This window comes from Alicyclobacillus hesperidum subsp. aegles, from assembly GCF_027923525.1.
GTDB lineage: Bacteria > Bacillota > Bacilli > Alicyclobacillales > Alicyclobacillaceae > Alicyclobacillus > Alicyclobacillus aegles.
This window is the reverse complement of record NZ_BSBJ01000007.1, coordinates 57,672-165,986: the sequence shown is the minus strand read 5'-3', so window position 1 is coordinate 165,986 and position 108,315 is coordinate 57,672. Positions and strand designations below refer to the sequence as shown.

Genomic DNA, 108,315 nt, shown 5'->3' with positions numbered 1-108,315 from the left:
CCAATCTGCCTATGGCGCACACCTATGTGTTTGACAATAACGGACAAGAGGATTTGGTGATTGTACCTCTCGGAGCACAGCTTACTGCTCAAAATTTGTGGGGTGTAAACGGTTTTCCAATGTCAGAGGCAGGGCTAGCCCTAGCTGAGCAAGCGATTCTTGATAATATTATTAAACAGTATATCCAACCCTTAGGTAAAGATGTTCGCCTCATCGACGATAACGACTCTTGGATTATCCAAAGAGCGCTTGACAGGTATAGGGCGATGCATAGTATCTAACCCCAAAAATCCTCGAACGTGGCCGCCGGATCGATCTCTCGAATCGCCGCCATCAGCTTCCGCGCAATCAGGCGCGCGGGTCGCTGTGGGCGGCCTGTGGCGAGGTTTAGTTATTATCGCTCGTCTTCCTCAGGCCATAATTCTTCTATAGATACTCCGAGCACTCGAGCAATCGCTCTAGCACTACGTAGCGTTGGATCGGACTTGCCGTTGACGATCGCGCTCATAGCTCCTAGAGATATCCCTGTCTGCTCTGCAACCCATCCTTGTTTCAATCCTCGCTCTTTCAGGAGCTTCTTTAATCTCGTCTCCAACTTCAGCGTCCTCCACAGTCTTTTTCAACGGACAAGATAAAATTAGACATCATGCTGCATAATCCTCTACCAATCACATCGAAATGAGGTGTTGAGCATGGTAAGAGGAGAAAAGCGCAAAACGGTTGTTTTCAACCTCGACAATGAACGCGAGGCAGCCCTCTATGAGTTTGTAAGTCGATCAAATTTTGGGCAACTCGTGAAGAGGCTGTTGGCACAGGAGTTTCAGCGCATCCAAGCCAATCGCAGTGCAGCGAAGTGATGGGAATAAAAAAACGCCCTCCGTGCAGGAGTGCGCAATCTCGCCTAATTGGCTGAGGCGATCTCAGCCTATGCCTATACCAATCCGATTTATGCCTGTCAGTGTGTGAGATCGAACAAAAATTTGTAACTGGCTAAGGCCGCGCCGCCCCAGAATAGTATTCTGCCGAGTATCACGAGTGGCATCACGTATCACCTCATTCACTAAGATGCGCGGAATCAGCCCGACTTAAACGGGAGGGATACCTGTGGCAAAGACAGTCGCGGTGGAGTGGGATGCGTTTTTTCAGGGGGAAATTCGCCCAAAAGATGTGGCCGCCGTCCGGGCGCTGCCTGCGATGGCGGCAGGGGCATTAGGTGTGGTGGCCGTAACGATGCCGACGGCGCAAGCGAGCGTCATCGCATCCGCTATGACCCACGCGTTCCAACCAGTGATCGCAGTCATTCAAGGGCTAGCGTACCCGATATCGTTTATCAGTATGGCGGGAGGGATGCTGCTCATCTCGGTCGGGCAACGTCATCGAGGTATCAGTATGATCAAGTGGGCAGCCATAGGATATCTGGGGATGCAACTGCTTCCTGGCATTATGGATTTGGTCGCACAGGTGGGCGACTCGATGCGACAACCATGATCGGGCTCAAAATAACACCTGATCGGCGTGTCAGCAACGATGGCGTAGAGACGTTTGCGGCGGCTCTCCATGATCTCAGCAAGACGGTTCTAGAACGCGTGCAACTCAGCGGCTGGCGTTTTAAGATGCAGCGGCAACGCTATGTGATATGGGAGTGGCACATCACAGCGGATGATGCGCAACTCATCGCATGGATGCCCAGCGATGTACAAAGCATCGTGGAGCAGCACATCCATGCCTCTTGGCCAAGGGCTACCGTGGAGACCGCGAAAGACGATCCGTTATCCGATTGGTCGGGTGAAGTGACTGGCGCGAACATCGTGCTCAAGGAGCACTACATGTACAGCCTCGGTGTGGATCACAGAGCGCTTGCACCTTTACCGTCCATCTTGGAGACGATGCGGATGCTCAGGGAGGGTGAGCGTGGAGTCATTCAGATCCACATGGTTCCGGCTCCAAAGGACTGGTATCTCGGTGCACAGACGGCGTACGAGCGCATGAAAGATGGGATTAAACCGCGTCGCAGGTCGTTCCGGGGGCGTGCGATTGCAGAAACCGCGGCCAAAGCGATGGCAGCCGTCGCTCTTCACACAACAGCATTTGTAGCGGAGGTGATTACCGGTGAGCAAACCGAACCAGAGCCAGTCGATCCACCCGGTCGACTAGTTGGCGAACGCGAAGTTAGCCGCCACACCATTCAGAAGGCGAAATACGTGGCATTTGATGTATCGATTCGGGTGGCCGCCACGTCTCCAGATTCAGGTAGGCAAGATGCTATTCTACGCGCGCTAGGTACTGCATTCCGAGATCTTGAAGGCGACAATACACTGGTCATGTCTCGTCCACGCAATCCAGTTAAATGGTGGGAGGAAGTTCGACATCGCAAGCAACCAACCATCAAATTGAACCCTGACTATCTATCCATTCCAGAAGTTGCACGCTTGCTGCAGTTGCCAAGTGGAGCTCTGCAAGAGGAGTATGGCTTGACCGCAGTTAAGCATCAGGAGTTTGACTTACCCGAGAACATATTACAAGGCGGTATCCGTTTCGGAATTCACACATGGCGTGGCAACGAGACACCTGTTTACATGCCGACTGAAAATTGGGACGATCTCTGCTTGCCGCGCGTGGTAATCGGGGGCATGGGAACAGGTAAAACGCGAGGTTTCGGAGGTAATTGGGGTGCGCAGGCGGTCGCACAAGGTTATAGCGTGATCAGCATTGACGTGGCTAAAGATGAACTGGGAGACGAGATTTGCGCAGGCGCAAGATATTTGGGCGTTAAGCCCGAAAAACTTATCCGGTTAGAGTTTGGCCAACGAGCGTATAGGCTGGATTGGGTGGAAGCCGAAGGAGCGCGCAACGCGGCGAACCGTCTGGCAGGGGAGGCGGTCAACTTCTTTCGCCTCCATGGCGCAGAGGCTGGCGTGGAAACTGGCCGGTATATACGACTGGCCGGCAAGACGGTCGGTGTTATTCGCGGCAGTCTTGTGGATATGGTGCATCTCTTTACGGACGCAGAGTACCGCATGACCGTGATAAAACGCCTACGCGCCACCCGTCCTGATCTGGCGCGCGAGTGGGACACGTATGATGCGCTGAGTCCAGGGATGAAGGGTAAAGTCACCGATCCAGTGCTCAATAGATTGGATCTTCTACTCGGCGATGACTATCTACGCGAGTGCCTAGAGGCGACCAACGGGATCGACTTCCGTCGTTGGATGACTGGAGGCTACCACGTTGCTATCCACGTGCCCAAAGCAGAGCTCGGGTCGGAGGCCACGGACATGCTCGTAGATATGCTGATGTCCAAGATAGAGCTTGCCATGCTGGCTCGACCCGAGAGTAAACAACGCCCCTGCTTCGTCATTTGCGACGAGCCGCACCAGTTTGCCAGCTGCGCGCCGCGATGGGAACGCATGGCAGTTGAAAGCCGAAAATGGAGAGTTGGACTCGTGTGGATGTTTCACAGTTTCGAGCAGATTCCGAGGTCTCTTGCTCATCGGATCAAGGACGCGGGTTGCCACTATCATTTGTACACCAGCAGCAAACGGACGTACATGGAGCTTGCAGAGGAGATCGCGCCATTCACGATCGAGGAGGCATTGAAAACACCGAAACATTGGTCGATTACATTGCTACGTGCAGGAACGGATCCGATCCGACCCTTTATGGTCAAGATGGATCCGCCACCGATGCGTCGGGAGGTGATGTCTCCCAATTTGTAGATCATTCTTTTAGGTAACAACCTGTCTACAAACGATCTACAAAACCTCTACAAAAACAGCATTTCAATGCGTTGTCTAGGATGCCTAAATGCGCGTCATATAGCCCCTTATTCTATATTTCTTAGAACTCCGGAGCCAGAGGTCGGGGGTTCGAATCCCTCCGGACGCGCCATACTTGATTCAGGGAAAACCTGACTGAGCAGAGGGCTTCTCGGTATTGTCCGAGAGGCTCTTTGTTTTATCATACTGTTCCAAACAGCACATGAGATTGGAACACATTTCACACATGTTGGTGCTCGGCTGCACGATTCTGTACAATTTGCTTGGGAGGTCGGGATGCATGAGTGTCAATATGGCTGGCTACATTGGGAAGGGTCTGTCGCCGCAAGATTTCATTACCGGCATGACCCGCAACCAGGATGCATTTACGAGTTGGTATAATCAGTTTACGTGGCCATCAGCGGAAAGTAGACAGTTTTTTGGCGGTTTGTCTGAGACAGCGACAGGTTTACATTGCATCATCATTGGCGCGGATTGGTGTGGTGATGTTGTGCGGAACGTGCCAGTGGTCCTTCGTCTTATGGAGGAAGCCGCCATTCCGGTTGAAATTCTTGTGTTAGAGGAACATTTTGAACTCGTTGACACTCATTTTTTGACGATGGGCGGGCGTTCGATCCCGATTGTGCTATTCGTGCGGGAAAACGGCGAGATCCTAGGAAAGTGGGGGCCACGACCCAGCTATATACAAGAAGTCATGGTGGATTTTAAAAACAAACATCCGGATCGATCGGCGCCAGATTATCAGGACAGCCTTACACGTGCAAGAAGCGAGATGATGCGACGCTATGGTGAGGGAACCGAGTATCAATCGCTGATTGTCTCCGAGTTGCAGGCATTACTCAACCGTATAAAGTAAAAAAGTCCGGCTTGTTATCCTGGTTGGCAACTATGATATACTTTCTTTCGATTGGCAACCTAAGGATGACACGGCATTTAGCTATCTATCATGGCTTGGTAAAGGGATCATAAAGCTTGGTAGACGTCGCGCTGGTTTATCCGTTCATGCGATTTTGTATTGCCTAAAAGCAGGTTATGCACGCGGAAACCTGGTTGCACTTTCTACCGGAGAGAATCTTTTGCTGACGCAACCGGAACATGATCTGTATGTTTTGCAGGGCATGATAAAGGGTGCGTCGTACAGGTGTGCCAACCCACAGTTTGGTCTCAATACTAAGGCGTGAAGGCAGAAATTCAGGTTTGAGCTAAAAAAGGAGTTTTGAGAATGGCGAAAACACCGATCACAGTCGCGTATGGAGATGGTATTGGTCCTGAGATCATGAGTGCGACGCTGCGCGTGTTGGAGGCAGCTGGTGCGGAATTGGATATAGAAACAGTCGAGATCGGAGAGAAAGTGTACAAGCGTGGCGTGGACACGGGGATGGATCCCGGTGCTTGGGATAGCCTTCGCCGCACGAGGGTATTTCTGAAGGCTCCCATCACGACACCACAAGGTGGCGGGTACAAAAGTCTGAACGTCACCATGCGAAAGGCTTTGAACTTGTACGCGAATGTCCGCCCGACCATTGCGTACAGTCCGTTTGTTGAAACCAAGCATCCAACGATGGATTTGGTGATCATTCGCGAAAACGAAGAAGACTTGTATGCGGGCATTGAGCACCGCCAAACGAACCAGGTTTATCAGTGCCTCAAGCTGATTACGCAACCCGGTTCGGAGCGCGTCATCCGCTATGCTTTTGATTACGCCCGCGCAAATGGCCGCAAAAAGGTCACGTGCTTCGTCAAGGATAACATCATGAAGCTGACAGACGGGCTGTTTCACAAGGTGTTTGACCAAATCGCGGCCGAATACCCGGACTTACAGCATGAAACGCTGATTGTCGACATTGGCGCAGCTCGCCTGGCCAACACTCCAGAGCGGTTTGATGTCGTCGTCATGCCCAACCTGTATGGCGATATTTTGTCTGATGTGACGGCTGAAATTTCAGGATCGGTTGGCTTGGCGCCGTCTGCAAACATCGGCGACGGTTTTGCCATGTTTGAAGCTATCCACGGCTCTGCGCCCGACATTGCTGGCCAGAACGTCGCGAACCCATCCGGGCTGTTACTGGCGTCCGTGATGATGTTGGTTCACATTGGCCAGGCTTCGGTGGCCGAGCGCGTACATCAGGCTTGGTTGCGAACGATAGAAGACGGCGTGCATACCCGTGATATTTTCCGCGAAGGCGTCAGCAACCAGCTGGTTGGCACAACGGAGTTTGCTGACGCTGTCATCGCGCGGCTTGGCCAACAGCCAAAGGTGTTAAAGCCAGTGTCTTACCGCGAAGATGCGGCCATTGCCCATCGCGCGTGGCATCCAGCGCCTAAGGCGAACAAGCAATTGGTTGGTGTCGATGTCTTTTTGGACTGGCAACCAGGCAGCCCGAACGATCTCGGCGAGCAATTAAGCACCGTCCGCGTGGGCGATCTCCGGCTTGAAGTGATGACCAACCGTGGTATCAAAGTGTGGCCAAATGGCCTTCCTGAGACATTTTGTACAGATCACTGGCGGTGTCGGTTCCGCAAGCCCGATGGAGCAAGCGTGGAACGGAGCGAAGTCGTCGAGTTGCAAAGGCGGATCGTCGAAGCGGGATTTGATGTGATTAAGACGGAGAATCTGTACACCTTTGATGGAGTACCCGGGTTTTCCGCTGTGCACGGTTAATACGGATCTGAGTGCGTCGAGTAAGCGTAGTGTAGGCATACAATGCAGATAGGTCAAAAAGGCTGTCCCCGAAGTTGCGCTTTGGGACAGCCTTTTTGCATGGTGATTATTCCTTGCTTAAACCGATGTAAGGTCGGATGACGATTCCGACAGCACTGCCGATGAGAGCCCCGAGGAACCACTCCCAGCCATGTAAGCTAAATGATGCGATACCAGAGAAAAAGGCACCGATGTTGCAGCCAAACGCGATGCGTGCACCATAGCCCATGCATACGCCGCCGATCAAAACGCCAATCGCCATCTTGAGTGGAATTGCATGAAAGTAGCGACGCGGAAACTTGCCAGCAAGGCCGGCTGCTAAGAGCGAGCCAATCACGATGCCAACGTCCATGACGGTCGTGACGTCGTGTGACAAAGGGGCGTTGAGCGCGGCTGCGTTCGCTGGGGTGGTCCAGTAGCCCCAGTGTGTGACTGGAATGCCAATTGGGCGTGCAAGTTTTGCACCCCATAGTGCAAAAGCAGAGGTGACACCCCACGGTTTTCCCGATAGTAACAAGATGGCGGCGTTGCCGAAGGCTAGTAATACGCTTCCGGCGATCCATGACCATGGGCCGCGCCATACTTTGGAGAAGGAAAAGCCACCAGCCACCTTCGTAAACGATTCAACCTGACCACGGCGTGCCTTTTCGACGAACCACGTAACCCCAAAGACAATCGCCATGAGAAGAAGGTTAAACGCAAATCCACCGACGATCCCAAACGTATGAAGGAAAGATACCGGTTGAAAGTGAGGCGTTGCCATCCACCACGTAAAATTGATGGTACCTAAAACAGATCCAATGACGAAACCTGCGATGGCCAAGATGCCGCGAAAATCACCACCACCGGTGTGATATAGGGAGCCGGATGCGCAGCCATCGCCCAGTTGCATGCCGATGCCAAAGAGAAAAGATCCGATTAGAACCGACAATCCAACAGGTGAAACGTAGCCTGTAATCGCGTGCCCCAGTGCATGACCTTGAATCAAAAGTGGCAGGAATAAAAGATTGGCGATAAGAAACATCACCATTTGCGCACGAAGACCGACGCCTCGACCATGCACGAGAAATCTTCGGAAAGAACTGGTGAACCCATAGTGGGCGTGATATAGACCGAGGCCGAGCACGCCGGAAATCAAATATATGAAAGCTTGTGAAACTGTAACAACTCGGCCGAGGTAAAGAGCTCCCGCAACAAGCAGCAGTAAACTCACAAGAACAACACTGGCCTGGATTCTTGGCGCGCCATTGATTTCTTTCTCTGCGGCGTAGCCAAAGGCGTCTAATTGAAGAATGTTTGACTCTGTTTTCGCCACATCCGTCAACCTCCTAACTAAAATAAATAACAACATGGTTATTATAGTGTTTTCCGATATGATTACAATGTGATTTTCGTCAAATCGCTCCCAACCTCTGACCTGTTGAAGCCCTTTGGGATTGTGTTTGGTTTAGGAACCAATCGCTTAGGGAGCAATAATGAAGTTGCTCGTCCAGGCTCGCCTCGAACACAAAATGGCCGCCGGACGATGGCGTATGCCATCGCAGGCGGCTGTCCGGAAACATTTTTATGGTTTTAACTATATATGTTCATAACAAGTCGGCATTACAAACTGCTACTCTCTACGTCACCATCATGCGGACTGCTGTAGCCGTCATACGTGCCATAGCCTTCATACATGTAGCCAGTCTGCGTGATGGTGTCGTACTCTGTGTAGGCAACCGTGCCTACCGGAGCCCCTACGGCATATCCGTATGCCGGGCACAACAGGAAAAAGAGTACAAAGATAATCAAAAACACGACTGCCCATCTCGTATATCCACCGAATACACCCATCAGAAATCCCTCCTCCGAAGTTAGTGCATGAAATGTTAGGACAAATGCCCGCCGATACGGGCATCCGCACAGATATTCTGATGGTGGGCGCCTATCCCGCCTGATTTCCAACTTCTCTTTCCATTCTCCCTAAGCTATAATGAATATAAATACAGAATGGAGGATGTTTATACATGGAGCAACAGCGCGTACGCGTCGGCATCGTCGGCCCGACAGGTTACGCGGGCATGGAACTCGTCCGGTTGCTCGCGCAACACCCCTACATGGACATCACCTATCTTGCGGGTTCCGGCGCCCACACAGGCCCCATCGGCGACGCCTTGCCACACTTGCGGCGGCTGTCCAAACTGCCGCCTGTTTCGGCATTCTCCGCTGACGCTTGCGCGGAGTCGTGCGATCTCGCTTTCGTCGCGCTACCTTCTGGTGAATCTGGCGCGATCGCCGTTGAACTGGCCCGCAGGGGCGCGCGGGTCATTGATCTGTCTGGCGATTTGCGCTTGCCAGGCGATGTGTATCGAACATGGTACCAACGTGAACCGGTGGCCGATGACGTGTTGGCACGCGCTGTCTATGGTTTACCGGAGTTGAATCGCGCGGACGTGAGCGCGGCCAGTTTGGTTGCTAACCCAGGGTGCTATGCGACGGCTGCCATATTGGCCCTGCGGCCACTTGTTGACTGGGTGAAGAGCAAACGCGTTGGCCCCGTTGCCATCGACGCCAAATCTGGTGCCACAGGCGCGGGGCGTGCGGCGAAGCAAAACCTGCAGTTAGGGGAATTGGCAAACGACTTTTACCCATACCGGGTTGGGGCGCATCAACACACACCCGAAATCGAGCAGGGGCTCGACGGTGTCTTTCGGATTCTTTTGACGACGCAGTTGCTACCGATACCACGTGGCATCTTTGTGTCGGCATATGTCGCGCTCGATCCCGATTTAGCGGCGGATATTCATGCACGGTATGCGTCATTTTACGAGTCGGCGCCTTTCGTCGACGTCCTTCCACCCGGTCATGTGCCGCACATCAAATCGGTCGCCGGCACGAACGATTGTCAAGTGTCTGTCGCGTGGAACGAACGTACCGGCATCTTGCAAGTCTTCTCGGCCATAGACAATCTAGGCAAGGGAGCGGCCGGCCAAGCTCTGCAAAATGCCAATCTGATGTGTGGCTTCGACGAGACCACGGGACTAACTGGGACCTCGTTGTGGACATGAGGTGATTGCATGAACGTCGTTGTGAAACTGGGCGGATCGCTCGATGGACAAGGAACAGAAGCTTTAGCCGCCGCGTTGCATGGGGCGTTGGTCCGGGGATGGAATCCCATTCTCGTTCATGGCGGAGGCCCTGCCATCACGCGGCGGCTCACGGCATACGGCATACAGTTACCTTTCATTCGCGGTCTTCGTGCGACTACGGTCGAAGCCATCGATCACGTCGTCGCCGCTTTACAGACTTGTAACAGCGAACTGGCAGATGCTCTTTCGGGTGCGGGCATACCCGTCTCGCCTTTGACCGACGGGTGGACTGTACAGGCCCGGGACATCGGTGCCGAACGCACCGGGGAAGTGTCGAGCATTGATTCGTCGCGTGTGAGAGAGGCTTGTCGGCACGGTTTTGTGCCGCTTTTAACGCCGTTCGGGCGAGATTCCGCGGGAGCGTTTTACAACCTGAACGCGGATGCTGTGGCTGCGCATGTCGCACAAACCATGAATGCCGCGCGGCTCGTCTTCCTTACCGATGTCGCCGGCGTATACCGCAACTACGAAACCGGCGATCTGCTGATGGAAACGACAGCGGCTGAGCTTGAGGATTTGTTGCTGGCGGGATCGTTTACGGCAGGCATGATTCCAAAAGTGAATGCCATGTTGTATGCCGCGCGGCAGGGCGTGGGCGAGGTTTGGGTCGTCGATGGACGCGACAAAGAGAGCGTCTCGGCAGCTGTGCTAGCCGACGCCGCAAATCGCCCGCGACGTAACGGTACGAGACTGCTGGCGACCGTTATCCAAAAGGAGTGACGATATGAAGCGGGAAGTGACGATGATGGAATTGGCAGACGACGTCCTTTTTCCGAACTATGGAAAGCGCGATCTTGCTTTTGTGCGAGGCGACGGCGCATTTTTATACGATCGCGATGGTCGGCGCTTTCTGGACTTCACAGCTGGCATTGCGGTCTGTAATCTCGGACACGCGCATCCAGGACTTGCGAGCGTGATTGCAGAACAGGCGAAGACGCTTCTGCATACCTCCAATTTGTTTCTGATTGAGGGGCAGGTTTCGCTTGCCGAGAAGTTGGCGCGGCTCGCTTCCACAAGGACGTCGTATCGAGCGATGTTTGTCAATAGCGGAACCGAAGCGAATGAGGGTGCGCTTAAGTTGGCGCGCAGATATCAGTTCGTCTCTGGACAACCGCAAAAAACGCGTGTCATCGGTCTGCCCAACGGTTTTCACGGTCGTACGATGGGTTCCCTGTCGGTCACGGCGAATGCGAAGTACCGCGAAGGTATGAGTCCTTTGGTGCCAGGATTTGAGACTGCGAATTCGTACGAAGGCGTGATCGAAAGCATTGATGAGACAGTGGCTGCGTGCATCGTCGAGGTTGTGCAGGGAGAGGCCGGAGTACAGCCGGTCGCTACGGACTTTCTGCAGCGCCTTGCCCTGCGCCTGCGGGAGGTTGGGGGGCTTCTTATTGTCGACGAAGTGCAAACGGGTGTAGGCCGAACGGGTACATTTTTTGGATACGAACAGTTCGGCATTGAACCGGATATCATCACCATGGCAAAAGGGCTTGGCAATGGCATTCCCACCGGAGCCATTCTCGCAAAGTCGGAGATCGCTTCCGCGTTCACGCCCGGTATGCATGGTTCGACATTCGGCGGCAACCCGTTTGCAATGGCCGTGGCGAATTACGTGGTTGACACGGTTTCCGATCCGGCGTTTTTAGCCCACGTTCGGCGCATGGGGGCAGGGATTCAACGCATTTTGCACAATTCTTATGACAATGTCACGGGGCTTGGCTTGATGTGGGGCTTCGACGTGCCTGATGCCCAAGCATGGCGGCAAGCAGCGATCGATAGCGGCTTGCTGGTGACGGTTTGCGGGCCGAAACGGATTCGGATTGTGCCACCGCTCGTGATAGATGATTCACACCTGACGTTGTTTGAAGATGCGATTTCCAGTATCGCGAAGGTGGTTTGACACGATACAATGAGGCATGGCCAGTTGGCCATGCCTGTATGCACTTTCGCGCTTTTCATGCATTTGTTATACTATCGCTAACTCTTTCCCTGTGTCGTCAGTTGTAGTTAAGCTTGGCAGACGCTGTCCGTCAGGCTTCCCGCGCCGGCCGCAGCACTTGATGGTGACTGGTATAGTAAACCATCGCCACTTCGTCGCAATGGTAGAATTTATTGCAGTAAATGCAGTCTTTCCACACTTTATGCGGCAAACTTTCTTTCCGCACGATATGGAAATCGAGCTTCTCGAAAAAGCCCGTTTGGTAAGTGAGCGACAGTACCTGTGCGATGCCCAAATGTTCCGCTTCCTGCAATAGTGCGGTAACCATCTGGCGTCCGACGCCGCGACCGTGCGCTTCCGGTGCGACGGCGAGCGAGCGGATTTCAGCGAGATCCGTCCACAGCACATGTAAGCCGGCAACACCGATAACTTTGCCGTCTTCGACGGCGACGGTGAAACACTGCAAATGTTCACACAGTGATTTTATCGTTCTTGGCAGCATAAGGCCGATATCTGCGAACTGCTGGATGAGTTGTTGCATCTCTTCTACATCCGTCGAGGTCGCTTTCCGGATCTCCATTTCCGGACCCTCCTCTCACATTGCATTTATTTTATAACACGGGATAGCATGATTATTCAAGAAACCGTATAATGTTTCACAGTAGTTTTTTAAAAATTCCACGACGGCGCATTGACGAACAGAAAGAGATAGTGTCAAAATATTATGCTAAAAGGAGTGGCGCAAGTGGATTTCGACAAATTGTCCATGGACATTCGACGCGAACATGATGCCTGTGGCATTTTCTCGCAGATTGAGAAATCGGGACAACCTTCATACGAAACGGTTCGCAATGGACTTGACGCCCTTCGCGCCATGCGTCACCGCGCAGGTTACGTACAGGGTGAGGGGGATGGCTGCGGTCTACTGCTCGACATTCCGCGGGCGCTGTGGGCTTCGCGGCTGGAAGGTGCAGGGCTGAACCCACGCCTCGCTTACGAGGATGATTTCTTTGTCGGTCACTTTATGGTTGACAAAGCAACCGGCTCTGTAGAGGCAGTATTGGCCGAATTGGCCGCTCAGAACCTCGAAGTGCTTGTGCAAATCGAAGACGGTACAGACGAGACCGCATTGGGACCTATGGCGAAGGCTGTATGTCCGCGGTTTGTGCAGATTGCTGGGCGTTCAGGTACGCCTGATGACGCCCGCTTGCACGATGCATTCGCGGTTATCGATGAGCTACCTGGCACACACGTCGCATCTTTGTCGCATTCGCAGGTTGTATACAAAGTTATCGGTAACGACGAAACGCTGTACAAATTCTATCAAGACTTGCAAAACCCGCTTTTCCGTTCGGTGTTTGTGCTTGCACACACGCGTTACTCGACAAATACGACGACGTCGTTCCCGCGTGTGCAGCCGTTCTCAAGCATTGGGCATAACGGTGAAATCAACACCATTTTGCGCTTTTACACGGAGTCGAAGATGATCAACGTTCCCTTGCGGCCGGAGTTCAGCGACTCGCAGATGGTGGACCGGACGCTGTTGTCGCTCGTCTCGACTCGCGATTGGTCGTTGTTTGAAGCGGCGGAGCTCATCTTTCCGCCAATTGTCAATGAAATCAAACATATGTCAGACGAATTGTCGGACTTGTATATGTATTTTCGGTCGCTTTGGGGGCCTTTTGCGCAAGGGCCTGCCGGCGTCATCATGCGGCACGGCAATGCGGCTGTCTATAGCGTAGACGCGTTGGGACTGCGTCCCATGTGGTTGATCGAGACGGAGCGTGCATACTTTTTCGCCTCGGAGCAAGGCATCGTCCCACAATCGACCTGGGTCGCTGAGCCCAAGCCGCTGGCACCAGGCGAGAAAGTGGGCGTCAAATGGACGGAAACCGGAGCAAAGCTGTATTCGTACGACGAGTTGCAACAGGAAGTGCTGGCGGCTGCCAAGCAGCGTTTTGACTTCCGCGGCGAGCACCGCAATCTTCATTTTGCGGTTCCCTACGGCGTGAAGTCAGATGTGGCGCATCCGAAGCGCGACGACCGCCCGCTCGACATTCGCATGTTAGCGTTTGGCTTCCGCGATGACGACATCAAACTCATTGAGCAAGAGCTGCAAACCGGGGCAGAACCCATTAAATCGCTCGGTTTTGACAGCCCACTGGCGGCGCTGTCGGAAGAGGCGACATTATTGTCCGACTTCTTACACGAAACGGTCGCGGTCGTCACCAACCCTGCTATCGATCGCGAGCGCGAAATTGAACACTTTAGCACGCGAGCCGTGCTTGGGCGACGTCCGTCGTTCGACGGCTTGTATCGCGAAGCGCCGCGAGTCGAGGTTCAGGCGCCCATTCTGCTTGAAGAGTTGCCGGAGGCTTATGGTGTCGAGTATCAGGAGATTCAAAACCTGGCACACCGGTTCGGGACGGTTTGCTACGAAGACGCTTTGGCCATGTTGCACACGAGTCCTAACGGCACAGTTGAAATTTTGATTCACCGCGAAGAAGGCGAGTCCGTCTCGGCTGCGCTGGCGCGTTTTGAACTGGAGGCGTTAGAGGCCGTTCAGGCAGGTGCCAATGCGATTGTGCTCGACGACCGCCTCCAGTTTAAGCGCGGACAACATATTGATCCTTTCCTCGTCACGGCAGCCGTCAATCGCGCGTTATTACGGCCGGCGGCGAAGGAAAAGGGCGAGCACTTGCGGCGGCGTTGCAGCTTAATCCTGCGCAGCGGCGGCCTGCGCAACTTACATGACATTATGGTTGCGCTTGGACTCGGTGCAGACGCGGTTGTGCCGTATCTCATGTGGGAACTGGCCGCGTCTAAGGGCGATTTGCAAGCTGTAGAAAATTTGTATAAGGCGTTGACCAAAGGTGTTGAGAAAGTTATCTCGACGCTTGGCATCCACGAAGTACGCGGCTATGAGCGGTTGTTTGGTGCCATTGGGCTGTCGGATCAAGTCAGCCAGTATCTTGCTATTCCGAATTTCTGTGGGTCAGACAACGCCGGCCTGACGTTCGCTCGCATGGAAGCCTTGTCGGAACTGCGTCAAACCTGGTATGCGGCGGCGGATCGCAAGAGCGTTCGTCCAAACAAGCTGTTCCAACTGTATCCGCGCATCTGGAAATCTGCCGGGTCGGTTGCCGATGGCACGGTCCCTTACGAAGACTTTGTGGCGAAATTGGCCCAGTTTGAAGGGGATAATCCGTTGTCGATCCGTCATCTGCTAGGTTTCCGCGAGGATTTGGCACAGGTGGAGGGCGAGATCGATACGACGGTCGATGGCCATGCGTATCCAATCGTCATCAGCTCGATGTCGTTTGGGTCGCAAAATGAAACGGCCTATCGAGCATACGCTGAAGCGGCCTACCGGATGAACATCGTCTGCCTGAACGGCGAGGGCGGTGAAATTAAAGACCTGCTTGACAAGTATCCGCGCAATCGCGGGCGTCAGATTGCGTCTGGGCGCTTTGGTGTCAATGCAGATCTCTGCAACGGTGCCTATGTGCTGGAGATCAAGATTGGTCAAGGAGCAAAGCCTGGAGAAGGCGGGCACTTGCCGGGATCCAAGGTCACGGTGCAGGTTGCGAATGCGCGCAATGCAACACCTGGCGTCGATCTCATCTCGCCGTCAAACAACCACGATATCTATTCGATTGAGGATTTGGCGCAGGTCATTTACGAATTGAAGGAAATCAACCCACATGCGAAAGTTTCGGTTAAGGTGCCGGTTGTTCCAAATATCGGTACCATCGCGGTGGGCATCGCGAAGGCGGGGGCGGATGTCATCACGCTCTCCGGTTTCGACGGTGGCACGGGTGCGGCGAGATCGCATGCGATTCGGCACGTCGGCTTACCGATGGAAATCGGCGTAAAGTTGGCGCATGAGGCTTTATGTGAAGCTGGATTGCGCGATGTCGTTGAAATTTGGGCAGACGGTGGCATCAAGTCAGGGCACGATGTGATGAAGGCCATTTTGCTCGGAGCCAATCGCGTCGGTTTTGGCACGATGGCCATGGTTGCCATTGGATGTACCGCTTGTCGCGCGTGCCACAAAGACACGTGCCACGTTGGCATTGCAACGCAGATGCACGATCTCGAAGAAGCGCATGCGAAAGGGCTGAAGGCTTTTGAGCCGCGCGACTTCGATTCGGCAGTTGCGCAGTTGGTCACGTTCTTTACGGCCGTCGGCCAACATGTTGGCGAATTGACCCGCAAGCTCGGCGCAAGTCGGACGCAGGATCTCGTTGGGCGCAGCGACTTGCTCGTCCAGCTTCATCGCGACGCTCGCCTTGATACTTCGTGGCTGTTGCGCGTAAGCGAGGAGCATCTCGGAAAGGGTTGTGTCGTCAAGGCACGTACCTTTGAAGAGGCGTATGGCGATGTGATACAGGATGTCGCGGCGATCGGGGCGGCGACTGGCACCGATGGTATTGTCGCGACGGTTGGCGCACAGGTAAAGGCGATTCGCGCGGTACCGCGCGCCTTGGGTACACGGGTGAGCGGAGAGAGCGTTCGGGCTGGCCAAGGCGGTGACGTCGGTCCGATTGTGCACGAAGGTGTCGCTGGTGCGGGATTTGCGGCCTACCATACGACCGGCATGACATCCGTCGCGCTCGGCGGCGCGCAGGACGGCGTGGCCAAAACAGCCTTCGGCGGCAAAGTCGTTGTCTTAAAAGGGCTGTGTGCCGATGGTGTTTGGCGCGGCGGTTCTGTCGGCAAAGGGTTGGCATACGGGGCTGCAAGCGGACTGTTTATCGTTCAGGGCAATGCAGATGCACGCGCGGGAATCCGTTTGTCTGGGGCCGACATTGTGATTGGTGGCGAGCTTACGGAACCGGTGCGGGACCATCACTCGCACATTGGCAACCGGGCGAACATCAAGGGTTTCGCCTTCGAATACATGACAGGCGGCCGTGCGGTGGTCCTCGGAGATCCAGGACCATGGATCTGTTCTGGCATGACGGGTGGACGCGTGTATCTCCGGCACGATCCGGCAATGGGACTGACCGAAACAGCTCTGCGCCGGCGGATTGCGAAGGGAGCCAAGGTTGCCTTGCGCGTGCTTGATGCCCAAGGCAGGAATGACATCGTTGAATTGCTTGGCGCCTATCAGTTGGAGTTGCGACGCTACGGACAGCAAGAAACGGCTCGCGGTTTACAGCGCTTCATTGATAATCCAGCGTTGCACTTCTTGATGATTGAACCTGCTCATGAAATTACAGATCAGGACATCGCGACGGAATAATTTGCGTTGGTCCCTGTCTATAAAGGCCACCCGGCTGGGTGGCCTTTTATGATGAACGAATTGTAAATCTAAGCGTACAAGCGATTGATATATATACATTCGTGTGTATAATAATACAGAGACGCAATTTCGCTAGAACATGAGAGAGATGCGACAACGATATGGAGTGGGAAGGAGTTTTCGGCTGTGGCAGTGTGGGATATGAACGGCGCTGTAGGGCGCGGATCGTCTGCAGTTGTGCCCTTGGGCTCTAATTATCTGTCGGTCCGGCTGCAAAACGCATTATGGGCGTCACACCGGGTGATGGCCGGCAGAGATTTGCTCCACTTCAGTGATATTGGCGGTGAAGATCTTCGCAACTTGGTTCACCTTGCCGGACTCCTTAAAGAAGCGCAGAAAACGCATTTTACGCACACCCTGCTAGCTGGGAAGACACTCGGTATGATTTTCGATAAATCCTCGACTCGTACGCGGGTCTCGTTTGAAGTAGGTATGCTGCAACTGGGCGGGCATGCGTTGTTTTTGCCGGGAAGCCAATTGCAAACTGGGCGCGGCGAGCCGATTTCGGACACGGCGCAGGTCATGTCGCGCTATGTTGACGGCGTCATGATTCGTACTTATCGGCAAGCCGATGTCGAGGAGTTTGCGGACTGTGCGACTGTGCCGGTCATCAATGGACTCACGGACGAATTTCATCCGTGTCAGTTGCTGGCGGATGCGCTCACGATTCTGGAACATAAGGGTCGCCTTGAGGGAGTCACGGTCGCCTATGTCGGCGATGGCAACAACTTGGCAAACTCTTGGTTGCAACTCGCTCCAAAGCTCGGCATGAATATTCGCGTAGCGACGCCAGCAGGGTACGGGCCGTTGCAGGCGGTTGTTGAAGAAGCCAAGTTCCACGCGGTGCAAAGCGGCACACAAGTATTGGTCACGACCGACCCAGAGCGGGCCGTTGCCGACGCAGATGTCATCTATACCGATACCTGGGTGTCGATGGGCGACGAGGCAGAAGCCGAAGAGCGTTTAGAGCGGTTTGCAGGTTATCAAGTCAATGCAGAATTGTGTGCATATGCCAAAGCGGATTATGTCTTTATGCACTGCTTACCAGCCCATCGCGGAGAAGAAGTAGCACCGGAGATTATTGACGGCTCGCACTCCATCATTTTTGACCAGGCTGAAAACAGATTACATGCGCAAAAAGCCGTGCTGGCCGCAACCATGGCAGATGCAGGCGCGTTCGGGGAGGACTTGTAATGGCTGAAACACTCGTACTTGCATATTCCGGAGGTCTCGATACATCCGTATCCATTCCATGGATTCGCGATCACTATGGCTATGATGTCATCGCCATGTGCGTCGATGTTGGCGAGGGCAAAGATTTAGACTTGACGCAGGCGAAAGCCATCCAAGTAGGAGCGGTGAAGTCGTATCGGATTGACGCCAAAGAGCGATTTGCGAAGGAATTCATCGCGCCGGCCTTAAAGGCGAATGCCCTTTACGAAGGCAAATATCCGCTTGCATCTGCGTTGTCACGCCCTCTCATCGCACAACTGCTGGTCGAGGTGGCGGTGCGCGAAGGAGCGGTCGCCGTCGCGCACGGTTGTACGGGAAAGGGCAACGACCAGGTTCGCTTTGAAGTATCCATCAACGCCCTCAACCCGCAATTAAAGGTCGTGGCGCCTGTGCGGGAATGGGGATTCACGCGGGACGACGAAATTCGTTACGCTGCACAACACAATGTGCCGATTCCCGTCAATCTCGACAATCCCTTTAGCATTGATGCCAATCTGTGGGGCCGCGCGATTGAGTGTGGTGTTCTCGAAGATCCATGGCAGGCTGCGCCAGAGGGGGCGTTTGAGTGGACAGTTGCACCCGAGCAAGCACCGAATGAACCCGAGGAAATCGTGATTTCGTTTGCCGAAGGCGTGCCAATCGCGCTTAACGGCCAGCAGCTACCGCTTGCCGAGCTCATCCAGCAACTCAATCAAATCTGTGGAAAGCACGGCGTTGGCCGGATCGATCACGTGGAAAATCGATTGGTTGGCATCAAATCGCGCGAGGTTTACGAGTCTCCTGCGGGACGGGTTCTCATCATGGCTCACCAAGAGCTGGAGCATTTAACACTCACACGTGAGGTATTGCAGTATAAGATGGGGCTGGAACTGGAGTACAGCAAGCTCATCTATAACGGCCTTTGGTTCTCGCCGCTCAAACAGGCTTTCGATGCCTTTATCGACGCGACGCAAAAGCATGTGACAGGGGACGTGCGCGTCAAATTGTACAAGGGTCAGGCTCAGGCGACGGGAAGACAGTCTCCATATTCACTCTATCGGCACGATCTCGCCACCTATGAAACTGGGGACAAATTTGACCACATGGCCGCCGTCGGTTTCATTTCGTTGTTCGGCCTACCGACATCGGTGTACGCAGCGTTGCATCAGGCGAATGGCCCGTCTGCCGAGCTTGTCGATAGCTCCGTTTCGGTCCTCAGTAAAGATGAGGTGGAGACGACGGCATGAAGTTGTGGGGCGGTCGCTTCAGCGAAGATACCAATCAACTGGTTCTGCAATATACATCGTCTATCGGGTTTGATGTCAGGCTATTGCCATACGACATCCGGGGATCGATCGCTCACGCTCGCATGCTGGCCACCTCCGGCATCATCACGCCGGAGGAGAGTCGGAGTATCATAGACGGTCTGGAAGGCATTTTGCGGGATTACGAGGCGGGACAGATCGAGTTCCGCCTCGACGATGAGGATGTGCATATGAACGTCGAGCGCATCCTCACTGAGCGCATCGGCCAGGTGGCAGGCAAGCTCCACACGGCGCGTAGCCGTAACGACCAGGTTGCGCTGGACATGCATTTGTGGGCCCGTGATGCGGTCAAGGCGCTGATTGACGGCGTGCGCAAGTTACAGCAGGCGCTTGTGGAGGCTGCGGAAGCGCATCTCGACGTCATCGTGCCAGGTTTCACGCATTTGCAACGTGCGCAACCCATCTTGTTGGCACATCATTTCCTGGCGTACGTATGGATGCTTCTACGCGACGAACGGCGATTGCGTGGGGTTCTCGACGAGATCGATCAAATGCCACTTGGAGCGGCTGCACTGGCCGGAACGACCTTTCCCATTTCGCGAGAGGCAGTCGCAGAGGAACTTGGCTTCTCCCGCCTTTATGAAAACTCTCTGGACGCCGTATCCGATCGCGATTATTTACTCGGGCTCCTGTTTGCCTGTGCGACCATGATGACGCATCTGTCTCGCTTGTGCGAAGAACTCGTATTGTGGTCAAGCGAAGAGTTTGGTTGGATTGAGTTATCCGACGCCTACGCGACCGGATCGAGCATTATGCCGCAAAAGAAAAACCCGGATGTTCCGGAGTTGGTGCGTGGTAAAACGGGGCGCGTGTACGGGCACCTGATCGCGCTGTTCACGGTTCTGAAAGGCTTGCCCCTGGCATATAATAAGGATTTGCAAGAGGACAAAGAGGGCGTCTTTGACGCGGTTGACACGGTGCTCCCCGCATTGGAGTTGTTAGCCGGCTCGATTCAGACGATGCGGATCAAGCGAGATCGACTCGCTCGCGCGTTTGCCTCTGATTTTTCCAACGCGACCGATCTCGCTGACTATTTAGTGCGTCTCGGTTTGCCGTTCCGCGAAGCGCATGCCGTGGTCGGGCAACTGGTGAGCGACGCCATTGGCAAGGGGACGAATTTGGCCGGGTTGGCACTTACGGACATGCAGGCGCGTTGTCCGCTGATCCGGGAAGATGTGTATGATGTGTTGCCAGAACGCGCCGTGATCGAGGCGAGAGCGTCGCGCGGCGGCACGGCTCCTTCAGCAGTACGACTACAGTTGGCACTGGTTAAAGAGCAGTGCGGCTTGTCTTGATGGGAGAATCGGCGGCGGATCGAAAGGTTCCATCTTTCGACACGTCCGCCGATCTTTCACGTATGCACAGTTGTACGGTATGATAGATAAAATAGTTGGGTAGCTTGAAACAGGGAGTGGAGAAACGTGCTGGTCGTACAGAAATATGGCGGCACATCGGTCGGATCCACGGAGAGGATTCGCGCCGTTGCGGATAGAATTGCGTCTACCGCGAGCGCGGGACATGCTGTGGTCGTCGTGGTGTCGGCGATGGGGCACAGCACCGATGCATTGGTCGACTTGGCGGCCGAGTTGGCCGACAGCCCAGATCTGCGCGAAATGGATCAATTGCTTGCAACAGGCGAGCAAGTGTCGGCAGCCTTGGTCGCCATGCGGTTGTTGACGATGGGCATACAGGCCAAGTCGCTCACAGGATGGCAAGCAGGGATTGCGACAGAACCGGTTCATGGCAACGCGCGTGTTTCGCAGATCGATACAAGGGTCTTGCAAAACTTGATTGCGAACGGAACTGTGCCTATTGTGACGGGATTTCAGGGAATCGCCGACGGTGAGGTGACGACGCTGGGCCGCGGTGGATCGGATACGTCGGCAGTGGCGTTAGCTGCGGCACTCGGTGCGGACGTTTGTGAAATTTATACGGATGTCGATGGCGTTTACACGACGGACCCGCGCGTCGTACCCAATGCAAAGAAGTTGGATGACATTTCATATGATGAAATGCTGGAGTTGGCCAACCTTGGTGCCCAGGTTTTGCATCCACGCGCGGTAGAAAACGCCAAACATTTTGCGGTGCAGTTGGTCGTGCGCTCTAGTTTCACGGAAGGGGACGGAACGAACGTCGTGGCAATGACAGAGAATCGGATGGAAGGCCGGCGCGTAGTGACCGGCATTGCGTTTGAACGGCATGTTGCAAGGTTGGCAGTTGTTGGGGTGCCACTTGAGGAGCACGCACTGGCGGCGATTTTCTCGTCTTTGGCGGAAAATGGCGTGAATGTCGACGTGATCGTCCAAAGCGTCGTCGACGAAGTCGCGGTTGATGTGTCTTTTACGGTGAATGAGTCCGATCTCGGTCGCGCCGTAGAAGTTGTTTCGGCATTGCAGCCAAGCTTGCGGTTTCGCAAAATTGAACGCGAGGCACCCCTTGCCAAAGTGTCCATCGTCGGTGCGGGCATGATTAGCAATCCGGGCGTGGCCGCGCAGATGTTTGTTGCGCTTCGCGACGCACAGGTGCCGATTCACATGGTGAGCACATCGGAGATCAAGGTTTCGTGTGTCATCCCTGCAGATTTGGTCGAAAAGGCAGTACAGGCGCTGCACAAGACCTTCATCGAAGCAGATATGGTGACGCCGTTGACCAACGTATAAGGCAAAACCAAAAGCGGTTTCGCGACCACATCAGCCATCTTTGGCACTTGCCGGGGATGGCTGATGTTCTTTTCATGAACGCCTATATTGACCCGACATCATCGGGGTGGGGAGGGTTATCGCTCGTGCTGTGGGGAGGTTAAATGAGCGAACAAACGGAGCCTGTTCGTTCAGTTCAATAAACAATTGATTAAGACTATTTTTTTACGATTGGTCATATAGAGTCGACGTGTTTGAATACTTATCATAGACATAACATAAGTTTGTTCGACGAACAAATACATGTGCATTTTGTTGGGGGGGTAAACGGTTACACGGTTGCCAATGGGAATGGAACGAAACCGCGTACCTGAAGCGGGAGCAGGGATTGGGGGACATGGTTCCATGAAGCAAGTGAATGATCGTCTTGCACATCGTATGGGAAAGCGTGTCATTCGACTCGTCGATGGATCTGGGGTTGCTATCGCGGATCAAGAGGTACGGGTTCGGCAGATCAACCACAGTTTTTTGTTTGGTGCCGGGATATTTGATGTTGTTCCTTTTGTCAATCAAAGCGTTCCGCAAGAGAAGCTTACGTTTTTGGAAGAGGAAATCAGTAGATTTTTAGAGGTATTCAATTTTGCCACGTTACCGTTTTATTGGGGGCGTTTTGAGCCTGAACAAGGTAAGCCGCAGACAGAGGCGTTAAAGCGGGCTGCCGAATGGCTACAGCAAAAGGGCGTGATTGTCAAAGGACATCCTCTTTGTTGGCATACGGTTACAGCACCATGGCTTTTGGACATGAGTAACGAGCAAATCTTGCGTGCCCAACTCTCCAGAATTGAGCGAGAGGTGTCGAATTTCCAAGGCGTCATCGACATGTGGGACGTGATCAATGAAGTTGTGATTATGCCGATCTTTGATAAGTATGACAATGGAATCACCCGGATTTGTAAGGAACTTGGGCGTATTGAACTGATTAAACAGGTCTTTGCAGCGGCCAAGGCGTCTAATCCCGGCGCGACATTACTATTAAATGATTTTAATACGACGACGAATTACGAGATTTTGATTGACGGGTGCCTCCATGCAGGGGTTCCGATTGACGCGATTGGAATCCAGTCACATCAACACCAAGGTTATTGGGGGCGAGAGAAGCTCGAAGAAGTTTTGGAGCGGTTTTCGCACTTTGGGGTTCCTATTCATTTCACAGAGAACACATTGACATCCGGCCATTTGATGCCGCCTGAAATTGAGGATCTGAATGATTATCAGATTGCGGAATGGCCGTCGACACCCGAGTACGAGGAACGTCAGGCGCGAGAAGTTGAAGAAATGTATACGATTTTATTTGAACATCCGCAGGTGCAAGCCATTACGTCTTGGTCGTTTAGTGACCACGGGGCTTGGCTAGGAGCGCCAGCAGGATTGATCCGAAAGGATAATAGTCCAAAACCGTCCTATGACGTGCTTAAGCGCTTGATTACAAAGGACTGGCACACAGAATGCGTGATAAAGACGGACGGAAATGGAGCGGCACTTGTCGAAGGGTTTCTCGGAGACTATGAACTCGTTTGTCAAGACAAGGTGTCGCGCTTCCGTTTGACAGGCAATGATGGCCATCTCGACTTGGTTATCTAAATAGCTGTTGTCTCCTGTTGCGTGAAACAGCATGGGGGATCTGCATGCGACTTGACTATCCACATTGTAGTTAAAGGAAAGCGTATACATGAGGTTTGGTTCATGAGATGCGCTCTTTGAGGAGGTGAGCCACCTTCAAGCTGTTGAACGGTCGCCTTCTGTACCGCTGAATGCTTCCTGTCATAAAGTTTCCGCTGAGTTCCCGCTTCTCGTTCATCGTTGGATAGCCGTGAGAGACGGACCGTTCTACTGGTTTCAATGATTTGGGAGGGATTGTGATGACGGTTACCTGGAAGAAAGGCGTTTCTGCAGTTCTTGCACTTGGGTGTATCAGCGCACTTGCTGGTTGTTCGTCACAACAGTCGGCAGCAGCTTCGGTGGCACCGGTGAAGGCTGCATCGACAGCCGTGAGCCAAGGGCAACCATTGACGATTGTACCAACTCCATCTGGAACGTTTGCGGACAATTTTAATCCGTTTGCGGTCACCAGTGACTACGGTACCTTTGGATTCATCTATGAAACGCTGTTCTACTATGATACGCAGACCGGGAAGATGTGGAGTGTTCTGGGGGATTCCTACAAATGGAGCAATGGCAATAAGACCCTAACCGTCTCGCTCAACCCGAAGGCGAAATGGACAGATGGACAGGCATTTACGTCACAGGATGTAGTTTTCACCTTTGACTTATTGAAGAAGTACTCTTCGGCAGACACCAACGGCGTGTGGACGCAGCTTGCAAGTGTTGCTGCGAAGGGTAGAGATACCGTGGTCTTCACATTTAAACACCCTAATATCCCGTTTGGTCTGGAGTATGTCTTAGGGACGTACATTGTGCCGGAACACATTTGGTCCAAGATCACCGATCCGACAAAAGTAACCGTCACGAAACCGATTGGCACGGGTCCCTATGTTCTCGACACATTCTCTCCACAAGATTACAAGCTGAAGGCGAACGCCAATTACTATCGAGGTAAACCACCTGTTCCAGAGCTCAATTTCCCGTCTTTCAACTCTAATGAAAGTGCGAACCTGGCTATGATTCAAGGCCAAATCGATTGGACCGCCGTGTTCATGCCCGGTATCCAGCAGGCCTACGCCGCAAAAAGTCCGAACAACCATTACTGGTTCCCGCTTGGCGTCACCCTCAATTTGTCCGTTGATTTGAAAAACCCTCTCTTAAGCCAGACCGTCGTTCGGCAAGCCATGAGTATGGCTATCAATCGTAATGTTCTTGCAACCAAAGGCGAATATGGCTATGACAAGCCGGCGGAACCTGATGCCGTTCCCTATAACATGAGCTCTTGGCAAGATCCAAACTTGCCGGCACAGGACAAATCGTTTACGTATAATCCCGCCGGAGCTGTCGCCTTGTTGAAGAAGGCTGGCTATAAGAAGAACGCTCAAGGTATTTTTGTCTCTCCGAGTGGGAAACCGCTCAGCTTTACCCTGATTGTTGTATCCGGGTGGTCGGACGAAGACACGGATGCTGCGCTCATCGCAAACCAGTTAAAGCAGGTCGGTATCCAGGTCAACGTCCACGAGGTCACGGACAGTGCTTACCAAACGCAACTCTCGTCCCATCAATTCCAATTGGCCATCAATGCAGCCTATGGTGGTCCAAATCCATACTATGTGTACCAGGAAAATTACGATCCGCATGGAGACGCCGATTGGATGCAGTTTAACAACCCGGGCGTAAATCAGGCTTTGGAAGATTTCGCTCAGACGACCAACGCGGCTCGTCAGAAACAGGACATCTATAAGGTGGAGCAAATCGTCGCCGAACAATTGCCGACCATTCCATTGATGTATGGCGCGACATGGTATGAATACAACACAAGCAAGTACACGAATTGGCCATCGGCCAGTAACGCGTATATCTCTCCATCAATCTGGAATTACGAGGGTGCCGCTATCACGGTCATGCACCTGCACCCAGTACACTGAGCCCTTTATGGCTATAAGCAGGCCCAAGACGCGGCCTACTTTTTCATGCACGTTGCCCATGTTGAATCCGAGTGGTCCACAGTAGTCTGTATTGTGCGAAAGTGAGCGCATGTGTTATTCTTGATTCATCGTTGCATTGAGAGTACAGATAGACACGGACGTCGCATGACTGGCGGATTGTGGGAATGACCACAGGGGAGTGCGATGTATACAGTTGCCGGCCGCCTGGGCACTTTGACGCGTTCTGCGTAAAAGTCTCAGCGGCCGTTGCTGTACATGCCGGAGTGGTAAGGAGAATTCGAATGACGACGAAAATTCTTGTAACGGATGACATTTCAAGCGCTGGTATTGATGTGTTGTCGACCTTGCCTGATGCCACTGTCGATGTCCAGACGGGACTTTCTCCATCTGAGTTGCTTGTTGCGATTGCAGACGCGGACGCACTCGTCGTCCGCTCGCAGACGACTGTCACAGAGCAGGTGATTGCTGCTGCGAAGCGGTTGAAGGTGATTGGCAGAGCTGGTGTCGGTGTCGACAATATCGATCTCGAGGCTGCCACGCGCCGTGGCATTCTCGTCATTAATGCGCCGGACGGCAACACAATTGCCGCCGCCGAACACACCTTCGCCATGATGATCAGCCTTGCACGCCACATTCCGGCGGCCAATCGGGACTTGCTCGCGGGCAACTGGAATCGAAAAAAGTGGGTGGGCGTCGAACTTCGCGGAAAGACCCTCGCCATTCTTGGAATGGGTCGCATTGGCACGGAAGTGGCAAAGCGTGCCAAGGTCTTTGGCATGACGGTGCTAGGGTACGATCCGTTTTTGACCGAAGATCGGGCACAGAGCCTCGGTGTACAAAAATCGGATCTCGATTCGGCCATTCGAGCAGCCGATTTTATCACAGTCCACACACCGCTAACAAAAGAGACGCACCACATGATCGACGCAGGGAAGATAGCGATGATGAAAGAAGGGGTGCGGATTATCAACTGTGCCCGGGGCGGCATCATCGATGAGCGTGCGTTAGCGGATGCTTTGCGGCTTGGCAAGGTAGCAGGTGCGGCCATTGACGTGTTCGAGAGTGAACCGCTCGCTTTAGATCATCCGTTGCGTCAATGTGAGAATGTAATCCTGACGCCACATCTTGGCGCCTCGACCGTTGAGGCACAGGAAAACGTAGCTATTCAAGTGGCGGAGGAAATTGTCCAGGTTCTTCGCGATGACACCTTCGAACATGCGGTCAATCTCCCGAGTCTAAGCCCGCGACAGAAAGAGCGCTTGGCGCCATATTTGGCTCTTGCGGAGCAACTCGGTTTGTTTGCCGCGCAACTCGCACAAGGAGCGCCGTCGCAGATGACAGTCACATACGCAGGCGATGCGGCTGATCCAGATGGCGGATATTTGACGCGCACGGTACTTAAGGGCTTTTTCGGCTTCCAATACAGCGGTGAAGTGAACTACGTCAACGCTTTGCGCTACGCGGAGGATGCTGGCTTGCGCGTGCAAGAGGTACGTGAGTCGCGCGGGCGCGTGTATACGAATGAGATTTCCATTTCATTTGCCACCGACGCGGGTAGCCACCGTGTCTCTGGCACCCTGTACAGCGAATCTGGGCCGCGCATTGTCGAACTTGACGGCTATCCCATCGACATGCCAATTGAGGGCATCTTGGTCTATACGCGGCATGAAGATAAGCCTGGTATGATCGGGCGCATTGGGACGTTGCTCGGCGATGCACAAATCAATATTGCCGGTATGCAGGTGGGACGTCGCGAAACGGGCGGCGAGGCGGTTATGCTGCTCACTGTGGACAAGAGCGTGCCAAACAACGTGATCGACGAGATTGCTTCCCATGATGGAATCCGCATGGTGCGTGCGATTGAACTGTAAGTCCGATGGCGGTCGATAGACCGGTCGTATCGTGTGGTAAGAACGACAGATAGAGGAGTGGAGTTCGTGAAACGAGCGGACAACTTTAACGCAGGGCCAGCAGCCTTACCGTTGCCGGTACTCGAGCGCATTCAAGCAGAGCTCCCCAATTACAGCGGGACGGGCATGAGCGTCATGGAATTCAGCCATCGTAGCGCGGAGTATGAAGCCATTCACAACGATGCCCAAACACGCCTGCGGCGACTGCTTGGCATCCCTGATGGCTATCAGGTGTTGTTTTTACAAGGCGGCGCGAGCTTGCAATTCGCGATGTTGCCGATGAATTTTCTGAAACCGGGCGAGAAGGCACTATACGTGTTGACCGGATCATGGTCGCAGAAGGCGGCAGATGAAGCCGGGCGCTACGGCGAGTTGCTGATCGACGATTGGGCCAAACAGGGCGGTTATCGGGACATTCCTACATCGATTGCAGGAGATGACCCGTCGTTGCGGTATGTTCATATTACGTCGAACAATACCATTTACGGGACGCAGTGGCGAGCGTTGCCAAAGACCACGGCGCCTCTCGTTGCGGACATGTCGAGTGACATCTTGTCGCGGCCTGTCCGGGTGGAGGATTTTGCGCTGATCTACGCAGGTGCTCAGAAAAACATCGGACCGTCCGGCGTCACCGTCGTGATCGTTCGCGATGATTTCTTACAAACGGCAAACAGCGATGTTCCGACCGTTCTGAAGTACAGCACTCATGCGCAAGCGAATTCGCTTTATAACACGCCGCCGACCTTCGCGATTTATGTCATGTCGTGCGTTTTGCAGTGGGTGGAGGAGACCGGTGGCTTGGCCGGGATCGTCGAACGCAACCAGAAAAAGGCGGCTGCTGTGTATGACGTGATCGATACACATCCGAATCTGTACCTCGGACATGCGGAAAAGCGGGCTCGTTCTGAAATGAACGTCACGTTCCGTCTCCCAAGTGACGAGTTGACGAAGTCGTTCTTGGCAGAAGCTGCAGAGCGCGGTTTCGTGGGCGTCAAGGGTTACCGCACCGTGGGTGGTGTGCGCGTCTCGCTCTACAATGCGGTACCTGTTGAAGCCGCTCTGCGGTTCGCTGAGTTTATGCAAGATTTTGCGCGCCGCAATGGCTGATGGAGGTTTTGGATGTATACGACGGTTTTGTTCGATATCGATGGCGTCATGTTAAGCGAGGAACGGTATTTTGATGCTTCTGCACTCACGGTGCACGAATTGTTGACCAGTACATCGTTCCTTGGCTTGCGTTCGATCTCGCCGGCATTTTCTCCGGCGCCGGATGACAGCGTGATCGGCCAGATTCGCAAGGACGTCTTTCAGCGCGATCAGGTACTCGAGCGCCTCAAAAACGTGGGTGTGAACGCAAATTGGGACATGGTTTATTTTGTCTTCGTCGCTGAATTAGACGCACTCCTGCGACAAAGTGTCAGTGATCGCGCGTTTGCCATGCAAATAGCGAGCGCGTTGACTGGCGGATGGACTGTCGAAGCGTTGCAAGCAATCGGCGACGCTGCACGGGCAAATGGAATTGAGCACATTGTCCGTTGGGACGCTTATGACACTTTGTATGCGGGCTGCCACTCGCGGGCTGAGCTCATGGATGCGGCGGCCAAGGCTCTTTCCCAGCACTGCTCCGGTGGCGATCCGCACGATCTCTGGAACATCGGACAAGCCACTTTTCAGGAGTGGTACTTGGGGGATGGCTACACGGGCAAAACGACAGGTAAACAAGGTTTTCTCACGAGCGAGTACGCCATCGTCCCCCCGGACGCATTTTCGGAATTGCTTACCGAGTTGAAGCAAAAGGGTATTGCGATGGGCGTTGCCACAGGACGGCCGCGCATCGAAACTCATGTACCACTCACACACTTCGGGTGGCTGCAGCATTTCGATCTCGCGCACGTCACCACCGCTTCTGATGTCGTTGAAGCGGAGGAGCAATGTCCCTCGGCGCGGCCACTGTCGAAACCGCATCCGTTCTCTTATCTGCGTTCATTGACGGGCGATCACGATGTGGAAAGCTTGCTGGCTTGCGAATTGCCTTTATTCGATATGAAGGACAAGGTACTCATTGTAGGCGATTCGATTGCGGATGGACTTGCCGCACAACGCCTTGGTGCTTCGTTTGCAGCGGTCTTGACAGGGCTTGAAGGAGAAGGGGCACGTCCGAAGTTCGAGCGCCTGGGTGCGGATTATATCTTCGAAAACGTGTTGGGTATTAAGTCGTTGTTTTAAGTCTTGCGAATCCTAAAGATCCGTGTTAATATATCAACTGTCGCGCGATACGCGAGGACAGTTGTGGAGAGATGTCCGAGTTGGCCGAAGGAGCACGATTGGAAATCGTGTAGGCGGGTAAAACCGTCTCGTGGGTTCGAATCCCACTCTCTCCGCCAAAGTTTATGGTTCGGCCAGTGTCTTCGCTGGCCGAACAACTCTGTGTAGAGGATGGCGGCGTAGCTCAGTTGGTCAGAGCACACGGTTCATACCCGTGGTGTCGGGGGTTCAAATCCCTCCGCCGCTACCAAACCAAAACAGATGCCACCTTGGCTCAGGGGTAGAGCGGCTCACTCGTAATGAGCAGGTCGTCGGTTCGAATCCGACAGGTGGCTCCATAATGAAATGCCGCAAAGACCGGCTTTTCGGGGTTTTTCGATCTGGAATTCGGATCGCAAAAACCCCGATTTTTAGTATTTGGTGTGGCTCAGGTGCGCCTGCAAGAAAATGGGATATAAGCGCGGTTTATACGATTGTAGGATAGTGCATCTCCGCGCTTTTGAGGTCAAGCTTTGGCTATCCTGGCCTAGTGCATGAAGCAGATATAACGATGTGGTTAAGTAGGCGGCACACGACAATAGGGCTTCCCGTACTCACTTGGGCCTGTTCGCAAATCGACATGCGATAGAATTTGCAGCTCATATACCATATTGCACCATGATGGAAGGGTCAGTGAACTGACAGTTGTGCTCGGAACAATGACCCAGCCGTTGGGTTTCGAGTGGTTAGACGGTGTGCTTTGTGGTGGACTGGGTGGACTGCTACAGGACGTCACCTTCCTCACAGGTGCAAATGTGGGGAATCGTGCGCAACTGCAGGACTGGCATGTGGACACGGTAAAAGTACGGAACACGTTGCTTCAGGTCTACCTGAAGCAAATTCTCGAAACGGGTTTTGTTCACATCGATCTATATCCTGGAAGCTCACTCGTACAAACAGACGGCAAGTTGGCTCTGCTCGACTTTGGTATGGTGGCAGAGTACAGCAAAGCGGAACGGAAAACCTTTCGCCGCTTGATTCAGAGCGTTTTTCTCAGAGATGCGCTCGGTGTTGTTGAAGATTTGCAGGAGTTGGGTTACTTGCCAGCAGAGGTCAATCCTGCCGAGTGGCTGCGCGACATTGGTCCGGTTACCGGACGACTAAATGCCAACCTCATCCGTCGCCTGCGGTCACAGCAGTTGTTTCGACTCCAGGCGCGGTATATGCTGTTAATACGGTGTCTGGGCCTCTTGAAGTCCGTTTTGACTGAGCTTTCGCCGAATGAAACGGATTGGCTCGGTGTGATGTCAGAGCATGCGCTGCCAATCCTGATGGGCACTGCCGGGGAGTCCGCAGTTCGCGCTTAAGCTGTCCCGGGGTCGCGAATCTCAACAGAGACCGGAGGGGAGTTTGGATAGAAAGTCACGGTCCGCTGTTTCATGGAAACGGAGCGCGTTTACTGCCTAGCTGGCTGAACAGACTGCTCATAGCAGTTATTTCACTGGCTGGCGTAACGGTGTTGGTGCTTGGCATCATATCGGTGGTTCGGTGACCCTCCACCAGAGGGTCATTCCACATCGACTTCGACGCGTCCTTCCCGGATGCGCACTGCAAAGGTTTCTACCGGAATCACGCACGGCATCCGCGTGGCCTCTCCAGTGCGGATGTTAAACGCCCCGCCGTGGCACCAGCAGACGATTTCGTTTTCTTCGATCTCCCCCTCAGAAAGTGAACAGTCCTGATGCGTGCAAACATCCGACGTCGCATACCAGCCGTCTTCGAGGTGGTACACGGTCACTGGTACGTCTAGAGCGGAAAAGTATTTCATATCTCCCACAGCGATCTCCGACTCATCTGCAATTGACACCCATGCCATCTCGGGTCTCCTCCTTCGTTCAAACACTATTCTGTGTTCCTCATGGTAGTGGGTAGTATGACCGATTTCCCTCGTCATCGACCGCAATCAGAACAGGCTGACCGCCGCAGTCCAGCGCAAAATGGTCGATCCGCCAGCCGGCTTCAACATAAAAGTCTCCGTTTGCGACAAGCCGAGCGTACGGCCGATCCCGCTTGTACTCAAGCGGCATGTCCTGCACAGCATTCGTCCAGTCTGCAGTTCGTTCGAAGTACGCGTTCAGATAAGTCGTCAAGTGCGCCAATTCGCTGTCATGCCAAACCAGCTTGAAGCGGACAGTTGTGGCGCTTGATTTGCAAACAGACATGCTTCGTCCCCCTCTACACCTTTACGACGGCCGCTGTGCTGTTAGCAAAACTGCCTCGTAGTGCATCGTAAATCCGTCTGCGTGGTCCCGGTCAATCGCATCCGCGATCTCCGACTTCATGTCCGGCGTCGCATAGTCAAGCAAATGAAACAGCTCTCCAAAAAAGTCGAGAACGGCCTGACCGTTCGCGAAGGAAAAAGGAAGCAGTGTTTTTTGCTGTGCGACCTGCTCGAAGCCGACCGCGTGCATGGCATCGGGAAGCGCATCCGCCTGCGAAAATTTGACGAGAAACGGCCTCGCGAGACTGATCATGTCACCGAGGGAGGCAGCGGCCACTTCGAAAAATTCACCCCACGTCTTTCGGCCCGGCACGGTAAAGCAGGCTACGCCTCCGGGGCGAAGGACAGAAAAGACCTCAGACATGCTCTGTTCCGGCCTTGGGAAGAAGGGAAATGCCAGGTTGCAGAGGACGAGGTCAAAGGAACCAGGAGCTAACGAGATGTGACCTGCGTCCATCTGTGCAAAACGGATGTTTGAAACGCCAAGCTTTGCGGCTTCAGCAGCGGCGAGACCAACCATCGACTTGGAAGCGTCCACGGCAGTGATAGCGAGCTCCGGGTTTCCAACGGCAAGCGGGAGTGTGAGAGTCCCGGGCCCGCAGCCGAGATCGAGAACTTGTCTCGCATTGAGATATCCCAATTGAAACTGTGCCTGTTCGAGCAGGATACCCGCAACGCGCGGCGAGATCAGCCTGCCGACGGTGTCCTTGTACAGGATGCTGCCTTGTTCAGTTTTGAAGTTTGGGATTTTCATCGCGATCCCTCCACGTGGTTCCAACACGAGTCCTCAGGCCGAAGCCGCCAGTTGATGTCCGGGCGCTTCGTCGATTTCAGCGACTGGACTAGGGCCTGACACGCGTCCACGCCGAATTCTTCTTGATATCTGGTGAGGATGCTGTCCACGGCGTGACGGAACAGCGCTGGCCGCTCGCAGTCGGTTTTTGCCGTCACTGAAATCGTCGCCTGTTCTGTACCAAGGAGAAAATGTTCCCGAATCCTCATCTGCTCGCACTTCCTCTCTTCCATCTACTAACTACTGTGTCAGTGTACGCGGATCTCGTGTTTGCCACTGTGAGTAGCGTCACGGTGACCGATGCTCACGTGAAACTAGAACAGTTTGTGACAACACCTTTGCTTCGGATAAAGGTGTGATTTAGCGCACACGTCGCCCGTCATGGGGGGACGTTATTTTGTACCGCACGAATTGAGGGAGTCCGGAAGGACGAGGGTTCATGGCCCTGCTGAACTAATCCGACATCCGAAGATCGCACATCACGGGAAGGAGTGAGTGGACTTGTTTCCAAAGCCTAGACGATTGGAGGGCCCCATTGCGTCGGTCCTAGTCTGAAGAGACTAGTACGTTTCAGTTCAGAGATGGTCCCATCGTGTCTGCCGCAATAATTGCATCTAAGATATAGTTCTACCACTGGCACTTTGCCTTCTCTTTTTCGAATGGAGGACTGCAAGATGCGACGTTCCGTCATGATGATGTCGATGGTTGCAATGATTGTTTCCTTTGTAGTGTGGTCCATGATTTCCCCAGTTGCACCACAGATGACCAAGGCCATGCATCTTAGTGAGTTTGACAAAAGCATACTCGTAGCAACACCCGTACTTCTTGGTTCACTCTTCCGCATTCCAATTGGCATGCTGACAGACAGATTTGGCGGTCGAATTGTTTACACTGTTTTAATGGTTTATCTCGTCATTCCGTTGTTCGGAATTTCATTTGCACATCACTTCGGCACGTTTGTGTTTTGGGAGATTCTACTGGGCGTCGCCGGAACGTCATTCGCAGTCGGCATTGGCCACGTTTCAGCATGGTATCCTCCAAAACAACAAGGCTTGGTGCTGGGGATTACCGCACTTGGTAACATTGGTACTGCGGTCGCTGGTTTCTCCATCCCCGTGATGTTCTTACATCTTGGCTTTGCGAACACGGCACGCGTATTAGTTATCCCAGTGCTCATCATGGCTGCATGCTTGTGGCTGTTCACGAGAGACGCGAAATCCGAAAAGGCAACATTAGAGCCTACCGTAAATCAAGCAAACGCCATGAAACTAGACGCCAAAGGTTTCTGGACCACCTCAAACCTATGGGTTTTATCCATGTTCTATTTTATTACGTTCGGTGGGTTCGTTGCTTTTGGCAATTATCTCCCGACACTTTTACAGAGCATTTATCACATGCCGCCAGTCAGTGCAGGACTTCGTGCATCAGGCTTTGTTGTGCTCGCTACCGCGTTGCGTCCTGTCGGTGGTTATCTCGCAGATAAGATTGCACCAAAGAACTTGCTCATCATGACATTTGCCGTAATTGCAATCATGGCCGCTGTATTCGGCTTTGGTATGGCGAATATGGCTGTCGCGACGATTGCTGCATTAGTCATTTCTATCATGCTTGGTATCGGCAACGGTGCAGTGTTCAAGTTGGTGCCAACCTATTTCCCACATACAACTGGGAAGGCAACCGGCATCATTGGTGCCATCGGTGGTATGGGTGGATTTTTCCCTCCGCTTGTCATGGGTGCTCTGAAACAAGCAACAGGTAGTTACTTGGTCGGTATGTTGTTCCTTGCACTTTCTTGCGTGATTGCGCTGGTTGTTCTACTCATCCAGTACCGCACGAGGAAAAGCGCGCCGACGAAAAGGGTACGTGTCGCTGCTTGAGTTTTATGTATGTTGAGAACACATAAGTCATCACGATGAAGGTATCAAGGAGGTTTTATTTTGTCAGGTCCGGCATTGAAACAACTAGATGCGCACCACGCGATACACGAAGCAGCGTTTCACGAGGCACAGGAGATGACGGTATTGTTCCACCACCTGGTGGAGAAAGGGGACAGCGAACGCGCCGTTGCACTCGCTGAAGCCATCCTCGATCACTGGAAAACACGGACGCTTCGCCATGCGGCGGACGAAGAAATCGGTTTTTACCAAGAATGCCGCGAGGCAATGCCTCATCGTGCCGAGGAAATTGCGCAATTGATTCGCGATCACGATTTAATGCGCAACCTTGTCGCCGAACTCGAACAACTTTTGTCACACACGTTCGATAGCCGGGCCATTTCGTTTCGTTTAGACGCACTACTGTGGGTGAACGAAATACATAGCCGCGACGAAGAACGATGCTTGCTCGACGGGCAGGCTTTACGAACAAACGATGTCAAACAAACCTTGGAGGAGAGTGAACCGCTTGAACGCCAACTACAACAACCAGTTTGAGGAACAGTTTCGCGAGTTTGCACTAGAGACCGACAAGGAAGATCTACTTGCAATTTTGCGAATTCGTTTCGGAGAAGTCCCGCCTAATGCCAAGGCATTTATCATGAAAATGAGTGATGCTACGTCCTTGGAACGCCTCATTCTCGTCGCGTCGAACGTACCAGATTGGAAAAGCTTTCTCAACGAGTTACAGGAAAGTGTGAATGCGTTTCGGATTGCCGGAGAACAGTACCGACCTGTCTGATACACACACGAAATCTAATCTTAATAAAGCACTGTCTTACGCTTTCGCACGCATAGAGAGGATGGAAACAATGGAAAATCGGCGCAAATCGCTGTTTAATGGACTAAATCATTTACGTCGTCGCTCGGAAACATTTAATGAAAACTGGTCGCAAGCGACAGCAGGGAAAAGGGATTGGGAGCAAATCTATCGGAATCGCTGGCGTTTTGACAAAGTGGTTCGATCGACACACGGGGTAAATTGTACGGGTTCGTGCAGTTGGAAGATTCACGTAAAGGACGGAATTATCACGTTTGAAACACAGCAGACCGACTACCCGTCGCTTGGTGCGGATGTACCGGAATACGAACCGCGAGGTTGTCCTCGTGGCGCGAGTTTTTCGTGGTACGAGTACAGCCCCTCACGTGTCAAATATCCATACATTCGTAGCGAACTATTGGTCCTTTGGCGCCACGAAAGAGATTTAGGCAATGATCCGGTCACAGCATGGCGTAACATCGTGTCGGATAAAGAAAGGCGTTCATCGTATAGATCTGCTCGCGGGAAAGGTGGTTTCGTCCGGACCTCGTGGGATGAAGTAACAGAAATTATCGCAGCTGCAATCATTCACACGATTCAAAAGTATGGCCCAGACAGGGTTGTTGGCTTCAGTCCGATCCCGGCGATGTCACAGGTGAGTTATGCGGGCGGATCGCGATTTTTGTCACTTCTTGGTGGCACGATTCTCAGCTTTTATGACTGGTATGCGGATTTACCGCCGGCGTCCCCACAAATCTGGGGAGACCAAACGGATGTGCCGGAGTCTGCGGACTGGTACAACGCGGGCTACTTCATCATCTGGGGTACCAATTTACCGATGACGCGTACACCAGATGCACACTTTATGGTTGAAGCGAGATATAAAGGCACAAAAGTCGTCGGGGTTAGCCCAGACTACTCTGAGTACATCAAGTTTGCCGATAAGTGGCTCCCAGCAAAAGCAGGAACCGATGCGGCACTCGCAATGGCCATGACACACGTGATTTTGAAAGAGTTTTATGTCGATAAAGAGACACCGTACTTTGCAGAATACGTCAAACAATACACGGATTTACCGTTTCTTGTACAAATCGACGAAACGGAAGATGGCTACGCAGCCGGTACATTTTTGCACGCAGCGGATTTCGACGCATCTATCGCGCAGGGCGACTGGAAAACAGTCGTTTGGGATGAAACGACGAATGCACTGGCGGTGCCAAAAGGGAGTCTCGGCTATCGATACGACGGATCGCAACAATGGAACCTTCGGATGGAAAGTGATGACGGCACACCGCTTTCGCCGAGTTTAACACTTATTCACCAAGCCGACGCAACCTTGCCGATTCGCTTTCCTTACTTCGGCGACAACAAACCGTCCGTATTGTCACGGCATGTTCCGGTGAAGTACGTGACGACGACCGATAATCGAACAGTGGCAGTTACGACTGTACTTGATTTGTTGATGGCGCATACCGGTGTCTCGCGCGGACTCGTCGGTGATTATCCGGTCGATTTTGACGACGCATCTTCACCTTACACACCGGCTTGGCAAGAAGCGATTACCGGCGTACGGCGGGAAGATGTCATTCAAATCGCTCGAGAATTTGCTGACAACGCAGAAAAGACTCAAGGTCGGTCGATGATTGCACTTGGCGCTGGGACGAACCACTGGTACCACAGTGACATGATTTATCGGGCAATTATCAACTTAGTGCTTTTGACGGGTTGCCAAGGCGTCAATGGCGGCGGATGGGCGCATTACGTGGGTCAGGAAAAGGTACGTCCGCTCGAGGGTTGGAGCACCATCGCGTTTGCAACTGACTGGGTGCGTCCCCCGAGACAGATGAATGGCACCTCGTTCTTCTACTTTGCGACGGATCAATATCGGTATGAAGAGTTAGACACACGCACGATGGGTTCACCCGTGAAAGCATCGCGTTTTCACGAGATGCATCCAGCGGATATGAACGCGATGGCTGCGCGACTTGGATGGTTACCATCGTTCCCGCAATGGACGCAAAATTCGTTGTCTGTCGTTAACGAGGCGAAAGAGCACGGTGCGACGACGAACGAGGAAATTGTGTCGTGGGTGGTTGAGCAGTTGAAACGTGGGGATATCCAATTCGCAATCGAAGATCCGGACAACGAGGACAACTTCCCGCGTGTGTTTTTTGTCTGGCGGTCGAACTTGCTGGGATCGAGCGGTAAAGGCCACGAGTATTTCTTGAAACATCTTTTAGGCGCAAGTGGCCACGTGTTGGCTGATGAAAAGGCATCTTGGCAACCGTCCGACATTGTCATTCGAGATGCGCCGGTTGAAGGCAAAGTAGATTTGCTCGTCGATATCGATTTTCGGATGACAGGTACCGGACTTTATTCGGACATCGTCTTGCCTGCGGCAACGTGGTATGAGAAGCACGATATCAGTTCGACAGACATGCATCCGTTTATCCATCCCTTTAATCCGGCCATTTCACCACCGTGGGAAACGCGGACCGACTGGGTTGCGTTTCGCTCGATTGCAGAGACGTTTTCAAAACTTGCAAAGGACCATTTGCCCGCTTGCGACGACATTGTCATGTCACCACTCGCGCATGATTCAGCCGATGAACTCGCAAATGTGGGTGGGAGAGTGCGTGATTGGCGCAAGGGTGAAGTGGACGCAATCCCTGGAAGGACGATGCCAAAAATCACAATTGTGAAGCGCGATTACCCAAACCTCATTGATCAAATGACGACACTCGGCCCGTTATCCCAGAAAGGATACGGCGCAAAAGGGATTTCGATTTCCGGCGAGCATGCCTACGAAGACGTCGTGAAACGAAACGGCAGCCGCGAGGTGCTTGGCGCACAGCGGCCGCAAATTCACACTGAAATTCAGGTGGCAGAGGCGATTTTGACTTTGTCTGGTGCGACAAATGGACACCGTGCTGTGGAAGAGTGGACGGCCTTGAGCCAAACAACGGGTCTCAATTTGAAAGATGTGTCGGCAGGACGTCACGAAGAAGCCTATACATTTGCAGACATCACCGCGCAACCGCGGCTATCGTTCGCGACACCAGTCTGGAGCGGGCTTGAAGGAGAAGGGCGACGCTATTCTCCATTCACAGTCAATGTGGAATTCAAGGTTCCATGGCACACCTTAACGGGTCGCCAGCACTTCTATGTCGACCACGAAGTCATGAACGACTTTGGCGAAACTCTCCCGCTCTATCGTCCGGCACTTGGCATTATGCCATTTGCAGATGAAGATGCTGCAACGCTTGGCGAAGGTCAGACGGTGATGGTTCGGTATCTGACGCCACACCAGAAGTGGGGCATTCATTCAACCTATAGCGACAACCATCGGATGTTGACGCTGTTCCGCGGTGGACAGACGATTTGGATGAGCGAAGAAGATGCGAAGAAAATTGGCATCAAGGATAACGATTGGGTCGAAGTGTTTAATCGCAACGGTGCTATTTCCGCGCGTGCGGTGGTGACTTACCGTTTACCCATGGGCATTGCGATGATGTACCACGCGCAGGACAGAACCGTCGGTGTACCTGGTAGTCAAATCACAGGCGACCGAGGTGGTACGCACAACAGCGTGACACGCATTATTCCGAAGCCGACACACATGATTGGCGGCTATGCACAACTCAGTTACGGTTTCAACTACTACGGACCGACAGGACACCAACGTGATGTTATGACGTTTGTACGACCACTTAAAGAGGTGAATTGGCTTGAAGATTAAGGCGCAAGTTGCAATGGTGATGAATCTTGACAAATGTATCGGGTGTCACACGTGCAGTGTTACCTGTAAAAATACTTGGACAAACCGCCCCGGTGTCGAATACGCCTGGTTTAACAACGTCGAAACACGGCCAGGTCCGGGATACCCAAAGCGCTGGGAAGACCAAGAAAAGTTTAAGGGTGGATGGCGCTTAAAGAACGGCAAGCTCCAGTTACGTGCTGGCGGCGCAGTCCAGAAGCTAGCCAATATCTTTCATAACCCGGATTTGCCAACGATTGACGATTATTACGAACCGTGGACATATGACTACGAAAACTTAATTGACAGTCCAAAGAAAAAGCATCAACCCGTTGCTCGGCCGCGTTCTCTTCTCACAGGCGATTTTATGAATCAGCCTGTGTGGGGTCCAAACTGGGATGATGATTTAGCGGGCGGATCGGAAATTGCACCGACCGACCCAAACTTTGACCAGATTGAACAGCACGTGAGATTCGCTTATGAGCAGACATTTATGATGTACCTGCCGCGTATTTGCGAACACTGCTTAAATCCGGCATGCGTTGCCGCGTGTCCATCAGGCGCCATCTATAAACGCGATGAAGATGGCATTGTCTTAGTAGACCAAAATGCATGCCGCGGCTGGCGGTTCTGCGTCAGTGCATGCCCGTACAAAAAGGTGTACTTCAACTGGAACACGCACAAGGCAGAAAAATGTCATTTCTGCTATCCACGGCTTGAGTCTGGACTGCCGACCATTTGTTCAGAAACGTGCGTTGGCCGCATCCGCTATCTTGGCGTGCTGTTGTACGACGCGGACAAAGTCCGCGCAGCTGCTTCCGTTGAAGACCCGAAAGATCTGTATTCAGCACAGTTGGAAGCATTTTTGGACCCGTTTGACCCGGAAGTGATTGAAAAGGCCAAAGAAGCCGGAATCTCTGACGCTTGGATTGAATCTGCACAACGGTCGCCTGTTTACAAAATGGCGGTTGAATGGAAAATCGCATTGCCACTGCATCCTGAGTTCCGGACGTTGCCGATGGTGTGGTATGTACCACCTTTGAGCCCAATGATGAGCATGGTCAAAAATGAGGAGCATCTTAGTGTCGACGGCTATCTACCGACGGTGGATCAAATGCGCATTCCAGTCGAATATCTGGCATCCATCCTCACGGCTGGCGATGTTCAACCTGTTCGTAAGGCCTTATTAAAACTTGCATCAATGCGTGCGTACATGCGCGCAAAAAACATTGACGATCTCGACGGGAGTCAGTTACTCAAGCAAATCGACTTAACCACGGAACAGGTGCAAGCGATGGCGAGATTGTTTGGTGTTGCAAAGTACGACGAGCGTTTCGTGATTCCAACAGCCAATCGCGAAACGACACCGGACCTTGGTTATGCACAAGGTGCTTGCAGTCTTGAAGATATTGCGCCACCAGAAGGTATCGTGTCACCTGTTGGCGCAGGCCAGCGAGGTGAATTCTGATGTTCGAGACAGCTACACAAACGAGCAAAGAAGTACGCTCGAAAACACGTTGGAAGATTCTCTCAGTGCTGCTTTCCTATCCGGATCACCCTGCGTTTGAAGGATTGCTAGCGGATGCACTTGACGTTTCGCTCAATGCGTTAGACGTCGATATGGCGAAATCCGTAAATAACTTGCGCCATCTGCCGTTGCCAGAGTTAGCAAAAGTTTATGTGAATGCGTTTGACATGAACGAAAAAACGTCCCTCTATCTCACCGCGCACGAGTTAGGGGAGAGTCGTGAACGAGGTGCTGCACTTGTCAAGCTACACATGATTTTACGAGTCATGGGGTACGAAATTGAAACGGGTGAGTTACCGGATTACTTGCCGGCGTTGTTTGAGCTATTTGCTGAAGCGGACGATGACGAAATGCTTCACGAATTGAAGTATCGTGTAGGCATCGTTTGCAAAGCAATTGAAGGTCGATTGGAAGATGAACACCCGTATCGAAGCTTATTCACTTTAGCGGCGCTATCTCTTCCGAGTGAATCACAGCGAACAGCAAGGTTTGATGAATCAAGCACCGTGCAACAAAGTCAGCCAACGCTTACAGCCCCGTGCGCATTGTCAGCAGATCATGATGACGCGCTTCCAATGCCGTACCCGTTGGTTTACGACTGATGGACGTGGGAAGTGCTCATGGTGAATGAAAAGAGGCGTCGGAAATGTTTCTGTGGGTTATTTTTCCATATATGTGTCTCTGTTTGATGATTGTAGGCTCTATTTTTCGCTTCGTTTATCGGCCGAAAGGCTGGGGATCAAAATCGAGTGAAATTCTTGAAAAGCGCCTGCTGCGTCCAGGCAGTCTCATGTTCCATTTTGGGATGCTGGCCGTCATTGGCGGACACGTGATGGGGCTTGTCATTCCCATATCGGTGTATCAATTTTTCCACATTTCAACGGAGTTTTATCACCACGTACTTGCGGATACAATCGGTGGTTTAGCTGGCGTTGTGACGTTTGTTGGCTGTTCACTGCTTTTAATAAGACGCATTGTGAATAAGCGTGTACGACATAACTCCACGCCATCTGACTTTATCTGTCTGGGTTTATTGTGGATTGTCATTGGACTTGGTGTAATGCAAACTGTGGGTTATAACAATGTTGTCGGTCCTTATGAATACCGAACGACAGTGGGTCCTTGGATTCGAGATATTGTTCTGCTTCATCCAAACCCGAATTTGATGCACACAGTCCCTGTATTGCTCCAGGTGCATATCGTGGCGTCGTTCATTCTATTGGCTTCGATTCCTTTTACACGCCTAGTGCATGTGTGGAGTGCGCCAGTTGGTTACGTTGCAAGGCCGCCTATCCAATATCGGAAACGGTACAGTGTACACGAATGATTTCAAGTTCAAAGATGGCATTTCATCAATCCAGCTCAGCCACTGTAGCCTGAGCTGGATTGTTACTGGTGTGACGTGATATGGGTTACAACGAAGAGGGATGTCATCTATATTGGTCCCGTAGCCGACCCAGACAGATGGCGTAAGGTAAAATAGACGTAGTAGGTGTTTGACTCATGCTAGGGCGTAATTGGAAAGTGGGCGACATTGTGTTGGAAGGGATGGTTCCCGGGGCGAATATAAGCGAGGTTTGCCGATAGCATGGTGTGGCCCAAGTCTGTATTACAAGTGGCGTGACGCATTTATGACTGGCGGACGAGCAGGGCTTCAGTCAGCTGCTTCTACCAGGGAGCAGGAGTTGGGAAAGTGGTTGCAGGAAGCCGTGAGTCAAATTGGCGAGCAGGCTATGGAAATCGATGTGTTGCGAAAAAACTCGAACTGGGGCCGGAAGTAAGCAGCCGTTCTTTGGTTGCTCAGCTCGCTAAGGAAGGGTTTCGGGTCCCAGTGATTGTAAAGCATTAGGGCTGAACCGGACGTACTGTTACAGATTGCTGAAGCCGCCTGCGCCAAATCCGAACAGACCTTCTGTGGACAAGGACGCTCTGGTCAAACAGTGGATCCAAAAACCGTGCGAAGAATTCCCCACATACGAATAGCTGTGATTGACGCTTGTGAGCGCGAGATTATAGGCTACTCGTTTTCCCAGCTTTGCCGTACAGAGTACCTGCTGAAGGCTGTGGATATGGCGCTGAACTATCGCTTCCCGCACGGCGTTTAAGGTGCCGGATTGAAATTGCGAATGGACAACGATTGCCAGATGACAAGTCGCCGGTTCATCGAATCGATGAAAGCCTGCCAAATCAACCACGGGCGGACGGGCTACAACAATCCTGATGCTGACGAATACATCGGGCATTTCTTCCGGTCTCTGAAAGAAGAAGAGGTCGGCTACAGGAATACAGCAGCTTTTCCGAGGCTAAAGCAGCGGTTCAGTCGTACATCCATTTTTACAACACGGACCGCTCTCATTCCGCACTAAGTATCGCTCGCCATTGGAATAAGAAATTGGAAAATGCAATAGAACTTAGCGTTAGACGGTCTGACTTGAAAGTCTACCATCTCTCTCTTAAAAGCCATCTCCTCTGTCTTGACAAAGTCGGGTTCAATACGATCTAGATTTCTCAGGGTATTCTTGGTGGGTAGGTAGCAGTCCTACGGCAGTGGCTAGTTTTCTTTGGCGCTCGATAGTGCGGCAGCGCACACTTTGATTTGGGCGAAAGGAATATACTCCGTATGAATAGGAGGCGTAAACTACGATGGCAGACTTACAATTTTCTACACATTTAAAATGGCGTGGTATGGGAAGAGATGGCGAAGGAGTAGTAACCCTGGCCGAAGATGGTGTTGTCTATTCTGCCCCGGCATCAATGGGGGGAAAGGGCGTTGGAACAAGCCCAGAGGAACTCCTCATCGCAGCCGTTGCAAGCTGTTATAGTGGAACGCTGTTTCGTTTGTTGAAAAAGGCTGGCCTACCAGTCGAAGAGCTGGAGATTACAGCTGAAGGGGAAGTAACGGATTATCCCACGCAGGCCAAGTTTTCGCGATTACGGGTCTCACCTATGATTTTTGGTGCGGACCAGTCTAGATTCGAAGAGTACGCACGCGTCGCGACGCAAGCACGAGATGATTGCTTCATTGGAAAGGCGATTGCAGGAAATGTTTCGTACGACGTCGGGAAAGTTGATGTCAAGTAAATGTTCCCCGTGGACTTTCGGGGGTAGTGGTTGTAGCGATGCTTTTTTGCCGTGTTTTCTCGACTGCCATTCATAGACAGGTGGTAGGGCGTTGCTGAGTCGAGCGTAAGGAAGAGGGGATATAGCTTAAAGGTTCGAGAGCATTTTCTGCTCGGCACAGAGCACGCGACAGTCTCTGTGACCGCAAAATCGGATTGCGATCGACAAACGCTGTTTCTCCGCGCAATCGAAATGATTTGGCCAGATATCAAGAAGAGTTTGGTTTGGAAGCCTATCGCGTTTTGGTAGAGTCACTTCAATCTTCGGAGCGCTCGGAGATTAACTGGAGACTTCGCCCGGACGATTCATGCTGGAACCGTATGAACGAGTGAGGGTAAAGTACCAGTGCTAGGGGTGTCCGAACGGAAGGTGTTCACGTCGAAGATTGGCGAGATGATGGGGGAAGCCATGATCTCGCCAATGCTTATTCAGCCATGTGTGGGCACTGTTCTTCGCGATTGACCAATCCCCTTGTCATGCATGAAGTGGCGAATATACGTATGTCTCCTGTGTGACGTTTTGAAGAGCAATCCAATATGCGTCACGGGCCATGATCAGCTCTTCGTTTGTAGGGATGACGGCCACTTTAATAGGCGAGAATTTACTTGAGATGACGCGTTCCCCGGATTCCTCGCTGTTTTTCGCAGCATCTAAAAAAACGCCCGTGTATTCAAGACCCCGACATATTCTTTCGCGTATTTCTGGACTATTTTCCCCGATGCCAGCGGTGAAGATAATGGCATCTGCTCCATTCATGCGGGCCATGCACAGACCAATATAGTCATGAAGCTTCATAACAAAGATGTCGAGTGCCAGCTTGGCTCTTTCATGTCCTTGTTTCTCCGCCTCGAGCAATACACGTACATCATTGCTTAGACCTGAGATACCAAGAAGTCCACTTGCATGGTTTAAGATATCCAGAACCTGTCTCGTCGTAAGACCCTCCAACCCTTCGAGGAGGGGAATCACTGCCGGATCAATGCTTCCGCTTCGTGTTCCCATGGCAACACCGGAAAGTGGCGTTAGGCCCATAGAGGTCGCATATGAGGCGCCATTGCGAATAGCTGTAACACTTACACCGTTTCCGATATGGCAACTGATGAGTCGGAGCTTGGATCTCGGGGTGTCGAGTATCTGCTCAGCTCGCTCCATTACATAACGATGGCTGCTCCCGTGAAACCCATACCTGCGAATTTTATGTTTTTCATAGTATTCGTAAGGTATCGGGTACAAAAACGAAGTGGGAGGCATGGTTTGGTGAAAACTCGTATCGAATACGGCTATGTGTGGAATAGTGGCGTAAAACGTTCTAGCTATGCGGATGCCTTCCAAATTGACCGGATTGTGCAATGGGGCCATGTGACAGATGCTTTGAATTTTATTAATCACTTCATCTGTAATAAGGGTCGATTCAGTGAAAAGGTCTGCCCCGTGCACGACTCGATGTGCCACGACGTCGATCTCGCTACCAACGTGATCAAAAATGTTTGCGAGGCTAGCATGAAGATCGCCGCCATAATTATGCTGAATGTTACCGCTATCCGTGATCGTCTCACTAGGCATGTTGTAGACCTTATATTTGACAGAACTGCTGCCACAATTGAGAACGAGCACTCGTTTTGGCTTAAACGTTTGGATTTCGTGAATGGCGTCAACCTGTATGATCTTTACAATGTCGCCTGACGACAGTCCCGAGGCATTTGCCTCGTCGGTGTCGATGTGAAACTCAAGTCTGTAATGTTCACTTACACGACACAGAACACGTTCAAGAATAACCTCTCGTTCACCTTTGGTTACCACGGACACGAAATCGCCGTTTTTGACCCCCAGTTCAGAAGCCTCACTTGGATGCATGTGAATGTGCCGTTGTGCCAGAATCACGCCACGTTCGAGCTGCAATGTTCCCTTTGGACCGATGATCTCGATACCGGGAGTCCCCTCGATATCTCCGGAATCACGAACAGGCGGGCAGACGCCGAGTACATAACTGTCCGTCTTTGATATCTCAACCTGAGAGTAGGACCGGCACGGGCCCAACACGCGAACATTCGGGATCAGTCCCTTCGGTCCGCGTAGGGTTACCGTTTCTTCGCACGCATACTGCCCAGGTTGGCGTAAGGACTTTCGTACACGAAACACATGGTTCTTACCAAATAAGCGATCGGCATCAGCTTCAGTGAGGTGGATGTGGCGATTGGATACACCTACTGGAACATACATATGGAATTCCCCCCCGTTGCGAATTGCCAAGATTTAAGACGATCTCATTATGGCCATGCGGGGGTTGTGCAAAAAGAAACGAATTGGTCATCTTCTTTTATCCGGATGAACTAACTTTCTAGTAGTACAAAAGATCTACCCGTTCAAGAAATAACGAACACTCACAAGACATAGTGAACATTCAATTGTGCGGCAAATGCAACGCTTCCAAAAAGGCCTCACGAAGGTTGAATAAGGGCGCAAGAACGTTCTATTCAATACGATAATCGACACCATCATCATCGTTCAGGTAGTCGACATATAAATCTCGTCCGTCAAAATACCAAGCATCGTCGTCGCGAACAAAATATAATCTGCCATTACGCTGCTCACTCGCTACGATGTTCTCTGGTCGTTCCACTGACAAGCCAAGGGAGAAGCCAGGTTGAATGGTTGAATGTCCACCATATCGAACTTTAAAGCGTATCCCCTCTCCTTCCTTGACGTTCAATACGGATTCCATCCATTTCGCGGCTTTCGGATCGATCACAATTTTCATCCACATCGCCTCCTTTAAGACTTCTTTCATTATAGGTGATCTTGTCCGGCTTTACGTGAATAGTTCGGACCTGTTGTTTTAGGTTACGCGAATTAGTCCTTTCGGCTGTGTTCCGCGGAAAAATAATTAGTCTTTACGGGCATGGCTGAATGATATGTTTGTGTCTGCTGGTTTTGTGCGGACATCCTGAAAATAAGGGCATGAAGGGAACCTAAACAAGTGCCTAAGGGAGGCGAGTAGCATGGTGAAACTGTTGCGTGAAAACGTGTTTGTCAGATGGATTCTCACTGCACTACGAATTTGGATTGGTGTCGAGTGGATCCGTTCGTCTCTTACGAAGATTGGTTCTTCAGTCTGGACGGGGAGTCAGGCTGGAATTGCAGTGGAGGGATTTCTTAGGAGTGCCGTTGCTCAAAGTGTCGGGACACACCCGAACGTTCAAGCGTGGTACGCCTCATTTATCAAGCAGTTTGCTTTGCCGCATGCAAGGTTGTTTTCATACGCTGTAAGTTTTGGTGAGCTGTTAGTAGGCATCGCCTTAGTGTTTGGGTGTTTTACAACGTTTGCGGCGCTGGTGGCCGTGGTGATGAATATGGCATATCTGCTCGCCGGCACGACAAGCACCAATCCGAACATGGTGATATGGGAGATGTTTCTGCTCATCGGTGGATTTAATGCCGCTTATGTCGGATTGGACTTCTTTATCATCCCGCGGTTACGGAGGTTCGTCACACTCTTTCAACCTAAGGGGGGCTCTGACTCCCGTCATGTACGCAAGCTTTCTGCGTGATTCGAAGGAGCCTACCGTGGACTTTGACCTTCTGGTCCAATATAACCAGTCGAAAAATAGGCCTTGTGGAGCTAGTGAAACAGTATGAATGTGCCTCATGGCCCAATCTGCACGGTCTTATGATGAAGTCAAGTTTGCGGCACGAGTAAGGAGCGACTGATTATGAAAACAATTCTTTTGGCGACAGACGGTTCGCAGGGAGCCATCCAGGCGGGAGACATGGTGATTCAATTTCTAGACGCCTTTCCAGACGCATCTGTCATCGCTTTGCATGTCACACCGCCCGCATATGCGACAGCAGGCATAGGTATCGGTTTTGTTGCAGAATTGCCGGAGGATGACTTGAAGAAAGTGGTTAATAACGTCAAGCAACGTGTTGAACAGCAGTTTGCTGGATATGAGTCTCGAGTACGGTTTCGGAGCGCATTCGGCCCGCCCGCGGTCACAATTTGTCAAGTAGCGGATCAAGAGGCGGTAGACTTGATTGTACTTGGAAGTCACGGCTATGGCGTCGTAGACCGATTGTTACTTGGAAGTGTCAGTAGCAGTGTCGTTCATCGCTCGCATGTACCAACACTCGTTGTGAAGTGAGAATCATGGTAGATGGCATTTCGAGAACGGATGATCTATCCACATGCTGAAGCTAGCACGGCGTTTGTACGTTTTACGGATTCAATTCATAGTGGAAGTGATAATCATGAAGACGTTCGCTGTATTGACAAGCGGAGGCGATGCGCCGGGGATGAATGCGGCGATTCGATCCGTTGTGAGAACAGCCTCATTTTACGAATGTAGGATTTTCGGTATTCGACATGGATATCAAGGAATGATCGATGACGATGTGTTGGAATTGACCCCCGGTTCTGTGGGTGACATCATCCAACGGGGTGGAACAGTGCTTCAGACCGCACGATGTGAAGCTTTTAAGACGCCAGTAGGGTTGGCGAAGGGAATCGCGACCTTACAAAAGCATGGTATCGAAGGTCTTGTCGTCATTGGAGGCGATGGTTCTTTTCGTGGAGCCTATGCATTGGCGCAATATGGAATCCAGGTCATTGGAATTCCAGGTACCATCGACAATGATATTCCAGGGACGGACGAATCCATCGGCTTTGACACCGCGGTCAATACGGCTGTTGAGGCCATTGATCGGATCCGCGATACAGCGAGTTCGCATGATCGTACGTACGTGGTAGAAGTCATGGGTCATCATTCTGGAGCAATTGCTCTGTCGGTCGGTATGGCAGCGGGAGCAGCTTCCATTTTAATTCCTGAAGAACCGCAGGACCTTGATCGTGTTCTTGCTCAATTGAATAAGGCGAGAGAGCGTGGAAAAAAGCATCCGATTGTCATCGTGGCAGAAGGCGCGGCGTGCGCGATGGACGTGGGAGAGTTTCTGCGAAACCATATTGCATCGGAGGTTCGGGTAACGGTACTGGGACACATTCAACGGGGAGGCTCCCCGTCTGCTCGAGATAGGATCTTAGGGGGCCTTTATGGGACAGAAGCTGTTCGGTTGTTGCTAGAGGGGATGACGAATCACATGGTGGCGATGTGTGGCGCAAGAGTGACGGCAGTACCCTTTACGGAAGTCTTCGACCGACAACATGAAGCAAATCTTTCTTATCACCGGATTGCAGACACACTTGCGGTCTAAAAGAGTCTGAAGATGAAACAGAAGCAAGGTGGTGCATGCATGGCAATCAAAACGAAGCCAACGCGCATTGTTGTGGTTGGAGCGGGCGCTGTAGGAGCCACAACCGCATATACACTGTTCTTACGGTCGCGAGCTACAGAGATTGTTCTTATCGATACAAATGTTCGCAAAGCAAACGGAGAGGTCCTGGACATGCAACATGGTCTTCCGTTTGTTGGAGGTTCAAGAATTTGGGTGGGAACGTACCAGGACTGCGCCGATGCGGACATCGTGATTGTAACCGCCGGTGTTGCACAACGACCTGGTGAGACCAGGCAGCAATTGCTTGTCCGAAACGTGCGGATTATGCGAGATGTCGTCGGTCAACTGAGAAGTTATAACTTCCAAGGTATTTTACTCGTTGCGACCAATCCCGTCGATGTACTTTCGTACGTGGCGAATAAAGAAGCCAATTTGCCTGCAGGGCACGTAATAGGTTCTGGCACGGTTCTTGATAGCGCACGCTTTCGGTTTTTACTGGGGTCCGAGTTAGGTGTCGATCCGCGAAGCGTTCATGCACATATCATCGGTGAGCACGGTGACACCGAGGTGCCTGTCTGGAGTACGGCAAACGTCGTTGGCACACTTATTGACCTCACAGCAGAAAAACGTCGACGTGTCGCGCTGCAGACTCGCAAAGCTGCCTACGAGATTATCGAGTCTAAAGGATATACGAGCTATGCGATCGCGCTGGCTTTAGATCGGATTTGTACCGCCATCTTGTACGACGAGCATGCGGTGTTGAACGTGTCCACCCTGCTCCACGAATATCGCGGCATATCTGATGTGTATATGGGCGTGCCGTGTGTCATAGGAGCGAGCGGGGTCGAAAACGTGATCGATTTGCCGCTGTCGGTGAGGGAGCAGACCGCCTTTGAGGCATCCGCACGAGAGCTGCGGGCGCGAATTCAACAAGCATTAGCTATTGCAAAAGAGGGGGAAGCATGATGAACATTGTCATGATCGTGAGCGAAATCGACGACGTTGATCGCCTGGGGCGTCTTAAGCAGTATTTTGACGAGGTCGATGATTTTCGGATTACTGTTCTGTACATCTCCGATCCGCAAGAAGGACTATGCCTTGATACAGGAAACCACGCTCACTATATACTTCCAGACGCTGAACTGGTGTTCAAGCAGGAACTGGAAGATCGTGTATCGCATGTGTTTTTACATTGGCTCGATCGCGTCAAGTTCCGACACGAGGTCGGCAATCGCAGCGTGGTCATTGACCGCGTCATCCGCGAAGAGCATGCGGACATCGTGGCCGTATGCCGCAATCGATGCGATGAGGATTTACTGGCAAGCCTGGGGACACATCGTGTGCTTTTTGACGATACAAGCCTGGAGCTTCCACTCGCAAACTAGCCAGCCATAAAATCGTGCTTCCCCCTCCGTGTGAGGGGGTTTGCCACCCTTGCGGCACTCATCGCCACTGACTTCGAAGTCGATGGTCATTTGTTGCTGCCGCACTTTCATATTGAATATTCTAATTTTATTCGTTACAAAGAGGGGGGGAGGTGGAATGATGACAAAGTCCGAAATGGCCTTGCAGATCATTCGAGGGGCTCTGATTGACATGGCTTTAAGAAATCGCGATCGCGAAACGTTTGAAAACGCTACCAGTGTGGATTGGCGCGAACGAATTATTCTCGGAAAACAAGAGACTCAATCCTCTGCAATTTATCACCGCATCAAAAATGAAATGAAAGCAGAAGGTTATGGAGACAAAGCCATCGAAGATGCTTTGCGACTTTTGTCACGGCCGACGAGTTTGTTGGCCATGCACGCGATTCGGTCTTATCTAGATGGCATCCGTTCGCCATCGACTAGGGCAGTTGTGCAGCACTTCATTTCCGAGCCAACCATCATTCCGAAACTGAGACTATCATACGGGCCGCCGAGCGTTTACTCGAGTTGGTTTGTAATTGAGCGCGATCGCGTTGAATATATGGGCGAGACGGTTGAAACCTGTGAGGAACTCGCGGAGATTGCGGAACATCTGGATCTCGTTGTCATTTATCTAAGCCGGGATTCCTATTCGTTTGCTTAGGTGATCGAGTTCATCGGCTGAGTCGATGATGGAACTGGAGGGTTCCAGTTACGCATGGAATGGCCGTGCAACTTGCATTAGTTTCCAAGCGGGGATACCGTTATACTTGAACGTCAAGAGAGGAGGATTGTTGATGGATTTTCATCACATCATGGTGGCTGGTGGCGGCGTGCTTGGCAGCCAGATTGCTTACCAGACGGCGTTTCACGGTTTTGAAGTGTATTTGTACGATGTGAATGACGAGGCAATCGAGCGCGCCAAAAATCGAATAATTGGCTTGAAACCAGCGTATCAGCGCGACTTAGAAGCCACTGAAGACGAGGTCAACGCGGCGTTTGCGCGAATTCAGTTCTGCACAGATCTGAAGGAAGCTGTAGCCAAAGCCGATCTCGTCATCGAGGCGGTACCAGAAGTGCCGGACATCAAAACGGCATTTTATGAACAGCTTGCCAAGGTGGCTCCGGAGAAGACCGTTTTCGCGACAAATTCGTCAACCTTATTGCCAAGTCAGTTCGCTGAGGCGACGGGGCGACCGAGTAAGTTTCTTGCTTTGCATTTTGCAAATTCGATTTGGGTGCACAATACAGCCGAAATTATGAAACACCCGGGAACCGATGATCAGGTATTTCAGGACGTGATCGAATTCGCCAAAGCAATTGGTATGGTGCCGTTGCCGATTTACAAGGAGCAACCTGGATATATTCTCAATTCACTGTTGGTGCCTTTTTTGGAAGCCGCACAAATGTTGTGGGTGAACGGAGTGGCGGACCCGGAGACTATCGATAAGACGTGGATGATTGCGACTGGGGCACCCGAAGGGCCATTTGCCATCCTCGATACCGTTGGCGTGCGTACGGCTTACAATATTGCGAGTGGGAAAGCAAAGGCAGGAAAGCAGGAGTACGACCAGCTGGCGGCCAAGCTGAAAGACATGATCGACCTTGGTAAACTGGGGCGTGAGTCGGGTGAAGGTTTTTATCGCTATCCACACCCACGCTTTCGCGATCCGGATTTCCTCAAAAGCTAAAAAAGCTAAACGCGTCACCAAAAAACCCGCGCAGTACCATACCTGCGCGGGTTTTTTGGACTTGTCTTATTGCGCTTGCCCAGCCTTGATCCACTGTGCAACGGTGACTGTACGACGAGCTTGATGTTTGATGGCTGCGATGGTGCCTTCGTCGATGACGCCATCCTCTCGCGCTGTCACGCTTGTCCCATATGGATTGCCGCCGGACGTATATGCGGATGCATCCGTGAAACCGGGCGCTGCGATGATGGTACCCCAGTGGTACATCGAGGTGTACAGCGCTAGGATGGTTGCTTCTTGGCCACCATGCGGGTTTTGTGCGCTCGACATCGCGCTCACAACTTTGTTTGCTGTTTTGCCTTGAGCCCAGAGGCCGCCAAGCGTATCCATGAACTGTTTGAATTGCGATGGCACGTTACCAAAGCGCGTTGGCACGCTAAAGATGATGGCGTCTGCCCACTCGACATCCGCTGCCGAAGCAATTGGGACCTCGCGCGTCCTGTCGTGGTGCGCCTGCCAGGCTGGGTTCGACGCGATAGCTTCTGGGGGAGCTAGTTCCGGAACTTTGAGCACTTTGACGTCGGCGCCCATTTCACGTGCGGCGTCAGCAGCATATTGTGCCATTTGGTAGTTGGTGCCGGTGGAACTGTAGTAGATGATTGCGAGCTTGACCTTCGTCATGGCGGTTCCCTCCAAGTTCTTGGTTTATCTCCGCAGAATCTCTCTCTTTACATCATATACTTACAATTTGTAAGCACATCATGCGAGAGCTATGATACGGCATAAACTTACTTTGTGTCAAATCCAAGACAAACATAAGCAAAGAAACGGGGTGTTGCGATTGGCGGATGCGACGATATCGCCCTCTGTCACCTTGGGAGCCAAAATCGCAGATCAGCTACGTTGCCGAATTGTTTCGGGGACGTTGGCGAAAGGGGAGGTGATATCGGAGAATCAACTGGCTCGCGAGTTTGGCACGAGCCGATCTCCGGTTCGCGAAGCGTTGCGCGAGTTGGCTCACGAAGGCGTGATTGAGCTTGCGAGAATGGGTGCGATCGTCAAAGGATTGGATGCCGGCGACGTGCAGGAATTATACGACGTTCGCTTCTTGATTGAACGCTTCGCGTTCAGTCGGGTTGCCGCGCAATCGGACGACGCACGATCCGCCTTGTGCACCGAGTTAACGCAAATGGTCGACAAGATGGAATTGGCTGTGCGGCATGGCAACCACGTAGAATTTGCTGCTTGGGATTTACGGTTTCACGAGCGCGTTGTGGCAGCTGCAGGGCACAAGCGGTTGTGGCATATGTGGGGTGAAATCCGGGAAATCGTGCACGCGACTCTAGCCGTGGTGACCGAACGGCGATTGGAACGTTCTCCCGACGATATGTCTGGGTCGTTAGAGCAACACCGCGAATTGGTCAAGGCACTCGTCATTGGCAACGAAGACCTAGTGCTAGCTGTCGTTCAACGACATTTGGAGGAGACCAAAAGCCTGGTTGAGACGCTATTTGGACTTTCATAGACTGCTTTTCTGCGTAGTCATCGAACGGTTCATGCCGGAATAAGATGTCGACAAGTATACATGTCGATCGCGGGGAAATCCGCGTCGGCCAAAGGAGGCTAGCAGATGGAAAACGCGCTTGGTTTAGAGCCAAGGGCAGCGGCGGCGATTTCGCGACTGGTGGAAAAGTACAGTCCAAGTGGAACCAAGATTGGCTGGCTCATGATTGCGTCTATTTTCATCGAGGCTTGGGACCTGTACTCCATCTCATTTGTCATTGTGTTCATTAAGGCCATCTACCATCCTTCCGCGTTGATGCTCGGTTTAGCATCTGCGGCAACACAGGGCGGGGCGCTCATCGGTGCCTTGATTGGTGGTTGGCTGACCGACAAAATCGGCCGCCGCGCGGTGTTTCTCGGCACCATGCTCATGTTCTTCGTCTTCGGCGTGTTGCAAGCGTTTGCAACGGATATGACGATGCTGGTCATTATCCGCTTCATTATTGGCATTCCGCTAGGCACGGACATCGCAAACGGGTATACGTACATCATGGAGTTCATGCAGAGCGGAAAGCGCGAAGTCATGGGCAACCGGTGGCAGATTATGTTCGCCGTCGGCGAGGTAGTAGCCATCGCGGTTGTTTTATTGTTCCTTGGCATTGGTGTCAAGGATGCTTTGCTCTGGCGGATCGTGCTTGGTTTGTCAGGCGTTCCGGCCATCATTCTGTTCTTCCTGCGCCTCAACTTGCCAGAGACGGCCATTTGGCTCATTCAACGTGGTAGGTATCGCGAAGCGAAGGCCATCGCTCGTCAGATGTATGGCGATCCGCTGGAGATGCTTCCGGATGCTGACGAACCGGTTCCTACGCCGAAACTTCGCGAGTTTTTGCGCGACCTGCGCAAGGACCCTGTGCGGTTCCGGGCGAGCTTATACGGCTGGATCGCAGGTTTTATGCAAAACGGCGAGTTCGCAACGTTCGCTTTTTATCTACCGGTTCTATTCGCTCTCGTGCATGTGACTGGAACGTTTGACACGGATTTGATTACGCTTGCGGTCTATGTGGTGGCTCTCATCTCTGGTTTGGTCGGACCTCTGATCACGCCAAAAATTGGTCAGAAGAAACTCAGCATCTGGGGATTCTCGATAGTTGGTATAGCCCTTCTCATTGCGGCGGCTGCCCTGTACACAGGTCACAATATCCTTTTGCCGTTTGCCGCGGGGCTGATGCTGTGGGGTCACTATTGGGATGCTGAAAACTGTATGACCATTCCGTCCATGGTCGCGTCGGCGCGCTACCGCGGAATTTCGAGCGGCTTTGCGTATATGTGGATCAAGGTGTCAGGTTTCTTAGGTATCTTTTTGTTCCCGTCGTTCTTTGCCATGATTGGAACGGCGAATGCGACGTTGTTCACCGTTTTGTTCCCGTTGTGTGGCTTGCTAGCTTCTGTTTTTATCCTTCCGGAAGTTTACGGTTACGTGAGCAAGGAAGGTTGATGTTTAGCAGTGTGAAAGAAACGTGATGTTTTCGGCACGAGTTACGTGCTATCGTTTATAATCAAAGAGATCTTGTATACAAGTGTGCGGACCGGCAAGCCAACCTTTTGAAACCGCATACAAGTTGGCTTGCCGAGCCCGTGTTCCCTGGAATGAGGTGATGGCGGTGAAAATCGCCTCGGTGGAATGGTTTCTTGTTCCTCCCCGTTGGCTGTTTGTCAAGGTAACCGATGAAGAAGGTTTGACAGGATGGGGAGAACCGGTCGTCGAGGGACGGGCGCGCACCGTGGCAGCGGCCGTAAGTGAGTTGCAGACGTACGTCGTCGGCGCAGATGCGGATCGCATTGAAGATCTTTGGCAGGTTTTGTACCGTGGGGGGTTCTACCGCGGCGGTCCGGTCTTGATGAGTGCCATCGCCGGCATCGACCAGGCGTTGTGGGATCTCAAGGGCAAGCGCTACAACCTGCCGGTCTACGAGATGCTAGGCGGTCGGGTACGCGACAAAATGCGGGTGTATGCGTGGATTGGCGGCGATCGGCCGAGCGATGTCGGCATGGCGGCCAAAGCGCGCATGGAGCAAGGGTTTACCGCAATTAAAATGAACGCGACAGAAGAGATGCACTGGATTGACTCGCATAAAAAGATCGATGCGGTGCTGGAACGAGTACAGGCGGTGCGCGACGCGGTGGGCGAGGACTTTGGAATCGCCGTCGATTTTCACGGTCGCTTGCATCGTCCCATGGCTAAAGTCCTTGCACAGGAACTGCGCCCTTTCGATTTGATGTTTATCGAAGAACCGGTATTGCCTGAAAATGACGAGGCACTGCGCGAGATCGCCCAGGTTGCCGCGATGCCAATTGCGACCGGAGAGCGGTTGTATTCGCGATGGGACTATAAACGGCTTTTGGCAGGCGGATACGTGGATATCATCCAGCCGGACTTGTCGCACGCGGGCGGTATTTCGGAGTGCAAAAAAATTGCCGCGATGGCCGAAGCCCACGATGTCGCACTTGCACCTCACTGTCCCTTGGGTCCGATCGCGCTGGCTGCTTCGTTGCAATTGGACGCGTGCACGCCCAATGCGTTTATCCAAGAGCAGAGCCTCGGCATTCATTACAATCTCGAGAACGACTTGCTTGACTATGTCGAGGATCCTTCGGTGTTTGCCTATAACGATGGTTTTGTTTTGCTGCCTGACGGGCCGGGATTGGGGTTGAAAATCGACGAAGCCTCTGTGCGAGAGGCCGCCAAACGCGGACACGATTGGCGAAATCCTGTCTGGCGTAACGTGGATGGATCGGTGGCGGAATGGTGAGCAACGCATATGCGGAACGGTTTCGCCAGGCTGTTGCAGAGACGGGCGTGATCGCGATTGTGCGCGGTGTGCCGTCCTCGCACGTCATCGAGCTTGGTCAGGCTTTGTACGCCGGCGGCGTGCGAGTGATGGAAGTGACGTTGAATACGCCGGATGCACACCGTTCGATTGCGGCTTTATGTCAACATTTCTTCGGACGCATGCAGATCGGGGCAGGTACTGTGCTGTCGGCGAGTGAGGCAAAGGAAGCGATAACGTTGGGGGCGTCGTTCCTCGTGGCACCCCATGTCGATCCGGTCGTCGTGCAGGCTGGTTTGGCGGAGGGGGTACCGGTCTTGCCTGGAGCGTTGACACCCAGCGAAATCGTGGTCGCGCTTAGAGCCGGTGCACCGATGGTGAAGGTGTTTCCGGCAAATCGCGGTGGCACTGCATACCTTCGGCAAGTGCGGGCAGTGGCACCCGGTTTGCCACTGGTGGCGGTTGGGGGCGTTACGTTGGCGAACGTCGAGGGTTTCTTCGCCGCTGGCGCGAAAGCGGTTGGTCTAGGCAGCTCACTCGTGGATCGCGAAGCGATTAAGGATGGCAATTACAGTGTGATCACATGCCGAGCGAAAGCGTTTGTCGAGGCATATAGGCGTTCTCGTATCAGATAGGGAGGGGACAGGATGGCGGATGTGACGGTTTCGCACGCGGACCTTCGGAGGATGGTGCAAAGTGCATTGTCAGGGGCAGGCGTGCCGCGCGATACGGCGGGCGTTGTCGCGGATGTGTTGGTGCATGCCGATCTGCGCGGTGTGCATTCGCATGGCGTGTTACGAACGGAACATTATGTGCACCGCGTGCGCGCGGGTGGGCTCAATCCGCATGCGACTCCGCGGTTTCGGCAAACCGGACCAACGGCAGGGCTTGTCGATGGCGACGACGGCTTCGGACACGTCGTCGGGAAATTCGCGATGGAACGTGCCGTTGAACTGGCAGCCGTACACGGAATTGGCTTTGTCGGCGTGCACAACAGCAGCCACTGTGGCGCTTTGTCCTATTTCGTACAGATGGCCGCGGGCGCCGGGTTCATCGGCGTGGCGATGACGCACACCGACGCATGCGTGGTGCCATTTGGGGGACGGCGCCCATTTTTCGGCACTAATCCTATAGCATTCGCGTTTCCAGCAAAGCACCATCCACCCATCATCCTCGATATGGCAACGAGTGAAGTGGCATTTGGTAAAGTCCTGCAGGCGCGCGAGGTCGGTAAACAGATTCCGACATCGTGGGGCGTTGACGCAAAAGGTCGGCCCACTGCGGATCCGTCTGCGGTAACTGCCTTGTTGCCTTTGGGCGGAGCGAAGGGCTACGGGCTGGCGCTTGCTATCGACGTCCTGTCTGGGATCCTCACCGGGGCTACGTTTGGACCCCATATCGTGCCGATGTACGGCGAATATGAACAGATGCGTAAGCTGGGGCACCTTTTCATGGCGCTCGATCCCGGCCTGTTTCACAATCGCGACGCGTTTGTTGAAGCGGTTGATCAGATGATTGAGGAACTCCATCAAGAACCAGCGGCCGCAGGCTTCGCAGAAGTGCTCGTACCCGGCGAGCCGGAACAGCGCAAAGAGGCGCTGTATCGTGAGCAAGGTGTGCCCGTTCCAGAATCTGTGTATCGGTATCTGGCCACGGCGGCCTCCCATGATGCCTCTGACCAGAGTGAGGGATGACTATGGACGATCATCATGCTCCATCGATTATGCAACTGGCAGAACTACTCGCGTCCTATCGTGACGATTTGTACGAGATTCCGACGCACGCGCCTGGGCCTTCCGGTCGACTGCCGCTGACGCCTGAAATGCTCAGAACGTGGGCGAGCGGAGACCTCTTTGGGCTCTCGCAAAACGTCGGCATGGGATGGGATCCCAAAAAGGTGCTTGGTCAGCACATGCTCATTATCAGCACGCAAGGAGGGCTGCGCGCCGCTGACGGATCGCCAGAGGCTCTCGGTTATCACACGGGCCACTACGAAATTGGACTGCTTGTGCAAGCGGCAGCGCGCGAATTGCGGCGGCTTGGCGCGGTGCCATTTGCAGCAGCGGTCAGCGATCCCTGCGACGGCCGTTCCCAAGGCACCGCGGCGATGTTTGACTCATTGCCATATCGCAATGATGCCTCTTTGGTCATGCGGCGCCTGATTCGGTCGTTGCCAACCCGCAAGGGTGTATTGGGGGTGGCAACGTGCGACAAGGGGCTTCCGGCGACGATGATGGCCTTGGCTTCCATCGGACGCTTGCCCGGCGTGCTCGTGCCCGGCGGCGTGACCCTTGCACCCGAGGAGGGCGAAGACGCTGGTAAAGTGCAGACCATCGGTGCTCGTTTCGCGCACGGGGAAATCAGTCTCGAATATGCGGCGGAAGTTGCTTGTCGAGCCTGTGCCAGCCCTGGTGGCGGATGTCAATTTTTAGGCACTGCAGCAACTGCACAGGTTGTGGCCGAAGCATTAGGCATGGCGATTGTCCATTCCGCACTCGCACCTTCTGGACAGCCGATATGGGAAGAAGTAGCGGTGCATTCGGCCCGCGCTTTGTTGCGCCAAGCTCAACTTGGATGGGGGATGGCGGATATCCTGACGGACGCTGCGGTGCACAACGCCATGGTGGTGCACGCGGCAATTGGCGGGTCCACCAACTTGCTCCTACACATCCCGGCCATCGCCCATAGCGCCGGGCTGTCCATGCCGACGGCCGCCGATTGGCGTGAAGTCAACCAGGCTGTGCCGAGGATCGTCAGCGTGTTGCCGAATGGGCCGGTCGATTATCCAACCGTGTATGTCTTTTTGGCTGGCGGTGTGCCAGAAATCATGTTGCATCTGCGGCGTGCGGGGCTGCTCGAGACTTCGGTCAAAACGGCATCAGGTTGTAGCTTAGACGACGTTCTCAATTGGTGGCAGGATTCAGAGCGCCGGCGCCGTGTGCAGGATCGGCTCAAAAGTGCAACAGGTGTCGATCCGGACGACGTCATTATGTCTCCCGACGTTGCACGAGCCCGCGGTCTAACCTCGACTGTCACATTTCCGACGGGCAACCTGGCCCCCGATGGGGCGGTGATCAAATCGACGGCCATCGATCCGTCCGTCGTCGATGCTGACGGTGTGTATCGACACATTGGCCCGGCGAAAGTGTTTACGAGTGAGCGGCAGGCGATAGCGGCCATTAAAGGCGGCGCAATTGAGCCGGGCGACGTCTTGGTGCTCATCGGGCGTGGTCCAACCGGGACGGGTATGGAAGAGACCTATCAGTTGACGTCCGCACTTAAGCATCTATCGTTTGGTAAACATGTTGCCTTAATTACCGATGCTCGTTTTTCCGGGGTCTCGACAGGCGCTTGTATTGGTCACGTCGGCCCCGAGGCCCTAGCCGGTGGCCCCATTGGAAAACTGCGCGATGGGGACGTCATCGAGGTGATCGTTGATCGGATTCGATTGCAGGGGTCTGTCAATTTAGTGGGTGTCGGGGACGAGCGATTCGACGCAGAGGAGGGAACGAGGATTCTTGCAAAGCGGGAGCCTCATCCAGACCTCGCGCCGGATCCCGATCTACCTGACGACACGCGTTTGTGGGCAGCTCTACAGCGTGCCAGCGGGGGGCCCTGGCGGGGGGCGGTATACGACGTAGAGCGAATTCTACAGGTCATTGAAGCTGGAATCGCGGCTCTCGCAGCGAACGACGATGAAACGAGTAACCAGCATGTGACGCAGATTTGACGCGAAGTACGATGATTCATGTTCGTAACACGGGAGGGTATCGTTTTGGAAGCAAAAAATTGGGTAGCTGGCGAATGGAGGATACCAAATGGCGGATCGTACGTTGTCAACAATCCGTCGCGCCTCTCTGAGGAAGTAGGCGTCGTCCATACGTCGGAAGAAGCCGATGTTATCACGGCTGCAGAGGCCGCCAGACGCGCGTTGCCAGGATGGGCGGGGCTTGCTGGCGCGAAACGAGCAGATCTTCTTTACAAAGCGGCCGATTTATTGGCCGCACGTGCGGATGAGGTTGCGGTTTTGGCCAGTCGTGAGATGGGGAAACCCATCGGTGAGATGAAGGGTGAGGTTGTCCGTGGTGTCAATCTCCTGCGTTACTATGCCGCTGAAGGGGTACGTGCTGTCGGCAGTGTGATTCCGGCCAGCCAGGAAGGCGTGCTGCAGTATACAAAGCGTGTCCCACTCGGTGTCGTTGGCGTGATTACGCCGTGGAATTTCCCAGTCGCCATTCCAATTTGGAAGATAGCGCCGGCACTCATTTGCGGAAACACCGTTGTCTGGAAACCTGCCGAGTTTGCGTCCCTGACCGCCGCCGCCGTGGCTCATGTGTTCGCGGACGCTGGACTGCCGCCAGGTGTGCTCAACTTGGTCGTCGGGGACGGTGCTGTCGTCGGCCAGGCGCTCGTCGAACACGCGGCGGTGGACGCCATCAGCTTTACCGGATCGACCACCACTGGTATGCGTGTCGCGACAATTTGTGCTGGCCGCAACATGAAGTACCAAACGGAAATGGGTGGCAAGAACGCCGCTGTTGTCCTCGCCGACGCTGACCTATCCGTCGCTGTACCGGCTGTGGTGAGCGGCGCGTTTCGATCCGCTGGCCAAAAGTGTACGGCGACAAGTCGCATCATCGTCGAAAAGGCCATCTACGAGCCGTTCGTCGATGCGCTTTCGGCAGCAGTGCGCGAACTGTACGTCGGCGATGCGCTGGATCCGAAAACCTACTTGGGACCGGTGGCTTCCAAGAGCCAGTACAGCAAAGTGCAATCCTATGTCGATCTCGCGAGATCGGAAGCGAGCCTCGTCGTCGAAGGCGAGTTACAAGTCTCGCCTGATACGGGGTACTATGTGAGCCCACTCGTTGTGACGGGAATGGACGTCGGCCACGCTTTGGCACAGGAAGAGGTCTTCGGGCCCCTGGCCTGTATCCTCACGGCGGATGGATTCGATGAGGCCGTGGAGCAGTGTAATCGCACGGTATATGGACTTAGCGCGTCCGTTTTTACGAGTAACCTTGAGCGGGCGATGCGCTTTCTAGACGCAGCAGAGGCAGGCATGGTTCGCGTCAACCTTGAGTCGGCGGGCGTCGAATATCAGGCCCCGTTTGGCGGTATGAAGCAATCCAGTTCGCACACGCGCGAACAAGGCCAGGCTGCGCTCGACTTTTACAGCCAGGTAAAGACGTGCGCGGTCTATTACGGCGCGTAGGAGGGAATGGGATGAAGACTATCCGTTACATGCATCCGGTAGACGGTTCCGTTCATCTTGGCATTGTGGTCGGCGACGATGTCTATAGCGTTACGGACAAGGTTGCGTCGTGGACAGATCCTGTGCCCATGTGGCAAGCGCTACGGGCATTGCAGCTGGACATGCGCTCGGTTGAGGAGCGGTTATGCGTTGGGGACTCGTTATCCTATCGAAATCTCACTGGCGAAGGTCGTCTTTTGCCTCCAGTGCTGGCACCTGAAGTTTGGGCAAGCGGCGTCACCTATGAGCGAAGCCGAGTCGCTCGCAACGCCGAGACACAGCTGCAAGACAGCGTGTACGACCGCGTCTATACCGCGACACGCCCCGAATTGTTTTTCAAGGCCACAGCCGAGCGCCTGGTCCCGCCTGGTCAATCCTTAAAGTTGCGCTCGGACTCCGCGTGGATGGTGCCTGAGCCTGAATTGAGTGTCATTATTTCCAGCCAAGGCGATATCATTGGCTACACGATTGGCAATGACCTGAGCTCGCGCGATATTGAAGGTGAAAATCCGTTGTATTTGCCGCAGGCGAAGATTTTTGCGGCGAGCTGTTCGTTGGGACCTGCGCTCGTGTGGTGCGATCCCGCTGTCGATCCGCTGGCATGGGAGATTGAGATGCGGATCGAACGCGCTGGAGACACGGTGTTCTTGGGAAACGTCGCTTTGACACAACTGCGACGTCCGCTTTCTGAACTTGTCTCCTATCTCTTGCGCGATAATCCCATTCTTGATGGCACCGCGTTGATGACCGGGACTGGAATCGTGCCGCCGGATGAATTCACCTTGCAACCAGGAGATGTTGTTGCCATTGAAATTCAAGCCATAGGACAATTGGTCAATCCGATTTCAGCGCAGGGTACGCGTGCGGTCGCCATGGAGGCTGGCGTTTAAAGTCGATTGTGTTCGTAAAAAAGGACCGCCCTATTTGGTGGGCGGTCCTTTTTTACACGAATAGAGAACAAAGTTAGCTACGTGCAACAGGGCGACCGAGTGGCAGAATGGTCTTGCCTGCGGTGGCGTTAATCACCGTTGCAAATGAGGTGTACAAGGCCGTGAGGCCACAGATCAGGCCAACCCATCCGCCCGGTTGACTGCCCATCACGCCAAAGCCGTGAAATGCTAGCAAGAAGAAGGCGAGCCACAGCGTCAAAAAGACGAAGAACAAAGCCCGATTGAGATAGAATGTGCCAATCCAAAGGAATAAAGTCAGGATGCCAAAGAACAACAGAAAAACGCCCAACCCGGCCGGGGGTGCCGCCTTCTCGATAAAATAGAACGCAATCCAGAAGGCACCGTACGATGAAAAGGCTGTAGCTCCAAACGTGTTTCCTTTGCGAAATTCCCACATGCCGGCGATAAACTGAGCACCGCCGCCGTAGGCAAGAGCCAAACCAAGGACGACACCCAGAGCACCTGTACTGACGACGCCCGCATTGATCAGACTAAGAATGCATGTTGTAATACCGAATCCGGCCAGCCCAAGCGGACCGGGATCGGCGATTTTTGTTTGTTCTGCCATGGCAAATCCACCTTCTTTCCCAATGTCGCGAGTGGTGCGACAACGACATTCCGGTACAATCGTCGAAGTTCAGGTTGTGGACATCACCTCCCTTGCGTCAGTCCTGATCCTTGTATTGCGCTTTCAGCGCTTCCACAACGCTTGGATCGGCCAACGTCGTCGTGTCGCCAATGACCCGCCCTTCGCCGATGTCGCGCAACAGGCGGCGCATGATTTTGCCACTGCGTGTTTTGGGCAATTCTGCTGTAAACAGAATCTCTTCAGGCCGGGCCATCGCGCCAATTCGTTCGACGACGTGCTGTTTTAATTCAGTGACGAGATCGTCGGACGACGCGATGCCTTCGCGCAGGGTGACAAACGCGGTGATGGCCTGGCCTTTCACTTCATGTGAGCGGCCAATGACGGCCGCTTCGGCGACTGCCGGATGCGCGACGAGAGCGCTTTCCACTTCGGCGGTGCCAATGCGGTGTCCCGACACGTTGATGACGTCGTCGATGCGTCCAAGAATCCAAATGTACCCGTCTTCGTCGAGGTGGGCACCGTCGCCTGGCAGATAGATACCTTCGAATTTGCCAAAGTACGTGTTGCGGAAGCGTTCGTCGTCACCCCAGACCGTGCGGAGCATCGATGGCCAGGGCTTGGTGATGACCAGATACCCACCATGGCCAGGGGGAACCGAGTTGCCATCCTCGTCGACAATATCGACTGCGATCCCGGGAACGGGCCTGGTGGCGGAACCAGGCTTCGTCGTGATTAAGCCTGGCAGTGGTGCGATCATGGCGCAACCTGTTTCGGTTTGCCACCACGTGTCGACAATGGGGCAGCGCTCTTGGCCCACGTACTTGTGGTACCACATCCATGCCTCTGGATTGATGGGTTCACCCACGGTCCCAAGCAGGCGAAGCGAGCTTAAATCGTGCTTTTCGACATACTGCGAGCCCCACTTCATGAACATGCGGATGGATGTCGGTGCGGTATAGAGAATGGTCGCGCCGTACTTTTCGGCAATTTCCCAATACCTATCGCGATCCGGAAAGTCGGGAGAACCTTCGTACATGACAACGGTGCCACCGGCTGACAGTGGTCCGTACACGAGATACGTGTGGCCAGTGATCCAACCAATATCCGCCGTGCAGAAGAAGACGTCGTTGTCTTTGAGATCGAATACAGTGCGCATGGATGTGTTGACACCTGTCAAATATCCAGCCGTCGAGTGAACAATGCCTTTCGGCTTTCCCGTCGTTCCTGACGTATACAGCAAAAACAGATAGTCTTCCGAGTCCATCGGCTCTGCTGGATATGGGGAAGTGGGGGCACTCGCCATGAGATCTTGCCAACGGACGTCGCGGCCCTCGTGTAGCGTAATGCCGGCCTCTGCACCCACGCGCTCAACGACGATGACTTTCTCGATTGGGGTGTCGACCACGGCTTCATCGGCGTTTGCCTTTAAAGGCACGATTTTACCACGTCGCCAACCGGCATCTGCCGTGATGAGGAGTTTGCTGTCCGCGTCGATGATCCGATCGCGCAGAGCTTGCGCGGAAAATCCCCCAAATACCACCGAGTGAATGGCCCCGATCTTGGCACACGCGAGCATCGAGATCGGCAGTTCAGGTACCATCGGCAAATAGATGGTGACGCGATCACCTTTTTGTACACCCAGTTCGCGCAACGCGTACGCGGCTTTGTCGACCTCACGACGCAACATATCGTAAGTGAGTACACGACTGTCACCAGGCTCGCCTTCCCAGATGATGGCGGCTTTGTTCTTGCGATGTGTCAAGGTGTGACGGTCCACGCAGTTGTATGCGGCATTCAGTTTTCCGCCGATAAACCATTGGGCGTGCGGCGGCTCCCAATTGCAAACGCTTTCAAAATCTTCAAACCAAGTGAGCTCTTGAGCCTGCGCCGACCAAAATGCCTCTGGATCCTGCAGGGCGGACTCATAAATCCCTTCATCCTGAAAATTTGCCTGCTGACGAAACGATTCCGCAGGAGAGAAGGTCCGGGATTCGTGCAACAATGTATCGAGTTGTTCTTTTGGACTCATTATGTCGGCTCCTTTCGACCAGTCGCATCATATGACGATAACGACAAGTTCAATTGGTTGTTATTATCATAGAATAAGTTGTCTGAGAAAACAATCAGTGAGGGTGAGTGTGGTGGTAAACACTATATGTGGGCGATTCTGCAATATGATTGCTGACGCAGGGATGGTTCCAGCAAAAAGGCTGCTCTTTGCGCAACTTGTGCGCCAGCGAGCAGCCACATTACGAATGAGGTGACAATCAGGCTTCGTCGTCTTCTGAGTCGTCGAACAGATCGTCGTTATAGGCGTCCACTACACGTTGCCATTCTTCGTCATCATCGATCTCGGCCAGGACCATTTGATCTCCATCTTCGCCATCAATTCGGAAAATGACGCCTTCTTCCATTTCCTCATCAATCGGCAACAGAACGGCATAGTCCTTTTCATCGACGGTCAACACTTCGCCGAGGACAAATTGATGTTCCTGTCCGTTTTCGTCTTCGAGTACGATGATTTCATCGTCGTGATCGTGATCATGCAAATGTTCATCCGCCATCGCAAGCTCATTCCTATCCGATATCAAAATTTGGCTGGTGCCATGCCTGAAAAACATAACACCATATGGTACGAGTGTCAACGAATCATCGTTGAAACATACCGCAAAACAATCCGACGCGCTACATGTTTTGCGGAGGTGCTGCGATGGCGGCAGCAAGGCGGCTGGTGACGGCGTCAAGCAGATCATTCAACTGTCTTTCGGCCGCTTCGAACGATTGGACATCAGGGATGCGGTTGAGCTCGGACAGCAGGGCATCCGCCTTTTCGAGTAGATGCCGATAGTGCAATGGTGGCACTTTGCGGGCCTGAAATTCGCCAATCTGTTCGCGCAGGTCGCGAAACTGCCGCAACAAGGCGGAGGCCTCGCGGTTTGCGGAAAGACGAGCCTGCGCCTCGCGATATGCTGCGGCCTCGTCCGATTCGGCAATCAAGTCAGCCAATTCGCTCGCTTGCACAAGCAGTTGGTTTCTATCCAAGGCCCATCACCCCCTGTCAGCCTAACCCGTGCGCATCAGACTCATACCAGGGGTTACGGAAGTCGGCGCGTACGCCAGAGAGCCGACTCTTCCTCGCGATCAATCTCTTCAAGTTCTTTGACTGCGATCTCAAAGGCGACTCGATCACGCCGATCCAGCGCTTGATCAATCTGCATGCGAATTCGTTCGCGCCGAAGTGCTCGTGCTTCCACCTCGGACAACACTTGCTGTACTTCTGGCGGAATGGGTAGGTCTGGTAGATTCACAAAAACGTACAGCTTCTCGCTGGACGATGTGTTGGCGAAAAATGACTGCAACGCTGGCAGGATTTCTTCTGCCTGGCTCACTTTCTTAATGCGCCCGTTAATAGGAAGACGAGCAATCATCCCATGGCGGCCGATGATGAGCAGTGGCACGTTCTCCAGCACGATGTTGGTTGCTTCAAGTTGGCCGTTACGAGCAGCGAGAAAATCGATGACTGCTTCAGCCCCTGCAGGGAGAAGTTTGGTTTTCAAAATCAAGATATCGTCTTTTGTCATCATCGAGTGTTCACTCCTTTTGGCGGAGTTTGCTGTTCTGACCGATCATACGCCTGGTGACATGCCTTCGCGCACCCTGTAGACGAAGCGGCAGCTTTACAATTGGAAAAACGGCGCTAGTCCGTGCGGCTCGCTTGTGACCACCGAAAGTGGTGCAAATATTGTAGCAGAAGAGCGGTCTAAAGGAAACGTGACAAACGCCAAATTCCCAGGTCACACATGCTTTCCCTGTGTCGCGCACCGTGTCGACGACATACTATCCGTGGGGGGATGGGCCGATGAACGAGTGGGTGTATTTCGCGGGTTTGTACGACAGTAAGTTCGAAGCGTACTGTGCGGTGATGTGGGTCGAAGCCGACGAACGCATTCGACGCACGGCGCAGCCCACGGAAGTTGAGGTTTACCGTTCGCGCAATGGGAAATACGGCGTGCGTTTTCGTTCGCAAACCACGGGCGCGGCGAGCCGCTCGCTTGTTCGCCATTAGGCATCGACCATCTTTTATGCGAAGTATGAAAAACAGCCATCCAATGCGGATGGCTGTTTTTCACATGATTGATCCTCAGTGCTGCGTCGAGGGGTAATCGTCATCGCGATCCATCAAAAACGCAACGACTTCTTCGGGCAAATGGTCGCGCTCTTGACCTTTCTTCTTTACTTCATCGCGCTGCTTTGCGTTGGCAGAAGACGGTTGGGCCGATTTTGTCTGTTGACTTGATGCCGCTTGTCCCTGCTTGCCTTGCTGCACTTGTGTGGTTTGTTGCTGAGGATTCAATAATGCTTGTGCTGCCGAGCGAATGGGGCACCAGCCAGTGACGCCTTCGGCAACCTTCATCGCGCCATATCCCATCAAAAAGGCTTTGGCGAGCGGTGATTGGCGCCTGCCGCGAGCAGCGCTGGCAATGCTGATGACACCCGTCGCCAGCCGGAAGTAGCGATCCGCCATAGACAAGTTTGCTTGCACGCTATCGCCTCCTTTGTGGTCAGTCATGCACAGTATCCGCAAGCCAGCGAAAGCCCATGCTCACGCACAGGCAGATCACATGTTTTTTTCAAATCGAATTGACTTTGACTATCCTTGACTAAATGGCGTTTTTCGTACATCATGGGTATTGTAAGAGGTGTGATGAAGAGGAGGCTTGGGGTATGAGTTTAATTCCATATGTAGTGGAACAGACCTCGCGTGGCGAGCGCAGTTATGACATTTACTCGCGCTTGCTGAAGGATCGGATCATCTTTTTGGGCACTGCCATTGACGACGATGTGGCGAACGCAGTTGTCGCTCAGCTTTTGTTTTTAGCCGCCGACGACCCGGATAAGGACATCCAGATGTACATAAACAGCCCAGGTGGCTCGGTCTCGGCCGGCCTTGCGATTTATGATACGATGCAGCATATCAAACCAGACGTCAGCACGATGTGTATCGGTATGGCGGCGAGTATGGGTGCGGTGCTTTTGACCGCGGGTGCAAAAGGAAAGCGATTTGCGCTACCCAATTCGGAAGTCATGATTCACCAGCCGCTGGGCGGAGCACGCGGGCAAGCGTCTGATATCGAAATTCACGCGCGCCACATTTTAAAGACGCGCGAACGTTTGAATAAGATCCTTGCCGAGCGCTCAGGACAGCCTTTAGAACGCGTCGCACAGGATACGGATCGCGATAACTTTATGTCAGCCGAAGAAGCGAAGGCGTACGGCCTGATCGACGAGGTCATTTATCGGTAATCGCGGTTCTGTGCCAAGTACCGAGGTGCGTGATGCGCCTCGGTCTTTTCATTGGGGGGATTTATTTGGAAGATGTGCTCTACTTCGATTATGCGGCAACAGCGCCGTTGTCGCCTGTGGTGCGCGCAAGGCTACACGAGTGGATCGATGTATTTGGCAACCCCTCGTCGTTACACCGGATCGGGATGGAAGCTGAAGCGCTATTGAGTAAAGCGCGCACGACCCTGCGAGAGGCATTGGGAGCAGAGCATGGGGACATCGTTTTTACCGGCGGCGGCACAGAGGCCAATAATTTAGCTATTTTTGGAAGTGTAGAACTGTTGCACAACCGAGGGAGCCACGTCGTGACCACGGCCGTCGAACACCCGGCAGTTCGCGAGGCATTTGGCAGGCTCAAGGAGCGCGGGTTTGAGGTTACTTACGTGCGTCCCAACGAACAGGGCGATATTGAAGTCGACGACGTGCTCTCGGCTGTGCGCCCCGATACATCCTTCGTTTCGGTCATGCATGTCAACAATGAGACTGGCGCCATCTTTCCTGTCGAGGCGTTGGCGGACAAGCTCTCGGCATGGCCGAAAGTCCGTTTTCACGTCGATGGAACACAGGCCTTAGGGAAGATTCCCGTGTCACTTGTGCGCCATAACAATATCCACCTCTATACTGCGTCCGGGCACAAGGTCGGCGGGCTCAAGGGTGTGGGTGCGCTGTACGTCCGCCAGGGCGTGCGCCTGTTGCCGCACGTCGTGGGGGGCGGTCAGGAGTTTGGCTTGCGCTCTGGCACGGAAAACGTGCTAGGTGCCATCAGTTTTGCCGAAGCAGCGCGGGAAGCGGTAAAGGACATGGAGGCTGCAAGACAAAATGCACTGACACACAGGCAATGGTTCGTCAATCGCCTGAATCAGATTGGGCATTGGGTCGTGTTGTCGCCGCGAAACCCCTCGCCCTACATCGTTTACGCGGCATTGCCCGGGCTTAGGGGCGAAATCATCGTCCATGCATTGGAGGAAAAAGGGCTATACGTCTCGGCCGGCAGTGCTTGTTCCAGCGGTAAGCGATCTCGCCAGCCAAGTCACGTGTTGACGGCGATGGGCGTGGACAAGCGTGTCGCGGAGGGTGCCGTGCGCTTTTCATGGCATCCGCGTACATCGCGGGCAGATCTCGAACGCGCATTGGCCGTGGTGGAGGAACGCACGCAGTGGTTACTTGGCATGATGGGAAGGCGGTAGAGGACATAGATGTACAATCACATCTTGATACGTTACGGAGAATTGACGACAAAAGGTGCCAATCGCTCTGATATGGAGCAGATTCTTGAGCGCAACGTGCGCCAGGCGTTGGCCGAATGGCCGCAGGTGCGCGTGGGTCGCATTCATACGCGCATCGTCGTCGAACTCAATGGGGCTCCGGTCGAACCGGCATTGCAAAAATTACAGCGCGTGTTTGGCATATCCTCGTTTTCTCCTGTCGCGGTTGCGCCGCTTGACATGAAAGCGATCTGCGAGACGGCTATCCAGGTCGTCAAGCACGAGTTGGCGGGCAAAGGGGCATTTAAGGTCGAGGCACGGCGCGGCAACAAGCAGTTTCCGCTCGACAGCCCTGCCATTGCGCGTGAAGTGGGCGCATCGGTCCTGCGGGCTCTACCGGACACTCGCGTCGATGTCCATCAGCCAGACCTGGTGCTGGAAGTCGACGTCCGCAAGGCGCAGGCCTATGTGTATCCGCGGCGCGTGCCAGGGCTTGGCGGATTTCCAATCGGTATGAGCGGTCGCGCGATCGCGCTGTTGTCCGGTGGCATCGACAGCCCTGTCGCTGTCTGGAAGGCGATGAAGCGGGGGTTGTCACTCGATCTGGTACACTATCACAGCTTTCCATTCACGAGTGAGCGAGCGCAGCGAAAAGTCGAGGATTTGGTAGGCATCCTTGCGAAGTGGGGAGGTCGGCTGCCTTTACATCTTATTTCGGTCACCGAGATTCAGGCGGAGATTCGTAAACATTGTCCAGAAAGTTTGCGAACCGTGCTTCTGCGTCGGATGATGTTCCGCATTGCGACCAAATTGGCTGCGGAATGTCGCGCTGGTGCACTCATCACCGGCGACAGTCTGGGTCAGGTGGCGAGTCAAACCTTGTCGGCGCTCAACGCGGTCGACGCGGCGACCACACTCACCGTCATTCGGCCTTTGGCGACAGAGGATAAGCTGGATATCATCGATGTTGCCAAACGGATTGGAACATACGAGACTTCTGTACAGCCGTTCGATGATTGCTGTTCGTTGTTCGCGCCAAGGCGTCCGAAAACCAATCCCAAACTAGACGAAGTGGATCGCGCTGAGGAGCGTTTGGACGTCGAAAACTTAGTGGCAGCGGCGCTCGATTCGCGGGAATGCAAAATGATTGGGGCATAAGTGCGGGGGATGGATGGTCGGCGGATCGGACACGCTACAAGCGGAGGTGGCGGTGGAGTGCAAACCATCCGAACCGTGTTTCGTCTGTTTCGGACGTTTTCCATGTTGTATACGCTTTGGCGCGGTTCACGCGCTACCCAAATCTTATACATTGGCTCGTTGGTGTGGCGCTTTCTGCGCGGTCAAAAGGTACGTCCACGGCCGCCGCGCGTCGTCGTCACATTTGTCGATCCGCACACAGAAGCGATCTACAAACGACGGGGCTGGCGGCGGATCGAGCGGCGGTCTGGGAACTGATGCCCTCTTTGGTTGCGATACGTTTAATCATTCTTACAAGTGGTTATAACAAATGATAGCGTCGTGATAACCACGACAGAACGAATGTATCGGAACGTTGGTCTCGTTAGCGAGGCTTTTAAGGAGGATGACATCATGCGCCAGACGCCTCGAGCCATGCGCCAAGATGCGTGGACGACGGAAGACGATGAGATTCTAGCTGAAATTGTCTTGAAACACATTAAACAAGGTAGCACGCAGCTTGCAGGTTTTAACGAAGCCTCGCGCAGGCTTGGCCGCACGGCTGCAGCGTGCGGCTTTCGCTGGAACGCCTGCGTGCGCAAGCAGCAGCGCCAAATTATCGAGATGGCGAAAGAGGAACGCAAGAAGAGCAAATCCGAGCGTGTGCAAGCCCAGATGGAAGGCGGCGACGTCGATCATCCGACGGCAACGCTGATGACTTGGGCGCAGGTACTCCGCTTTTTACGTCAAGAAAAAAACACGGCTCAAGAATGGGCTTCGCGTTGGCGAAGTGCTGAACGGCAGGCGAATGAGTGGAAGAGCCGTTATCGCGAACTGCAGGAGGAGTATAGAAGGTTACGCGACGAACTGACTCGCATGCGCTCGAACTATGAAACGGTGGTTCAGGACTACAAAGCCCTCGTTGAGATTATGGAGCGAGCGCGTAAAGCTGCCTTGCTCGACGATACGCAGCTTGGACCTGAGCTGGCCGAAGGTTTTATGTATCAAATTGATGAGTTCGGCAACCTTGAAAGAATTGAGCATGGGCCAATGGAGCGGGCGGAATAAGCCTGCTCCTTTTCATGTTGGTGGGAATGCCGGAAGAGATCCAAAGCCATCCTATCGTTGGGATGGTGACAGATATGCGACTAATGTCTTGGTTGCACAAGTGGCCGCGTTTGACAAAGTGGGCTGCTGTTGGCTGGATGTGCGGTGTCCCGATGTTTGTCGGTGGCTGTTATGACCGACAGGAGTTGGAACAGCAAGCGTTTGTCAGCGTGCTCGGTGTGGATGCGGCACCTGGCAACCTGATCGACTGTACGTTCCGTATTGCTCAACCTATCAACCCGTCGGGTGGCGGCAGTAAGGGTGGCATGGAGCCACTGGCTGGCAAAGAGCCCGTAACCGTGCGGGCGCGTAGCATTTCCGAGGCGATGGTCATTGCCGGCGGATCGATTGAGCGCACGGTGACGTTTTCGCACCTATCGCTCATCGTATTCGGTAGCGATCTCGCGAAAAAAGGTATCCAGCCGTACATTGAGCCACTGACCCGCTACCGGGAATTTCGGCGGACGGTACCGGTCTCAGTTGCGGTCGGACAAGCCAAAGACGTGATTGACGCATTCCAGCCCATGCTGGATACGGCCATCACGCGCATCGCGGACGGTGTCGCACTCGTATCGCAACGAACCGGCGTCGCACCCGTGTGCCGGATTCAGGACCTGATTGACGGCATGGAAAATCCGCATGAAGATGCAATTGCCCCGCTTTACAGTTTGAATCAATACGTTAAGGGAAGCTCGTTGCCGGATAAGCCTGGTCTTAGTTATGAGGCGGGGACAGTCGAACGCCTTGGCGGCAATCCTGTCGACTGGATGGGGGCAGCCGTCTTTCGCGGAGATAAACTGGTGGACACACTCACCGGAGAAGACTGTATCTATCTGCGTTTGTTGCAGGGTGGCGTGCATCACGCGACATTGAATTTGTCTGACCCAGAAGATCCGTCGCGGGACATTGGGCTGGAATTGCACAAAGAACGGCCTGCGGAATATCAGGTCAGTCTCACCAATCCCGTAAAAATCACCGCCTCAGTACCGATGGACGTCGATGTCATCAACATTTCGAGCAGTCGCAACTATGTCGACCCAACGGCTCGCGCGCACTTGGAAAAGGAATTGGACAAACAAGTGAGTACGCGCATGCAGTCGTTGTTAAAGCGCCTCCTGGTCGCGGATCAAACCGACGTCGTTCCTGTATCCAAGGCTATGCGCGGACAATTTGCGACCTACCAACAATTTGCAGCCTTCCCGTGGGAGGAGCGCCTGCAAAACGCACGGATCAACGTGCGCGCCGATATTCACGTGCGCCGCTTTGGCGTGCAAACCGAGCCGGTGCAGCAGCGGGCGTAGGTGTCGGTTGCACAGGCGCGACGGGAGGGCTTGTGGGCGGGGTGTTGTACCAGTTGGGCATTTCCGGACGCGGGCCTCGCGGCTGGCGTGATGGCTGGGTGTGCACGTGTGGGGGCATTGGTGTCTGTACAAACGGTCCCGGCCAAGGTGCGGGTGGCTGCGGACGCGGAAGCTCTTTTGGTGCCGTTTCGACCGGCGCGGTCGATGGATCCGTGCTCGTCGTGTTTTTGAGAACGCTGCTAATCATGGCTGCAAATAAAGATTGGACAATGGGAGATTCGAGCATGGCGAGCAAATCGCGCGCAGATACAGGTGCTTCACCGACAAGCGCCGCTCCCTTAAGCGTCTTGGTCAGGGCCACGGCCAAACGCTGAAATTCGCTTTCGGTCAGCCCCAATTCGCGCGCCATGGCTCGAAAGTGGCCTCTGGCACCGCGGTCGTCTTTTGTTTTGCGCTGATTGACTCGTGATTTTGCCATCGGATCGCTTCCCCTTACACCTGTTTGTAGGGCCACAGATCCAATTCATGCGAGCGCGTTGACGAATGCGCAGGGCAAACGCCCCAATTCGATTACGTCAGCAAGCCACCGTTGACGCCGATCACCTGACCCGTGATAAAGTCCGCGGCCGGATCGGCCAAAAATAATGCAGCTGCAGCGACGTCCTTTGCGCTGCCAAGGCGATGAAGCGGCGTCGCTTCGACGATAGCGGCTTTCTCGTCGGCGTCAAATGGTGCCAACATGTCGGTGTCAATGGCGCCTGGCGCGATGGCGTTGACCGTAATGTGTAGAGACGCAAGTTCTTTTGCGAGCGACTTGGTCCAGGCGATCACGCCGCCTTTCGCAGCCGCATACGCCGCTTCCATGGCCGCGCCGGCGATTCCGTGCATGGATGCGATGTTGACGACGCGAGCGTGCGGGTGCCGTCGAAGATATGGAATGGCGGCACGGGTACAAAGAAAAACAGAGGTGAGGTTGACAGCCAAGATGTGTTGAAAGCGCGCGAGACTCATCTCCATAGCCAGTCCGTAGTCCGCAATCCCTGCATTGTTGATAAGGATACTCGGCGGGCCTAACTCCGTGCTGGCGAGCAGGAGGTCTGCGACGTCCGTTTCGTCCGCGACGTCTGCCTGGATGGCCGTCGCCCGCACACCGTATTCTCGACATGCGCTCACCGTTTCGGCGGCCAGGCTGGCTTGACGGTGGTAGTGCACGGCTACATTTGCGCCGCGAGCAGCCAAACCGATGGCGATGGCTCTGCCAATGCCACGCGAGGCGCCGGTGACAATTGCGGTACGTCCGGCGAGAGGACGTGCGCAGTTTTGACAGGGTCGATGTTGGCTCAATCGATCTTACAGCTCCTTACGATTTTACTTCCCCGTTGTCTTGTTGCTATGATGGGTTTGGCCATCATGGGATAACGAAGGGGCGATTCCTCCTTGAAATGTACCATTCATCAAGCGCCGACTGGCAACCGCTTGACGGACGCTTATCTATTCGATTTCGCATCGGTCGCCCACCTGTATGATGGGCAGAATCCGACACTTGAATCAACATACATAACGCGGGCAGACAAGGTCGTGGATTGGTTTGACCAAGCGCATCGGCAACAGTTGGTTGACGCCTTGACCGTGTATAGTTTGCAAATTGGCGCGAGCGCTGTACAGCGCGAGGCGATTGCCAAGCTTCTCGATCCGCGAAGCGTCGCGGTCGTAACGGGCCAGCAGGCCGGACTCTTTACTGGCCCATTATATTCCATTAGTAAGGCGCTGTCCGCCATTGGCGTTGCGGCCGAGATGGAACGGATCTTATCGCGACCCGTCGTACCCGTGTTCTGGATTGCTTCCGAGGACCACGATTTTGGCGAGGTCGATCACGCCTACGTCATCGACAGGGACGATGTGGTGACGCGCATTCGCTTGCAGCATCACTTTGATCCACACCAGATGGTCTATCATACCCCGCTTGCCGAGGGGCAGGTCGTGAGCGCAATCCATGAGGTTGATCAGCTCTTGCCGGAAGCAGAGTACAAGACACAACTGTTACACAGTCTGGCATCCGCTTGGCAGGAAGGCGACTCCCTCGCCGTCTGGTACGCACGATTGCTCGCACAGCTGTTGCGCAATCATCCAATCGTTTTTCTAGATCCATGTCTTCCTGCATTGCGTCGTCTTGCTTGGCCCGCCTTTGCTCATGCGTTGCAACATGTGGAAGATGTGCAGGCCAACTTGGAGCAGGCCTACGGAGAGGTCGTCGCTGGTGGATTTGTGCCAGAAGTCGTGCGCGATCCACTGCATAGTACGGTCTTTCGCGTCGTAAGTGGCCGCCGCTACGTTCTTGAGCGCGCGGATGGGGGGTTGCGCACGCGCGGGCACGGCGAAGAGAAGAACATTTCAGATTGGCTTGCGGTGGGCGAACAAGAACCGACCGCGTTTAGCGCCAATGTCCTATTGCGCCCCGTCGTTCAAGATTATCTTCTACCCACACTGGCGTATGTGGGAGGGCCTTCGGAGATTGCTTATCACGCTTTGGCGCGTGCCGTCTTTCATGCACATGAGCGGTCATTGCCGCCGCTCATCATGCGTCAGCGCATGCGGATTGCCGTGCCGAGTGTGTGGCGAGCCATGACTCGTTGGCAAATTGAGTTTGCGCAGGTTCGCGAGCCAGCGGATTTGGTGTACACGTATGCATTAGGCGATCTCGCCAACGATATCGAGGCTTGCACGGAGCAAGAAGTCGCGGCGATTGGGCAGCGACTGCTGGACATTTCGACCAAGTATAGGGAACTGGGGCCGCAGGTAGATATGTTGGTGCAGCGGCACATGAAGCGCGAAGCCGAACTGTGGGCACAGCTTCGTCGGAAACTGTTGCACCTTGCTGAACGGCGGCGGGGCGACGATGTGCGCCAATTGCGCCGCATTGAGCGCTGGTTTTGGACGGACGGCCATGAACAGGAGCGCCGCCTTTCGCCGCTGAACCTGTGGAGTGAACTTGGGTGCGATTGGTTCGGGAGTCTACCAGTCTGGGGGAGCGTCGGGCAACCCGGCGCCGTGCTTGAAATCGTTGTGGACTAACTGCGAAATGGCGTCAGTTTAGGGCGATCCGGCCGCAATTTGCGGCTTGGGTCGCCTTTTTTGTGAATGGGAACTAAAAAATTTCCATGGCACTTGTGGCAGGAGATCCACAAGTGAGGGCGAACAGGTATAATCGTGGTGGAAAGTGGGGCAAAGTGGGGAGTTTGAGCAGGCAGGTGGTGAGTGTCGTTGTTCATGGGTGAATTTGAACATGCCCTCGACAGCAAAGGGCGGCTGACCGTGCCTGCGAAGTTTCGCGACGGTTTGGGGGAGTCGTTCATCGTCACCCGCGGCCTCGACAAGTGTCTGTTCGTCTACCCACGCGATGAGTGGAACGTTTTAGAGAGCAAACTAAAGTCATTGCCGATGACACGCGCTGACGCGCGTGCGTTCGTCCGGTTCTTTTTTTCAGGAGCGAGCGAATGCGAACTCGACAAACAAGGTCGAATTCTCCTGCCACAAAAGTTGCGCGACTACGCCGGGTTACAAAAGGATTGCACGCTGCTCGGGGTGTCGAATCGCGTAGAAATTTGGGACACAGAAATCTGGGCAAACTACGCGGGCGAAGCTGAGTCGTCGTTTGCGGAAATCGCGGAAAACCTCGTGGATTTCTCCTTTTAACCCAGCGATGAGGTGATGTGCAGGTGGAATTTCGGCACGAAACGGTACTGCTGACGGCAACCGTGGATGCCTTGGCGCCACGCTCCGGTGGTGTATACGTCGACGCAACGCTCGGCGGGGGCGGCCATACGCGTCTGTTACTTGAGCGTTCGCATCCGGGTGGGCGCGTGATCGCGATGGATCAAGATGAGATCGCGATTCGCAATGCAGCCACATTGGTTGCGGCTTATCCGAAACGCCTTATGTTGGTGCATGCAAATTTCGCCGAAATGGCGGAACGGCTACCCGGTCTAGGTGTCACAGAGATCGACGGCGCGATGTTTGATCTTGGCGTGTCCTCTCCGCAGTTCGATGTGCCAGAACGTGGTTTTAGCTATTGGCACGAGGGTCCGCTCGACATGCGCATGGATCAAACGGCAAAGCTTACGGCTGCGGATATCGTCAACAGCTGGACACAAGCAGAACTGACGCGCATTTTCCGCGACTACGGCGAAGAGCGCTTTGCGCGTGCAATTGCGCAGCGCATTGTGGAGGCTCGAAGCAATCGTCCGATTGTGACGACGACGGAGTTGGCGGAGATTGTGAAGGCTGCCATCCCGGCGCCCGCTAGGCGCAAGGGACCGCATCCTGCGCGGCGAACGTTCCAGGCCATTCGAATTGCCGTCAATGATGAACTCGGCGTACTTGAGCGAGGTCTTGCGGGGGCGTTCTCACTGTTGCGTACCGGTGGCAGGCTTGCCGTGATCAGCTTCCATTCGCTTGAAGATAGGATTGTGAAACAGCTGTTTAAGGAACTGGCAACCGGTTGTATTTGCCCGCCAGAACTCCCTGTTTGCCAGTGCGGCAGACAACCGAAGGGGCGGCTTGTGACTCGGAAGCCAGTGTCGCCAGACGACGTTGAAGTGCAAGAAAACGCAAGAGCCCGTTCGGCAAAATTGCGCGTGATCGAAAAATTGTGAATCACGTAAGAAACAAGCATTGAGCATGGGAGGAACGGTTTGAGATGGCTGCATTACAGGAGGAGGTTCGCACTCGGCGGGAATCGGTTGTGCGCACGCCGCTCGTCGACGAGCGCAGGAGGCAACACGAGCAGGAGCAAAGAGCAAAGAAGCAAGCGTGGTTCAATCGGGTAAGCTTGGCGTTCTGTTGCTTGGTCAGTTTTGGCGCCGTGTGGATGGTCGCTGCCAAGGGCGCTCAAATCTATGAGATCAATCAAAACAACGTTCAGTTGCAGACCCAAATTCAGCAACAGCAGGCGGTCAATGCCATGCTTAAGACGCAGGTGGCACAATTGGAACAGCCATCACACATTCTGAATGTCGCTATCAACCAACTTCATATGCAGTACAAAAATCCAATTGTGATACCGAGCGATCAAACGGGGCAGTGAGCAGATGAAGCATGGGTATGACATGAACCGCAACCGCAGAGGGCGCCAAAAGAGTTGGAAACGCGAGAAACAGCGGATTTGGTTTGTCCAGGGGATGATGGTTTTAAGTCTTGCGGCTGTGGTTTTTCGAGTGTACGACGTGCAACAGGTTTATGGGAGATCGCTTAAAAAGGCGGCAGATAAAGTGATCGATGTCACGAAACCTCTGCTTGCACCGCGTGGGGCGATTCTCGACGCGCAGGGCAACGAAATAGCCTACGATGTCCCCGCCTATTACGTCGACATTCAGCTTCAACACGTGCGGCCGTACGCGGCTCAGGCGGCTGCGATACTCGCACCCATTCTTGGGACAAGCGAATCTTCGCTCGTCGCATTGTTGTCCCGCGACGATCGCCCGAGCGAATGGATCCAACTGCCGACCCCGGTGGAAGCGACGGTCAAAGAGAAGCTGGCTGCTGCATTCAATGCACATGCATGGGCGCCTGATGCGAAGAAAATTGCATGGTACAACGACATCACCTTTACACCGACGGAACAGCGCGTTTATCCGTACGATGAGTTTGCCGCTAACGCAATTGGTTATGTATCAAAGGGCACTGGGCAAAGCGGTGTCGAATTGGAATACAACAAGCTGTTGGCAGGTAAAAATGGCGTGATGTCCTACCAGCAGGACCCGACGGGGGTACCCTTGCCTGGTTCCATTCACATTACACAGGCCGCCAAGCCGGGGGATAACGTCCAATTGACCATCGACGATACGATTCAAGGGTACGTCGAGCACGAGATGGACAGCCTGATGGCCAAATACCAACCCGCGCATGCGGCCATTATCGTTTCCGATCCGCAAACTGGAGCAATACTTGCCATTTCGAGTCGGCCCACCTTTAATCCCAATCAGTACTGGAAGGCCAGCCTTGATGCCTTGTCGCAAAATTGGGCTGTCAGCAGCGCGTTCGAACCGGGCTCCACGTTTAAGCCGTTTGTCCTTGCGGCTGCTCTGCAAACCAACTCGATTGGACTCTATCAGACGTTTACATCGGGTCAAATCACGATTGACAATCAGACGATTCACGATTGGAACTATACAGGCTGGGGAACGTTGACGTTCCAGCAGGCCCTTGAAGAGTCGTCGAATGTCGGGTTCAGTAAGATTGCCTTGGCGTTGGGGTGGCCAAACATGAACAAGTACCTCAACTTGTTTGGCTTTACGCAACCGACCGGGATCGATCTCCCAAATGAAGCGACATCTTTGCTTTTTCCAAAGTCGGAGCAAGGGCAACTGGAATTGGCGACGGCCGGATTTGGTCAGGGCATTGCTGTGACCCCATTGCAGCAGATCGCAGCGATGGACGCCATCGCGAACGGCGGCAAGCTCATGCGGCCATATATTATGCAGAAAATCACAACTCCATCTGGGAAAGTGGTTGAACAGACAAAGCCTACGGTCGTGCGCGATGGCTTCCTATCCCAACAGGTCATCGACGAAGTTCGGCAATCGATGGTTCTTGATGTCTCGGATCCGAAGCATGGTATCGACAGTGGTGCGGCCATCCCGGGTTATGAGGTGGCCGGGAAAACGGGTACCGCGCAGATTGTCGATCCGACGACGGGTCAGTATTACAGCAACCGCTTTGAGACGTCGTTTATCGGCTTTGCACCGGCCAATGATCCCAAGGTGGTTGTCTACGTGACCGTGTACTGGCCGAAAACGGCTCCCGACGAGGCGTGGGGAAGCACGGTTGCCATTCCGCCAGCTAGGGCCATTCTTCAGGAGTGTTTGAATTACTACCACATTCCACCTACGGGATCTATTTCGGTCGCTCAGGATACGCAAGGAGCGGGCCAGGTGCAGTACGTCGAGACGCCCAATATCGTTGGAATGACCTCGGCACAAGCGAAACAGACGCTGGCCAACGACGGCTTGACGGGCATGTTTGTCGGTACGAGCGGTACGGTCACACGTCAGTGGCCAGAGGCAGGGATCCAGGTGGCGAAGGGCAGTAAGCTTTATGGCCTCTTGCAAAACGCGGCGGGCACGACGGTCGCCATGCCCAATCTGACGGGTCTTTCGCTGCGCGATGCAACAAATTTGTTGGCAGCCTTGGGGTTGAATATCCATCCTTCTGGTTCCGGGTATGTCGTGTCGCAGTCGGTGGCAGCCGGGACAACAGTTCACATTGGCAGTGGTGTCGATGTGACGCTTAAGCCTTAATGACTCACATACCGTCGCATTCTAATTCAAGAGTTGTCCGCATAGGCTAGTCTCAACGAACAAGCATGGCTTGGGGGCGAACCTGTTGCGCGTGACTCGAGGAATGATGCGACGGCGCTTAGTCGTGTTGCTAATGACGCTGTTTGCAGCGATTCTAGCGTTGGTTGGACGGCTCTTTTTTGTACAGGTGCTGCAGTCGGGATGGCTTGCCGGCCTGGCGAAAAGTTCCTGGGATCGGACGGTGCCACTCGCTGGCATTCGCGGGAGCATTCTCGACAGTGCAGGTCAACCATTGACGTATACGGCGACAGCGCCGACGATTGTTGCGGTTCCTAGCCAGATCAAGGACAAGCCGGGTACTGCCAGAAAACTTGCGCCCATTCTGAACATGTCGGAGGCCAGTGTGTTGCGACAAATTTCGCAACGCGAGCTCATGGTGTACATTCGACCGGGCGGACGTCAGATGTCGGAAGCCAAGGCGAATCAGATTCGCGCGCTTGGCTTGCCTGGCATTTATCTAACTGAAGATGGCAAACGCGCTTATCCGTATGGCGATCTCGCTGCGCAAGTGCTTGGTATCACGGGCTATGAGAACGTTGGTTTGACTGGCCTTGAGAAACAGTACAACTCCGTGCTCACCGGCCAGAAGGGCGGCATCACCTTTTACGCGAAGGCTAACGGCGAACTCATTCCGGGCGAGGGACAATCTGTCGTCGAACCGACGGATGGCGACGATATCAAAACGACCATTAACCTGCAGGTACAGCAGTACGTGGAGCGCGAAATTGAACAAGCCGTCGCGGAATACAATCCGGATTCCGTCACGGCCATTGTCGAGAATCCGCAGACGGGCGCGATTGTCGCGATGGCCAACTATCCGACCTTCAATCCGGCGGATTGGCGCAATGCTTCGCCCTCGACGTACAACCGCAACCTTGCTATTTGGCAGACGTTTGAGCCTGGTTCCACATTCAAAATTGTCACCCTGTCAGCCGCGCTGCAAGAAAACAAAGTCAATCTGCAGGACAGTTTTTACGATCCGGGCTATTACGAAGTGGCTGGGCACCGCATTCGCTGTTGGAAGGCAGGCGGACACGGATCAGAGTCGTTTTTGCAAGTGGTTGAAAACTCGTGCAACCCTGGCTTCATCGCTCTTGGTGAGCGGCTCGGGAAGGAGAGCCTATTTTCGTACATTCGCAACTTTGGGTTTGGGCAAAAGACCGGTATTGATCTTCCCGGTGAAGGCAACGGCATCCTTTTTAAACTGAACCGCGTAGGTCCACTGGAACTTGCCACAACGGCATTCGGCCAAGGTGTTTCGGTGACACCCATTCAACAGGTGATGGCCGTAGGGGCAGTGGCCAATGGTGGCAAGTTGATGAAGCCCTATGTCGTCTCGGAAATTTTAAACCACGACACCGGGCAAGTGGTCGAAGAGACGAAACCGACCGTGGTCCGTCAAGTCATCTCGTCAGCTACCGCTGCCCAAGTGCGATCTGCGCTCGAAAGTGTCGTAGCCAACGGCAGCGGCGGTAAAGCCTACCGCGATGGCTACCGCATCGCTGGTAAGACCGGCACCGCGCAGGTCGCGAAGAATGGGCACTATGAATCTGGGCACTACATCGTATCGTTTATCGGCATGGCACCGGCGAACCAGCCGAAACTGGTAGCCTATATCGCTATTGATAATCCTCACCCCAAACATGGCGTGGTGTTCGGTGGCGTGATTGCCGCGCCAATCGTTGGCAATATCTTGGACGATGCCTTACATGAGATGGGCGTCCAACCAAGCCCAGAGGGGCTGCCTAAGAAGTATCGTTATCCCGAAGTGCCGCCTGTCACGGTGCCGAATTTCCAAGGGTTGACGCTGAAGCAGGCGCAAAATCTTGCGTTGCAAAATTCCGCAAATCTTAAGGTCGACATTCAGGGCCAAGGCCAGGTCGTTGTCGCGCAATCACCGGCAGGTGGTAGCAAGGTGGAGCCGGGTAGCGTCATCAGGTTGTACCTGGGCGATGGCAAGCCCAGCGGCAATTGACAAGGTGGAGGCAAACCAATAGAGTTGCCAATGGACCTGAGGCCAATCTCTGAGCCTCGAGGGGGGATAGCCATGCGTTTGAGACAGCTTGTACAGCCGTTTCTCAACTATCAAATTACGGGCGCCGAGAACCCTGATATATTGCACATCGTCACCGATTCTCGGCAGGCGACCGCAGGGACGTTGTTCGCGGCAATTCCGGGACATACGGTTGACGGCCATGCGTTCGCGGCGCAGGCGGTGGAAAACGGAGCGGCCGCCCTTTTGGTCGAACGCCGGATCGAGAACATTCGCCGTGACGTGCCACAAGTCATCGTTCGCGATTCCAGGCACATGTCCGCACTGCTGGCGGATCGCCTGTTTGGGCGGCCGTCGCGGCGGTTGCGAGTGGTTGGTGTCACAGGCACGAACGGTAAGACGACGGTGACGCATTTGGTCCGCCATCTTTTGGAGGTGGCCGGCAAGCGGACGGGTGTCATTGGTACGGTGGGTGCGAAGTACGGTGACGTTGAACTTCCGTTGCCCAACACGACGCCAGAGGCGGTCGAAGTGCACCGGCTGTTGCGGGCGTTTGCCGATGCGGGCTGTTCCCATGCGGTGATGGAAGTATCATCGCATGCACTGGTCGAGCGGCGCGCCGCGGGGGTCGCGTTTGCGAGCGCTGCATTCACCAACTTGACCCAGGATCATCTCGATTTTCACGGCACCATGGAGCGCTATGCAGCGGCCAAGTCACTTTTGTTCGCTCGTCTCGGCAACGCGTTTGACGAATCGACGGGCAATGCCCCACACGCGGTAATCAATGCCGACGATCCGTGGGCACAAACGATGATGGATGCGACCACCGCGCCAATTTTGACCTACGGCATCGAACGCGAGGCTGACATTCGGGCCGAAGACGTACAATTGTCGGCAGCCGGGGCACAGTTGCGCGTGCGCACGCCGGTCGGAATTCTCACTGCACACACAGGCTTGATTGGCCGTTTTAATGTGTACAACGCCCTTGCGGCGATCGCGATCGCGCTGGTCGAGGGCGTTCAGCTTGACACCATTGCTACTGGACTTGCTTCCTATGCCGGTGTCCCGGGGCGTTGCGAGCGGATCGACGGCGGTCAGCCGTTCGGCGTGTTTGTCGATTACGCACACACACCGGACGGCGTCGCGAACATCCTCACCAGTGTGCGGGAGTTTGCCGCGGGCCGGGTCATTGTCGTTATTGGTTGCGGCGGCGATCGCGATCGCACGAAGCGTCCGCGCATGGCCGAAACGGCTGCCCAGCTTGCCGATCTTGCGATCTTTACTAGTGACAACCCGCGTAGTGAAGACCCATATGCCATTCTCGCCGATATGCGAGCGGGCATACCGGCTAATCTCGCCAGCAAAGTGCGGGAGCAGGTCGACAGGCGGCAAGCGATACGGGATGCCATACGCGAAGCACGGCCTGCAGACATTGTCGTAATCGCGGGGAAGGGCCACGAGGACTATCAGATCATCGGCAGCGAGCGATTGCACTTCGATGATCGCGAAGAGGCGCGCCTGGCGATTGCGGATTTGCGCGATCAGTTTTAGGAGTTGCCCGAAGAAAGGTCGGATGGCCAATTCGGCCACGCGTTTTAGGGGGAACTGAAGTTGGACTTACAGGCCTTACTATTTACAGCGATCGCGGCATTTGCGATCGGGCTTTTGCTCGGGCCCATCGCAATTCCTATTTTGCACCGTTTGAAATTTGGCCAATCGATCCGCGAAGAGGGCCCGCAACACCATCAGGTGAAAGCGGGGACGCCGACAATGGGTGGGGTCATCATTCTTATCGCGGTCGTGTTGACGACGCTTAGGTTTGCGTTTGACAATCTCGACACGGCGATGTTGTTGGTGGCGACGGTCGGGTTTGGTCTCATTGGCTTTGCCGACGATTTGATTAAAATCCTCAAAAAGCGCAATCTGGGATTGACGGCAAAGCAAAAAATCGTGTTGCAAAGTCTGTTGACCATTTTGCTCTTTTTGATGCTGTACCTGCAGCAAGGGCGCAGCGAAGGCTTTGCCATTCACATCCCATTTTCGAACTGGGCATTATCGATTGGCGTATTGTATATTGTTTTTCTCCTGTTGGTGCTGGTGGGTACGACCAACGCGGTGAATTTGACTGACGGATTGGATGGACTGCTCTCCGGTTCGGCCATCATGGTCTTTGCGGCGTACGCCATCTACGCGTATTGGCACACGAATTACGACGTCGCGCTGTTCTGTGCAGCGATGGTTGGTGCTTTGGCTGCGTTCTTGGCGTTCAACCGCCACCCGGCAAAAGTGTTCATGGGGGACACAGGCTCGCTTGCGATCGGCGGAGGGCTGGCGATGGTTGCTGTGCTCACGCACAGTGAGCTTGCGCTGATCCTGTTCGGGCTGGTGTTTGTGATCGAGGCTTTGTCGGTGATGATTCAGGTGTTTTCGTACCGGACTTTTGGCCGACGTGTGTTTCGCATGAGCCCCCTACACCATCATTTTGAACTTGGCGGCTGGTCGGAGTGGGAAGTCGTGCTTCTGTTCTGGTTTGCCTCGTTCATTTGTGCGTTTGGCACGCTCGCACTCTTGTCCTACTAAAACGAAACGGAAGGTGACCGGAAGTGGACAGGTATGGCGAACCTCTTTCTCTGTGGTTGCGCGAACCGGGACATGTGCTCGTCGTCGGATATGGCAAAAGTGGGGCCGCGGCTGCTCGTTTGTTGGCAGGGCGCGGCTTTCGCGTGACCGTGACGGATCGCGGTGACAAGCCAGAAGCGGATGAAGGCATCAAGGCCCTAGCAGGGCATGGTGTACAGTTTGTCTTTGGCGGGCATCCGCCAGAATTGCTTCATACGCCATGGCAGTTTGTCGTGAAAAGCCCTGGCATTCCGTATACAGTTCCGTTCATTGAGCAACTCGCCGCAAACAAGGTGCCTATTTTCAGCGAGATCGAAGTGGCGTCGTGGTTCACAGAACGGCCTATTTATGCCATCACCGGATCGAACGGCAAGACGACGACGACGACGCTCGTCGGCGAGATGCTGCGCGCGGCAGGACGGCTCCCTTTTGTCGGGGGCAACATTGGGACGCCGTTCGCCGAAGCGGTGCTAGAGGAGCCGACGGATGAACCGGTTGTGCTTGAGGTATCCAGCTTTCAATTGATGGGCACCTGGCGCTTTCGGCCGCGAGGAGCGGCCTTGCTCAACTTCTACCCGGCGCACCTCGATTACCATGGCACATTCGAAGCGTATCAGGAAGCGAAATGGAAGATGTTTTCCAAAATGGAGCAGGGCGACACTGCTGTCCTCAATGCGGATCAGGATCTCGTCGCCGGCGGTGCCTCGCGCTTACGTGCGGACGTGCACTATTTCAGCGTCGATCACGCGCGTTTTGCCTTCGGCGTCGGCGTCCAGGATGACCATATCGTGATCGCAGAGCGCGGCGATGTCCGCAGATTGTTGCCCATCGCGCAGGTGGCATTGCCGGGCCGCCACAACTTGCAAAATGTCGTCGCTGCGGCCGCGTTGGCACAGGCAGCCGGGGCGTCTGACGAGGCCATTCGGCAGGTTGCAGCAACTTTTCAAGGCGTCGAACATCGCCTCGAGTTTGTGCGGGAACTTCATGGCGTGCGCTATTACAACGATTCGAAGGCGACCAATCCAGACGCGGCGCGCCAAGCCCTGCGTTCGTTTGCGCATGGCATTGTATGGATTGCGGGTGGACTGGACCGTGGACTGTCGTTTGACTCGTTGTTGCCGGAGTTGCGCGGGCGCGTCAAGGCTGCCGTGTGCCTTGGCCAGACGCGCGAGGCGTTGCGGGATACGTGTCAGCGAGCCGGGGTCGAGCAGATTGAACTTGCGTCCTCGCTCGACGAGGCTGTACAACGCGCTTATCGCCTGGCCGAGCCGGGGGACACCGTATTGCTGTCGCCCGCATGCGCGAGTTGGGACATGTTTAGCTCGTTTGAAGTTCGGGGAAGCATGTTCAAAGAGGCTGTGCATAGACTGTAGCAGCGTGTCCAATGGGCGGCTTGTGATCGCCGCCCACGCGGGCCGCTCACACAGCCTGTGCCAGCGCCAGCTCGCTCACGAGCGGTTTGTCAGGCACCGGTGCGTCTGAGGAGGGGCCAATTTGTTTCAGACTCGCGCCACTTCTACGCCGCGTCAGGCGGGCGATCTCGCAATTGTCGGCGTCATTCTGGTCCTCTTATCGTTTGGGATCACGATGGTGCACAGTGCCTCGTCCGTCGTGTCTGCGACGCGCTTCGGCGACCCGTTCTATTTTTCCAAGCGCCAATTGATCTGGGCGATCATCGGCGTCCTCTGCATGTTTTGGTTCTCCCGCATCGATTACCACGTGTGGCGCAAACACGCGCCTAAGCTCGCCGTCGCCAGCTTCGCCATGCTTGTCTTGGTGCTCATTGTGGGCGTCAACCGCGGCGGCTCGAAGGCGTGGCTTGGCATCGGATCGCTTGGCATTCAACCATCCGAATTTGCCAAACTCGGGCTGGTCGTATTTCTCGCCCATCTGCTCGCCGAATCGGCGGATCGCATGCACTCGTTCTGGCGTGGCTTTGTGCCGCCCATGGGACTTGCCTTGGTTGCAGTGGGCCTCATCATGCTGGAACCAGACCTCGGGCAGAGCGTCGTGATCATGGGGACGACCGTCATCATGCTCTTTGCAGCCGGCACCCGAATGTCGCATTTGGGCGCGCTTTTCGGCGTCGGCATGCTCGGTTTTGGCGGTCTCGTCGCGGTCGCGCCCTATCGAATGGATCGCATTGCTGCCTTCATTGATCCATGGAAATACCCGCTGGGCAAAGGTTATCAGATTATCCAGTCGTTATACGCGCTTGGGTCCGGCGGTATTTTGGGTCTTGGCCTTGGCAATAGCCGTCAGAAGTTCCTCTACTTGCCCGAGCCACAGACAGACTTTATCTTCTCCATTATCGGCGAGGAGTTAGGGCTCCTGGGTGGCATCTGCGTCTTGCTGCTGTTTGCCGTCCTGGTGTGGCGCGGTATACGCACGGCCATCTATGCCCCAGACGAGTTTGGGACTTTACTTGGCGTCGGCATTACTGGCATGATTGCGGTGCAGGTTTTGATCAACATCGGCGTCGTCACGGGATCGATCCCGGCGACAGGCATCACTTTGCCGTTTATTAGTTACGGCGGATCGTCCTTGACGCTCTTGCTCAGCGGCGTCGGGATTCTCTTGAATATCTCGAAGCAGGCTGGAGTGGTTCGATGAAAGTCGTATTGACGGGCGGCGGCACTGGGGGACACATTTACCCGGCGCTGTCGCTTTGGCGCTATATGCAAAGGCGGATCGATCCGCTTGATTGTCTCTACATCGGCACGCGCAACGGACTGGAACAATCGATTGTACGGCCGCTCGATTTGCCCTTTGTCACAGTCGACGCCGCTGGGCTACGCAGACAGGTATCGCTGCAAGCGGTGCGCACGTTGCTCGTCACAGCACGCGGCTATTTTCAGGCGCGGCGCCTCTTATGGCGCTTTCGTCCAGACGTTGTCGTCGGCACCGGCGGCTTCGTCACGTTGCCGGTGGTCTTCGCCGCCAAGTCGCTTGGAATTCCGAGCGTGATTTGGGAGGGCAATGCCCGCCCAGGGCTGACAAACCAACTGTGTGCGCGCAAAAGTGAGGCCGTGGCTGTGTGTTTTCCCGAAAGCGAGAGGTATTTCCGGGGCGCCCGGCGCGTTGTCGTCACAGGGAATCCGCGCGCTAGCGAGGTCGTCTCGGTCGACTCTGCGGCCAAGCGACAAGCCTTGGATACCTATCGCATTTTGCGCGGACAAAAGGTTGTCCTCATTTTTACCGGCAGCCGGGGCTCGGAGTCAGTCAACCGGATGATCGCCCAAATGTTGCCGCGGTTTGCGCAACATCCGGATTGGCGCTGCCTGTTTGTCACTGGCGAAGCGCATTACGATGAGACTCGGCGCGAGTTAGGGGAGTTGCCGCGAAATGTCTCCATCCATCCGTTTATTTCTGACATGCCAAGCTTATTGCCGCACGTCGACTTGATCATTAGCCGCGCCGGAAGCAGTACACTTGCTGAGATTTGCGCTTTAGGTATCGCGTCCATCCTGATCCCAAGTCCGTATGTGACAGCGAACCACCAGGAGGAGAACGCGCGCAATCTCGTGCATGCTGGGGCCGCTGCGATGATACGCGAACAGGACTTGACGGTGGATCTGCTGTGGGATGGTGTGGTCGAGTTGCTGAAGCCGGACAAGCTCGCAGCGATGAAGGAACGCGCGAAGTCATTCGGACAACCAGAGGCTGTCGAAAGGCTGTACGATTTGGTCATGTCGGCTGTCCGCAGCTAAACGATGTCGTGGCGGCACGGTTCGCCGGCTGCCGCATATGATGCCATGCGGAACCTGGGCGTAGGCTGGCGTCATCAAATTTGCACTTGGAGGTTCACGCATGGGCTCTGAAGCAGTCCTCTCTGTTTTTACGTCGCACGGCGTTGCCAACATCGTGTGTGACGAACCGATGCAACGGCACACCACTTGGCGCATTGGTGGCCCGGCCGACTATTTTGTCGTCCCTGCCTCGCTTGACGAATTGCGCGGGACGGTGCTCGCCGCACGGCATCTCGGCTTGCCGATCACGGTGATTGGCCGTGGTTCAAATGCGCTCGTCCTTGATGGCGGTATTCGCGGTGTCGTCGTCAAGCTCCATGACGCATTCGCAAAGGTGGAAATCGAGGGCACCGCGATCATCGCGATGGCAGGCAGGTCGTACGTATCCGCCGCCAATATTGCGTTGCGTCACGGCCTTGCTGGCCTTGAATTCGCGACTGGAATTCCTGGTTCCGTGGGCGGGGCTGTGATGATGAATGCAGGCGCGTATGGCAAGGAGACGTGCGAAGTGCTGGAATGGGCGGACGTGATGAATGCCGACGGCGAGATCGAACGATTGCAAAACGCCGATCTGAAGTTCGGATACCGCTACAGCATCTTAAAGGACCGATTTGGCATCGTGACGCAAGCGAAATTTGCATTGTCACCTGGCGATCGCGACGCGTTGGTGAAGCAGGTCAAACAGTGGTCGCAGAAGCGCGTCGAGTCCCAACCGCTTTCTTGGCCGAACTGCGGATCGGTGTTTCGCAACCCAGAAGGCACGCATGCGGGTCGGCTCATCGAAGCCGCAGGTCTTAAAGGATTTCAGCATGGCGGCGCAAAGATCAGCGATAAACACGCCAACTTCATCGTGAACGTCGAGGAGGCGACAGCGGCGGATGTGCTATGGCTGATTCGCCACGCCCAACAGGTGGTCCGCGACCAGTATGGGATCGAATTGGAAACTGAGGTGCGTGTGCTGGGGGAGCCAATCTCAGGGAGGTGACGGGTGTGGATATGCTGAGAATCTATGGCGGCGTTCCGCTCTCTGGCGAGACGTCGGTCTACGGCGCGAAAAACGCCGCGCTGCCGATTTTGGCGGCGACCGTGATGGTCAATGGAACGACGGTCGTCGAAAACGTACCCGATTTGGAAGATGTGCATGTTATGGTCGAAATCCTGAGGGCGTTGGGCGCAAAGGTGCGTGTGGATGGCGACGTGATTGAGGTTGACGCGTCGACTATCCACAGTACCGATGTCCCCATGCATCTGATGCAAAAGATGCGGTCCCCTATCTTGCCTAATATGCTTTGAGCCGTAATTCACAAGCCATGATATAATTATTGGAATGGAGAGATTACAGATGAATGAAGGCTAGGAGCGATTTCGAGATGTACGACGTATGTGTCATTGGTGCTGGGCCATGTGGTCTGGCCGTCTCCGTAGAACTACAGAAACGCCAGATCGATCATGTCGTTCTGGAGAAATCTTGCATTGCCTCGACGATTTATCGTTTCCCCACACAGATGATCTTCAACTCCACCCCTGAGCGGCTTGAAATCGCCGATATCCCTTTTTATACGCAGGGCGGAAAACCAACGCGCCAAGAGGCGTTGAACTATTATCGCACAGTAGTCGCTCGCCTGAAGTTGCCAATCAGGCAATACGAAACGGTGGAGCAGGTTGCCTGGGACGATGGGCAGATGGCGTTTTCCATTCAGTCCCGTACGTTGGCAGGACAAATGATCCAGACGTTCGCGCGCCAAGTCGTGATCGCAACCGGATATTTTGATCACCCCAATGCGCTCGGCGTTCCAGGCGAAGAGTTGCCACATGTCCAGCACTACTACCGCGATGCGCACCCATATTATGGGCAACGGGTCGTGATTGTCGGCGGCACCAATTCCGCCGCCGAAGCGGCCATCGACTTGTATCGGGTCGGCGCCGAAGTCACACTCATCCACCGTGGTGCTGCTTTATCCGACAAAATTAAGCCGTGGGTGCGGCCGGAAATCCAGAGTTTAATCGATCACGAGCGAATTGCCTTCCACTTTCGGTCTCGTGTGAAGGCCATCTTGCCAGACAGGGTGCAGGTGGCGACGCCAGAAGGGGACATCGAAATCGCGGCGGACCACGTGCTTGCGCTCATCGGCTATCATCCCGATACGCCGTTTCTGTCGGAGCTGGGCGTCGAAATCGATGCGGAGTCTGGCATCCCAACACATCATCCGGAAACCTATGAGACGAACGTAGCCGGGATCTTTATCGCGGGCGTGGTGGTCTCCGGTTATGACGCCAATCGAATTTTCATCGAGAACGGGCGTTTGCACGCACCAGCGATTGCACAAGCCATTCGCGATCGCCTGGGGAGCCGGATCTAATTCTCGTCCGGCAAGGCGAACAACCTCTGCCGCATAGCGTCTGGTAGGGGGGATGTGGTGGTGAAAGTGCGCGCTTCGTTTGTCTACGTGGAGTCGAAGCAGGCGCTCGTTCCGTTTGCCGACGCTGAGGAATTGTGGCGAGAAAAGGCAAGGCAAGTCATCGAACCCCTTGTCCGGCGCAAGTTGACTTCTGAAGCGGGGGCGAGAGGCGATGACCGATAAGCGGTTGGCGCTTTATGTTCGCGTCTCGACCGAGGAGCAGGCACAGGAAGGCAACAGCGTGTTTGAACAAGAGGAGCAGTTGGTGCAATTTGCAAAGGGCAATGGCTACAGCGAATTTTCCGTTTACCGCGACGAAGGTTATTCCGCGAAAAACCTGGAGCGGCCCGCAATGAAAAGACTGCGCAGCGATATTCGCGCAGGGAAAATCGTCGGTGTCGTGACGACGCGAATCGATCGTTTGACGCGCCGGGTTGCCGATTTTGCGAAGTTGATCGAAGAGATGAACGAACACGGAGTGTTCTATCGTTCCACCCGCCAAAACTTCGAAATCGGCACGGCCATGGGCCGCCTCGTTGCGCAGATTTTGTCTGTCATCGCCGAGTTTGAACGCGAGATGATAGCCGAGCGCGTGTACGAAAATCTGTTGTCCATGGCAAGGCGAGGCACATTGGCGCAAAAGCCGCCTTATGGCTATGATCTCGTCGCAGGCCGCCTCACACCCAACCCACACGAAGCGCCTTGGGTGCGCGAGGCGGCAAGGCTTTTGCTCAGTGGGCAAGGAGCAAGGCAGGTCGCAAAATATCTGAACGATAGAGGCGTGCCTTCGAAAACCGGCCGCTTGTGGTCGGAAACGGCAATACGGACGCTTTTTCAAAATCCGGCTTTGATGGGGACCGCGGTGTGGAATCGACGCAAAGGCACCGGCAGGGCTCGCGTCGAGCGCAATGCTGAAGACTGGATTTGTATCGAGCAGGCACACGAAGCCCTGCTCACGAGTGAGGAGTTTGCGCAGATCAATCGTTTGTTTCAACGTCGCCAGTCACTGCCGCCGCGAACGCGGGGGGCGGCGCGGTTGCTCTCCGGGATCGCCAAATGTGGGTACTGCGGGGCCAACATGCACGCCGGGTGGCAGATTTATGAGCGCAAGGACGGCCGTCAGCGCCGGCGCATCTATCGCTGTGGCACATATGTGCAGACCGGTGGTTGTGTGGCCAATCGCGTCGATGCGGAAGAGTTTGAACGCTGCGTGACAAGTCAGGTGCTTGCCGCTGGGACCGCGAAGATCCATTTTTCCGATGTGCTTTTGCGTGCACAAACCGACCCGAAACGGCGTGAGGCAGACTTGCGCAGGCGGCAACGGCGCCTGCAGCAACGAATCGATCGGCTTATCGACGGCTATACGCGGGGCGTTCTTTGCGAAGAGGATTTTCGCCGTCATGTATCACCGTTGCGGGCGGAGATGAGCGAATGCGATGCGCAACTTGTGGCGCTTGCAACGGCCACACCCGATCCTGAGCTTGCGGCGCGCCAGCGCCTGGAGCGACTTTGCACGGATCTCGACGGTGATGAAGCCGCATTGCGGCTTGCCGTGCTCGAGCTCGTACAAGAGGTACGCGTTTTTCATCGCGATCGGAGCGCGGTGCCTGAGCTTGAAATCGTCTATCGCTTATGACGATGCGCCTTATTGCGCCTTATTAAGCACAACACACTGTATGGGTTCCTCCATCTTCCTGATGGGACCACTACTCGCCCGTTTTGGTGAAGTGACCGTGAGCAAGCCGGGGGGGTGTGTCATCGGTCAGCGGCCCATCGATTTTCATTTGCGCGGCATGCGTGCGCTCGGTGCGCGAATTGAGGAAGAGCACGGTGATATCCGCTGCACGGCAAAGAGGTTGCTCGGCACGCATATTGCATTAGACTTTCCTTCGGTCGGTGCGACCGAGAACTTGTTAATGGCTGCGGCCTTGGCAGATGGTACCACCGTGATCGAGAACGCCGCGCGAGAGCCGGAGGTCGTCGATCTGGCGAACTTCCTGCGCGAAGCTGGCGTTCGCATCGAAGGCGCAGGGCATGACCGCATCGTCGTGCACGGTTGCTCAGAACTTCGCGAGATCGGCTATCGCATCATTCCGGATCGCATTGTGACGGGAACGCTGATGTTGGCAGCGGCCGCGACGATGGGAAAGATTACGTTGACTGGTGCCGAACCTGGGCATTTGGGTGCTGTCATCCAAAAATTACGAGATGCGGGTGTTCGCGTCGACACGGAGCATGATATAATTACGCTTATCTGTGATGGCGCCCCTTCGGCCGTCGACTTTCGGACGGCGCCGTTCCCTGGTTTCCCCACTGATTTACAGGCGCCATTTATGGCGTTTCTAACCGTAGCTCAAGGTACCAGCGTGATTCAGGAAAGTGTGTTTGAGGCGCGCTTTAAGCACGTGGATGAACTCCTGCGCATGGGCGCCGACATCTCGGTGGATCTGAGGACAGCCATCGTGCGCGGTGTACCGAATCTCTCCGGGGCCAAGGTATGTGCCTCTGACCTGCGCGGTGGCGCCGCGCTGCTCGTGGCAGGTTTGGCGGCCAGCGGCGTAACCGAAGTCGACGGCGTGTATCATATCGATCGCGGCTATCAGGCGATTGAAGCGCATTTGTCCACCGTTGGTGCGCGCATCGAGCGCATCAAAGTGAATGACTAGTGCAATGGGTGCCGCGCAAGCGGCACCTGTCATGGGCAAGTTGAAGTAAAGGGCGTGAATGCATGCCACATCGGCCGGAGACGGCAGAACAGCGCGATCGACGCAAGGCTCGCAATCGAAAAATCGTCGTAGGATTTTTTGTCTTTATCGGCCTGATTGTGGCTTTAGAGTCGCCGCTCGCCCGCGTTCGGCAAATTGCCGTCAAGGGCAATACCACCATTACGCAAGCTGATGTTGTGGCCAACAGCGGCGTCGAGTTGGGGGAAAGTCTGTGGCAGGTCAATACCAAGCAGGCAGCCGCGCGAATCGAACGGCGGCTACCGATGGTACAGTCTGCTGCCGTCACAGTCGACTGGCTACATGGCTCTGTGTCTCTCGCATTGCGCGAGCGGCAGGTGGTGGCTGTATATGCAGACGCTGGCTCGTTCTATGAACTGCTGAACAATGGATACGTGTTTGCGGCGGAACCATCGTCCGCCGGCTTGCCATATCCGCTCGTATCGGGACCTGATGAACACGTGCAAGTCCATGCGATGATGAACGGGGATGTCTCGACGGTCTGCAGGCAGTTGGCAAAAGTGCCGGCAGGCGAACTCACGGAGGTCTCCGAGTTCCATATCAATGGAGATGGAACAATTTCTATGTATTTGGACAACGGGTTTGTGGTACTTGCGGATGCTGACAGTCTGGCTGGTGCGGTAAACGCAATGCAATCTGTCGTTCATTACTTTGTGCAAAAAGGGTACAAGCCTGGTACGGTGGATTTGACAGGTCAACCTCCGTACCGCTATACCCCGTTTGCTACCGTCACGAATGGCTCGCAGCCGACGAGTAGTGGTCAGCAGAACGCGGGGACAGGTGCGAATGGTGTTGTGGGAACGAACAAAGCGGCAAATGGCTTGACATCACAAACCGGAGGCGGTAAACCGTGAACGCGCAACAAAGGCTTACATGGTCGCTGACCACTGTATCGGTCGTGCTCGGGTTCATGATTGCCGTCAGCTATCGGCAGAATCATGTGGCTGCGGCCCTCGGTGTGCTCGATACTGGCAGTTCAGCCGTCAACCGTCAGTTGACGCAACGCCTGTCGGAGTTAAAGGCGTCAAATCAGGAGGCAGACCAGACACTCGCCAACCTGACCGCCGAGATTGCACAGTACGAACAAAAGTCGGCCGGATCGAGCCAATCTTTGCAAGACCTGCAGGCGCAGTTGAGTGGGGAACGCATCCTCGCAGGCAGTACGCCTGTCCATGGGCCTGGTGTCGTGCTGACCCTGAACGACGGCGATTCAGGGGGAACCGATATCGAGCAAATCTTGGCGCACGATTGGAACATCCGCAACCTCGTCAATGAACTGTTCACCGCGGGAGCGGAGGCTGTGGCCATCAACGACTATCGAGTCGTTGCAACGTCGGCCATCCAGTGTCAAGGGCCGGTCGTATCGGTCAATGGCCACCGGCTCGGTGCACCGTTTACCGTCTCGGCCATTGGTGACCCAGCGACGCTCACATCTGCTCTTGAAATTCAAGGAGGCATTCTTGACGCATTACGTCAACAAGGGCTGCAGGTGTCAACGCCACAAGTCGAGAATGATATCGACATGCCGGCCTACACAAACTCGTTGCAGCCGGTGAATTGAGGTGAGGCGATGAAACGGCGCAGTCTCGTTTGGGGAGCGACAGCCACAGCCATGGCTCTCGGCTTCATGCTTACCGTACAGCTGACCTCGCAAAATTCGTTTGGGCAACAATCTACCAGCTATATTGACTTGCGCACGCAGGTGCAGGAGCAAGCCCAGGAACACTTGTTGTTGGAACAGCAGGTATCCAAGTTGAATGCCCAGCTCGCCGAGTATCGCGCAGCGAGTGGCAGTACCAGCGAGTTGCGTGAGGTGCTACAGAAGGATGAAAGATCACTGGAGCAGCAGGCGGGCATTCTTCCTACCTCGGGACCTGGCATCACCATCACGATTCAGCCTGACGCCAAGCTTGGTGCCAATCCGGCGCAAATGGCACTATTTCCGCAGCAGGCTGACCAGTGGCTGGACGAGGTTGTCAACGTGTTGCTTGGCAATGGCGCCACCGCGATATCCATCAACGATCAACGCCTCGTTGCGACGTCAGCGATTCGCCTTGTGGAAGTGGATGGGATTGGGGGCGTACACGTGAATGGCCATCCCATCACCACGCCGTACGTCATTCGTGCGGTAGGCAACATTCAAGATATGCAGGCGGCATTGACAGTAGAAGTGCTACAAGGATATTTTGAGGCGATGGGAGAAGATTTTATCGTGCGCTCGTACCCGCAAAAAGACGGAGTCACCGTACCGGGGTACAGCGGCCCGCTGCCAGGACAGTATGCCAAGGAGGGGAATGGCTGATGATTTGGCTGCCTGTGCTTGGACTAGCCGTCGGTGTCGCACTCGGACTAGTGACCAACGTGGCAATCCCAGTTGCGTTTACGAGCTATTTGTCGATTGCGATCCTCGCGGCTTTAGATACGGTTTTTGGCGGTATTCGGGCGAGCTTTGAAAAGACATTTGATAGTGCTGTGTTTTTGACGGGCTTTTTCACGAACGCGCTGATTGCAGCTTTGCTGGCTTATATCGGTAACCAACTTGGTGTTGACCTTTATTTGGCGGCTGTGGTTGCGTTTGGTGTGCGGCTGTTCCAAAATATTGCGGCCATCCGCCGGCATGTCTTTTTACTGATGCGCCAGCGCAAGTTGGAGCGCGACATTGCATCGCGCAATGTCCAGTCGTGAATATTTTTCGCAAGTCATAGAGGATTGTCGAAAAGCGTGTGGAAATAGAAAGAGAATCGCAGTCTTGGGCGGTCTAGGGAGGTGCCACTCGGTTGGCCAAAGAAGATTACATCGTCAGTCTTGACATCGGCACTTCGAAGATACGAGCTATCATCGGAGAGCCGACCGGAAACAGCATCAACGTCATTGGAGTTGGCTCCGCCTCTGGTGAGGGACTGCGCCACGGTTCCATTGTCGATATAGATATGACTGTTGAATCGATCCGAGAAGCAGTTGACCATGCGGAGCGCATGGTTGGCATTCACATCTCGTCTGCTTATGTTGGGATTTCAGGGAATCACATTCAACTTCACAGCAGTCATGGTGTGGTCGCGGTGTCGTCGGCGGATCGAGAAATTACAGATGAAGATATCGAACGCGTTTTGCAGCAAGCTCGCGTCGTGGCGCTGCCTCCAGAACGCGAAGTCATCGACGTCGTCGCAAAGGAGTTCATTGTCGACGGCCTGCGTGGAATTATGGATCCGCGCGGTATGCTCGGTGTTCGCCTCGAGGTGGAGGCTTATTTGATCACAGGTAGCCGCACGGCGATTCACAACGTCGTACGCTGTGTGGAGCGGGCCGGACTGGAGGTCGCGAACTTGGTGCTCGCGCCGATGGCGGCGAGTCACATTGCCTTAACCCAGGACGAACGTCGCCTGGGCGTGGCACTCGTCGATGTCGGCGCCGGAGCGACGTCCGTGACGGTGTTTAGCAACGGTGTTTTGATGGGGACGAGCATCATCCCGATGGGTGGTGACTACGTCACCCACGACATTGCGATTGGTCTGCGGACAAGCACCACTGCGGCAGAGCAAGTCAAATTACGGCATGCTTGTGCGATGGTTTCCCAAGCTTCGGAGCACGAGACGTTCCGCGTGCCTCGGATGGGTAGTAACAAGGAAACCGAGTATACTCAGTATGACTTGGCAACGATTGTTGAACCTCGCATGCAGGAGATATTTGCGCTCGTGCAAAAAGAGATTGAAAAGATGGGCTATGCGGATGATTTGCCAGCCGGTTATGTGTTCCACGGAGGTGTGATGTCGACACCTGCGGCTGCCGATTTGGCTAGTGAGGAGTTGCAGTCTCCGGTTCGTATCGCCATTCCCGAATTTCTCGGTGTGCGCGACCCGTCGTTCGTCAATGGCGTTGGAACGATTGCTTACGCTGCGCGTACAGGGCTGCGCCCGTCGGCGGCGGAGGTTAACGCGGCGAGCCGTCAGGTTCGGCCGGCGAACAACGTCAGTGTATTTGCGCGAATTAAGGATTGGCTGCGCGATTTCGTGTAATACAGGCGAGTTGGCGTACGTGTGTGCGCTGGCACCAAACCGTCGCAGGGGAAAAGCGGAGCCATAGAGATTAGGAGGAGCCATCATGTTGGAATTTGATTTTGAATCGGATTCCCTTGCCAATATCAAGGTGATAGGCGTCGGCGGCGGCGGGTGTAACGCGGTCAACCGAATGATTGAATCAGGTGTTAAGGGTGTTGAGTTTATCGTCGTCAATACGGACGCACAGGCTTTAAAGCTGGCGAAGGCAGAGACGCGTCTGCAAATTGGCGAAAAACTAACGCGCGGCTTGGGTGCTGGAGCGAATCCGGAAATCGGAAAGAAGGCTGCCGAGGAGAGCCGCGAAATGTTGGCCAACGCTTTGCGAGGCGCGGATATGGTCTTCGTGACCGCGGGCATGGGCGGTGGTACGGGAACTGGTGCAGCACCTGTCATCGCTGAAATTTCGAAGGAACTTGGCGCATTGACGGTGGGTGTCGTCACGAAGCCGTTTCGGTTCGAGCAGCGCCGTCGCATGATTCAGGCGGAACAGGGTGTAGCTGAACTCAAGGAGAAGGTGGACACCCTCATCGTTATCCCCAACGACCGATTGCTCGAAATTGTGGATCGCAACACGCCAGTTCTCGAGGCCTTCCGCGAAGCGGACAATGTGCTCAGGCAAGGTGTTTCGGGCATTTCAGAGTTGATTGCAACGCCGGCTTTGATCAACGTCGACTTCGCGGACGTGAAGGCCATTATGACTGAGCGAGGGTCGGCGCTCATGGGTATCGGGATCGCGTCAGGCGAAAACCGGGCGGCGGAAGCCGCGAAAAAGGCGATTTCCTCGCCGTTGCTCGAAACGTCCATCGACGGCGCACGCGGGGTGTTGATGCACGTCGCGGGCGGCACGAACTTAAGTTTGTGGGAAGTCAACGAAGCAGCCGATATTGTGTCAACGACTGCGGATGCGGAAGTTAACATGATTTTCGGTGCTGCTATCGACCCTGAATTGCAGGACGAAATTGTCGTAACGGTGATTGCGACGGGATTTGAAGGCAATCAGCAACACACGCAGCGCCCGAGTCACATGCATCATGACTTACACGAACCAGCGGTGCGGGGAACGGTTCAACGCCATTCTGTAGTGCAAGACGCACCGCCCAATGTCCCGAATACGGGAAATACTTGGGATGTCCCTGCGTTCATGCGCCGGCAGAACGGAAGCAAGTTCGGCCGAGATCGTTAAGAATTGTTCCATATTCTCTTTTTTGTAGTTGGGGCCGTGCGGCATAGCTTAAAGTCTTGCCGCACGGCCCTTTCCTATTTGTGTACAATGGTCGCCCGTTGACAGGTTTGCATCCACTCCTCAACATTCCTCGTGATGCTTCTACAAAAAGTCTATGAGATCGCAGGCAAGTTCCGACAGGCTTCGTAATAGAGATAAACTATACTGTCATCCATAAGGATGGCGGGTGATTCAAGGCCGTCCAGCACCTTTTGGGACACGCCGTGGCCCATCGCGAGGTGATGGTGTGCAGGCGGTGCCGGTCGTCTATATCGACGTTGTTTGGCTCGTCAACCTAGTGATGGATTTTATCCTGCTTTGGACCACAGGCTGGTTGATGAAACGGCGTGCTCGGTTGCGGCGTCTCGCCCTTGGCGCGCTTGTCGGCGCATGCTATTCGCTCTTGTTGTTCTTTCCCGCATTGTCCCCACTAACCACCTGGCCGGGAAAGGCACTTGTGTCGGTCGTCATGGTATGGATTGCCCTTCCATACAAGCACTTGATCGATCTCGCCCGTTTGCTTGGGGCGTATTACATTGTTGCGTTTGTGTTTGCTGGTGCGTCCATCGCGCTTGGCTTCACCGTTCCAGGCGTGTCGTTGGACAAATCGCTACTCACCCAACATGGCTTGATCTTCCGAACGTCTGGTGAGACGTTTGCCATGATGGTCGGGGTGCCGCTCTGTTTGTTTGTAGTCCGTCGCTTGTTGTTACATCTGCGTAAGCAATCGCGGTTACAAAATTTTTCGGCGTTGGTTGAAGCCGAATTTGATGGTGTATCATTGCGTTTCACTGGCCTGTTCGACTCTGGCAATCAATTGACCGATCCGGTATCAAAGCGTCCTGTATCGTTTGTCGATATGGACGTGCTTCTGCCCGTGTTGCCAAGCGAGCTGGGCGAAGCGGTCAAGTCGGGTGGAGATCTGTTTGCGGCTTTGGCTACCGTTGCCGCTTGTCATCACATCGCGTTGGTCCCCTACCAAGGCGCCTCTGGACGAGGATTGACCATCGCCTTGCGGCCACAGGTTGTTTACATTGAGCGAGGCGGTACGAGGACAATGGTCACCGAAGCGTGCCTGTTTGCAGCATTTCCTGGCAAGCTCAGTGCTGACGGATCCTTTCAGGCGATTTTGCACATGGACTTGATGAATGGAGTTGATGAGGTTGAAAGGATTGCGATCGCTCAAAGACATGAATCGTCTGCTGCGTCTTCGGCTGCGGTTGCTGTATCTGCGCATTCGGATTCGCATCCACGGTCCTCTTGACGAAGTTTACTACGTCGGGGGCAGCGAGGCGTTACCACCGCCGCTGACGCGCGAAGAAGAACAGTATTTGCTCGAACGGCTGCCATCTGGCGATGAATCAGTTCGCTCCATGCTTATCGAGCGCAACCTGCGACTTGTTGTGTACATCGCGCGTAAGTTTGAAAACACAGGCATTCATATCGAGGATTTGGTATCCATCGGGACAATCGGGTTAATCAAGGCCGTGAACACCTTTGATCCCAGTAAAAAAATTAAACTCGCGACATACGCATCCCGTTGTATCGAAAACGAAATCCTTATGTACTTGCGCCGCAACAACAAACTTCGCTCAGAAGTATCGTTCGATGAGCCTTTGAACGTCGATTGGGACGGCAACGAACTTTTGCTATCGGACGTACTTGGAACCGAATCCGATACCATTTATCGCAACCTGGAAGACGAGGTCGATCGCGAACTTCTCTATGACGCACTCGACAAGTTGTCGGAACGGGAGCGTAAAATCATGCAGCTTCGGTTTGGTTTAGGTACCGGGCAGGAGATGACACAAAAAGATGTGGCAGATCTGCTCGGCATTTCACAGTCCTACATATCTCGTTTGGAAAAGCGAATTTTAAAGCGCCTACAGCGCGAATTCAACAAGATGTTGTGACGCGTTTGAAGCTGTCATGGGACGTCCCTCTGAATGGTGCATAACTTAGCAAGCCGCGGAGATACTGAAGACGAATTCTGGGAAATACTACATACTCCGTGTCAGACGAGCAGGCACCTTTGGGGGGACTTCTTTGAAACGCAACAAGGTTGAGATCTGCGGCGTCAACACCTCGCAACTTCCCGTTTTGACCAATGCTCAGATGCGCGAATTGTTCACCTCACTACAGGCGGGCGATCTGTCCGCACGTGAGAAGCTGGTGAACGGCAATCTGCGTTTGGTTCTCTCCGTCATCCAGCGGTTTAACAATCGCGGAGAATATGTGGACGACCTATTCCAGGTCGGTTGCATCGGACTCATGAAAGCAATCGATAATTTTGACTTAAGCCAAAACGTGCGTTTCTCCACTTACGCTGTACCGATGATTGTCGGTGAAATTCGTCGTTATCTGCGGGACAACAACCCGATTCGCGTCAGTCGGTCACTGCGCGATATCGCCTATAAAGCTCTGCAAATACGGGATATGTTGACCACAAAGCACCTGCGCGAGCCGACTATAGTCGAGATCGCCAAGGAAATGGACCTCCCAAAGGAGGAGGTCGTCTTTGCCTTGGATGCCATTCAGGACCCGGTTTCGATGTTTGAGCCCATTTATCACGATGGGGGCGATCCGATTTACGTCATGGATCAAATTCATGATGAACGAGAAAAGGATAGCTCTTGGGTCGAAGGTATTGCCTTGCGCGAAGCGATGCACAAATTGACGGATCGAGAAAAGAAAATTCTCTCCATGCGTTTTTACGAAGGTAAGACGCAAATGGAGGTGGCCGACGAGATCGGCATCTCGCAGGCACAGGTCTCACGGCTTGAAAAAGCAGCAATCAATCGCATGCACAAGCACATCCAGTCGTAAACGGGACACATTCGGTCATATGATGAACATGTGACCGAATGGAGGCGGCTCTACGGTGATGCGAATTTCCGAATTGCAAGCGAAGGATGTCGTCAATGTCGAAGACGGAAAGCGGCTCGGAACCATTGGGGACATGGAGATTGATCTCGATAGTGGATTGATTCGCTCCATCGTGATACCAGGTCAAGGCCGCTTTTTCGGCATGGTTGGCGGCACGCAAGATTATGTGATACCGTGGAATCAGATTGTCAAAATTGGCACGGACGTCATTCTCGTCGATTTGCGTCCACCTCATGAAACTGGTTATTATCTCCCTCCTCAATCTGGAAAGCGTGGCACAGGAGGCTACTGATGGATAGTCAGTCAGCCTCTGCGTCATGTATGATGAGGGTGGGGGGATGCACGTGCTGACGAACATCGTTGGGAGTCATGGCGGCATTGGCGTACGCCCGGGCTGGGCTGAGGCCGGTGTATGCGCCATGTTTTTGTTTCGCCACGATGATGCTTGGCCGGCTGTTGAACGGGATGTGTCGTATGTGGGGCGCATTGACCCCAACGACGCGGCGGCCAATCGGTCGTGGTATTTGGAGCGCTTGCAGTTGCCTGGCAACTGCGCTTCGTTTATACGCCAGGTTCATGGTACGGACGTGATCGATGTCACGAGATCTTTGGCCACACGCGTAGCAGACCATGCGGCTGTGCGTCCTGAGGGAGACGCACAGGTGACTAGAGATGTCGGTGTTGTACTTGGAATTTTGGTTGCCGATTGCGCTCCCGTGTTGTTTTACGATCCCGTACAACGCGTGGTGGCAGCCGCACATTCCGGGTGGCGTGGCACGGTAAAAGGCATTTCGAGAGCAGTTGTAGCACGCATGGTCAACGAATATGGCAGCCACGTAGGCGATATTCGGGCGGCAATCGGGCCTTGTATACGGCGTTGTTGTTATGAAGTTGACGAAACGGTAGCGCGCGAAGTGCGTGGTACACACATGGAACGCGCGCTTCTTACTCGGTTTGGTCATGAGGGGAAATATTGGTTTAGTCTACCCGATGCAATTCGCATCGACTTGATTCACGCAGGGTTGCGACCAGAACATGTCGACGATTGTGGACTATGTACTGCATGCCGGACCCATCATCTGTTTTCGCACAGGCGCGAGCAAGGTCGGGCTGGCCGGCAGATGGCCATCATTGCATTGACGGATCCGCAATGTTGATTCAGTAGGGGGCACATATGGATTTTGCATACGTACAGGAGAATGTGGCGGCGATTCGTCTGCACGTAGAAGCGGCCTGTGCGAAAGCCGGCCGCGATCCGGCGGACGTGCGCGTGATCGCCGTGACAAAGACAGCACCGCCTGATATTTTACCGGCACTTCCTGCGAATGGGATCACGGACGCGGCGGAAAATCGGTGGCAGGCAGCACGCGAGAAGTTGATGCATCCAGCCGCAACACAGCTGACTTGGCATTTCATCGGTACGCTGCAAACCAACAAAGTCAAGTATGTTGCGCCGCGCTTTGACTGGGTGCATTCCGTGGACAGGCTGGAACTTGCGCTCGCCCTTGCAGAGGCAGCACAGCGTCTAGCCAGAACACTTAACGTGCTCATTCAGGTCAACGTTGCACAGGAATCACAGAAGCATGGCTTTCCACCCGAAGCGTGTCTGGAGGCCGCAACGGCGATGATCGGGATGCCCAATCTCGTGCTGCGTGGTTTGATGACGATGGCACCACAGGTTGACGATCCGGAACAAGTACGTCCCGTCTTTCGCACGTTGCGCGAACTGCGCGATGACTTGCAAAGCCGTCTGTCTCTGGCGACCTTTGACCAACTCTCAATGGGGATGTCTCAGGACTTTCCAGTCGCGATTGAAGAAGGTGCAACAATGATCCGCGTTGGCCGCCGTTTGGTCAATCCGTAAAGGTGGGAGGCATTGGCTTGGACGTTTTGGCCCGGTTGGTCGAATGGATGTTTTCAATATATTGGTTTGTGCTATTGGCTGGTGCCGTCGTTGAAATGGTTCCCGACGTTCGCCAGTATCGTGTTGCACGTTGGTTCATTGAGTTGTCAGCTCCGTATCTACGGATATTTCGGCGCAATATTCGGCCGCTTTCCATAGGGCGTATGTCGTTGGATATCTCGTGGATGATTGGGGCGGTGGTGTACCTCGTGATCGAAGCGGGCGTAGACACCACCCTGGCTCAATTGCTTGGGAAATACTGACGAGAGGCGGAACGACAGAAGCCATGAGCAGTGGAGCGTGGTTGCGAGAAGAGGAGCGGCCATTTCTGAAACAAGTCGAAGACTGGGCCGCACATGTCCATGCACGGGGAACGTGGTACTTGACGGACTTTTTAACGCCTCGTGAGCGATGGATTGCCGAGAGTGCGGCGCGCCACGCTGGCCTGGTCACTTCTGACTTCGGTGGCTATACCGACGCGGAGCGCGTTCGGATGTTGCTCATGCCTGAGGACTGGCACCCGGAGGCGAGCGACTATGATATTAAGTGTTTAGCGATCACGGCGCTGGAGCAGCCGATCCGGCATCGCGATGTGCTTGGGTCTATCTTGGGGCTCGGCATACAACGTAAAACGGTCGGGGATATCGCGGTATTTGATCAGAAGCGTGCGTATGTCTTTGCAACGTCTGCCATGGGTTCGTTTTTGGCGAGGGAGTTGCATCGTGTTGGTCGCGGAGTCGTGGAGGTGGTACTCCTTGAAGATCCACCGCAGCTGCCGCCACCGGCCTATGAAGAGCAGGACATCTTTGTCATGTCACCCCGTATCGATGCGATTGTGGCGCAGGCGTGCCATCTTTCGCGTGCCAATGCACAAGAGCATGTAGCCCGTGGCTATGTGTCACTCAACTTCGTCGAAGCTGTCGCACGGGATGAGGTCAGGCCGGGAGACATCCTGTCGGTGCGCGGCTTTGGACGGATTCGCGTGGTTGAAGCGGTCGGTACATCGCGATCGGGCAGAATTCGCATGCGTATCGGCATCCTGCGATCAGATACATGATTTTCCGGGTGTATTAGGGAAGGAAATCGAAGATTGCTGTCGAATAGACAAGAACAAAGTGTCTTGATACGAATTTTCGAAGCTTAGAGTATGCTGGCTGTCGAACTAAGGAGGATATGCAATGCCCCTGTCCCCGATTGACATTCATAATAAAGAATTTCGTCGTTCGTTGCGTGGTTATAACGAAGACGAGGTCGATGATTTTCTCGAACGCATCATTCAGGATTATGAGGGTCTGATTCGACAGAACAAGCAACTCGAAGAAGAAATTGCGCGTGTAAACGAGCGATTGGCCCACTATAACAGTTTGGAAGAGAGCTTGAGCAAGTCCATCTTGGTGGCACAGGAAACCGCCGAAGAGTTGAAGAACAATGCGAAAAAAGAGGCCCAGCTGATCATTCGTGAGGCGGAAAAAAACGCGGACCGGATCGTCAGTGAAGCCTTGAATAAGGCGCGCAAAGTTGCGCTTGAGGTCGAAGAAATGCAGAAACAGGCAGCGGTGTTCCGCGCCCGCTTCCGCTCTTTGATTCAGTCTCAACTCGAGATGATGGATTCTGGGGATTGGGAGTCGTTTGAAAAAGACCTGGCCCGCCGTGAAGTCGCGGCCGCCGAGTCCGGATTTTAACGTGCAACGCACGCTTTTGGCCGTTCCTGAACGACAGGATCGGCCTTTCATTTATTGATCCATTCGCTTGGCCAGCCACCTTAGAAGGAGGCCGGCTGCGACAAGACAGACATTGAAGATCACATAAATCGCGTATGGCAGGTCGATGTTCAGCCAAATGCGCGCGAGAACGCAGCCTGCCAGAAGTGTTATACCAATCCAGACAACGATCCACCCCACAGCTAACATCCACGTTCCGCGCATCGTAAACCGCTCCAGTCATAAACAAGCTTGCCGATTTCCATCATACACGTCTGACGGTGACAGACCAGTGACAGACTCATGAACAATTCTAGCGTGATCGTGCCGGTCATGTCGTACGGGCGGATCGGGCACACTAACATCGACGCTGTTGTAAACCCGGCGAGAGCGTTCGGAGGGTGTGGCATGAGTGCGATCCGATTACGAAAGCAGAGGCTTCGTCGCCTTTCCGACAGGGGATTGCTGCGGCTGGCTGAGTATCTGGAAGGGGTCAATTTTGCGGCCTATGTCGACTTGATCCAGACGCCTTGGCGCCTCGCCTTGTTAAATTTGATTGGCGGCATCTTTCGCGGCTTGGGCATCGGGCTTGGCTTCACGATTATCGCAGGAACGATCGTGATGTTGCTGCAGCAGCTCGAAGTGCTCAACATACCGGTCATCGGCAAGTTTATCGCCGACTTGGTCGCTATCGTGCAGGCCCAATTACACACCAGACAGTATACGTATTGAGGGCGGGAGGAGTCGCTATGAAGTGGGAGCATATGCGCCAGCGATTAGAGAATCAGAAGCGCGAAGTCGAAGCCCGGCTCAGCGTGCGCAATGAGTCTGCCGATCTCGGTGACAGCATGCGCGATGAAATCTCCGAACTATCGATGTATGACAATCATCCCGCAGATGTCGCGAGTGAACTCTTCCTCCGAGGCATGGCGGTTGGCGATGAAGTCCGCGAGGAAGCGTATCTCGAAGACCTTGACGAGGCACTCAAACGCATCGATGCCGGGACGTACGGTGTGTGCGCCGAATGTGGCCGTGAAATCAGCGCAGAACGGATGGAGGCCATGCCGACCGCGCGTTATTGTATTGAATGCCAAGAAGACGCGGAGCGGCGCAAAAAACATCGCCATCGACCGGTCGAGGAGGACGTGCTTTGGCCTGGCTTTGGTGCGGTTTGGCTGGACGATCACGACCAAACCGGGTTCGACGGAGAAGATGCCTACCAGGCCGTGGCGCGTTTCCAAGAACCGGCGTTTGGCGAAGAGACGTATGAACAGCCAGATCTTGACGACAATACGGGTTTTGTCGACCCGATTGATCACATTTCGCAGGAATATTACATCCGGACATTGCCGTCGTCAGCTATTGAGCTGTCGGATTACGATGAGGATGGGACGCTTGCATAGCAAGCACCAACGTGTCGGCGCGAAGTCCGAGGCGAAGGCATTCGAGCGCAAGAAGGTCGCCTGCCGGAATGTTGCCGAGATTGACGTCGGATCCAAAGCGGCGAATAAATTCGACTTGCTGCTGTTTTTTCGGAGCCTCCCAGATGACTTTCTTCCTCGCCCAGGCTGGCAGTTCGTCGATGAAAGTCTGCACTAGGTTGTCGAGGACTTTGCCATTCGCATCGTAAACGCCGACACCTTCACCTGATTCGCGACCTTCGATAATCACATAGTCCGATCCGGCGTTTAAATCGGCGACGACGCTTCGGGCGCAGTTGACGATGTCCATGCTGTGCGAAAGCTTTTTCCCGATTTCGGAGACGACGACAGGAAAGATATCTTTGGCTTGCGCGATGGCCTTTTGCCGATCACTTGCTGGTAGTTCAATGGTTCCATCGGACACTTCCATGGCAGTGAAGCCAATACTTTGACATCGTTGCAGGTACTCTGTATATGTGCCCTGCAACCACGCAATTTCACCCAAAGTGCCGCCAGGGCAGGCAAGCACCTCCACCTCGCTGAGCAAGGCCAACTTGCGGCGCAAAATGGGCTCTGGATACAGAGGACTTGTACCAAACCCGAATTTAAATAAGTCGACGTACGCCGCGCCGACTTCAAGAATATCTGTTAGCGTGGAAAAGCCGAGCCCTTTATCGATCACCATGGTCAGTCCGGTCGATCTCGGCTTTTCCGCGCGAAGTCC

At 54.2% G+C, this 108,315-nt stretch carries 108 protein-coding genes, 3 tRNA genes, 1 pseudogene and 1 riboswitch (1 of these 113 cut by a window edge); of the genes and pseudogenes, 89 read left to right on the top strand and 23 right to left on the bottom strand.

Going from position 1 to position 108,315, the window contains the following annotated elements; translation table 11 throughout:
• Positions 1-281: hypothetical protein (locus QMF38_RS06275; RefSeq protein ID WP_281758930.1), on the top strand; the 281-nt coding region annotated here is incomplete at its 5' end.
• Between the two features lie 113 nt (positions 282-394).
• On the opposite strand, the gene QMF38_RS06270 is transcribed toward QMF38_RS06275, so the two are convergent.
• A complete protein-coding gene (locus QMF38_RS06270; protein ID WP_281758929.1) occupies positions 395-595 on the bottom strand; it encodes a helix-turn-helix transcriptional regulator in 201 nt (66 codons plus the stop codon).
• 97 nt (positions 596-692) lie between these two features.
• On the opposite strand from QMF38_RS06270, the gene QMF38_RS06265 reads away from it, so the two are divergent.
• The 5 genes from QMF38_RS06265 (at position 693) to QMF38_RS06245 (ending at position 6,438) form a co-directional block, all read left to right on the top strand.
• Positions 693-857 (top strand): hypothetical protein, encoded by a 165-nt coding sequence (locus QMF38_RS06265; RefSeq protein ID WP_281758928.1) that lies wholly within the window; start codon positions 693-695, stop codon positions 855-857.
• Between the two features lie 247 nt (positions 858-1,104).
• Entirely contained in the window at positions 1,105-1,488 is a 384-nt protein-coding gene (locus tag QMF38_RS06260) for a hypothetical protein (RefSeq protein ID WP_281758927.1), read from the top strand.
• Complete coding sequence (locus tag QMF38_RS06255; RefSeq protein WP_281758926.1) at positions 1,485-3,716, top strand: type IV secretory system conjugative DNA transfer family protein; 2,232 nt, start codon at positions 1,485-1,487, stop codon at positions 3,714-3,716. Before QMF38_RS06260 ends, QMF38_RS06255 begins: the two co-directional genes overlap by 4 nt.
• 340 nt (positions 3,717-4,056) lie before the next feature.
• A complete protein-coding gene (locus tag QMF38_RS06250) occupies positions 4,057-4,632 on the top strand; it encodes a thioredoxin family protein (RefSeq protein ID WP_058094090.1) in 576 nt (191 codons plus the stop codon).
• Positions 4,633-4,998: 366 nt separating this feature from the next.
• Positions 4,999-6,438, top strand: a complete 1,440-nt coding sequence (locus QMF38_RS06245; protein WP_058094089.1) for an NADP-dependent isocitrate dehydrogenase — start codon at positions 4,999-5,001, stop codon at positions 6,436-6,438.
• 106 nt (positions 6,439-6,544) lie between these two features.
• On the opposite strand, the gene QMF38_RS06240 is transcribed toward QMF38_RS06245, so the two are convergent.
• The gene (locus tag QMF38_RS06240) at positions 6,545-7,801 is read right to left on the bottom strand and encodes a YeeE/YedE family protein (protein WP_390854143.1); all 1,257 of its coding nucleotides are present in this window, start codon (positions 7,799-7,801) and stop codon (positions 6,545-6,547) included.
• Between the two features lie 278 nt (positions 7,802-8,079).
• Entirely contained in the window at positions 8,080-8,310 is a 231-nt protein-coding gene (locus tag QMF38_RS06235) for a hypothetical protein (RefSeq protein ID WP_058094087.1), read from the bottom strand.
• A 173-nt stretch (positions 8,311-8,483) separates the two neighbouring features.
• Here QMF38_RS06235 and argC point away from each other — a divergent pair, with 173 nt between their 5' ends.
• Genes argC through QMF38_RS06220 form a run of 3 tightly spaced genes read left to right on the top strand, consistent with a single transcriptional unit; the run spans position 8,484 to position 11,505 of the window.
• Entirely contained in the window at positions 8,484-9,524 is a 1,041-nt protein-coding gene (argC, locus tag QMF38_RS06230) for an N-acetyl-gamma-glutamyl-phosphate reductase (RefSeq protein ID WP_058094086.1), read from the top strand.
• A 9-nt stretch (positions 9,525-9,533) separates the two neighbouring features.
• On the top strand, positions 9,534-10,325 hold the full coding sequence (argB, locus tag QMF38_RS06225) for an acetylglutamate kinase (RefSeq protein WP_058094085.1): 792 nt from the start codon (positions 9,534-9,536) through the stop codon (positions 10,323-10,325).
• A gap of 4 nt (positions 10,326-10,329) precedes the next feature.
• Positions 10,330-11,505 carry an aspartate aminotransferase family protein gene (locus QMF38_RS06220; RefSeq protein WP_058094084.1) on the top strand — a complete coding sequence of 392 codons (1,176 nt, stop codon included), beginning with the start codon at positions 10,330-10,332 and terminating at the stop codon, positions 11,503-11,505.
• A gap of 130 nt (positions 11,506-11,635) precedes the next feature.
• Here QMF38_RS06220 and QMF38_RS06215 read toward each other — a convergent pair whose 3' ends face one another.
• Positions 11,636-12,124 (bottom strand): N-acetyltransferase, encoded by a 489-nt coding sequence (locus QMF38_RS06215; protein ID WP_006448313.1) that lies wholly within the window; start codon positions 12,122-12,124, stop codon positions 11,636-11,638.
• A gap of 186 nt (positions 12,125-12,310) precedes the next feature.
• Here QMF38_RS06215 and QMF38_RS06210 point away from each other — a divergent pair, with 186 nt between their 5' ends.
• The 14 genes from QMF38_RS06210 (at position 12,311) to QMF38_RS06145 (ending at position 31,160) form a co-directional block, all read left to right on the top strand.
• Positions 12,311-16,792, top strand: coding sequence for a glutamate synthase-related protein (locus QMF38_RS06210; protein ID WP_232302179.1), 4,482 nt, complete (start codon positions 12,311-12,313; stop codon positions 16,790-16,792).
• A gap of 186 nt (positions 16,793-16,978) precedes the next feature.
• Positions 16,979-18,046, top strand: a complete 1,068-nt coding sequence (gene argF / locus QMF38_RS06205; RefSeq protein WP_058094082.1) for an ornithine carbamoyltransferase — start codon at positions 16,979-16,981, stop codon at positions 18,044-18,046.
• Positions 18,046-19,311 carry an argininosuccinate synthase gene (locus QMF38_RS06200; RefSeq protein WP_058094081.1) on the top strand — a complete coding sequence of 422 codons (1,266 nt, stop codon included), beginning with the start codon at positions 18,046-18,048 and terminating at the stop codon, positions 19,309-19,311. The genes argF and QMF38_RS06200 overlap by 1 nt, the downstream gene beginning before the upstream one ends.
• Positions 19,308-20,684: an argininosuccinate lyase gene (argH, locus tag QMF38_RS06195; RefSeq protein WP_058094080.1), complete on the top strand. Its 1,377-nt coding sequence runs from the start codon at positions 19,308-19,310 to the stop codon at positions 20,682-20,684. The genes QMF38_RS06200 and argH overlap by 4 nt, the downstream gene beginning before the upstream one ends.
• A 126-nt stretch (positions 20,685-20,810) precedes the next feature.
• Positions 20,811-22,049 carry an aspartate kinase gene (locus tag QMF38_RS06190; RefSeq protein ID WP_058094079.1) on the top strand — a complete coding sequence of 413 codons (1,239 nt, stop codon included), beginning with the start codon at positions 20,811-20,813 and terminating at the stop codon, positions 22,047-22,049.
• A gap of 384 nt (positions 22,050-22,433) precedes the next feature.
• Positions 22,434-23,669, top strand: a complete 1,236-nt coding sequence (locus QMF38_RS06185; protein WP_058094078.1) for an endo-1,4-beta-xylanase — start codon at positions 22,434-22,436, stop codon at positions 23,667-23,669.
• Between the two features lie 278 nt (positions 23,670-23,947).
• Positions 23,948-25,618, top strand: a complete 1,671-nt coding sequence (locus QMF38_RS06180) for an ABC transporter substrate-binding protein (RefSeq protein WP_281758924.1) — start codon at positions 23,948-23,950, stop codon at positions 25,616-25,618.
• A gap of 155 nt (positions 25,619-25,773) precedes the next feature.
• A riboswitch (ZMP/ZTP riboswitch) is annotated at positions 25,774-25,856 on the top strand.
• A 64-nt stretch (positions 25,857-25,920) separates the two neighbouring features.
• The gene (gene serA / locus QMF38_RS06175; RefSeq protein WP_006446799.1) at positions 25,921-27,510 is read left to right on the top strand and encodes a phosphoglycerate dehydrogenase; all 1,590 of its coding nucleotides are present in this window, start codon (positions 25,921-25,923) and stop codon (positions 27,508-27,510) included.
• A gap of 66 nt (positions 27,511-27,576) precedes the next feature.
• Entirely contained in the window at positions 27,577-28,656 is a 1,080-nt protein-coding gene (gene serC / locus QMF38_RS06170; protein WP_058094075.1) for a 3-phosphoserine/phosphohydroxythreonine transaminase, read from the top strand.
• A 12-nt stretch (positions 28,657-28,668) separates the two neighbouring features.
• The gene (locus QMF38_RS06165; RefSeq protein WP_058094074.1) at positions 28,669-29,775 is read left to right on the top strand and encodes an HAD family hydrolase; all 1,107 of its coding nucleotides are present in this window, start codon (positions 28,669-28,671) and stop codon (positions 29,773-29,775) included.
• Between the two features lie 65 nt (positions 29,776-29,840).
• Positions 29,841-29,933: transfer RNA gene (locus tag QMF38_RS06160), tRNA-Ser, on the top strand.
• Positions 29,934-29,987: 54 nt separating this feature from the next.
• Positions 29,988-30,064, top strand: a tRNA-Met gene (locus QMF38_RS06155).
• A 13-nt stretch (positions 30,065-30,077) separates the two neighbouring features.
• Positions 30,078-30,152 (top strand) — tRNA-Thr (locus tag QMF38_RS06150).
• 360 nt (positions 30,153-30,512) lie between these two features.
• Positions 30,513-31,160 carry an AarF/UbiB family protein gene (locus QMF38_RS06145; protein ID WP_058094073.1) on the top strand — a complete coding sequence of 216 codons (648 nt, stop codon included), beginning with the start codon at positions 30,513-30,515 and terminating at the stop codon, positions 31,158-31,160.
• A gap of 200 nt (positions 31,161-31,360) precedes the next feature.
• Here QMF38_RS06145 and QMF38_RS06140 read toward each other — a convergent pair whose 3' ends face one another.
• From QMF38_RS06140 to QMF38_RS06125, 4 genes are read right to left on the bottom strand one after another with little or no spacing between them, the layout of a single operon-like run.
• A complete protein-coding gene (locus QMF38_RS06140; RefSeq protein WP_058094072.1) occupies positions 31,361-31,669 on the bottom strand; it encodes a Rieske (2Fe-2S) protein in 309 nt (102 codons plus the stop codon).
• Between the two features lie 40 nt (positions 31,670-31,709).
• Complete coding sequence (locus QMF38_RS06135) at positions 31,710-32,015, bottom strand: hypothetical protein (protein WP_058094071.1); 306 nt, start codon at positions 32,013-32,015, stop codon at positions 31,710-31,712.
• 21 nt (positions 32,016-32,036) lie between these two features.
• Complete coding sequence (locus QMF38_RS06130; protein ID WP_058094070.1) at positions 32,037-32,828, bottom strand: class I SAM-dependent methyltransferase; 792 nt, start codon at positions 32,826-32,828, stop codon at positions 32,037-32,039.
• Positions 32,825-33,076: a hypothetical protein gene (locus QMF38_RS06125; protein ID WP_058094069.1), complete on the bottom strand. Its 252-nt coding sequence runs from the start codon at positions 33,074-33,076 to the stop codon at positions 32,825-32,827. The genes QMF38_RS06130 and QMF38_RS06125 overlap by 4 nt, the downstream gene beginning before the upstream one ends.
• A gap of 465 nt (positions 33,077-33,541) precedes the next feature.
• Between QMF38_RS06125 and QMF38_RS06120 the strand changes: the two genes are divergently transcribed.
• The 8 genes from QMF38_RS06120 to QMF38_RS06085 all read left to right on the top strand — a co-directional run bounded on the left by QMF38_RS06120 (position 33,542) and on the right by QMF38_RS06085 (position 42,627).
• A complete protein-coding gene (locus QMF38_RS06120) occupies positions 33,542-34,744 on the top strand; it encodes an MFS transporter (protein WP_058094068.1) in 1,203 nt (400 codons plus the stop codon).
• Positions 34,745-34,804: 60 nt separating this feature from the next.
• Positions 34,805-35,299 carry a hemerythrin domain-containing protein gene (locus QMF38_RS06115; RefSeq protein ID WP_058094067.1) on the top strand — a complete coding sequence of 165 codons (495 nt, stop codon included), beginning with the start codon at positions 34,805-34,807 and terminating at the stop codon, positions 35,297-35,299.
• The gene (locus QMF38_RS06110) at positions 35,271-35,543 is read left to right on the top strand and encodes a hypothetical protein (protein ID WP_058094066.1); all 273 of its coding nucleotides are present in this window, start codon (positions 35,271-35,273) and stop codon (positions 35,541-35,543) included. Before QMF38_RS06115 ends, QMF38_RS06110 begins: the two co-directional genes overlap by 29 nt.
• 70 nt (positions 35,544-35,613) lie before the next feature.
• Positions 35,614-39,300: a nitrate reductase subunit alpha gene (locus tag QMF38_RS06105; RefSeq protein ID WP_281758923.1), complete on the top strand. Its 3,687-nt coding sequence runs from the start codon at positions 35,614-35,616 to the stop codon at positions 39,298-39,300.
• Positions 39,290-40,786: a nitrate reductase subunit beta gene (gene narH / locus QMF38_RS06100; protein WP_058094064.1), complete on the top strand. Its 1,497-nt coding sequence runs from the start codon at positions 39,290-39,292 to the stop codon at positions 40,784-40,786. Before QMF38_RS06105 ends, narH begins: the two co-directional genes overlap by 11 nt.
• The gene (gene narJ, locus QMF38_RS06095) at positions 40,786-41,448 is read left to right on the top strand and encodes a nitrate reductase molybdenum cofactor assembly chaperone (RefSeq protein WP_058094063.1); all 663 of its coding nucleotides are present in this window, start codon (positions 40,786-40,788) and stop codon (positions 41,446-41,448) included. Before narH ends, narJ begins: the two co-directional genes overlap by 1 nt.
• A gap of 44 nt (positions 41,449-41,492) precedes the next feature.
• The gene (gene narI, locus QMF38_RS06090; protein ID WP_058094062.1) at positions 41,493-42,173 is read left to right on the top strand and encodes a respiratory nitrate reductase subunit gamma; all 681 of its coding nucleotides are present in this window, start codon (positions 41,493-41,495) and stop codon (positions 42,171-42,173) included.
• 304 nt (positions 42,174-42,477) lie between these two features.
• Positions 42,478-42,627, top strand: coding sequence for a hypothetical protein (locus QMF38_RS06085; RefSeq protein WP_157057180.1), 150 nt, complete (start codon positions 42,478-42,480; stop codon positions 42,625-42,627).
• Between the two features lie 87 nt (positions 42,628-42,714).
• On the opposite strand, the gene QMF38_RS06080 is transcribed toward QMF38_RS06085, so the two are convergent.
• A complete protein-coding gene (locus QMF38_RS06080) occupies positions 42,715-43,089 on the bottom strand; it encodes a hypothetical protein (protein ID WP_058094061.1) in 375 nt (124 codons plus the stop codon).
• On the opposite strand from QMF38_RS06080, the gene QMF38_RS14800 reads away from it, so the two are divergent.
• Positions 43,077-43,349, top strand: a complete 273-nt coding sequence (locus QMF38_RS14800) for an IS3 family transposase (RefSeq protein ID WP_157057185.1) — start codon at positions 43,077-43,079, stop codon at positions 43,347-43,349. The genes QMF38_RS06080 and QMF38_RS14800 overlap by 13 nt on opposite strands.
• Positions 43,350-43,489: 140 nt before the next feature.
• The gene (locus QMF38_RS06075; RefSeq protein ID WP_058094060.1) at positions 43,490-43,927 is read left to right on the top strand and encodes an OsmC family protein; all 438 of its coding nucleotides are present in this window, start codon (positions 43,490-43,492) and stop codon (positions 43,925-43,927) included.
• Between the two features lie 513 nt (positions 43,928-44,440).
• On the opposite strand, the gene QMF38_RS06070 is transcribed toward QMF38_RS06075, so the two are convergent.
• From QMF38_RS06070 to QMF38_RS06060, 3 genes and pseudogenes are all read right to left on the bottom strand, one after another.
• The gene (locus QMF38_RS06070; protein WP_232302178.1) at positions 44,441-45,529 is read right to left on the bottom strand and encodes an acetate/propionate family kinase; all 1,089 of its coding nucleotides are present in this window, start codon (positions 45,527-45,529) and stop codon (positions 44,441-44,443) included.
• A gap of 108 nt (positions 45,530-45,637) precedes the next feature.
• Positions 45,638-46,186 (bottom strand): annotated as a pseudogene (locus QMF38_RS06065) (phosphate propanoyltransferase); the annotation flags it as partial.
• A 250-nt stretch (positions 46,187-46,436) separates the two neighbouring features.
• Positions 46,437-46,724, bottom strand: coding sequence for a HesB/YadR/YfhF family protein (locus tag QMF38_RS06060; protein ID WP_198146611.1), 288 nt, complete (start codon positions 46,722-46,724; stop codon positions 46,437-46,439).
• A 241-nt stretch (positions 46,725-46,965) separates the two neighbouring features.
• Between QMF38_RS06060 and QMF38_RS06055 the strand changes: the two genes are divergently transcribed.
• The 7 genes from QMF38_RS06055 to QMF38_RS06025 all read left to right on the top strand — a co-directional run bounded on the left by QMF38_RS06055 (position 46,966) and on the right by QMF38_RS06025 (position 52,289).
• On the top strand, positions 46,966-47,514 hold the full coding sequence (locus QMF38_RS06055) for a DoxX family protein (protein WP_058094057.1): 549 nt from the start codon (positions 46,966-46,968) through the stop codon (positions 47,512-47,514).
• A gap of 162 nt (positions 47,515-47,676) precedes the next feature.
• Positions 47,677-48,105, top strand: a complete 429-nt coding sequence (locus QMF38_RS06050; RefSeq protein ID WP_058094056.1) for a universal stress protein — start codon at positions 47,677-47,679, stop codon at positions 48,103-48,105.
• A gap of 106 nt (positions 48,106-48,211) precedes the next feature.
• Positions 48,212-49,171 carry a 6-phosphofructokinase gene (gene pfkA, locus QMF38_RS06045; protein ID WP_058094055.1) on the top strand — a complete coding sequence of 320 codons (960 nt, stop codon included), beginning with the start codon at positions 48,212-48,214 and terminating at the stop codon, positions 49,169-49,171.
• A 39-nt stretch (positions 49,172-49,210) separates the two neighbouring features.
• Complete coding sequence (locus QMF38_RS06040; RefSeq protein ID WP_281758922.1) at positions 49,211-50,158, top strand: L-lactate dehydrogenase; 948 nt, start codon at positions 49,211-49,213, stop codon at positions 50,156-50,158.
• Positions 50,158-50,577 carry a hypothetical protein gene (locus tag QMF38_RS06035; protein WP_058094053.1) on the top strand — a complete coding sequence of 140 codons (420 nt, stop codon included), beginning with the start codon at positions 50,158-50,160 and terminating at the stop codon, positions 50,575-50,577. The genes QMF38_RS06040 and QMF38_RS06035 overlap by 1 nt, the downstream gene beginning before the upstream one ends.
• Before the next feature lie 160 nt (positions 50,578-50,737).
• The gene (locus tag QMF38_RS06030) at positions 50,738-51,262 is read left to right on the top strand and encodes a hypothetical protein (RefSeq protein ID WP_157057179.1); all 525 of its coding nucleotides are present in this window, start codon (positions 50,738-50,740) and stop codon (positions 51,260-51,262) included.
• Between the two features lie 133 nt (positions 51,263-51,395).
• Complete coding sequence (locus QMF38_RS06025; RefSeq protein WP_058094051.1) at positions 51,396-52,289, top strand: 3-hydroxyacyl-CoA dehydrogenase; 894 nt, start codon at positions 51,396-51,398, stop codon at positions 52,287-52,289.
• A 66-nt stretch (positions 52,290-52,355) separates the two neighbouring features.
• On the opposite strand, the gene wrbA is transcribed toward QMF38_RS06025, so the two are convergent.
• Positions 52,356-52,970 carry an NAD(P)H:quinone oxidoreductase gene (wrbA, locus tag QMF38_RS06020; RefSeq protein ID WP_058094050.1) on the bottom strand — a complete coding sequence of 205 codons (615 nt, stop codon included), beginning with the start codon at positions 52,968-52,970 and terminating at the stop codon, positions 52,356-52,358.
• A 160-nt stretch (positions 52,971-53,130) separates the two neighbouring features.
• Here wrbA and QMF38_RS06015 point away from each other — a divergent pair, with 160 nt between their 5' ends.
• The 8 genes from QMF38_RS06015 (at position 53,131) to QMF38_RS05980 (ending at position 62,764) form a co-directional block, all read left to right on the top strand.
• Positions 53,131-53,814 (top strand): GntR family transcriptional regulator, encoded by a 684-nt coding sequence (locus tag QMF38_RS06015; protein WP_232302150.1) that lies wholly within the window; start codon positions 53,131-53,133, stop codon positions 53,812-53,814.
• 105 nt (positions 53,815-53,919) lie between these two features.
• Positions 53,920-55,287, top strand: coding sequence for an MFS transporter (locus QMF38_RS06010; RefSeq protein ID WP_006446814.1), 1,368 nt, complete (start codon positions 53,920-53,922; stop codon positions 55,285-55,287).
• Between the two features lie 166 nt (positions 55,288-55,453).
• A complete protein-coding gene (gene dgoD / locus QMF38_RS06005; RefSeq protein ID WP_058094049.1) occupies positions 55,454-56,602 on the top strand; it encodes a galactonate dehydratase in 1,149 nt (382 codons plus the stop codon).
• Positions 56,599-57,255, top strand: a complete 657-nt coding sequence (locus QMF38_RS06000) for a bifunctional 4-hydroxy-2-oxoglutarate aldolase/2-dehydro-3-deoxy-phosphogluconate aldolase (RefSeq protein ID WP_198146610.1) — start codon at positions 56,599-56,601, stop codon at positions 57,253-57,255. Before dgoD ends, QMF38_RS06000 begins: the two co-directional genes overlap by 4 nt.
• Before the next feature lie 12 nt (positions 57,256-57,267).
• The gene (gene allD / locus QMF38_RS05995) at positions 57,268-58,314 is read left to right on the top strand and encodes an ureidoglycolate dehydrogenase (RefSeq protein WP_058094047.1); all 1,047 of its coding nucleotides are present in this window, start codon (positions 57,268-57,270) and stop codon (positions 58,312-58,314) included.
• Between the two features lie 29 nt (positions 58,315-58,343).
• The gene (locus QMF38_RS05990) at positions 58,344-60,350 is read left to right on the top strand and encodes a YjhG/YagF family D-xylonate dehydratase (protein ID WP_281758932.1); all 2,007 of its coding nucleotides are present in this window, start codon (positions 58,344-58,346) and stop codon (positions 60,348-60,350) included.
• Between the two features lie 45 nt (positions 60,351-60,395).
• A complete protein-coding gene (locus tag QMF38_RS05985; protein ID WP_058094046.1) occupies positions 60,396-61,835 on the top strand; it encodes an aldehyde dehydrogenase family protein in 1,440 nt (479 codons plus the stop codon).
• A gap of 11 nt (positions 61,836-61,846) precedes the next feature.
• A complete protein-coding gene (locus tag QMF38_RS05980; RefSeq protein ID WP_232302149.1) occupies positions 61,847-62,764 on the top strand; it encodes a fumarylacetoacetate hydrolase family protein in 918 nt (305 codons plus the stop codon).
• A gap of 73 nt (positions 62,765-62,837) precedes the next feature.
• On the opposite strand, the gene QMF38_RS05975 is transcribed toward QMF38_RS05980, so the two are convergent.
• From QMF38_RS05975 to QMF38_RS05955, 5 genes are all read right to left on the bottom strand, one after another.
• The gene (locus tag QMF38_RS05975; protein ID WP_058094045.1) at positions 62,838-63,392 is read right to left on the bottom strand and encodes an acetate uptake transporter; all 555 of its coding nucleotides are present in this window, start codon (positions 63,390-63,392) and stop codon (positions 62,838-62,840) included.
• A 97-nt stretch (positions 63,393-63,489) separates the two neighbouring features.
• Positions 63,490-65,442: an acetate--CoA ligase gene (gene acs / locus QMF38_RS05970; protein ID WP_058094044.1), complete on the bottom strand. Its 1,953-nt coding sequence runs from the start codon at positions 65,440-65,442 to the stop codon at positions 63,490-63,492.
• Between the two features lie 238 nt (positions 65,443-65,680).
• Positions 65,681-65,977 carry a DUF1292 domain-containing protein gene (locus QMF38_RS05965; protein ID WP_040289368.1) on the bottom strand — a complete coding sequence of 99 codons (297 nt, stop codon included), beginning with the start codon at positions 65,975-65,977 and terminating at the stop codon, positions 65,681-65,683.
• Between the two features lie 121 nt (positions 65,978-66,098).
• A complete protein-coding gene (locus QMF38_RS05960) occupies positions 66,099-66,455 on the bottom strand; it encodes a YlbF family regulator (RefSeq protein ID WP_058094043.1) in 357 nt (118 codons plus the stop codon).
• A 53-nt stretch (positions 66,456-66,508) separates the two neighbouring features.
• A complete protein-coding gene (locus tag QMF38_RS05955; protein WP_058094042.1) occupies positions 66,509-66,997 on the bottom strand; it encodes an IDEAL domain-containing protein in 489 nt (162 codons plus the stop codon).
• A 275-nt stretch (positions 66,998-67,272) separates the two neighbouring features.
• Here QMF38_RS05955 and QMF38_RS05950 point away from each other — a divergent pair, with 275 nt between their 5' ends.
• The gene (locus QMF38_RS05950) at positions 67,273-67,479 is read left to right on the top strand and encodes a hypothetical protein (RefSeq protein ID WP_040289370.1); all 207 of its coding nucleotides are present in this window, start codon (positions 67,273-67,275) and stop codon (positions 67,477-67,479) included.
• Between the two features lie 75 nt (positions 67,480-67,554).
• Here the strand turns inward: QMF38_RS05950 and QMF38_RS05945 are convergent, their stop codons facing one another.
• On the bottom strand, positions 67,555-67,956 hold the full coding sequence (locus tag QMF38_RS05945; protein WP_058094041.1) for a YgaP family membrane protein: 402 nt from the start codon (positions 67,954-67,956) through the stop codon (positions 67,555-67,557).
• Positions 67,957-68,138: 182 nt separating this feature from the next.
• On the opposite strand from QMF38_RS05945, the gene clpP reads away from it, so the two are divergent.
• From clpP to QMF38_RS05915, 6 genes are all read left to right on the top strand, one after another.
• A complete protein-coding gene (gene clpP / locus QMF38_RS05940; RefSeq protein WP_058094040.1) occupies positions 68,139-68,717 on the top strand; it encodes an ATP-dependent Clp endopeptidase proteolytic subunit ClpP in 579 nt (192 codons plus the stop codon).
• 74 nt (positions 68,718-68,791) lie between these two features.
• Positions 68,792-69,943 (top strand): cysteine desulfurase family protein, encoded by a 1,152-nt coding sequence (locus QMF38_RS05935; protein WP_232302177.1) that lies wholly within the window; start codon positions 68,792-68,794, stop codon positions 69,941-69,943.
• A 9-nt stretch (positions 69,944-69,952) separates the two neighbouring features.
• Entirely contained in the window at positions 69,953-71,119 is a 1,167-nt protein-coding gene (thiI, locus tag QMF38_RS05930; RefSeq protein WP_058094038.1) for a tRNA uracil 4-sulfurtransferase ThiI, read from the top strand.
• Positions 71,120-71,176: 57 nt separating this feature from the next.
• Positions 71,177-71,416 carry a hypothetical protein gene (locus QMF38_RS05925; protein WP_006446833.1) on the top strand — a complete coding sequence of 80 codons (240 nt, stop codon included), beginning with the start codon at positions 71,177-71,179 and terminating at the stop codon, positions 71,414-71,416.
• A gap of 156 nt (positions 71,417-71,572) precedes the next feature.
• Complete coding sequence (locus tag QMF38_RS05920; protein WP_058094216.1) at positions 71,573-72,205, top strand: RsfA family transcriptional regulator; 633 nt, start codon at positions 71,573-71,575, stop codon at positions 72,203-72,205.
• Between the two features lie 74 nt (positions 72,206-72,279).
• Positions 72,280-73,545, top strand: coding sequence for a Ger(x)C family spore germination protein (locus QMF38_RS05915; protein ID WP_232302147.1), 1,266 nt, complete (start codon positions 72,280-72,282; stop codon positions 73,543-73,545).
• On the opposite strand, the gene QMF38_RS05910 is transcribed toward QMF38_RS05915, so the two are convergent.
• A complete protein-coding gene (locus QMF38_RS05910) occupies positions 73,475-74,023 on the bottom strand; it encodes a hypothetical protein (RefSeq protein ID WP_058094037.1) in 549 nt (182 codons plus the stop codon). The two genes, QMF38_RS05915 and QMF38_RS05910, sit on opposite strands and share 71 nt — an antisense overlap.
• A 92-nt stretch (positions 74,024-74,115) precedes the next feature.
• Positions 74,116-74,889: an SDR family NAD(P)-dependent oxidoreductase gene (locus tag QMF38_RS05905; protein ID WP_058094036.1), complete on the bottom strand. Its 774-nt coding sequence runs from the start codon at positions 74,887-74,889 to the stop codon at positions 74,116-74,118.
• A gap of 93 nt (positions 74,890-74,982) precedes the next feature.
• On the opposite strand from QMF38_RS05905, the gene bshC reads away from it, so the two are divergent.
• From bshC to QMF38_RS05745, 32 genes are all read left to right on the top strand, one after another.
• Positions 74,983-76,617, top strand: coding sequence for a bacillithiol biosynthesis cysteine-adding enzyme BshC (gene bshC, locus QMF38_RS05900; protein ID WP_058094035.1), 1,635 nt, complete (start codon positions 74,983-74,985; stop codon positions 76,615-76,617).
• A gap of 189 nt (positions 76,618-76,806) precedes the next feature.
• Complete coding sequence (gene mraZ / locus QMF38_RS05895) at positions 76,807-77,238, top strand: division/cell wall cluster transcriptional repressor MraZ (RefSeq protein ID WP_040289377.1); 432 nt, start codon at positions 76,807-76,809, stop codon at positions 77,236-77,238.
• Between the two features lie 23 nt (positions 77,239-77,261).
• On the top strand, positions 77,262-78,197 hold the full coding sequence (gene rsmH / locus QMF38_RS05890) for a 16S rRNA (cytosine(1402)-N(4))-methyltransferase RsmH (protein WP_058094034.1): 936 nt from the start codon (positions 77,262-77,264) through the stop codon (positions 78,195-78,197).
• 44 nt (positions 78,198-78,241) lie between these two features.
• Positions 78,242-78,628 (top strand): septum formation initiator family protein, encoded by a 387-nt coding sequence (locus tag QMF38_RS05885; protein WP_058094033.1) that lies wholly within the window; start codon positions 78,242-78,244, stop codon positions 78,626-78,628.
• Between the two features lie 4 nt (positions 78,629-78,632).
• The gene (locus tag QMF38_RS05880; RefSeq protein WP_232302146.1) at positions 78,633-80,840 is read left to right on the top strand and encodes a peptidoglycan D,D-transpeptidase FtsI family protein; all 2,208 of its coding nucleotides are present in this window, start codon (positions 78,633-78,635) and stop codon (positions 80,838-80,840) included.
• A gap of 85 nt (positions 80,841-80,925) precedes the next feature.
• Positions 80,926-82,875, top strand: coding sequence for a stage V sporulation protein D (locus tag QMF38_RS05875; RefSeq protein ID WP_452038979.1), 1,950 nt, complete (start codon positions 80,926-80,928; stop codon positions 82,873-82,875).
• Positions 82,876-82,947: 72 nt separating this feature from the next.
• The gene (locus QMF38_RS05870; protein WP_058094032.1) at positions 82,948-84,444 is read left to right on the top strand and encodes a UDP-N-acetylmuramoyl-L-alanyl-D-glutamate--2,6-diaminopimelate ligase; all 1,497 of its coding nucleotides are present in this window, start codon (positions 82,948-82,950) and stop codon (positions 84,442-84,444) included.
• A gap of 60 nt (positions 84,445-84,504) precedes the next feature.
• Positions 84,505-85,473: a phospho-N-acetylmuramoyl-pentapeptide-transferase gene (gene mraY / locus QMF38_RS05865; protein WP_006446844.1), complete on the top strand. Its 969-nt coding sequence runs from the start codon at positions 84,505-84,507 to the stop codon at positions 85,471-85,473.
• A gap of 23 nt (positions 85,474-85,496) precedes the next feature.
• Positions 85,497-86,885 carry a UDP-N-acetylmuramoyl-L-alanine--D-glutamate ligase gene (gene murD, locus QMF38_RS05860; protein WP_281758921.1) on the top strand — a complete coding sequence of 463 codons (1,389 nt, stop codon included), beginning with the start codon at positions 85,497-85,499 and terminating at the stop codon, positions 86,883-86,885.
• Positions 86,886-87,006: 121 nt separating this feature from the next.
• Positions 87,007-88,125, top strand: coding sequence for a stage V sporulation protein E (spoVE, locus tag QMF38_RS05855; RefSeq protein WP_006446846.1), 1,119 nt, complete (start codon positions 87,007-87,009; stop codon positions 88,123-88,125).
• On the top strand, positions 88,122-89,222 hold the full coding sequence (gene murG, locus QMF38_RS05850; RefSeq protein ID WP_281758920.1) for an undecaprenyldiphospho-muramoylpentapeptide beta-N-acetylglucosaminyltransferase: 1,101 nt from the start codon (positions 88,122-88,124) through the stop codon (positions 89,220-89,222). The genes spoVE and murG overlap by 4 nt, the downstream gene beginning before the upstream one ends.
• A 100-nt stretch (positions 89,223-89,322) precedes the next feature.
• Complete coding sequence (gene murB / locus QMF38_RS05845) at positions 89,323-90,246, top strand: UDP-N-acetylmuramate dehydrogenase (protein WP_058094029.1); 924 nt, start codon at positions 89,323-89,325, stop codon at positions 90,244-90,246.
• A gap of 11 nt (positions 90,247-90,257) precedes the next feature.
• The gene (locus QMF38_RS05840; protein ID WP_232302176.1) at positions 90,258-90,554 is read left to right on the top strand and encodes a UDP-N-acetylglucosamine 1-carboxyvinyltransferase; all 297 of its coding nucleotides are present in this window, start codon (positions 90,258-90,260) and stop codon (positions 90,552-90,554) included.
• A gap of 77 nt (positions 90,555-90,631) precedes the next feature.
• Complete coding sequence (locus QMF38_RS05835; RefSeq protein ID WP_281758919.1) at positions 90,632-91,621, top strand: YpdA family putative bacillithiol disulfide reductase; 990 nt, start codon at positions 90,632-90,634, stop codon at positions 91,619-91,621.
• Between the two features lie 57 nt (positions 91,622-91,678).
• A complete protein-coding gene (locus tag QMF38_RS05830) occupies positions 91,679-91,843 on the top strand; it encodes a hypothetical protein (protein ID WP_157057178.1) in 165 nt (54 codons plus the stop codon).
• Complete coding sequence (locus QMF38_RS05825; RefSeq protein ID WP_281758918.1) at positions 91,833-93,296, top strand: recombinase family protein; 1,464 nt, start codon at positions 91,833-91,835, stop codon at positions 93,294-93,296. Before QMF38_RS05830 ends, QMF38_RS05825 begins: the two co-directional genes overlap by 11 nt.
• A complete protein-coding gene (gene murA, locus QMF38_RS05820; RefSeq protein ID WP_281758931.1) occupies positions 93,190-94,326 on the top strand; it encodes a UDP-N-acetylglucosamine 1-carboxyvinyltransferase in 1,137 nt (378 codons plus the stop codon). The genes QMF38_RS05825 and murA overlap by 107 nt, the downstream gene beginning before the upstream one ends.
• Before the next feature lie 62 nt (positions 94,327-94,388).
• A complete protein-coding gene (locus QMF38_RS05815) occupies positions 94,389-95,258 on the top strand; it encodes a cell division protein FtsQ/DivIB (protein ID WP_281758917.1) in 870 nt (289 codons plus the stop codon).
• Positions 95,255-95,965, top strand: a complete 711-nt coding sequence (locus QMF38_RS05810) for a DUF881 domain-containing protein (protein ID WP_058094024.1) — start codon at positions 95,255-95,257, stop codon at positions 95,963-95,965. Before QMF38_RS05815 ends, QMF38_RS05810 begins: the two co-directional genes overlap by 4 nt.
• Positions 95,966-95,974: 9 nt before the next feature.
• Positions 95,975-96,706 carry a DUF881 domain-containing protein gene (locus QMF38_RS05805; protein ID WP_281758916.1) on the top strand — a complete coding sequence of 244 codons (732 nt, stop codon included), beginning with the start codon at positions 95,975-95,977 and terminating at the stop codon, positions 96,704-96,706.
• Positions 96,706-97,089 (top strand): small basic family protein, encoded by a 384-nt coding sequence (locus QMF38_RS05800; RefSeq protein ID WP_083495988.1) that lies wholly within the window; start codon positions 96,706-96,708, stop codon positions 97,087-97,089. Before QMF38_RS05805 ends, QMF38_RS05800 begins: the two co-directional genes overlap by 1 nt.
• A 92-nt stretch (positions 97,090-97,181) precedes the next feature.
• A complete protein-coding gene (ftsA, locus tag QMF38_RS05795; protein WP_006446858.1) occupies positions 97,182-98,417 on the top strand; it encodes a cell division protein FtsA in 1,236 nt (411 codons plus the stop codon).
• Positions 98,418-98,502: 85 nt separating this feature from the next.
• Positions 98,503-99,642 carry a cell division protein FtsZ gene (gene ftsZ, locus QMF38_RS05790; RefSeq protein ID WP_281758915.1) on the top strand — a complete coding sequence of 380 codons (1,140 nt, stop codon included), beginning with the start codon at positions 98,503-98,505 and terminating at the stop codon, positions 99,640-99,642.
• A 286-nt stretch (positions 99,643-99,928) separates the two neighbouring features.
• The gene (locus tag QMF38_RS05785) at positions 99,929-100,945 is read left to right on the top strand and encodes a sigma-E processing peptidase SpoIIGA (RefSeq protein WP_281758914.1); all 1,017 of its coding nucleotides are present in this window, start codon (positions 99,929-99,931) and stop codon (positions 100,943-100,945) included.
• The gene (gene sigE, locus QMF38_RS05780) at positions 100,872-101,594 is read left to right on the top strand and encodes an RNA polymerase sporulation sigma factor SigE (protein WP_040289386.1); all 723 of its coding nucleotides are present in this window, start codon (positions 100,872-100,874) and stop codon (positions 101,592-101,594) included. Before QMF38_RS05785 ends, sigE begins: the two co-directional genes overlap by 74 nt.
• 133 nt (positions 101,595-101,727) lie before the next feature.
• Positions 101,728-102,507, top strand: a complete 780-nt coding sequence (gene sigG / locus QMF38_RS05775; protein ID WP_006446864.1) for an RNA polymerase sporulation sigma factor SigG — start codon at positions 101,728-101,730, stop codon at positions 102,505-102,507.
• A gap of 55 nt (positions 102,508-102,562) precedes the next feature.
• The gene (locus tag QMF38_RS05770; RefSeq protein WP_058094022.1) at positions 102,563-102,859 is read left to right on the top strand and encodes a YlmC/YmxH family sporulation protein; all 297 of its coding nucleotides are present in this window, start codon (positions 102,563-102,565) and stop codon (positions 102,857-102,859) included.
• Positions 102,860-102,905: 46 nt separating this feature from the next.
• Positions 102,906-103,724 carry a peptidoglycan editing factor PgeF gene (pgeF, locus tag QMF38_RS05765; protein WP_281758913.1) on the top strand — a complete coding sequence of 273 codons (819 nt, stop codon included), beginning with the start codon at positions 102,906-102,908 and terminating at the stop codon, positions 103,722-103,724.
• A 17-nt stretch (positions 103,725-103,741) separates the two neighbouring features.
• Positions 103,742-104,431, top strand: a complete 690-nt coding sequence (locus tag QMF38_RS05760) for a YggS family pyridoxal phosphate-dependent enzyme (protein ID WP_281758912.1) — start codon at positions 103,742-103,744, stop codon at positions 104,429-104,431.
• A gap of 17 nt (positions 104,432-104,448) precedes the next feature.
• Entirely contained in the window at positions 104,449-104,733 is a 285-nt protein-coding gene (locus QMF38_RS05755) for a YggT family protein (protein WP_281758911.1), read from the top strand.
• Between the two features lie 23 nt (positions 104,734-104,756).
• On the top strand, positions 104,757-105,527 hold the full coding sequence (locus tag QMF38_RS05750) for a YlmH family RNA-binding protein (RefSeq protein WP_281758910.1): 771 nt from the start codon (positions 104,757-104,759) through the stop codon (positions 105,525-105,527).
• Positions 105,528-105,648: 121 nt separating this feature from the next.
• The gene (locus tag QMF38_RS05745) at positions 105,649-106,152 is read left to right on the top strand and encodes a DivIVA domain-containing protein (RefSeq protein ID WP_040289390.1); all 504 of its coding nucleotides are present in this window, start codon (positions 105,649-105,651) and stop codon (positions 106,150-106,152) included.
• 51 nt (positions 106,153-106,203) lie between these two features.
• Here the strand turns inward: QMF38_RS05745 and QMF38_RS05740 are convergent, their stop codons facing one another.
• Positions 106,204-106,395 (bottom strand): hypothetical protein, encoded by a 192-nt coding sequence (locus QMF38_RS05740; RefSeq protein WP_058094018.1) that lies wholly within the window; start codon positions 106,393-106,395, stop codon positions 106,204-106,206.
• A gap of 183 nt (positions 106,396-106,578) precedes the next feature.
• Between QMF38_RS05740 and QMF38_RS05735 the strand changes: the two genes are divergently transcribed.
• Together QMF38_RS05735 and QMF38_RS05730 are read left to right on the top strand one after the other, a co-directional pair.
• Positions 106,579-106,902, top strand: a complete 324-nt coding sequence (locus tag QMF38_RS05735; RefSeq protein WP_058094017.1) for a DUF5665 domain-containing protein — start codon at positions 106,579-106,581, stop codon at positions 106,900-106,902.
• Positions 106,903-106,919: 17 nt separating this feature from the next.
• Positions 106,920-107,573, top strand: coding sequence for a TraR/DksA C4-type zinc finger protein (locus tag QMF38_RS05730; RefSeq protein ID WP_058094016.1), 654 nt, complete (start codon positions 106,920-106,922; stop codon positions 107,571-107,573).
• Here QMF38_RS05730 and QMF38_RS05725 read toward each other — a convergent pair.
• Positions 107,530-108,315: the 3' portion of a phosphosulfolactate synthase gene (locus tag QMF38_RS05725; RefSeq protein ID WP_281758909.1), read on the bottom strand. It continues 51 nt past the right edge of the window; 786 of the gene's 837 nt are visible here — the last part of the coding sequence; its start codon lies beyond the right edge, outside the window — the gene reads right to left on this strand; it ends in the stop codon at positions 107,530-107,532. The two genes, QMF38_RS05730 and QMF38_RS05725, sit on opposite strands and share 44 nt — an antisense overlap.

Excerpts from the sequence above, each read along its gene's own strand:
- QMF38_RS06185 (WP_058094078.1), top strand. The coding sequence starts at position 22,434 with ATGAAGCAAGTGAATGATCGTCTTGCACATCGTATGGGAAAGCGTGTC.
- QMF38_RS05975 (WP_058094045.1), bottom strand. The coding sequence starts at position 63,392 with ATGGCAGAACAAACAAAAATCGCCGATCCCGGTCCGCTTGGGCTGGCC.
- QMF38_RS06040 (WP_281758922.1), top strand. The coding sequence starts at position 49,211 with ATGGCAATCAAAACGAAGCCAACGCGCATTGTTGTGGTTGGAGCGGGC.
- QMF38_RS05805 (WP_281758916.1), top strand. The coding sequence starts at position 95,975 with ATGAAACGGCGCAGTCTCGTTTGGGGAGCGACAGCCACAGCCATGGCT.
- QMF38_RS06085 (WP_157057180.1), top strand. The coding sequence starts at position 42,478 with ATGACTGGCGGACGAGCAGGGCTTCAGTCAGCTGCTTCTACCAGGGAG.
- argH (WP_058094080.1), top strand. The coding sequence starts at position 19,308 with ATGAAGTTGTGGGGCGGTCGCTTCAGCGAAGATACCAATCAACTGGTT.
- QMF38_RS06215 (WP_006448313.1), bottom strand. The coding sequence starts at position 12,124 with ATGGAGATCCGGAAAGCGACCTCGACGGATGTAGAAGAGATGCAACAA.
- thiI (WP_058094038.1), top strand. The coding sequence starts at position 69,953 with ATGTACAATCACATCTTGATACGTTACGGAGAATTGACGACAAAAGGT.
- pgeF (WP_281758913.1), top strand. The coding sequence starts at position 102,906 with ATGCACGTGCTGACGAACATCGTTGGGAGTCATGGCGGCATTGGCGTA.
- QMF38_RS06140 (WP_058094072.1), bottom strand. The coding sequence starts at position 31,669 with ATGGCATGGGTGTCAATTGCAGATGAGTCGGAGATCGCTGTGGGAGAT.
- QMF38_RS06210 (WP_232302179.1), top strand. The coding sequence starts at position 12,311 with ATGGACATTCGACGCGAACATGATGCCTGTGGCATTTTCTCGCAGATT.
- QMF38_RS05745 (WP_040289390.1), top strand. The coding sequence starts at position 105,649 with ATGCCCCTGTCCCCGATTGACATTCATAATAAAGAATTTCGTCGTTCG.
- QMF38_RS05870 (WP_058094032.1), top strand. The coding sequence starts at position 82,948 with ATGCGTTTGAGACAGCTTGTACAGCCGTTTCTCAACTATCAAATTACG.
- QMF38_RS06220 (WP_058094084.1), top strand. The coding sequence starts at position 10,330 with ATGAAGCGGGAAGTGACGATGATGGAATTGGCAGACGACGTCCTTTTT.
- QMF38_RS05915 (WP_232302147.1), top strand. The coding sequence starts at position 72,280 with ATGCGACTAATGTCTTGGTTGCACAAGTGGCCGCGTTTGACAAAGTGG.
- narI (WP_058094062.1), top strand. The coding sequence starts at position 41,493 with ATGTTTCTGTGGGTTATTTTTCCATATATGTGTCTCTGTTTGATGATT.
- murA (WP_281758931.1), top strand. The coding sequence starts at position 93,190 with ATGAAGCCGCATTGCGGCTTGCCGTGCTCGAGCTCGTACAAGAGGTAC.
- argC (WP_058094086.1), top strand. The coding sequence starts at position 8,484 with ATGGAGCAACAGCGCGTACGCGTCGGCATCGTCGGCCCGACAGGTTAC.
- wrbA (WP_058094050.1), bottom strand. The coding sequence starts at position 52,970 with ATGACGAAGGTCAAGCTCGCAATCATCTACTACAGTTCCACCGGCACC.
- QMF38_RS06255 (WP_281758926.1), top strand. The coding sequence starts at position 1,485 with ATGATCGGGCTCAAAATAACACCTGATCGGCGTGTCAGCAACGATGGC.
- QMF38_RS06200 (WP_058094081.1), top strand. The coding sequence starts at position 18,046 with ATGGCTGAAACACTCGTACTTGCATATTCCGGAGGTCTCGATACATCC.
- QMF38_RS06165 (WP_058094074.1), top strand. The coding sequence starts at position 28,669 with ATGTATACGACGGTTTTGTTCGATATCGATGGCGTCATGTTAAGCGAG.
- QMF38_RS05950 (WP_040289370.1), top strand. The coding sequence starts at position 67,273 with ATGAACGAGTGGGTGTATTTCGCGGGTTTGTACGACAGTAAGTTCGAA.
- QMF38_RS05965 (WP_040289368.1), bottom strand. The coding sequence starts at position 65,977 with ATGGCGGATGAACATTTGCATGATCACGATCACGACGATGAAATCATC.
- pfkA (WP_058094055.1), top strand. The coding sequence starts at position 48,212 with ATGAAGACGTTCGCTGTATTGACAAGCGGAGGCGATGCGCCGGGGATG.
- QMF38_RS05920 (WP_058094216.1), top strand. The coding sequence starts at position 71,573 with ATGCGCCAAGATGCGTGGACGACGGAAGACGATGAGATTCTAGCTGAA.
- QMF38_RS05735 (WP_058094017.1), top strand. The coding sequence starts at position 106,579 with ATGAGTGCGATCCGATTACGAAAGCAGAGGCTTCGTCGCCTTTCCGAC.
- QMF38_RS06265 (WP_281758928.1), top strand. The coding sequence starts at position 693 with ATGGTAAGAGGAGAAAAGCGCAAAACGGTTGTTTTCAACCTCGACAAT.
- QMF38_RS06105 (WP_281758923.1), top strand. The coding sequence starts at position 35,614 with ATGGAAAATCGGCGCAAATCGCTGTTTAATGGACTAAATCATTTACGT.
- QMF38_RS06030 (WP_157057179.1), top strand. The coding sequence starts at position 50,738 with ATGACAAAGTCCGAAATGGCCTTGCAGATCATTCGAGGGGCTCTGATT.
- QMF38_RS06130 (WP_058094070.1), bottom strand. The coding sequence starts at position 32,828 with ATGAAAATCCCAAACTTCAAAACTGAACAAGGCAGCATCCTGTACAAG.
- sigE (WP_040289386.1), top strand. The coding sequence starts at position 100,872 with ATGAATCGTCTGCTGCGTCTTCGGCTGCGGTTGCTGTATCTGCGCATT.
- serA (WP_006446799.1), top strand. The coding sequence starts at position 25,921 with ATGACGACGAAAATTCTTGTAACGGATGACATTTCAAGCGCTGGTATT.
- QMF38_RS06070 (WP_232302178.1), bottom strand. The coding sequence starts at position 45,529 with ATGCCTAGTGAGACGATCACGGATAGCGGTAACATTCAGCATAATTAT.
- QMF38_RS05910 (WP_058094037.1), bottom strand. The coding sequence starts at position 74,023 with ATGGCAAAATCACGAGTCAATCAGCGCAAAACAAAAGACGACCGCGGT.
- QMF38_RS05750 (WP_281758910.1), top strand. The coding sequence starts at position 104,757 with ATGAGCAGTGGAGCGTGGTTGCGAGAAGAGGAGCGGCCATTTCTGAAA.
- QMF38_RS05825 (WP_281758918.1), top strand. The coding sequence starts at position 91,833 with ATGACCGATAAGCGGTTGGCGCTTTATGTTCGCGTCTCGACCGAGGAG.
- QMF38_RS06120 (WP_058094068.1), top strand. The coding sequence starts at position 33,542 with ATGCGACGTTCCGTCATGATGATGTCGATGGTTGCAATGATTGTTTCC.
- QMF38_RS05955 (WP_058094042.1), bottom strand. The coding sequence starts at position 66,997 with ATGATGACAAAAGACGATATCTTGATTTTGAAAACCAAACTTCTCCCT.
- QMF38_RS05840 (WP_232302176.1), top strand. The coding sequence starts at position 90,258 with ATGCTGAGAATCTATGGCGGCGTTCCGCTCTCTGGCGAGACGTCGGTC.
- argB (WP_058094085.1), top strand. The coding sequence starts at position 9,534 with ATGAACGTCGTTGTGAAACTGGGCGGATCGCTCGATGGACAAGGAACA.
- QMF38_RS05740 (WP_058094018.1), bottom strand. The coding sequence starts at position 106,395 with ATGCGCGGAACGTGGATGTTAGCTGTGGGGTGGATCGTTGTCTGGATT.
- QMF38_RS05730 (WP_058094016.1), top strand. The coding sequence starts at position 106,920 with ATGAAGTGGGAGCATATGCGCCAGCGATTAGAGAATCAGAAGCGCGAA.
- QMF38_RS05815 (WP_281758917.1), top strand. The coding sequence starts at position 94,389 with ATGCCACATCGGCCGGAGACGGCAGAACAGCGCGATCGACGCAAGGCT.
- murG (WP_281758920.1), top strand. The coding sequence starts at position 88,122 with ATGAAAGTCGTATTGACGGGCGGCGGCACTGGGGGACACATTTACCCG.
- QMF38_RS06080 (WP_058094061.1), bottom strand. The coding sequence starts at position 43,089 with ATGCCCGATGTATTCGTCAGCATCAGGATTGTTGTAGCCCGTCCGCCC.
- murB (WP_058094029.1), top strand. The coding sequence starts at position 89,323 with ATGGGCTCTGAAGCAGTCCTCTCTGTTTTTACGTCGCACGGCGTTGCC.
- QMF38_RS06180 (WP_281758924.1), top strand. The coding sequence starts at position 23,948 with ATGACGGTTACCTGGAAGAAAGGCGTTTCTGCAGTTCTTGCACTTGGG.
- acs (WP_058094044.1), bottom strand. The coding sequence starts at position 65,442 with ATGAGTCCAAAAGAACAACTCGATACATTGTTGCACGAATCCCGGACC.
- clpP (WP_058094040.1), top strand. The coding sequence starts at position 68,139 with ATGAGTTTAATTCCATATGTAGTGGAACAGACCTCGCGTGGCGAGCGC.
- QMF38_RS06235 (WP_058094087.1), bottom strand. The coding sequence starts at position 8,310 with ATGGGTGTATTCGGTGGATATACGAGATGGGCAGTCGTGTTTTTGATT.
- QMF38_RS06010 (WP_006446814.1), top strand. The coding sequence starts at position 53,920 with ATGGAAAACGCGCTTGGTTTAGAGCCAAGGGCAGCGGCGGCGATTTCG.
- QMF38_RS05980 (WP_232302149.1), top strand. The coding sequence starts at position 61,847 with ATGAAGACTATCCGTTACATGCATCCGGTAGACGGTTCCGTTCATCTT.
- allD (WP_058094047.1), top strand. The coding sequence starts at position 57,268 with ATGGCGGATGTGACGGTTTCGCACGCGGACCTTCGGAGGATGGTGCAA.
- QMF38_RS06035 (WP_058094053.1), top strand. The coding sequence starts at position 50,158 with ATGAACATTGTCATGATCGTGAGCGAAATCGACGACGTTGATCGCCTG.
- QMF38_RS05880 (WP_232302146.1), top strand. The coding sequence starts at position 78,633 with ATGAAGCATGGGTATGACATGAACCGCAACCGCAGAGGGCGCCAAAAG.
- QMF38_RS06145 (WP_058094073.1), top strand. The coding sequence starts at position 30,513 with ATGACCCAGCCGTTGGGTTTCGAGTGGTTAGACGGTGTGCTTTGTGGT.
- QMF38_RS06125 (WP_058094069.1), bottom strand. The coding sequence starts at position 33,076 with ATGAGGATTCGGGAACATTTTCTCCTTGGTACAGAACAGGCGACGATT.
- QMF38_RS06055 (WP_058094057.1), top strand. The coding sequence starts at position 46,966 with ATGGTGAAACTGTTGCGTGAAAACGTGTTTGTCAGATGGATTCTCACT.
- QMF38_RS05885 (WP_058094033.1), top strand. The coding sequence starts at position 78,242 with ATGGCTGCATTACAGGAGGAGGTTCGCACTCGGCGGGAATCGGTTGTG.
- QMF38_RS06025 (WP_058094051.1), top strand. The coding sequence starts at position 51,396 with ATGGATTTTCATCACATCATGGTGGCTGGTGGCGGCGTGCTTGGCAGC.
- QMF38_RS06135 (WP_058094071.1), bottom strand. The coding sequence starts at position 32,015 with ATGTCTGTTTGCAAATCAAGCGCCACAACTGTCCGCTTCAAGCTGGTT.
- QMF38_RS05760 (WP_281758912.1), top strand. The coding sequence starts at position 103,742 with ATGGATTTTGCATACGTACAGGAGAATGTGGCGGCGATTCGTCTGCAC.
- QMF38_RS06250 (WP_058094090.1), top strand. The coding sequence starts at position 4,057 with ATGAGTGTCAATATGGCTGGCTACATTGGGAAGGGTCTGTCGCCGCAA.
- QMF38_RS05835 (WP_281758919.1), top strand. The coding sequence starts at position 90,632 with ATGTACGACGTATGTGTCATTGGTGCTGGGCCATGTGGTCTGGCCGTC.
- QMF38_RS06050 (WP_058094056.1), top strand. The coding sequence starts at position 47,677 with ATGAAAACAATTCTTTTGGCGACAGACGGTTCGCAGGGAGCCATCCAG.
- QMF38_RS06075 (WP_058094060.1), top strand. The coding sequence starts at position 43,490 with ATGGCAGACTTACAATTTTCTACACATTTAAAATGGCGTGGTATGGGA.
- QMF38_RS05990 (WP_281758932.1), top strand. The coding sequence starts at position 58,344 with ATGCAACTGGCAGAACTACTCGCGTCCTATCGTGACGATTTGTACGAG.
- QMF38_RS06060 (WP_198146611.1), bottom strand. The coding sequence starts at position 46,724 with ATGAAAATTGTGATCGATCCGAAAGCCGCGAAATGGATGGAATCCGTA.
- narJ (WP_058094063.1), top strand. The coding sequence starts at position 40,786 with ATGTTCGAGACAGCTACACAAACGAGCAAAGAAGTACGCTCGAAAACA.
- QMF38_RS05800 (WP_083495988.1), top strand. The coding sequence starts at position 96,706 with ATGATTTGGCTGCCTGTGCTTGGACTAGCCGTCGGTGTCGCACTCGGA.
- ftsZ (WP_281758915.1), top strand. The coding sequence starts at position 98,503 with ATGTTGGAATTTGATTTTGAATCGGATTCCCTTGCCAATATCAAGGTG.
- QMF38_RS06245 (WP_058094089.1), top strand. The coding sequence starts at position 4,999 with ATGGCGAAAACACCGATCACAGTCGCGTATGGAGATGGTATTGGTCCT.